We start from the raw sequence: 109,335 nt of genomic DNA, 5'->3' as shown, positions 1-109,335 counted from the left end.
CCATCATGCCGAAATAGGCGAGTTCGACTTCATCAGGCAGATGCGGCTTGAGGTCAAAGAAGCCGGCTGGCGCGCCGTCGAGGTAGAGCACCCTGATGTCACGGTCCTCGCGGTGGATGCCGGCCGAAAGCTCCTCATCGTCCAGCCTGAGAACATTCACCCAATGCCATTTGCGCCCGACCCGGTCCATCAAATAGCGATAGAAATGCAAGGGGATGTCCTTTGTCTTCAACAGCGCGACCTGGCGGTTGTAGGGCACTGGCGGGGAGACCGCAGGAGGGGCATGCATTTCGAGAAAAGTCACCGTGACTTCAATGTCCTGCAGCACACCGTTTTCCATCGCGTTCATTCCTTGCTGGCCTTGGCGGGGCCGGCCTTAGCGGGGCCGGCCGTCGCGGGGCCGGTCACGACAGGCGTGTCGGAGAGCCCGCCCCATTCCGTCCATGAGCCGTCATAAAGCCTGTTGTCGGTGTGGCCAAGCGTCTCCAGCGCGAGCGTAACCACCGCGGCGGTGACACCGGAGCCGCAAGATGTGATGACGGGCTTCGACAGGTCGATGCCGGCGTCCTCGATCACCTTGCGCAAACGGTCCTTCGACAACAGCATGCCGTTTTCCGACAGTGCGGAGTACGGCACGTTGCGTGCGCCCGGCATATGGCCGGAGCGGATTCCCGCGCGCGGCTCGGGCTCGACGCCGGTGAAGCGGCCGGATCCACGGGCATCGGCAATCTGGCTGGCGCCGGTCTCGACGATCCGGCGCATGTCGGCGAGGCTGGCGACGCGGCCGGCGTCGAAGTCGGCATGGAACACGCTTGGCGCGATCTTCGTCGGCTCGGACGTTACCGGGCGGCCGGCCGCCTTCCAAGCGTCGAAACCGCCATCCAGAATATAGGTCTGGAAAACACCCATGATGCGGAACATCCACCATGCCCGGGGTGCCGAGAAGAAACCCGGACCATCATAGACGACAATGGTGTCATCGGCGGACACGCCCATCGCACCGACATATTGCGCGAAATGCTGAGGCGAAGGCAGCGTGTGCGGCAAGGCAGCGTCGGGATCCGACACCGCGTCCTGATCCAGGAAGCGGGCGCCTGGAATGTGGGCGGCATTATATTCGGCGCGCGCGCCGCGCTTCTGCGCCGGCAGGTACCAGGACGCGTCCACGATGGTCAGGCCGGGCTCGCCCAGGCGCGCCTGCAGCCAGTCCGCATCGACGGTGAAAGGACTGTCTTCGGCCATTCTGGTTCTCTCTGTTCCGGGTAGGGCAAGGTTGCGTGTCAGGCGGCCGGCATCGGGCCGAAACGGATGCGGAAGCGCCTGTTCTCACGGCCCTTCTTTTCCATCTTGCCGATGTGGATTTCACCGATTTCGCCGGTGCTTTTCACGTGTGTGCCACCACAGGGCTGGCTATCGACCGCGCCATTCTCACCAATGCAGACCAGGCGAATCTTGCCGGTGCCGACCGGCGGCCGGACATTCTTCGACTTGACCAGGCCTGGGTTCGCGGCGAGTTCCTCGTCGCTGATCAGCCTAGTGAAAATCGGATGATCGGCGCGCACCAGATCCATCAGGCTCGCGGTGACCTCTTCCTTCGAGAAGCTGGCGTCCGGAATGTCGAAATCGACCCGGCTATCGTCCTCGGAAACCGCCGCACCGGTGATCGGAAACGGGCAAACGACCGTAAGCAGATGGCAAGCCGCGTGCATGCGCATCAACAGGTGCCGACGTTCCCAGTCTATCGCGAGTTTGACCTTCTCGCCAACCGCCAGGGCCGCCTGCTCCGGCGCCGGCACGTGGATGATCTCGTCCTTGGTCTCACCTGTGATGGTGGCGGCAATGACGATGCGGCTACCGTCGGCACGTTCGAGATAGCCGGTATCGCCCGGCTGGCCACCCGAGGTGGCGTAGAAGATCGTCCGATCGAAAATGATGCCGCCACGATCATTGACGGCAGCAACCGCCGCATCCGCCATGGCGAGATAGGAATCGTCGCGAAACAGCGCTTCCGTCTTGTGCGCCATCATGCGACCTTTTCGAAAGGCACCGAAATCTTGCTCTGCAGTTCCATCCAGCCCGGCACCGGGAGATTCTTCTCGCGCAGGAATTCCGGATTGAACAGCTTCGACTGGTAGCGCGTGCCGTAGTCGCAAAGAATGGTCACGATGGTGTGGCCGGGGCCCAATTCCCTGGCAAGCCGGATGGCGCCGGCAATGTTGATGCCGGTCGAGCCGCCGACGCACAGGCCTTCTTCCTGGATCAGGTCGAAGACGATCGGCAGCGCGTCCTCGTCCTTGATCTGGAACGAGAAATCCGGCGTGAACCCTTCGAGATTGGCGGTAATACGCCCTTGCCCGATGCCTTCGGTGATCGAACTGCCTTCGGACTTCAATTCGCCGCTGGTGTAGAAACTGTAGAGCGCGGCGCCAAGCGGGTCGGCAAGCGCGATTTTCACATCCTTGTTCTTGGCCTTCAGCCCGAAAGCGACGCCGGCCAGCGTGCCGCCGGAACCCACCGCCGAGACGAAACCGTCAACCTTGCCGCCGGTCTGAGCCCAGATTTCTTCCGCCGTGGTGCGGATATGCCCATCGCGGTTGGCGACGTTGTCGAACTGGTTGGCCCAGATGGCGCCGTTGGGCTCGGTCCTCGCCATCTGCTCGGCCAGCCGTCCCGACAGTTTCACGTAATTGTTGGGGTTCTTGTAGGGCACGGCCGGCACCTCGATCAGCTCGGCGCCGAGCAACCGGATCGTGTCCTTCTTCTCCTGGCTCTGCGTATCGGGAATGACGATGACCGTGCGATAACCCAGCGCCTTGGCGACCAGCGTCAGCCCGATGCCCGTATTGCCCGCCGTTCCCTCGACGATGACGCCACCCGGCTTCAACAGGCCGCGCCGTTCGGCGTCGCGGATGATGAAAAGGCCGGCGCGATCCTTGACCGATTGCCCCGGATTCATGAATTCGGCCTTGCCCAGGATCTCGCAGCCGGTTTCTTCGGACGCTTTGTTAAGGCGGATCAGAGGCGTGTTGCCGATCACGTCGATCACAGAACGGGGCATTCAAGATTCCTTGTGTGCATGCGCCGAAACCCTAGAAACCCGAAGCTTCGGTTTCAAGGCAAGAATTCACCTGGTCCAGTCGCATTTCCGGCACTGCTGTGCGTCTACACCCCTTGCAGCCTGCTCGATATCCCAAAGTTCATTTGCACCCGTGGTCGAAAAGCACTCTTTTCATTCGATTTCCTGACCGCTAGAGCAAGGCACCAACAACTCGGCAGGGCGCAACATGACACTCTATCGGGCCGATCCGGAACACGGCGTCGCCTGGGTCACGGGCGGCAGCAGCGGCATCGGCCGCTCGCTGGCCAGGGATCTGGCGTCACGGGGCTATACGGTGGCCGTAACGGCACTGGACGATGATCCGATCGACACGCTCATCGTCGAGACCGCGCAGATGCCGGGCAGCGTCACCGCCTTTCCCTGTGACGTCACGGATGAGCCGCGCATGGCAAGAACGGTGGCCGCGATCGAGAGCGAACTCGGCCCCATCGTGCTCGCCGTCTTCAATGCCGGAAACTACATTTCGACGCCTGGAGAGGCTCTGGTCGTCAAGGACTTTCGCCGGTCCTTCGAGGTCAACTATTTCGGCATCATCAACGGCCTGGTGCCCGTCGTGGAGTATATGCGCGTGCGGTCGCGCGGCCACGTCGTGCTGGTCGGATCGGTCACCGCCTATTTCGGCTGGCCAACCACGGCCGCCTATGGTGGCACCAAGGCGGCGATCAACATCCTGGCCGAGTCACTGAAGTATGATTTCGACAAGATGAACATCCGCGTCCAGGTGATAAACCCCGGTTTTGTCGACACGCCGCTGACCGAAAAGAATATGCTGCCAATGCCAGGCCTGATGCCGGTCACCCGGGCAACACGCCGCATGGTGAAGGCTATCAAATCCGGCGGCTTCGAAACCACGTTTCCTTACCGCACGAGCTGGCCGCTGAAATTTCTCGCCATGTTGCCCAGGCCGATAAGCCGATGGGTGATCATCTTGATGACCAGTTGGAAGGCAAGGCCGCTGCATTACGAGCGCAAGCCACCCAACGAATAGGATGCCCACAGGATTGGTGGTGTGGCTGCCTGAACGGCCGTTGCCTGTTCATGGCCACCACCATAGGCTTGTTGTTGTTGCGTGGAGTCTGCGATGGGGCGACGGATCGTGCTTGCTGTGCTGGCCCTGGTCGCCGTCCTTGCATTGGCCTTCGTCCTCGGTCCGCGCGTTCCCGTCGACACCACGATCCGCTTCGATCCTTCCGTCGTCGGTGACGATCCGCAGGCCTATGTGGCAAAGGTGGAGGCCGCCGTGCCCGGTATCCGCGACGGGCTGGAGAAGGAGATCGTCTGGGCCAATCCCATGGTGCATGCCAAGACGCCGCTGTCGATCGTCTACATCCACGGTTTCTCGGCTTCGAAGGGCGAGGTCCGCCCCCTGCCCGACGACGTGGCCGACCTGCTCGACGCCAATCTCTTCTACACCCGCCTGACCGGTCACGGGCAGGACGGCGCGGCGATGACGCAAGGCAGCGTCAATGCCTGGATCAACGACTATGAGGAAGCGCTCGCCATCGGCCGGGCCATCGGCGACAAGGTGATCGTCATCTCGACCTCGACCGGCGGCTCGCTGGCGGCATGGGCGGCTACGCAGCCCGGGGCATCGAATGGGGTGGCTGCCATTGCATTCATCTCGCCCAATTTCGGTGTGAAGGCATCCGGCGCCGAGATCCTGACCATGCCCTGGGGCAAACAGATCGCCGAACTCGTGATCGGCAAGGAGCGCAGTTTTGTGGCGCGCAACGCGCTGCACGAGAAGTTCTGGACCATCAAATATCCGGTTGCCGCGACGCTGCCGATGCAAGCGTTGACGGAACTCGCCTACAGGGCGCCGGTGGAGAAGGCTGATATCCCGGCTTTGTTCATCTTCTCGGATTCGGACAAAGTGGTGCGGCCAGACCGCACCCGCGAAATCGCAGGGCGCTGGGGCGCACCGCACGAGCTGGTGCCGGTCGACGACACCGGCGACCCGGACAACCATGTCATTGCCGGCGACGTGCTGTCGCCATCGACCACGGCATTTCTCGCGCAACGGATTGCCGTCTGGGTCGAGGCGGTGGCGAAGTAGGTGCGCAGACGGAAAGGGCGGCCGAAGCATCGCTTCGGCCGCCCTTTCTCTAATCGGTCAGGCAACCAGCCAAGCGCTAAGACTTGGCCGACCGCGACGAGGCTTGGTTAAGCGGCCCGCGCTGCCGGACGCTTGCCGCCGAAACGGCGCTTGTTGTTGCCCTTGAAGGGCTTGGCGCCTTCCGGCTTGCGCTCACCGGCAAAGGCCGGCTTGTCGCCGAACCGCTTCTTGCCAAAGCCGTTGCCCTTGTTCTCGCCGCCCGGCCGCCGGCCGTCACGACGGCCATTGCGGTCGTTGCGATCATTGGCGGGCTCGAAGCGCTCGTTCTTTTCAGCCGGATTGCGCTGCGGATCGGGGCTGCCGAGATGGTCGGCGACGATCGGCAGTTTGGTGCGGATGATGCGCTCGACCTGGCGCAGCTTGCTGTTCTCAGAAGGATCGCAAAGCGTGATCGCGATGCCGTCCATGCCGTTGCGGCCGGTGCGGCCGATGCGGTGGACGTAGCTTTCCGCCTCATCCGGCAGGTCGAAATTCACGACATGGCTGATGCCGGGGACGTCGATGCCGCGCGCCGCGATGTCGGTCGCGACCAGAATGCGGACCGATCCATCGCGGAAATCGTTCAGCGCCTTCTGACGGGCATTCTGCGACTTGTTGCCATGGATGACGGCCGCCTTGAAGCCATCGCGCTCGAGGTCCTTGGTCACCCGGTCGGCGCCATGCTTGGTGCGCGAAAAGATGATGACGGACTTCATCGCCTCGTCCGCGAGCATCGTCGACAGAACCTGGCGCTTCTGCTTGGTGCGGGCGAAGACGACGCCCTGGACGATCTCGGCCGCCGCGGTGCTTTGCGGCGAGACTTCGATACGGACCGGGTTCTTCAGAAGACCCTTGGCCAGTTCGGCGATCTCGTCCGGCATGGTGGCCGAGAACAGCGCCGTCTGGCGGTCAGGCGCGGTCGCCCTGGCGATGCGCTTGACGTCGTTGATGAAGCCCATGTCGAGCATGCGGTCGCCCTCGTCCAGCACCAGCCATTTGGTGTCGGAGAGGATGAGGTCGCCCTCGCGCACCAGGTCGGTCAATCGGCCGGGCGTGGCAATGAGGATGTCGACGCCGGGAGCAACCTTCTTCACCTGGCTGAAGCGCGAGACGCCGCCCAGCACGAGTGCCGTCGAGACATGCGCGCCCTTGGCGAGGATCTTGATGGTGTCCTCGATCTGCACGGCGAGCTCGCGGGTCGGCGCCAGGATGAGCGCGCGGGTCGTCTTGGCGCGCCGCTTGGTGCCGAGCGCGATGATCTTCGACAGGATAGGCAGCGCAAAGGCCGCGGTCTTGCCGGAGCCCGTCTGCGCGATGCCGAAAATGTCACGGCCTTCCAGCTGCGGCGGGATTGCCTGCATCTGGATCGGCTTCGGTTCGGTGAATCCGGCATTGTGGGTGGCCTTGAGCAGCGCACCCGTGATTCCCAGCGCTGCGAAACCGGAGAGTTCCGCGGTATCGTTGCTGGGCAATGTGTTTTCGTTGGTCAAAATAATCTTCTTTCACGCGGCTTCTTTGCCGCAAACATCAATGGCGGCAGGGCGCAACCTGCCGTCGAAAAATTTGATATGAAACGACAAGGCGGGCGGACGTGTGCGTCCACTCGGCTGCGCTGTCGTGCCCGCAGGCATCATGCCACGGGGCTTTTTCGCCGCCTTGCCGATTTGCCGGAAAGAGGGAAAACAGACGCAACCAGTCTCATTTGTCGAGAAGGCCGGAATCTCCCGGCCCAAGCGCCTATGGGCTGCATATGGCTGAGTTCGTCCCGGAATGCAAGGGGCGTAATGTTGCAGCGCAGCAAAAGCCGGCTAGAGAGCAGTCCGAAATGTCCGCTCAGACCTCATCCGGCCACTTCCTGGCGCCATGTTGCACAAACAGAATTTCTATCTGAGTGTCCGTGACCCGATAGGCGACGATGTAGGGTGTGCCGGGAATCACCAGTTCACGCGTGCCCTTGATCTCCCCAACTCGTCCGATGAACGGGTTGGCGGATAACAGCCGGGGGGTCTTTGAATGGATCTCACTGACGATCCGGGCAGCGGCCCGCGGGTTATGTTGGCCAATGTAGTCGCCGATTGACGCTAGCTCGATCAGATAGTGTCGGGTCCAGACAATTCACACAGAGGCTGATGCCTGACTGTACTTGTTGAGAACGGTCGCGATCTCTTCCTCATTGGCGAAGTCGCCACGGTCGGCGCCCTCTATTCCCGCCTGAACGCCTGCGACCCATTTTTCTTGCCACGCCAGCGAACGTCCATGGGACAGCGCATCCTCAATGATCTGATCACGTGTCAGTGTCGACCGGGACGTGAGCATATCAATCCGGCGGTTCAAATCCTCGGATATTTCTACGTTGTTCTTCATAGGCTTATTCTGCCATATCTGGCGAATGCCTGCCAAGAAGTATCGCGCATGGGGGACCGAGCGATGAAGGACGTGCTGAAGGAACTCGAGCGCCGGCGCGAGATCGCCCGCATGGGTGGCGGCAAGGCGCGCATCGACGCCCAGCACAAAAAGGGCAAGCTCACCGCGCGCGAACGCATCGAGGTGTTCCTCGACGAAGGCTCGTTCGAAGAGTTCGACATGTATGTCGAACACCGTTCGACCGATTTCGGCATGGAGAAGACCAAGATCGCCGGCGATGGCGTCGTCACCGGCTGGGGCACGGTCAACGGTCGTCCGGTCTACCTCTTCGCCAAGGATTTCACCGTATTCGGCGGCTCGCTGTCGGAAGCGCATGCCGAGAAGGTCATCAAGGTGCAGGAGATGGCGCTGCGCAACCGCGCGCCGATCATCGGGCTTTACGATGCCGGCGGCGCGCGCATCCAGGAGGGCGTTGCGGCGCTCGGCGGCTATGCCGAAATCTTCCAGCGCAACGTGCTGGCCTCCGGCGTCATTCCGCAGATTTCCGTGATCATGGGTCCATGCGCCGGCGGCGACGTCTATTCGCCCGCAATGACCGACTTCATCTTCATGGTGCGCGACACCTCCTACATGTTCGTCACCGGCCCGGATGTGGTGAAGACCGTCACCAATGAGACGGTGACGGCCGAGAGCCTCGGCGGCGCCTCGGTGCACACGACCAAATCCTCCATCGCCGACGGCGCCTACGACAACGACGTCGAGGCGCTGCTGCAGATGCGCCGGCTGGTCGATCTCCTGCCTGCCTCGAACACATCGGAGATTCCCGAGATCGAATGCTACCAGTCGGTCACCGACCACGATTTGTCGCTCGATCGGCTGATTCCCGACAACGCCAACAAGCCCTATGACATCAAGGAACTGATCCTCAAGGTCGCCGACGAGGGTGACTTCTTCGAAATCCAGCAGAGTTTCGCCAGGAACATCGTGACCGGCTTCGGGCGCGTCGAGGGCCGCACCGTCGGCTTCGTCGCCAACCAGCCGATGGTGCTGGCCGGCGTGCTCGATTCCGACGCCAGCCGCAAGGCGGCGCGCTTCGTCCGTTTCTGCGACTGTTTTTCCATCCCGATCGTCACCTTCGTCGATGTTCCAGGCTTCCTGCCCGGCACCGCGCAGGAATATGGCGGGCTGATCAAGCACGGCGCCAAGCTGCTCTTCGCCTATGCCGAGGCGACCGTGCCGAAAATCACCGTCATCACCCGCAAAGCCTATGGCGGCGCCTATGACGTGATGGCGTCAAAGCATCTGCGCGGCGACATGAACTATGCCTGGCCGACGGCGCAGATCGCGGTGATGGGCGCGAGAGGCGCGGTCGAGATCATCTACCGCAAGGACATTGGCGACGCGGAAAAGATCGCAGCCCATACAAAGACTTACGAGGATCGCTTCCTGTCGCCCTTCGTCGCTGCCGAGCGCGGCTATGTCGACGAAGTGATCATGCCGCACTCGACCCGCCGCCGCATCGCCCGGGCGCTGCGGATGCTGCGCAACAAGGACATGCAGAATCCCTGGAAGAAGCACGACAACATTCCGCTGTGAGGCGACCGATAGGCGTCTGCAGGCGGTAGCCGTCGAACACTCATTCCTCCTCGGCCGCGCCGAACCCCGCGTCCCTTGGCTCGCTGGTGGCGCTCGCCCAGGGTGTCGCGTGGTTGTCGATGCGCATCTGGAAGATGAAATAGGTCGGCGAGCAGAAGCCGATGCCTTTCACTTTAGGAGCGCCCGGCGTGTCCGGCGGTAGCGACTGGCACATATAGTCCTCGCGGCAGAAATGATCGGCCGAGCAGGCCGGCCGGTTGCCGTGATTGACTGCGCCGCCGAGGCACTGGTCGAAATTGTTGGTCGCCACGCAAGTATCGAATTTCTTGCCGCCGACCAGCCCGCAGATTTCGTTCGGCATCGGCTTGCCCTTCTTGAAGGCGGCGAAGCTGCGATCCTTGTCGTCGCAAGCGCGGTAGGCGATGCCGGCCGGCACACCGATCTTGGGCGGCCGGCAGGTATAGGCGGTCCGCGAAATCCCCGGCGCGAAGGCGGCGAACTGGCCGGTAATTTTGTAGCGATCGTTGAAAGGCTGCGACGGGTTGCTGGCGATCGACCCGTTCAGGCAGGGATGGCCGGAGAACATCCTTTCGCTGTCCTTGGGCAACAGACACTGCGCCAGAGTGGTGCGCACGCCAGACGCGGCCACCAGCGGCGTGCAGACCGTACCGCCACCGCATTGCCAGGTCGCTCCGAAACGCTTGGCATCGTCCGGCATCAGGCACGGCATCGCCATTTCTGCCGGCGCGTAGTCGATTTCGCCGGCATCGCTCCATGTGGCTGGCGGCGCGAAGGACAGCGGCCGGTACCGGTTCGGCTCCTTGCCTTCTTGCGTTGCGCGCAGCCAGGCCTGGCGCCGGGGGACCTCGGCATGCAGATGCGGCGAGATACCGACCTCGATGCGATTGAGCGGCGATGTCGTGCTGTCGTCGAGGCCGATGAAGTGGAAGCCGGCCGTGGAACCCGCCTGGTGGCAGCCCTGGCAGGCGCCATTGTCCAGCCGGTCGACCAGTGCCTCCGGTGTGCGCACCAGCTTCAGCGCAACATAGTCCAGGCCGGCGAAATCCGTGGGCTTGAACAGCGGCGTGAACGGATGGTTGGCCTGTCTTGCGCTGCCGAAGGTCGACCATGAGATGACCTTCTTCGCCAGGAATTCGCTGGGGAGTTCGTAGACGCCGAGATCGACCGCCCCGACATTGGCGCTGACATAATCGGCGAGCTTTTTCTTGAGCGCTGCGTCTTGCGAGAGCCGTGGGGTGTCCGGCGTGTTCTCCAGCGGCTTCTCACTGACGGCGGCGCCATCGATGCCGAATATCCGCATGAGATAGGCTGCCTGCCCGCCGAATTCGGTCTCCTGGCCGGAGGGAAAGCGCACGACCTGCGCATTGAGTTCAAGCTGCTTGAAGGTCAGCCCGGCCCGCTCCAGCGGCCCGCCGGTCAGCCAGCCGGCATCGACGCTCTCATCGAGTTGCGGCGTCCAGCGCCCGGCAACGCCGACGCAGCCGCCGTCGGCATCGGGTGCCGCACGGTAGACGGCGTTGAAGTTGAACGGCAGCCGCGAGGCCAGGACCTTGCCGTCCTTCTTGAAACTGTAGGCCAGGCGATAGATGAAGCGCACCTCGCCGCAGCTCTTGTCACCTTCCAGGGCAGCGAAATCACGCCGGTCGAGCCGGTTGACGACGCCGACCAGCCGGAAGCGCGCCGCCTCCGTCTTCAGCCAGCGCATATCCATGATGCGGCCGACATTGGCGTCGGTCACCTCGTAGAGCGTGCGCCCGCCGGCCTTCATCTCGGCGCGCAGCGTGGCAATGTCTGATGCCGCCGTATCGACGATCGCATGATAGGCCGGCGCCCTGTCATAGAGTGTCTTCAGATCATCCTCGCCATCGTCGCCGAAAATGCCGGCGAAGCCAAAACCCCCGGCATCGAGGGCGGCGAGAACCGCCGGATCGTCGACGATGGTCACCGGCTGCTCGGCGCGCACGCCATGCGATGCGAACAGCGCGATGACGGCCGCGACGGCGAGCGCGAAACGCTTCATTCGACGGGCACCTTGCGACGTGCTTCGACCAGTTCGCGCAGTACCGGCACCAGCGCCAACGGCAGATCCTCGGCAATCAGCCCCGCACCGAACTGGCTGCCGGCCTCGGCATGGATCCACACCGCCGCGCACGCCGCTTCGAACGCCGGCATGGCTTGCGCCAGCAGACCGGCTGATATGCCGGACAGCACGTCGCCAGACCCGGCAGTGGCAAGCCACGCCGCGCCATTGGAATTGATCGCCGCCCTGCCATCGGGCGCAGCGATCACCGTGTCGGCGCCCTTGTAGACGATAACGGCATTGGCACGTGCGGCCGCCGCGCGCGCCTTGTCGAGCTTGGACGAGGCATTGTCATCGGCGATATCAGGAAACAGCCTGGCGAACTCCCCTTCGTGCGGGGTCATCACCAGGGCCGGTGCATTCGGCCGGCGCGCCGCTTCGAACAAGATTTCCGGCGCCTCGCGAAACGCGGTGATCGCGTCAGCGTCGAACACAAGGCCATCGACCTGTGTGGCGGCATCCTGAGCTTGTCCGGAGGCGAGGAGCGCCAGCCCAAAGCTTCGCGTTTTGTCACCAACGCCGAAGCCCGGGCCAAGGATGAAGGCCGAAGGCCGGCGTTCGCCGACAAATTCCCGGATGTCCGCGACATCATCGGTCTTGCGCAGCATGATCGAGGTCAGATGGCCGGCATTGACCTGCATGGCGTTGCCCGGCGACAGCACGGTCACCGCCCCTGCCCCGCTTCGAGCCGCGGCAAGCGCCGACAGCCGCGCCGCCCCGGTAGCGCTCGGCCCGCCGGAAAAGACGCCGACATGGCCGCGCTTGTACTTGTGTGCATCGACAGCCGGCACCGGGAAATCGCGCAGCCAATGCACTTGCCTGTTCTCGAACGTCCGGGGCTGGAGCCGTGCGATGATGTCGTCGCCGATGCCGATATCGGCGAGCACGATCTCGCCGCATCGCTCACGGCCAGGCAGCAGCAGGTGGCCTGGCTTCTTGCGCGCGAAGGTCACGGTGACGGCGGCGGTAAATGCCACGCCCAAAACTCCGCCGCTGTCGCCGGAAACGCCCGAGGGCAGATCGACCGCGACAACCGGCAAACGCCTATCGGTGGCGACAGCCACCGCCCTGGCGGCATCGCCGGACAGCGGTTTAGACAGCCCTGCGCCGTAAAGCGCATCGACCACGATCGAGCCAGGCTCGGCTTCGAACCCGGACAGTGGCCGGGACGCGATCGGGCACTGTGCCGCGGCAAGTGCTGCGTCGCTTCGCGGCCTCGGCGCACCGGACGCCCAGATCGTGGTGGCAACGCCGCTGTCAGCCAGGATACGGGCGACGACATAGCCGTCGCCACCATTGTTGCCGGGACCACACAGCACGTGGACATGGGTCGCTGAGGGGTAACGCCTGAGAACTTCGCCCGCGACCGCTTCGCCGGCGCGGCACATCAGGCCGATGCCGTCCACCGGGCCGGCGGCAATCGTCAGCCGGTCCGCCTCGCCCATTTCGGCGGAAGTAAGAAGTTCATCGCTCATGGATTGCCGATCCGCATTCGATCAAGCATTGTCCAGTTTTGGAGCCGAAGCAAACAAAGAGGAGCGCATCAGCAACTGCGGCCATGCCACCAAGGCGGGCATCAAGGCAAAAACCGCACACCAGATGAGCATTCCGCCTAATTATTAGGCGGACGCAACCATGGGGACTGTGTAGGCTTCAGCAGGCCATGCCGCATCCGATGCAGTGAATGACGCGAATTTGCATCTCGGTGCGGCATGGGTTGGAAATCGTATGAAACCGCTTCGAATCCAGCTATCTGGCACAGTTCGTGCTTGATGGAGGCGCAAGCGGGGGTTCACAACCCGTTTTTTTGGCAGTGGAGGCCACTTTTTACATGAAAAAGATCGAAGCGATCATCAAGCCATTCAAGCTGGACGAAGTGAAGGAAGCGCTTCAGGAGGCCGGACTGCAAGGCATCACCGTAACCGAGGCCAAGGGCTTCGGACGTCAGAAAGGCCATACCGAACTCTATCGTGGCGCCGAATATGTCGTCGATTTCCTGCCGAAGGTGAAGATCGAGGTCGTGCTCGGCGACGACGCGGTCGAAGGCGCCATCGAAGCCATCCGCAAGGCGGCCCAGACCGGCCGTATCGGCGACGGCAAGATCTTCGTCTCCAATATCGAGGAAGTCGTGCGCATCCGCACCGGTGAGACCGGAATGGACGCGGTCTGACGCGACCAGCCTTCTAAGAAACGTCATCCATCAAAAAACGTCATCAAACAGGGATACATGACATGACGACAGCCAAAGACATCATGAAGCAGATCAAGGACAACGACGTGAAATTCGTCGACCTGCGCTTCACCGACCCGAAGGGCAAGCTGCAGCACGTGACGATGGATGTCGTGGAGGTCGAGGAAGACATGTTTGCCGATGGCGTCATGTTCGACGGCTCCTCGATCGCCGGCTGGAAGGCCATCAACGAGTCCGACATGGTGCTGATGCCCGATCCGGATACGGTCCACATGGACCCGTTCTTCGCCCAGTCGACCATGGTCATCCTGTGCGACATCCTCGACCCGGTCTCGGGCGAATCCTACAACCGCGACCCGCGCGGCACGGCCAAGAAGGCCGAGGCCTACATGAAGTCGGAAGGCATCGGCGACCAGATCTTCGTCGGCCCGGAAGCCGAGTTCTTCGTGTTCGATGACGTCAAGTACAAGGCCGATCCCTACAACACCGGCTTCAAGCTCGACTCCACCGAACTGCCGTCCAACGACGACACCGACTACGAGACCGGCAATCTCGGCCACCGCCCGCGCATCAAGGGCGGCTATTTCCCGGTGCCGCCGATCGACAGCGCGCAGGACATGCGCTCCGAGATGCTGACCGTGCTCGCCGAAATGGGCGTGCGCGTCGAAAAGCATCACCACGAGGTCGCGGCTGCGCAGCACGAACTCGGCATCAAGTTCGACACGCTGGTCCGCAACGCCGACAAGATGCTGATCTACAAGTATGTCGTGCACCAAGTCGCCAACGCCTATGGCAAGACGGCCACCTTCATGCCGAAGCCCATCTTCGGCGACAATGGCTCGGGCATGCACGTCCACCAGTCGATCTGGAAAGGCGGCAAGCCGACCTTCGCCGGCAATGAATATGCCGGCCTGTCGGAAAGCTGCCTGTTCTACATTGGCGGCATCATAAAGCACGCCAAGGCGATCAACGCGTTCACCAACCCGCTGACCAACTCCTACAAACGTCTGGTGCCCGGCTATGAAGCGCCGGTGCTGCTCGCCTACTCCGCGCGCAACCGTTCGGCCTCCTGCCGCATCCCGTTCGGCTCGTCGCCGAAGGCCAAGCGCGTCGAGGTCCGCTTCCCCGATCCGGGCGCGAACCCCTACCTCGCCTTCGCCGCCATGCTGATGGCCGGCCTCGACGGCATCAAGAACAAGATCCATCCGGGCCAGCCGATGGACAAGGACCTCTACGACCTGCCGCCGAAGGAGCTGAAGAAGATCCCGACCGTCTGCGGTTCGCTGCGTGAAGCCCTCCAGAGCCTCGACAAGGACCGCGGCTTCCTGAAGGCCGGCGGCGTCTTCGACGACGATCAGATCGACAGCTACATCGAACTCAAGATGGCCGAGGTGATGCGCTTCGAAATGACCCCGCATCCGGTCGAATACGACATGTACTATTCGGTGTAAGAACCCGTACCGATAGCGTTGAAAAGGCCCTTGAAGGATTTCCGCCTTCAAGGGCTTTTTGTTGTCGTCAATGCGCATCGATGAGCGCGAGTGGTCAGCCACGCAAGCGCGAACACTCTCGCTCGGTTCCAAAGCATCGTTTGATGGCGCGGCTTGCCAGCTTCGTGACCGCCGGCGGAAATCGCAAATGAAGGCTGGTGGGTGGCAGTTTCGAGCGCGCAATCGAACGCCAGGAGCGAGCGGCGCACTGCCTCAGGCTGCAATGCCCGCTCGTCCGGCGCCCCCGCCAATGCCGTCGTTCAAGAAACCCCGCCCCGTTCGAACAGCATCGCTTTGGCGTAACCCATGGCCACGAATACGCATGCCGCAGCGTGATCTGTCAACGTCGCCCGACGAATGCATAAATCGCCGATTTCGATGTATGAACAGAGGCTTATACTGGGGATCGTTGGAGTGCGGATGAGCCGGAACACGCCGTTTTCCGGGCTTTTTCGACGAAGTCGAGAGCGTACGACACCAGTGGCGGCAAGCAGCATCAGCCAAAAGCCTCTCCATCCGGCGTATTTGCCCTGGCCTTTTCAACCTGACTTTTTTTGGGGGTATTCGCTTCGCCGGCCAGCACTGCAAAAAAGAATCCCGGCGAAGGCCGGGATTCTCGCAAGGACAGGGCGTCGGAGGGCGACGCCTATCCTGCATGGACGATTTCTACGCAGCCGTCGTACAGGCGACCGAGGAGGCGGTGCTCAACGCGCTCGTCGCCAACGATGACATGATCGGCCGCGACGGCAACCGGAGCCCTGCTCTGCCCCATGCCAAGGTGCTGGCGGCGCTGAAGGCACGTGGGGCTGTCGCCGGCTGAGAACGGCAGACGCGCCTCGCAAACACGAAAAAGCCCTGGCGTTTCCGCCAGGGCTTTTTGTTGTCGAGTTCTGGTCGCGGCGAAGACCTTGCGATCCGCGCCGCGAAAACAATCAGGCGGCGGCCGAGACCTTAGCGTCGGTCGCAACCTGCGAGATCGTCTTCAGCACCTGCGAGGCGATCTGGTAGGGGTCGCCCTGGGAGTTCGGACGACGGTCCTCCAGATAGCCCTTGTAGTCATTCTTGACGAATGAGTGCGGCACGCGGATCGAGGCGCCACGGTCGGCGACGCCATAGCTGAACTTGTTCCACGGCGCGGTCTCGTGCTTGCCGGTCAGGCGCTTGTCGTTGTCCGGACCGTAGACGGCGATGTGGTCCATCAGGTTCTTGTCGAACTGCGCCATCAGGGCTTCGAAATAGGCCTTGCCGCCGACTTCGCGCATGAACTTGGTCGAGAAGTTGCAGTGCATGCCGGAGCCGTTCCAGTCGGTGTCGCCGAGCGGCTTGCAGTGGAACTCGATGTCGATGCCGTAAGTCTCGGTCAGACGCAGGAGCAGGTAGCGCGCCATCCAGATCTGGTCGGCGGCCTTCTTGGAGCCCTTGCCGAAAATCTGGAATTCCCACTGGCCCTTGGCCACTTCGGCGTTGATGCCTTCGTGGTTGATGCCGGCAGCAAGGCACTGGTCGAGATGCTCTTCGACGATCTTGCGCGCGACGTCGCCGACGTTCTTGTAGCCGACGCCGGTGTAGTACGGACCCTGCGGCGCGGGATAACCGCTCTCCGGGAAGCCGAGCGGGCGACCGTCCTTGTAGAAGAAATATTCCTGCTCGAAGCCGAACCAGGCGTCCTCGTCGTCGAGGATGGTCGCGCGGCTGTTCGATTCATGCGGGGTGACGCCATCGGGCATCATGACCTCGCACATGACGAGAATGCCATTGGTGCGGGCCGGATCCGGGTAAAGCGCCACAGGCTTCAACACGCAATCGGAGCTGCGGCCTTCGGCCTGCATGGTCGAGGAACCGTCGAAGCCCCACAGCGGCAGCTGTTCGAGCGTCGGGAATTCCGCGAATTCCTTGATCTGCGTCTTGCCGCGAAGGTTGGGGACCGGGGTGTAACCATCGAGCCAAATGTACTCGAGCTTGTATTTCGTCATTCTAGCCTCTCGTTGCTTGTTCACCGAACACCAAACGGCCTCGACACGCGTCTGCCGTCGGCAGCCGGCGCTGCCGATCCCTAAAATGCAATTCATGTGCCACTCCGACTTCGGCGGGTGCGGCAAAATGGCAGGGATATCGCGTCGAATTTGCTGAGCCGCCTCAGCAATGGGTCCAAATCAATCAAACGCGAATTATGCATAACTATTAGGCAATAGCTGATCTTTTCGTAGGCATATTGCCTAAAGGAATCGCAGGACTTATCTTGTAGGAAAGCTGAATCGACAAGCTCCTGAAAAAGAAAGGAGATCGCCCATGGAAGTCGTCCCCTCCCGTCCGTCGGCAAAAATTCTGATGTTCCCTCTGGCAGCGCGCAAATCTGCCTCAAATTTAGGCGCAAAGGCGAAATTCGCGGCAGAGGTCGCCTCGTTGCGCTACACGTACGCCGATTTTGAGGGCTGGTATCACGAGGCGGCCATCGAGGAAGATAATCAGCCAAAGAGCTGATCCGCTTCTTCGGGTCTCAGACATGGAAAAGCCCGGCGTGAGCGATCACGCCGGGCTTTCTGTTGGCCGATGACGGCTAGGCTATTCCTTGCCGTGTAGGTCGGTGCCAAGCGTATCCTTGACGAAGATCATGCCGATGATCAGCGTCATCGCCGCGATCACCACCGGATACCACAGACCATAGTAGATATCGCCCTTGTAGGCGCTGAGCGCGAAGACTGTTGCCGGCAACAGACCGCCGAACCAGCCATTGCCGATATGATAGGGCAGCGACATGCCGGTGTAACGAATGCGGGTCGGGAACATCTCGACCAGGATCGCCGCGATCGGCCCGTAGACCATGGTCACGAACAGGACCAGGATGAACAGGATGCCGATCGTCATCGGCCAGTTCACGGCGGCCGGATCGGCGAACATGGCGAAGGCACCGCCGCCCGGTATGTTGTAGACGGTGACCTCTGGCGCGCCGGCGGCCTCCTCCGACGTCAACAACTTGTCCTTGACCGCCTGATCGATCGGCACCGCGGTCTTTTCGCCGCCGCGAATGGCAGCCGCGTCGAGCTTGAGTTCAGGATTGGCCGCGACGAAGGCGTCGAGCTTCTGGTCCGCTACCTTGATCGCCGCACGCTTCAGCGGATACCCGCCGTCCTGCAGCGACATGTTGACCGCCTTGACGAAGGCCGCGTCCTTGGCCTTGGCCTGATCGCCAGCGGCGACCGCGTCGTAGGACGACACCGTCTCGTTGCCGATCTTGACGGTAGCAGCCGTACCGGCTGCCGCCGTCGATACCACGTCATAGGGAACCGAGTTCTTGGTCAGGAACGAAGTCGCGATGTCGCATGACGTCGTGAACTTGGCGGTGCCGACCGGGTTGAACTGGAACTTGCAGTCGCCGGGTGCTGCCGTGACCGTTGCCTTTGTATTCAGCTGCGCCTTGGCGAGTGCCGGATTGGCGGCCCAGGTCAATGCCTTGAACAACGGGAAGGTGCAGACGATGGCGAGCGCAAGGCCAGCCATGATGATCGGCTTGCGGCCGATCTTGTCGGAGAGCCAGCCGAACACGACGAAGAAGATCGAGCCGAGTGCCAACGCGATCGCGATCATGATGTTGACCGACTGCGCATCGACTTTCAGTACGTTCTGCAGGAAGAACAGCGCGTAGAACTGGCCATTGTACCAGACGACGGCCTGTCCAGCAGTGAGGCCAAGCAGCGCCAGCAGTGCGATCTTGGCGTTCTTCCACTGACCGAAGGCTTCCGAAAGCGGTGCCTTCGAGCCCTTACCTTCGTCCTTCATCTTCTGGAAGGTCGGAGACTCCGAGAGAGACAGTCGAATCCAGATCGAGACGGCGAGCAGCACGAAGGAGACGATAAACGGAATACGCCAGCCCCAAGCGGCGTAGGTTTCCTTGCTCAAGGAGCCCTGAACAATCAGAATGACGATCAGCGACAGGAACAGGCCAAGTGTCGCCGTCGTCTGGATCCACGACGTGTAGAAGCCGCGACGGTCGTCAGGCGCGTGCTCAGCGACATAGGTCGCCGCACCGCCATATTCGCCGCCGAGGGCCAAACCCTGCAACATGCGTAGCACGATCAGGATCACCGGAGCCGCGATACCCAAGGTCGCATAACCGGGCAGCAAGCCGACCAGGAAGGTCGACAGACCCATGATCGTCATGGTGACGAGAAAGGTATATTTGCGGCCGACGAGGTCACCGATACGGCCAAATACCAGGGCGCCGAACGGGCGGACGAGAAAACCGGCGGCAAAAGCCAGCAGCGCGAAGATGTTGCGCGTCGCCTCCGGAATGGTCGGACTGAAAAAGGTCGAGCCAATGAAGGCCGCCAATGAACCGTAGAGATAGAAATCGTACCATTCGAAAACGGTGCCGAGTGAGGAAGCGAAGATGACCTTCTTCTCTTCCCGAGTCATGCCGCGGCTCGTTCTGCCGGCGGTCGATGCCATTGCCATAGAGTTGTCCTCCCGTGAGACGCTGTCCTCGATGCCGGGCGCCAGTGTCAGCGTTCTCCTCCGAACGCGGACTCGGAAATGCCGGGCCATCACGGGAAAAATGACAGAAAGCGCCCGCCGGCGGCAGAGCGACGATGGGATTATGACTTTGGTATTAGGTGCGGTGCGGCAATCGCCGCAGGGTCAACCCTTGAGCGCCTCGAGAAGGCTGACGGCAGCCATCATATCGCGTTTGCGGGCGGCACGGCGCGCGACCGCTTCGGCGTCCTGCCCCCAATGCTCGATCTGCCAGTCCTCGTCGACATGGCCGGCGGCCCAGGCAGTCTCGGCATCGAGCTCGCCGAAATCGACCGCCAGCGCCAGCAGCGCCGAACCCGTCAGCGAGGTCATGAGGTGGATGGCGGCCAACCGCAGCGGCTCGGCGCGCTGATTGAGATGACTGCCCAGAACGGCGATCGTCTCGCGTGGCTGCTCGACATGGATGATGCCCTCGGCAAGGTTGAAGCGAGCCCCCAATGTCGTGCGCGCCCAATCGATGACCGGATCCCACTGCTCGTTCTGCCGCTCGACCAGCCCTTGGGGAGCGTCGGCGCGGTAACAGAGCAGATCCGATGAGGCAAACCGCAGTATGTCTTCCAGCACCGCCTGCGGATCGTTGGCAACGCCGTCGATGGTGGTGTTGACCAGGCGCATCACCGGCATCGTCACCGGATTGATCGTCTCGCCCTGTTCCGCGAACTCGCCTGCAACCAGCACTGCCGCCGCCTCGGTCGGCAGCGCCAGCAGCGCCTTGCCCGGCGTGCGCACCGGCTTGCCGTCGAGATGCACGGCAAAACCTCCCTCTATCGGCACAACCGAAGCGGTTTTGTAGAAGCGCTTGGGCAGCGGCGTCTTCATCTGAATCTGGGCGCGGCGAACCGGATCCGGATCGGAAAGATACTTGCCCGCTTCGAGGTCGTTGAGGATGTCACGCATGAAAAGTCTCTCTCACACCGGTGTCGGCTTGCGCGCCGGCCGGTTAACGATGATCAGGCCCGCCGCAATCAAGCCAAGTGCCAGAAAAATGCGAATGGTCAGCGGCTCGTTCAAGATGATCGCGCCGCACAGGACACCGAAAACCGGCGACAGGAAGGTAAAGCTGGACAGGCCGGAGGCCGGATAGCGGCGCAGCAGCCAGAACCACAGGACATAGGTGAAGGCGACGATATAGATCGCCTGGAAAAGCAGCGCCAAAGTTGGCAACAAGGACGGATCGCGCACCGGCGGGCCGGCGAGAGGCAGCACCAATATGCCGACGATCGCCGCGCCGGCGAGTTGGTAGAGCAGCAGCTTCTCGGCGCTCGCCACGACCAGTTTCGACCGCTTGATGAGGATATTGGTCAAAGCCCAGAAGAACCCGGAGCCAAGACTGAGCAGATCGCCGAACAGCATGCCGCCGCCGCCAAGCTTGTCGGAAAAGACGGCGGTGAGGCCGGCAAAAGCCAGCAGCAGGCCGAGGAACTTGCGCATGGTGATCTGTTCGCCAAGCAGGAAGTGACCGCCAATCAGCATCCAGAACGGCATTGAGTTGACCAGCAGCGTGTTGCGGGCAACAGTCGTATGCTCCAGGCCGACATAGAGGCAAAGGAACTCGATGCCGAAAAGCACGCCCACGGCAATGCCGGCGAGCAATGTGCCATCGCGCCTGAACAGAGCGATGCCGCGCCAGCGGCACCAGAGGAAGACGCAGAAGCCGCCGATGATCGAGCGTGCGATCGACAGGAAGACGGGATCGTAGCCGGCATAGGAGATTTTGGCGGCGACATAGTTCAGGCCCCAGGAAAAGGTCAGGCCGACCATGATGGCGGCGGCGGCCATGTCGACTGTGTCGCGCCGATCGAGCGCGTCGGTGGCGCCGCTCAAGATCAATCCTCCGCGCTGGCGTCGTCGAAGCCGATCAGGTTCCAGCTCTGGCGCATATGCGGCGGCATCGGCGCGGTGACGTCGATGACGCCCTTGTCGGGATGCGGAATGATGATGCGGCGCGCATGCAGATGCAGGCGATTCTGGATGCCGCCGGGGAAATCCCAGTTGGTGTCAGCCTCGAAATATTTCGGGTCGCCGATGATCGGGCAGCCGATATAGGCGGCATGGACGCGAAGCTGGTGGGTGCGGCCCGTATAAGGTTCCATCTCCAGCCAGGTCATGGTCTGCGCCGCCTGCTCGATGATACGGTAGTAGGACACGGCATGGTCGGCGCCTTTTTCACCATGCGCGGCGACCCGGACACGGTCGCCATCCTCGGTAGGCTCCTTGATCAGCCAGGTCGAGATCTTGTCCTCGCGCTTCGGCGGCACGCCCTTGACCAGCGCCCAGTAGGTCTTCTTCGTTTCGCGGGCACGGAATGCCTCCGACAGCTTCATGGCGGCCAGTCTCGTACGGGCGACAACCAGCACGCCCGACGTGTCGCGGTCGAGCCGGTGGACCAGCCGCGGCTTCTCACCCTTCTGGTTGCGCCAGGCTTCCAGCATGTCGTCGACATTGCGGGTGACGCCCGAGCCGCCCTGCACCGCAAGGCCCGCCGGCTTGTTGAAGACGAAAACCTTCGGATCCTCATGGATCAGCATTTTCGCCAGGACGTCGGCATCGCCCTGGTTGCGGATCGAATGGCCAGTCAGCGCGCTCTCGCCCTTCTTGTCGACCTCGAGTGGCGGGATACGCACCACCTGGCCGGGCTCGACACGGCTGTCGGCCTTGACGCGGCCGCCGTCGACGCGGATCTGGCCGGAGCGCAGCAGCTTCTGCAAATGGCCGAAACCAAGGCCCGGGAAATGCGTCTTGAACCAGCGATCGAGCCGCATGCCCGCCTCGCCGGCCTCCACCGTGATCTGTTCAACGCCTGCCATTTTTTCTTCGCTTATCCGTTTCCAAAGCAGGGCTCGGCCTGCGCTTGGCGCGGCAATAGCATTAAGGCAGGCTTCTTGCGAGCCAAAGACCCAAAAACAGGGCGATGATCGCGCCAATGACACTGGCCAGCGCATATCCAAATGCCGGCAGCGTGGCTCCGCGCTCCCACAGCGTCGCGAAATCGAGCGAAAAGGCGGAAAAAGTCGTGAAGCCGCCAAAGATGCCGGTGGCGACGAACAGCCTGACTTCGTTCGACCCGCCGCGGCGCGCCAGGGCGGCGATGAACAGGCCCATGGCAAAGGAGCCGACGATGTTGATGACCATCGTGCCCCAGGGGTAGTTGGGGCCGACAAGACGCAGCGCGCCCGTGTTGGTGAGATGGCGGATGCCGGCGCCGATGCCGCCGCCGACGACCACGAGAAGCAGATTGAACATCATCGTCTACTGCCCGTGTCGAGGCGGTGGCGTCAATCCCTTCGCAATCACCATTCAGGCACCGTCCAGTCCGGATACTTCTTCTTGAATTCGACGTAGAGGGCATCGACCTCGGCCTTTCTGACCGGGCGTACCTGTTCGTAGAGATAGCCGGCGACACCGCCTGACAATCGGTACTGCGCAATGCGCCTGTACGCGGCACCGATACCCTTGCCTTCAAGAATATACTGGTTCGGGAGCGTGACACAGATCTGCGCGCCCGGTTGCAGATGAGTAACCGGTCGGTCGGTCACGACAACATATCTGGATTTCAATGCGTCCGGTCGGAACCGATCACGACTGTCCACCTGGCAAATCCATCCGACATGGGCTACAAGATCCCGTTTCATGCCGAACAACAGGGCGTCGCTCATCACAGGACCCGACGCAAATACCGAAAAGCGGTCCTTCGGTTCCATCCTGTCGACGAGGTCATCGATCAGGCGGCTGTATTCGGGGAGATTGTCAAGGTGAAGGGGAAGCGTGGCTTCCCTGGCGAAGACGAAGCCAACCGGGGACAACAAGTGACGGCCGGCTGGAAAAAACGTGCCCAAAAAAGCAAATCCGGCAACAGCGGCCATGGCGACGGTCGGCCATCGTGATTTCAGTCCCGGCACGGAGACGATCGAAACGATTGCTTGGGCATAGGCGGGAAAGAGCCAAAGAAACATCGGCAAGGAATGATGACGTTCCGGGTCCTGCGTCCGGATGAAAGCCAAGAAGGTAAGCACCGAGGCCATGGCACAGAAGACGGCAAATCTGTTGCGGCGCACAACCGAGATGTAGAGGCCCACCACAATCAACGCCCAGTTCAGATAGCTGAGCCGGGATCCGACGTCACCGAGCTGGGTGACAAAGGTCGTCTTGTATCCGCTGTAAAGGTCGGCGTAGCTGGTTTGCAGAATCTTGGCAATTAGCGGCAGCTGGAAGTTCAACGCCGTCGCGGCAATAAGGAAGATCGCGCACGCGCCGCCCAGAGCCGCGTTGCGGAAGGCCGGCAAATCCCGCTCCCTTGCGATCTGCAGCAAACCCAGGAATGCCGCGGAAACGGTGATCCCTATGTCCGCATAGGCGTACCAGCGGCGCAGCATGAACGCCAACCACAGGCAGGCGCCGACGGCTATTCCGCTCACAACCGGTTCGCGGGTCAGGAATTTGGATTTCCAGAAAAAATAGGTTGCCGCGGTCAGGGCGAGACAGCCGGCAATGTCAGGCATTCCCCGAAGCGTCGGCGCCCAGAACGGCGTGTACAGGAAGGCCGCGATCCAGACGGCGATCCAGCTACGGGACGGTATCTCGGAGACCGCCTCCTGATAGCTTATTCTGCCTATCAAAAGAACCGCTGGAACCAGGTAGACCGCGACTATTCCGGTAACGAAGGAAAGCCTTGAACCGCCAAAAACAAGGTGAAACGGCATCAGCGGCACCAGGATCGCCACGCCGTAATCTTCCGTGGCGATGGAGGTGCCCAATTGGCTCAGCCATTCGAAAGGGCTTTCGACCAGAAGTGCGCCCTGCTGGTTGAACATGTTGAAATAGGCCGCGAAGTCCCAATAATAGACGGACTCTTCGAGACTTATGTACGCGGCGCTCACAGCAGCGCCAAGTAACACGGCGCAGATGTAAGCCCCCCAGAATCCGAAGATTTTTTTCCCGATCACTTGAAGCCGCCAAGAATGGAAGAGACGGGGTCCGCCTAAGTCTAATTTAAGCTATTTCTAATACACTCGAATGCCGTTTCCGCGATCGAGATTTGCCAATTCGTATCACGAATTATTGATGACTTGATAAAGATGTATACTTGAACGCATGGACGTCGCAAGCGTCGACGACACACAGAAATACCGCCGAAGGGACCGCTTCTTCCAAGCAGCCGTTCGATATATTATTAATATGTGATATACAGAAGCCGTGCGCGAGAAGTCGGCAAAAGATAATGCATCGCACCCTGACGCTGCCAGCAGAGCCGGCAGCGTCGACGTTTTCAGGTCAGGTGGTTTCGATCTTCTTCGGCTTGGTCGAGCCGATCATCTTCCAGTTCTTGTAGAACATCGAATTGATGCGCTCGACGCTGACCGAGACAACCGCGAGCATGCCGGCAATGAGTCTCGGGAACGGGGACGGCCTGATGATGTCCATGAACACGCAGTAGCGGCGGCCGTCATATTCGTTGACCGAACGGTGCAGCAGCGTGTCGTCGAAGATGAACTGCGGATTGTCGTACCAGTAGTTCTTGACGTTGCCGCATTCGACGAAGATTTCCGCCTTCACCGGGATCAGATTGTAGAGGATGCGAAGGCTGAGGCGCAGCGGGCCGAAGTGCCAGGAGGTCGATTCGCGCTTGCTGAAGACCGAAACGGCGATGGTCTTGATGTATTTGAAATCCTTGTTGAACTCGGCGACGTTGTCGATCCGGTGTTTGCCGTACCACTGGTAGACATACATGCCACGCCGGCCGGCGCCGAAATTGGCATCGATATCGGCGATGATCTCATCCTTGCGCGCCTTGAAGATGTCCAGGACCTCATTGACCTCGCGCTGATAATCCTCCGGAAACTGCTCCAGCTTCCACACACCGGGATTGCGGTAGCAGAGCAGATCGACCAGCAGGTTGAACGGCGACAAGAGCCAGGTGAACAGGCCGTTGCCTAGGAAGTAGCCTGAGAACAGCGCCAGATCCTTCCTGTCGTTGCGCAGCACGTCGATCAGGCCGCAGACGATGAAGATCGTCGTCAGAATGGGGATGAAGTAGAAGCCAAGGGCGAGAAGCGGGATGGCGATGGCGAATTTGCGAAGGGATTTGCGAAGGGTTTTTGTCATTTTTCCACGCGCGGAGCGCGATCCTGTTGCGAATGAGTGTGCCAAATCTCGGCAACGACCACCGCCCGGCCGTGCGCCTTGATAAGGTTTTTTGGGTCGCCGCACAACGCCACGACATCGTGGCCTGGCAGTTGCCTGGTGGAATTTGCCAGACTTCGGTCAATGCATCGCTGGGGTCAATGCACCGCTGGCAAGCCGAGCTCGTTCCATTTCTCCCTGGCCACGGGATCGCCGACCAGGAACTCAAAGCCGATGACGCTTTCGCCGTCCCGCGCGAGCTGGCATTTGAACTTCAGACCATACCAGTTTTTGCGACTGCGGAAAGCCGCGCCGTCCGCGGTGATCGTGGTGCCGCCGATCTTCTCCTCGGCTGTCGCATAAGGCACGACGCGTTCCGGCTGAAAGTCCACGCGCCATCGCCGGATCTGGTCCATGGCCTCGAGATTGCACAATTGCACCATGCGTTCGTCGGAAGCGAAGGTCGCGAGATCGGCGCGCGCCTGCCGGCTGCGCGGATCGGCGAGCGTCTTGGCCGACAGCATTTCGGTCGGCCGAATCATGGTCGGCGCGGTGGGCGATATAGATCGAGGAGTGGTTGATGGTGTTGTTGGTGTTGGTACGGACGCTTGCGCCTCGGGCGCTGAAGGCGGTGCTGGCGCCGGCGGCGGCCTTGTCGAGGCCTCGAACTGCTGGGGTGTCAGAATGTCGACCGACACCCGTTCCTCGTCCAGCCGCTTCGGCCGCTTTGGCAGCGGCATGAGCGCCAGCATCGCGGCCAGCAGTGCGTGGAGAGCAACCGAGGTTGAGATACCCCATGGCGGGGCCTCGCTTCGAAGCGTGACGACCACCGGGCCACGCAAATCCGCTATTCCCGTTCCTTGCGCAGCTTCGCCCAATAGTCGAGCCGCTTCCTGATGTCGCGCTCGAAACCACGCTCAGGCGGATCGTAGAAGGTCTGGCGGCCCATCTTCTCCGGAAAATAGTCCTGGCCCGAAAAGGCGTCGGGCTCATCATGATCGTAGCGATAGCCCGCGCCGTAATCCTCTTCCTTCATCAGCTTGGTCGGCGCATTGAGGATATGCTTCGGCGGCAGCAGCGAGCCATGCTGCTTGGCTGCCTGCGTCGCCGCCTTGAAGGCGGTGTAGACTGCATTGGATTTGGGCGCGGTGGCGAGATAGACGGTGGCTTCGGCAAAGGCCAGCTCGCCTTCCGGAGAGCCCAGATAGTCGTAGGCGTCCTTGGCGGCATTGGCGACGACCAGCGCCTGCGGATCGGCTAGGCCGATGTCTTCCATCGCCATGCGCACCAGCCGGCGGCCGAGATAGAGCGGATCCTCGCCGGCGTCGAACATGCGCGCGAGATAGTAGAGTGCCGCGTCGGGATCGGAACCGCGCACCGATTTGTGCAGCGCCGAGATCAGATTGTAGTGGCCGTCCTGGCCCTTGTCGTAGATCGGCGCACGGCGCTGGACGATACGCTGCAGCCCTTCGGGATCAAAGACCTCACCGGGCTTGGCGGCGCGCCAGACTTCCTCGGCCAGCGTCAGCGATGCGCGGCCGTCGCCATCGCTCATGCGGATCAGCATGGCGCGGGCCTCGTCATCGAGCGGCAGCGCCCTGCCCTCCGTCTCCTCAGCCCGCACCATCAGCTTGGCGATGCTCTCCTCGCCGAGCGAATGGAAAACCATGACGCGCGCGCGCGACAACAGAGCCGCGTTGAGCTCGAAGGACGGGTTTTCCGTCGTGGCGCCGACCAGGACGACCGTCCCGTCCTCCATGACAGGGAGAAAGGAATCCTGCTGGGCGCGGTTGAAGCGATGGATCTCGTCGACGAACAGCAAGGTCTGGCGGCCGTTGGCGCGGCGCAGCTTGGCCGTCTCGAACACTTTCTTCAGGTCGGCAACGCCGGAAAACACCGCCGATATCTGCTCGAAGGCAAGGCTGGTCTCGCCGGCGAGCAGCCTTGCCACCGTGGTCTTGCCGGTGCCCGGCGGCCCCCAGAAAATCATCGAGCCGAGTGAGCCCGAGCCGATCAGCCGGGTCAGCGCGCCATCGGGGCCGGTCAGATGCTCCTGGCCGACGACCTCGCCAAGATTTCTCGGCCGCAGCCTGTCGGCCAGCGGCCGACCGGGCGGCGCCTTTTCCGGTTCATCGACACTGAACAGATCGGCCATGCACTTCTTTTGGTTTGGAGCGCGATCCCTTCAGATCGAACTCAGTAACGCAGCACCTGGCGCAGTATCTGCCCGCCGCGCTCGACGGTAAAGCGCCACCAGCGCGTATCCTGCTGGGCTACCTGCGCCAGGGTCGCGGCGGTATCGATGGTGGTGCCGTTGACCTCGCGCACGATGTCGCCCGGCATGAAGCCGAAATCGGCGGCCGGCGAGTCGCGGTTGATGTCGATCACCGTCACGCCCTTGAGGTCGGTGCGCAGGCCAAGCTTCTGGGCAAGCCGCGGCGACAGTTCCGCGACCTTGGCGCCCGAGAACGGGCTGCGGCCATGCAGCGTCACTTCCGAGGCTTTCGCACCTTCCGGCGCGCGCTCCAGCGCGATGTCCATGGCTGCTTGCTGGCCCTTGGTCAGGATCGCGAAATTCGCCTTTGTGCCGATCGACAGCGTCGCCATGCGATAGTCCAGCGCCTCGATGCTCTCGACCGGCTTGCCGTTGATCTGCAGCACGACATCGCCAGCCTTCAGCCCGGCCTTGCCGGCTGGCCCAGTAGCATCGACCGAAGACACCAGCGCACCGGTCGGCTTTTCCATGCCGAGCGATTCGGCGATCTGCGGCGTCACCGCCTCGAACTCGGCGCCGATATAGGGCCGTTCGAAGAAATCGAGGCCGGCCTTGGCCGCATCGGCGAAAGCCCGCACCATGTTAGCGGGGATGGCGAAACCGATGCCGATCGAGCCGCCGCTGCGGCTGTAGATGGCGGTGTTGATGCCGACCAGCTGGCCGCCCATGTTGATCAGCGCGCCGCCGGAATTGCCGGGATTGATGGCCGCGTCGGTCTGGATGAAATAGCCCGAATCCGAGACGCCGATATGGCTGCGGGCAAGTGCCGAAACAATGCCGCTGGTGGTGGTCTGGCCGACGCCGAAGGGATTGCCGATGGCCAGCACTAGGTCGCCGACCTCCAGCGCGTCGGAATCGCCAATGGCGATGACCGGGAACGGCTTGTCGGATTCGATCTTGAGCACGGCTAGATCCAGCGTCTCGTCCTTCAGCATCACCTTGCTGGTGAATTCGCGCCCGTCGGCGGTCGCCACCTTGACCTCGTCGGCATCCTTGATGACGTGAAAATTGGTGACGATGACGCCACTCGGATCGACAAGCACACCTGAGCCCAGCGAGGATTGGGCGCGCGGCTGCGCACGGCCGAAAAACTCCTCGAAGAACGGATCGCCTTCAAAAGGCGATGTGACCTTGGCCGTCTGCGAGGCATAGACATTGACCACGGCCGGCGCCGTCTGCTTGACCAGCGGCGCGAACGAAAGCTGTACCTCCTCACGGCCGAACGGCACGCGCTTGTCAGGCCCCGAGGTGGCATTCTCGCCTTCGACACCGTGCAGCAGGTCGGTCAGCACGTCCGACAGGCCCGGATCGGCGGGTTTTGCCGCGTCTTCGGCGAACGCCTGCCGGACTGCCGGTGCGGCTGCGAACACCATGAAGGCGCAGAGCAGAACAAGGGACAGTCTTTTGGCGCGCATTCGCGAATCCTCCAAGGCAAGTTCGGGCGCATTGTCCCGACGATTGTGCAAAATGAAAGGCTAAGCCGCTGAAATCCGCTTATTTTCGCGCCGGCAGATCATTTTGGGCACGCTTTGACGCGCGTAGAACATGAAAAAGGGGCCCGCAGGCCCCTTCAATTCATTCCGGAAAGACGGAGCCTTATGCGGCCGCGGCTTCCGCGTCGGTGCCTTCGGCTTCGAGGCGGGCGCGGTCGCCAGCGCCCTTGGCCGAGGTGTCGCGATCGACGAACTCAATGACAGCCATCGCGGCGTTGTCGCCGTGACGGAAGCCGGCTTTCATGATGCGCAGATAACCGCCGTTGCGGTTGGCGTAGCGCGGGGCGATGGTGTCGAACAGGCGCTTGACGACGCCTTCATTGCCGATCTGCGCGATCACCTGGCGGCGGGCGTGCAGGTCGCCGCGCTTGCCGAGCGTCACCAGCTTCTCGACGATCGGACGCAGGTCCTTCGCCTTCGGCAGGGTGGTGACGATCTGCTCGTGCTCGAGCAGCGACACGGCGAGGTTGGCGAACATCGACTTGCGATGGCTAATGCTTCGGGCGAAGCGACGGCCTTTGAAACCGTGGCGCATGGCTCTTTTCCTTCTTCAGTTGTTCAAGAGGCCAAGGCCTCTGATGGTTTTCCGCATGACCGTCGGATCGAGCGGCTCACGCCGCCGATCCTTGGAATTCATGCTCAATATTGGTCTTCGTAGCGCTTGGCGAGGTCTTCGATGTTTTCCGGCGGCCAGTCCGGCACTTCCATGCCGAGGTGCAGGCCCATTGCCGCCAGCACTTCCTTGATCTCGTTCAGCGACTTGCGGCCGAAGTTCGGGGTGCGCAGCATCTCGGCTTCGGTCTTCTGGATGAGATCGCCGATGTAGACGATGTTGTCGTTCTTCAGGCAGTTGGCCGAACGCACCGAAAGCTCGAGCTCGTCGACCTTCTTGAGCAGCGCCGGGTTGAAGGCGAGCTCGGTGACGGCTTCGGCGGCGACTTCCTTCTGCGGCTCGTCGAAGTTGACGAACAGGCCGAGCTGGTCCTGCAGGATGCGGGCGGCGAAAGCCACCGCGTCCTCGCCCGAGATCGAACCGTCGGTCTCGATGGTCATGGTCAGCTTGTCATAGTCGAGAACCTGGCCCTCGCGGGTGTTCTCGACCTTGTAGGAGACCTTCTTGACCGGCGAATAGAGGCTGTCGACCGGGATCAGGCCGATCGGCGCGTCCTCGGCGCGGTTGCGCTCGGCCGGCACGTAGCCCTTGCCGGTGTCGACGGTGAATTCCATGCGGATTTCAGCGCCTTCGTCCAGCGTGCAGATGACGTGGTCGGGATTGAGGATCTCGACATCGCCAACCGTCTGGATGTCGCCGGCGAGAACCGCACCCGGTCCCTGCTTGCGCACGACCATGCGCTTGGGGCCGTCGCCTTCCATGCGGATGGCGATTTCCTTGATGTTCAAGACGATGTCGGTCACGTCCTCGCGCACACCGGCGATGGACGAGAATTCATGCAGAACGCCGTCGATCTGCACGGCGGTCACAGCCGCACCGCGCAGCGAAGACAGAAGCACGCGGCGCAGCGCGTTGCCCAGCGTGAGGCCAAAGCCACGCTCAAGCGGCTCGGCGACCAGCGTGGTCAGCGTCTTCTTCTTCGACGAGAACTCGATCTTGTTCGGCTTGATCAGTTCCTGCCAATTTTTCTGGATCATGATGCTTTCCTTCCGTTGACCCGCCACCATCCAATCGTGGCGGGCGACCTGGAATACCGCGGAGGAACGCCCCTGTGGGCGTTCGCGCGGCGTTCGGTAATTTCTTAGACGCGGCGCTTCTTGCGCGGGCGGCAGCCATTGTGCGGGATCGGCGTCACATCACGGATCGAGGTGATGGTGAAGCCGGCCGCCTGCAGGGCGCGCAGCGCCGATTCACGACCGGAGCCAGGTCCGCAGACCTCGACTTCGAGCATGCGCATGCCGTGTTCCTGGGCCTTCTTGGCGACGTCCTCGGCAGCCATCTGGGCGGCGAACGGGGTCGACTTGCGCGAACCCTTGAAGCCCTGGGCACCGGCCGACGACCAGGCAATCGAATTGCCCTGCGCGTCGGTGATGGTGATCATCGTGTTGTTGAAGGTCGAATTGACGTGGGCAACGCCCGACGAGATATTCTTGCGTTCGCGACGGCGAACACGAGCGGCTTCCTTGGCCATGGTATTCCTTTCAGTTGATCTCTACACCGCCGTAATGCCAGCGGCTCCACCTTCGTAAGGGAGTAGGGGAATAGGGCAGTAGGGGAGTAGGGAGAAATGCGACCCGACTGGCGAGCATTCCCTACTGCCTTACTCCCCTACTCCCTTATTCACCCAAATTACTTCTTCTTGCCGGCGATCGACTTGGCCGGGCCCTTGCGGGTGCGTGCATTGGTGTGCGTGCGCTGGCCGCGGACCGGCAGCGAGCGACGGTGACGCAGGCCGCGGTAGCAGCCGAGGTCCATGAGACGCTTGATGTTCATCGACACTTCGCGACGCAGGTCGCCTTCGACCTGGTAGTCACGGTCGATGGTCTCGCGGATCTGCAAGACTTCCGCGTCGGTCAGCTGGTTGACGCGGCGCTCGGCCGGGATGCCGACCTTGTCGACGATCTCCTGGGCGAACTTCTTGCCAATGCCGTGAATGTACTGAAGCGCGATGACGACGCGCTTGTTGGTCGGAATGTTGACGCCGGCTATACGAGCCATGTTCTTTCCTTCTCCATGTGGGCCGGCCAACCTTTAAAACAAGGTAGTCCCGGCGCTGTCAAAGTTGCCCCGCGTCCGGTGGAGGCCGGCCCTTGCGGGAGTTTCCAGTTCAAAGCGACTGCCTTGCCCTTGCGGACAAGCAAAGTTCGCACCTGATAGGAAGACGGGCCGCCATACCGCAGCGAGCCGCTCCCGTCAAGCCTAATCTTTAGATTCCGTTACCGCGCCTTGGCGGCGGCCGCGAGCACGGCTTCGATCTCGGCGGTCACCGCGTCGATGCTGGCCATGCCGTCGACCGTCTTAAGCTTGCCCTTGGCGTAATAATAGCCGGTCAGCGGAGCGGTCTTCTTGTAGTACTCGCGCAGGCGCTCCTCGAACACCGCCGGATTGTCGTCCTTGCGCACCGGCTGCCCGGCGGCCTTGGCGTCCTCGGCGCGCTTGACGATGCGGCCGACCAGGGCCCTGTCGTCGACGACCAGTTCGATGACCGTGTCGAGGCCGATGCCACGCTCAGAAAGCATCGATTCAACCGCATCGGCCTGCACCAGTGTGCGCGGGTAGCCGTCGAGGATGAATCCCTTGGCGCAGTCGGCTTGGTCGATCCGCTCGGCGACGATGGCATTGACGATGGCGTCGGACACCAGTTCACCGGCATCCATCACCGCCTTGGCACGCTTGCCGACTTCGGAACCGGCCTGAACGGCGGCACGCAGCATGTCTCCCGTCGAGAGTTGGGGTATGCCGTGTTTTTCTACCAGTCTTTGTGCTTGTGTCCCCTTGCCCGCCCCTGGCGGCCCAAGCAAAATCAACCTCATCTGGCTTTCTTCCCCCCGCGCAGCTTCGACTTCTTGATCAGGCCTTCATACTGGTGCGCGATCAGGTGGCCCTGAATCTGCGCAACCGTATCGAGCGTGACACTGACCACGATCAGAAGCGATGTGCCACCAAGGTAGAATGGTACGCCAGTCGCCGAGATCAGGAACTCCGGCAGCAGGCACACCAGCACCAGATAGATGGCGCCGACGACGGTGATGCGGGTGAGAACGTAATCGATGTAATCGGCGGTGCGCTCGCCCGGGCGATAGCCCGGGATGAAGCCCGAATGCTTCTTGAGCTGGTCGGCGGTGTCCTTCGGGTTGAAGACAATCGCTGTGTAGAAGAAGGCGAAGAACACGATCATCGCCGCGTAGAACGCCATGTAGAGCGGCTGGCCATGGCCGAGCGAGGCCAGGATGGTGCTCGCCCAGGCGGGCATGTTGGTGGTCTGCGAGAAGCCGGCGATGGTGGCCGGCAGCAGGAGCAGCGACGAGGCGAAGATCGGCGGGATGACGCCCGACGTATTGAGCTTCAGCGGCAGATGCGAGGTGTCGCCCTGGAACATGCGATTGCCGACCTGGCGCTTCGGATACTGGATCAGCAGGCGGCGCTGGGCGCGTTCGAAGAACACGATGAGCGCGATGACGACGATGGCCAGGACGATGATCGCCAGGATCAGGCCGGTCGACAGGGCGCCGGTGCGACCAAGTTCCAGCGTGCCGGAAATGGCATGCGGCAAGCCGGCGACGATGCCGGAGAAGATGATCAGCGAAATGCCGTTGCCTATGCCGCGCGCGGTAATCTGCTCGCCGAGCCACATCAGGAACATGGTGCCGCCGACCAGCGTGACGACGGTCGAAACGCGGAAGAACATGCCGGGATCGCTGACGATGCCGTTGCCGTTCTCCAGCCCCACCGAAATGCCATAGGCCTGTACCAGTGCCAGAAGCACGGTGCCGTAGCGCGTGTACTGGTTGATGACCTTGCGGCCCTGTTCGCCTTCCTTCTTCAGCGCTTCCAGCGACGGAATGACCGAGGTCATCAGCTGCATGATGATGGAGGCGGAGATGTAAGGCATGATGCCGAGCGCGAAGATCGCCATGCGCTGCACGGCGCCGCCGGCGAACATGTTGAACATGCCGAGCACGCCCTTGCTCTGCGAGGAGAAGGCTTGGGCGAAGGCGTCGGGATTGATTCCGGGCAGCGGGATATAGGTGCCGAGGCGGTAGACGAGCAACGCGCCAATGGTGAACCAGATGCGTTTCTTCAGGTCCTCCGCCTTGGCGAAGGCCGAGAAATTCAGATTCGAGGCTAGTTGTTCAGCAGCCGAAGCCATGCCTGATTCTCCGCTTGGTAACGCTTGATGGCCCGTGAGGTCAGGCGGTGCGTTTCACCGAAGCTCACGAGATAAGCTCCGGGCTCTAAACATGCAAGCGGCCGCGTTGACGCGGCCGCTTAATTGAGCAGATCAAAGCGCAATCGTGAGCAAAAACGGGATCCCACTCTTGCCGATCGCGCTTCAAATTGCCGTTACTCGGCAGCTGCCTTTTCCGGCAACTTGACCGAGCCGCCGGCCTTTTCGATCTTCTCGATCGCCGCCTTGGAAGCACCGGCGACGTCGAAGGCAAGCTTGGCCTTGAGTTCGCCATCGGACAGCACGCGCACGCCATCCTTGACGCGGCGGATGACGCCGGCGGCGACGAGCGCCTCGGCCGTCACGGTTGCCTTGGCGTCGAGCTTCTTGGCATCGACGGCTTCCTGGATGCGGGCCAGCGACACGACGACGAAGCTCTTGGCGAAGATGTTGTTGAAGCCACGCTTCGGCAGGCGCCGGTAGAGCGGCATCTGGCCACCCTCGAAGCCGTTGATGGCGACGCCGGAGCGCGCCTTCTGACCCTTGACGCCGCGACCGGCGGTCTTGCCCGAGCCGGAACCGATGCCGCGGCCGAGACGCTTCTTGGAATGCGTCGCGCCGTCCTTGTCACGCAGATCGTTGAGTTTCATCTGAGTTCTCCTGCGCTTTGGCTCAGCCCTCGTCCACGACGCGGACGAGATGCTGAACGGCGGCGATCATGCCGCGCACGGAAGGCGTATCTTCCAGGGTGCGCTGCTTGTGCATCTTGTTGAGGCCGAGGCCGACCAGCGTCGCGCGCTGTTCCTTCGGGCGGCGGATCGGCGAACCGATCTGCTCAACGGTGATGGTCTTGGTTGCTTTCTTGGCCATGGTCAAAATCCCTGGTCAGATCGACTATTCTTCAGCCGCAACGGCGGTGCCGCGGCGGGCCTGAAGGGTCGAATACTTGATGCCGCGAGCGGCAGCCACATCCTTGGGATGCATCTGGCTCTTCAGCGCGTCGAACGTGGCGCGAACCATGTTGTAAGGGTTCGACGAACCCATCGACTTGGCGACCACGTCATGCATGCCGAGCGTCTCGAAAACGGCGCGCATCGGGCCGCCGGCGATGATGCCGGTACCCTGCTTGGCGGCGCGCAGCAGAACGCGTCCGGCGCCCCAGCGTCCCTCGACGTCGTGATGCAGCGTACGGCCCGAGCGCAGCGGCACGAAGATCATGTCGCGCTTGGCCGATTCAGTTGCCTTGCGGATGGCTTCCGGCACTTCGCGTGCCTTGCCATGACCGAAGCCGACGCGGCCCTTCTGGTCGCCGACGACGACGAGTGCGGCGAAGCCGAAGCGACGGCCACCCTTGACGACCTTGGCGACGCGATTGATGTGGACCAGCTTGTCCACCATGCCGTCGTCGCGCTCTTCGCGCTCACGCTCGCGGCCGCGGCCGCCTTCCCTACGTTCCTGTGCCATATCCTGTTCCTTGTTTTTTTCCGGAAGCACGGTTGATGATACGATCCGGCGCCTCTGTGGGTCACCGGGGGCGAAATTAGAAGCTCAGACCGCCTTCGCGGGCAGCTTCAGCCAGCGCCTTGACGCGGCCGTGATAGATGTACGGGCCACGGTCGAAGACGACTTCCTTGACGCCGGCCTTGGTGGCGCGCTCGGCGATCAGCTTGCCGATCGCGGCGGCGGCGGCCGTGTCAGCGCCGGTCTTGAGCGAACCCTTGAGGTCCTTCTCGAGTGTCGAAGCGGCAGCGATGGTGTGGCCCTTGGCGTCGTCGATCACCTGGACATAGATGTTCTTCGAGGTGCGGTGAACCGACAGGCGCGGCCGCTCGCCGGCGACCTTCCTGATCTGGCGGCGAACGCGCTGCGCACGGCGCTGCGTGGATTCCTTGGTACCCATGATGGTCTTCCTTGCCTTCAAAAAACGGGGGCCGCCATATGCGGTAGGCGAAGCGCCTCCCGCGACCGCTCCCCGCGGCGTTACACTTACTTCTTCTTGCCTTCCTTGCGGACGATCTTCTCGCCAGCGTAGCGGACGCCCTTGCCCTTGTAGGGCTCCGGACCGCGATATTCGCGGATCTCGGCGGCGACCTGGCCGACCTGCTGCTTGTCGATGCCGGTCACGGTGATTTCCGTCGGCTTCGGCACAGCGATGGTGACACCGGCCGGCGTCTCATAGACGACGTCATGGCTGAAGCCAAGAGCCAGCTGCAGGTTCTTGCCCTGCATGGCGGCGCGATAGCCGACGCCGGTGATCTCGAGCTTCTTCTCGAAGCCGTCCTTGACGCCCTGCAGGATGTTGACGATCTGCGTGCGCGACATGCCCCACTTGGAGCGGGCGGTCTTGGTCTGGTCGCGCGGCTGGACAGCGATCTCGCTGCCTTCCATCTTGACCAGGACTTCGTCGTTCACCACGAACTTCAGCTCGCCCTTGGGGCCCTTCGCCGTCACGGTCTGGCCGTTGACGGTCGCGGTCACGCCCTGCGGCAGCGAAACGGGTTTCTTTCCAATACGAGACATTTTGTTGTCCTCGTCACTTCTCTTGTTTCAGGTCTCTGTCTTCGGAACGATCCGAAGACCGGATTCCAATTTGCGGTCAGCTGCCAGATCAGAAGATCTGGCAGAGGATCTCGCCGCCGACGTTCTGTTCGCGGGCTTCGTGATCGGCCATCACGCCCTTCGGCGTCGAAAGGATGGCGATGCCGAGGCCGTTGGCGACGTGCGGAATTGACTTGGCCGAGACGTAAACGCGGCGGCCCGGCTTCGAGACGCGGGCGATTTCGCGCACGACCGGCGCACCGTCGAAATACTTCAGCTCGATTTCGATCTCGGACTTACCGTTGTCGAAGTCGGTCTGGCTGTAGTCGCGGATATAGCCTTCAGCCTTCAGCACGTCGAGGACGCGGGTGCGCAGACGCGAGGCCGGCGTCGAGACACTCGACTTCTTGCGGCCGTAGGCGTTGCGGATGCGGGTCAGCATATCGCCGAGAGGATCGCTCAATGACATGTTATGTCCTCCTTACCAGCTCGACTTGACCAGGCCCGGGATCTGGCCGTTGTTGCCGAGATCACGAAGCGCGATGCGCGATACTTTGAGCTTGCGATAGTAGGCACGCGGACGGCCGGTGACTTCGCAGCGGTTGCGGATGCGGATCTTGGCCGAGTTGCGCGGCAGGGCAGCAAGCTTGAGCTGAGCGCGGAAGCGCTCTTCCATCGGCTTGGACTGATCCATGATGATCGCCTTCAGGGCAGCGCGCTTGGGACCGTACTGGTCGGCAAGCTTGCGGCGCCTGTTGTTCTTCTCGACTGAGCTGGTCTTTGCCATTTCAGATTTTTCCTTTCTCGCTGCCGTTACTGGCGGAAGGGGAAGTTGAAAGCCTTGAGCAATGCCCGGGCTTCGTCGTCCGTCTTCGCAGTCGTACAAACGATGACGTCCATGCCCCAGATCTGATCAACCTTGTCGTAGTTGATCTCCGGGAACACGATATGCTCCTTGATGCCCATGGCGTAGTTGCCACGGCCATCGAAGCTCTTGGGGTTCAGTCCGCGGAAGTCGCGGACGCGCGGCAGCGCGATGTTCACGAGGCGGTCGAGGAACTCGTACATGCGTTCCTTGCGCAGCGTGACCTTGGCGCCGATCGGCATGTTCTCGCGGACCTTGAAGCCGGCGATCGAATTGCGGGCGCGGGTGACGACGGCCTTCTGGCCGGCGATCAGCGCCAGGTCTTCGGCCGCAACCGAAGGCTTCTTCGAATCGGCGGTCGCTTCGCCGACACCCATGTTCAGCACGATCTTGTCGAGGCGCGGAACCTGCATGTCGTTGTCGTAGCCGAACTGCTCCTGCAGCGCCTTGCGGATGGTCTCGTTGTAGACCTGCTTCAGACGCGGCGTGTTGGTGGCAGTCGCCTGCTTGCTTTGAGCCTTAGCCATTGATGACTTCTCCCGAGCGCTTGGCGACGCGCACCTTCTTGCCGTCCTTCTGGAAGATGAAACCGACGCGGGTCGGCTTGCCATCCTTGGGGTCGGCCAGCGCGATGTTCGACAGCTGGATCGGCGCTTCCTTGGTAATGATCCCGCCCTCTTGGGACTGGGTCTGCTTCTGGTGACGACGGATCATGTTGACGCCGCGCACCAGCGCGGTGTCATCCTTCGGCTGAACCGAGAGGACTTCGCCCGAACGGCCCTTGTCCTTGCCGGCCAGCACGACGACCTTGTCGCCTTTTCTAATCTTTTGCATTGGTCCGGCTCCTTACAGCACTTCAGGCGCGAGCGAGATGATCTTCATGTGGTTCTTGGCGCGGAGTTCGCGCGGAACCGGTCCGAAGATACGCGTGCCGATCGGCTCTTTCTTGTTGTCGACGAGAACGGCCGCGTTCTTGTCGAAACGGATCACGCTGCCGTCCGGGCGGCGGATGTCCTTGGCCGTGCGAACCACGACCGCCTTCATCACATCGCCCTTCTTAACGCGGCCGCGCGGAATGGCTTCCTTGATGGACACCACGATGATGTCGCCCACGGAAGCGTATTTCCGCTTCGAGCCGCCCAGCACCTTGATGCACATGACACGACGCGCGCCGGAATTATCCGCCACGTCGAGGTTTGTTTGCATCTGAATCATGACTGGCCGCCTTCTTCTTTTCTAACGGGACGGGCTCGAAGCCCCTCCCCGGTCTGTCCAAAATTCGTTGTTTACGCCCGGAGGTCAGGCTTGGTCCGAAGACACGACGATCCAGCGCTTGTCCTTGGAAATCGGCTTCGATTCCTGGATGAACACCTGATCGCCAACCTTGTGGGCGTTGTTCTCGTCGTGCGCCTTGTACTTCTTGGTCATGCGCACGGTCTTCTTCATCACGGGATGCGTGAAGCGCCGTTCGACCTTGACGACAACCGTCTTCTCGTTCTTGTCGCTGACGACGGTGCCCTGCAGAATGCGCTTTGGCATGGTTTTCGTCCTTAAGCCTTCTTGGCCGCGGACTTTTCCGCAGCGATGGTCTTGATACGCGCAATGTCCTTACGGACCTGCCTCACGCGCGCGGTCTTCTCGAGCTGGCCGGTGGCCTTCTGGAAGCGCAGGTTGAACTGCTCCTTCTTCAGGCTGGCCAAATCGTCGGTCAGCTGGTCCTGGGTCTTGGTCCGGATGTCTTCGGCTTTCATGATCAGCCCGTCCTTATTCTGCGATGCGCTGTACGAAGCGCGTCCTGACCGAGAGCTTGGCCGCGCCGAGACGCAGCGCCTCACGGGCGGTTTCTTCACTGACGCCGTCGATCTCGAACATGATGCGGCCCGGCTTGACGCGCGCCGCCCAGTAGTCGACGGCACCCTTGCCCTTGCCCATGCGGACTTCGGTCGGCTTCGACGTGACCGGCAGATCCGGGAAAATGCGGATCCAGACGCGGCCAGCACGCTTCATTTCACGAGTGATCGCGCGGCGGGCCGCCTCGATCTCACGCGCGGTGACGCGGTTCGGCTCAAGCGCCTTCAGCCCGAAACCACCGAAATCCAGGTTGGTGCCGCCCTTTGCGGTACCATGGATACGGCCCTTGAACTGCTTGCGGAACTTTGTGCGCTTTGGCTGCAGCATCGTTCTAACTCCAAATTCCTAAATGTCTCAGGCGTTTTCGCGACGACGACCGCGTTCGCGATCACCACCACCGCCATGCGCAGCATCACCCTCGGTCGCGCGACGTTCCGAAGCCATCGGATCGTGCTCGAGGATCTCGCCCTTGAATACCCAGACCTTGACGCCGCAGATGCCATACGCCGTATTCGCCTCGGCCGTGCCGTAGTCGACATCGGCGCGCAGCGTGTGCAGCGGCACGCGGCCTTCACGGTACCACTCCATGCGGGCGATTTCGGCGCCGCCGAGACGGCCCGAGCAGTTGATGCGGATGCCTTCGGCACCGAGGCGCATCGCCGACTGCACGGCGCGCTTCATGGCGCGGCGGAACGCGATACGGCGCTCGAGCTGCTGGGCGATCGACTGGGCGACCAGGGTCGCGTCGATTTCCGGCTTGCGCACTTCAACGATGTTGAGGTGCGTCTCGGACTTCGTCATCTCCATCAGCTTCTTGCGAAGCTTCTCGATGTCGGCGCCCTTCTTGCCGATGATCAGACCCGGGCGCGCGGCATGGATGGTAACGCGGCACTTCTTGTGCGGGCGCTCGATCACGACCTTGGAGATCGCGGCCTGCTTGAGTTCCTTCTCAAGATACTTGCGGATCTTGATGTCCTCATGCAGCAGCTTGCCGTACTCGCCGGTGTTCGCGAACCAGCGCGAATCCCAGGTGCGGTTGATGCCGAGGCGAAGACCGATCGGATTGACTTTCTGGCCCATTATGCGGCCTCCCCTTTTTCTTCGACTTCACGAACGACGATCGTGAGGTGCGAGAACGGCTTCTCGATACGGCTGGCGCGACCACGGCCACGAGCGTGGAACCGCTTCATGACGATCGACTTGCCGACATAGGCTTCCGCCACCACCAGCGCATCGACATCGAGGTCGTGGTTGTTTTCCGCGTTGGCGATCGCCGATTCCAGCGTCTTCTTGACCGTGCCGGAAATCCGCTTGGCCGAGAATTCGAGGTCGGAAAGCGCTGTCGCGACCTTCTTGCCGCGGATCAGCGCGGCAACGAGGTTCAGCTTCTGCGGGCTGATACGGATCGTGCGCAACACGGCGCGCGCTTCGTTGTCAGCAAGCCTGCGCGGAGCTTTGGCCTTGCCCATGATTATTTCCTCTTCGCCTTCTTATCCGCGCCGTGACCGTAATAAGTCCGCGTCGGAGCGAATTCACCGAACTTATGACCGACCATGTCCTCGTTCACCGAGACGGGAACATGCTTCTGGCCGTTGTAGACACCGAAGGTGAAGCCGACGAACTGCGGCAGGATGGTGGAGCGACGGCTCCACATCTTGATCACCTCATTGCGACCACCTTCACGAACCTTGTCCACCTTCTTGAGAAGGTAGCCGTCGATGAAGGGGCCTTTCCAAATAGAACGAGTCACTTGGCGTTACCTCTTCTTAGCTCTTGCGCTGATGGCGCGAGCGCAGGATGAACTTGTCGGTCGCCTTGTTGGACCGCGTCTTCTTGCCCTTGGTCGGCTTGCCCCACGGGCTGACCGGATGACGGCCACCGGAGGTGCGGCCTTCACCACCGCCGTGCGGATGGTCGACCGGGTTCATGGTCACGCCGCGATTGTGCGGGCGCTTGCCACGCCAAACCGTGCGGCCGGCCTTGCCGTCGTTGATGTTGCCGTGGTCGGGGTTCGACACGGCACCGACGGTGGCCATGCAGGAGCCGTGAACGACACGCTGCTCGCCCGAATTGAGGCGCAGGATCGCCATGCCCTGGTCGCGACCGACGAGCTGGGCGTAACCGCCGGCCGAACGGGCGACCTGGCCACCCTTGCCCGGCTTCAGCTCGATGTTGTGGACGATCGTGCCGACCGGCATCGATGCCAGCGGCATCGCATTGCCCGGCTTCACGTCGACCGCTTCGCCGGCCACGATCTTGTCGCCGGCGGCAAGGCGCTGCGGGGCGATGATGTAGGACAGCTCACCATCGTCGTACTTGATCAGCGCGATGAAGGCGGTGCGGTTCGGATCGTATTCAATGCGCTCGACCGTGCCGACGACGTCGAACTTGCGGCGCTTGAAGTCGATGATGCGGTACGAACGCTTGTGACCACCGCCGATGAAGCGGGCGGTGATGCGGCCGTAATTGTTGCGGCCGCCCGACTTGGTCAGGCCCTCGGTCAGACCCTTGACGGGCTTGCCCTTGTAGAGGCCCGAGCGGTCGACGATGACCAGCTGGCGGGTGCTCGGCGTTACCGGGTTGAATTTTTTCAGTGCCATTGTTCTGTCCTCGCGGCCTTGCTCAGAGACCCGTCGCGACGTCGATCGACTGGCCGTCGGCCAGCGTCACAATCGCCTTCTTGACGTCGCTCTGGCGGCCGATCGTGCCGCGGAAGCGCTTGATCTTGCCCTTGCGGACAAGCGTGTTCACGGCCATCACCTTGACGCCGAACAGCGCTTCGACGGCGGCCTTGATTTCCGGCTTCGACGCCTTCTTGGCGACGTTGAAGACGACCTGGTTCTGCTCGGAAGCCATGGTCGACTTTTCGGTGATCGCCGGGCTGACGATCACGTCGTAGTGACGAAGGTCGGTCATTTAAAGCGCTCCTCGAGAGCCTCGACGGCGGCCTTGGAAAGGACCAGCGTGCCGCGGCGCAGAATGTCGTAGACGTTGATGCCCTGGATGGGCAGCACGTCGATGTTGGGGATGTTGGTCGCGGCCAGCTTGAAGTTCTTGTCAAGCTCGGCACCACCAATCACCAGGGCGTTGCTCAGGCCCAGCGTCGCGAAATTCGCGATCAGCGCCTTGGTCTTGGCCTCGGTCAGCTTCAGCTCGTCGATAACGATGATCGACGCGCTCTTGGCCTTGGCCGAGAGAGCATGCTTCAAGCCGAGAGCACGCACCTTCTTCGGCAGGTCGTGCTCGTGGCTGCGAACGACCGGGCCGTGGGCCTTGCCGCCGCCGCGGAACTGCGGAGCGCGTGCCGAATGGTGACGGGCGCGGCCCGTACCCTTCTGCTTGTACATCTTGGCGCCGGTGCGCGCGATTTCGGCGCGGCCCTTGGCCTTGTGCGTGCCCTGCTGCTTCTTGGCGAGCTGCCAGCGCACGACGCGCTGCAGGATGTCCTCGCGCGGATCAAGGCCGAAAATCTCCTCGGAGAGTTTCACCTTGCCGGCGTCCTTGCCGCCAAGCGTTGTGATCTTGAGATCCATTATTCCGCTCCCTCTGTGGCCGGAGCCTCGTTCTTAACAGCGGCGCGGATCGCGGCGGGCTTCGGCGCATTGGCCGGCAGTGCCACCTTGGCCGCATCGCGGACCAGGATCCAGGCGCCCTTCGATCCGGGAACCGCTCCGCGGATCAGGATCAGGCCGCGGTCGGCATCGGTCGAGACGATCTCGACATTCTGCGTCGTCACGCGGGTATCGCCCATGTGGCCGGCCATCTTCTTGCCCTTGAACACCTTGCCGGGGTCCTGGCGCTGGCCGGTCGAACCGTGCGTACGGTGCGAGACCGAGTTACCGTGCGTCGCGCGGCCACCACCCATGTGGTGACGCTTGATGACGCCCTGGAAACCCTTGCCGATCGTCGTGCCCGTCACATCGACCTTCTGGCCGGCGACAAAGTGCTCGACGGTGATCTCGGCGCCGACATCGATCATGTTGTCGGCCGAGACGCGGAACTCGGCAACCTTCGCCTTCGGCTCGACGGAAGCGGTCGCGAAATGGCCGCGCATCGCCTTCGACGTGTTCTTCACCTTGGCGAGGCCAACGCCGAGCTGAACGGCGGTGTAGCCATTCTTCTCCTGCGTGCGCTGCGCCACGACCTGGCAGTTCTCCATCTGGAGAACGGTGACGGGAACATGTTCCCCGGCATCGTTATAGATGCGGGTCATTCCCACCTTCTTTGCAATCACACCTGAACGCATCGGTTCAATTCCTTTAGAGTTCCGGGCCAGGGGCACCGCCCCTTACCGCGCTCTCATTCCCTTAGAGCTTGATCTCGACGTCGACGCCGGCGGCCAGATCGAGCTTCATCAAAGCATCGACGGTCTGCGGGGTCGGATCGACGATGTCGAGCAGACGCTTGTGCGTGCGCATCTCGAACTGCTCGCGGCTCTTCTTGTCGACGTGGGGCGACCGGTTCACCGTGAACTTTTCGATCCGCGTCGGCAGCGGAATGGGGCCGCGGACGTTTGCGCCGGTGCGCTTGGCCGTCGACACGATTTCCTTCGTCGAGGCGTCGAGCACGCGGTGATCAAACGCCTTCAGGCGGATGCGGATATTCTGTCCGTTCATGCGTCACTTCCTTGTTCTGGCGCGGCGCGGGCAACTTCCGCGCCCGCGACAGATCGGTTTAAGTCCAAATTACTCTTTGATGGTGACGACGATGCCGGCACCGACGGTGCGGCCGCCTTCACGGATGGCGAAGCGCAGCTTCTCTTCCATGGCGATCGGCACGATCAGCTCGACATCGACCGTGATGTTATCGCCAGGCATGACCATCTCGGTGCCAGCCGGCAGCGACACGATGCCGGTCACGTCCGTCGTGCGGAAGTAGAACTGCGGACGGTAGTTGGTGAAGAACGGCGTGTGACGGCCACCTTCGTCCTTGGTCAGGATGTAGGCCTCGGCCACGAACTTCTTGTGCGGCTTCACCGTGCCGGGCTTGGCCAGAACCTGGCCGCGCTCGACACCTTCACGATCAACGCCGCGCAGCAGCGCGCCGATGTTGTCGCCAGCCTGGCCCTGATCGAGCAGCTTGCGGAACATTTCCACGCCCGTGCAGGTCGTCTTGGTCGTCGGACGGATGCCGATGATTTCCAGCTCCTCGCCGACCTTGACCACGCCGCGCTCGACGCGGCCGGTCACGACCGTGCCGCGGCCCGAGATCGAGAACACGTCTTCGATCGGCATCAGGAACGGCTTGTCGAGCGGACGAACAGGCGTCGGGATGTAGGCGTCGACCTGAGCCATCAGCTCGCGGATCGCGTCCTCGCCGATCGTCTTGTTGGAATCCTCAAGCGCGGCCAGCGCCGAACCCTTGACGATCGGAATGTCGTCGCCGGGGAACTCGTTCTTCGACAGCAGTTCACGAACCTCGAGCTCGACCAGTTCGAGCAGCTCGGCGTCGTCGACCTGGTCGACCTTGTTCAAGAACACCACGATCGACGGCACGCCGACCTGACGGGCGAGCAGGATGTGCTCGCGGGTCTGCGGCATCGGGCCGTCGGCAGCCGACACGACCAGGATCGCGCCGTCCATCTGCGCGGCACCGGTGATCATGTTCTTCACATAGTCGGCGTGGCCGGGGCAGTCGACGTGAGCGTAGTGGCGGTTGGCCGTCTCGTATTCAACGTGAGCCGTCGAGATGGTGATGCCGCGTGCCTTCTCTTCCGGCGCCGCATCGATCTGGTCGTAGCGCTTGTACTCGCCAAAATACTTCGTGATCGCCGCCGTCAGCGACGTCTTGCCATGGTCAACGTGACCAATCGTGCCGATGTTCACATGAGGCTTAGTGCGCTCGAATTTACCTTTTGCCATGTGATGTCTCCATTTCCTGCTCGCCCATGCGGGCTTTGAATTGCGTTACCGCGACGGCTCTTTCGAGTTACGCGTATTTTTTCTGGACTTCCTGGGCGACCGCGGTCGGGACCGGCTCGTAGTGGTCGAACTGCATCGTGTAGGCCGCGCGGCCCTGGCTCATCGAGCGCAGGTTGTCGACGTACTTGAACATGTTGGCGAGCGGCACCATCGCGTTGATGACGACGGCCACGCCGCGTGCTTCCTGGCCCTGGATCTGACCGCGACGGCCGTTCAGGTCGCCGATGACGCTGCCGACATAGTCTTCCGGCGTCACGACTTCGACCTTCATGATCGGCTCGAGCAGCTGCACGCCCAGCTTGGGTGCGGCTTCGCGGAAGCAGGCGCGGGACGCGATTTCGAAGGCCAGGACCGAGGAGTCGACGTCGTGGTAGGCGCCGTCGATCAGCGTCGCCCGGACACCGATCATCGGGAAGCCCGCGAACGGACCAGCGCCCATGACGCTCTGAATGCCCTTTTCGACACCCGGAATGTATTCCTTCGGCACCGCGCCGCCGACGATCTTGGACTCGAAGACGAACTCTTCGCTCTCCGTGTTCGGCTCGAAGATAACCTTGACGCGGGCGAACTGGCCGGTACCGCCGGTCTGTTTCTTGTGGGTGTAGTCCTGCTCGTGCTTGCGGGTGATCGTCTCGCGATAGGCCACCTGCGGAGCGCCGACATTGGCTTCGACCTTGAACTCGCGACGCATGCGGTCGACGATGATGTCGAGGTGCAGTTCGCCCATGCCGGAGATGATGGTCTGGCCGCTTTCCTCGTCGGTCTTGACGCGGAAGGACGGATCCTCGGCAGCCAGTCGGTGAAGGGCGAGGCCCATCTTTTCCTGATCGTTCTTGGTCTTCGGCTCGATGGCGATCTGGATGACCGGGTCGGGGAATTCCATGCGCTCGAGGATGACCGGGTGCAGCGGATCGCACAGAGTGTCGCCGGTGGTCGTGTCCTTGAGGCCAGCCAGAGCGACGATGTCGCCGGCGAAAGCTTCCTCAACGTCGGCGCGCGAATTCGCATGCATCTGCAGCATGCGGCCGATGCGCTCCTTCTTGCCCTTGACGGTGTTGTCGACCGAGACGCCCTTGGTGAGCTTGCCCGAGTAGATGCGGGCGAAGGTCAGCGAACCGACGAACGGGTCGTTCATGATCTTGAAGGCGAGCATCGACAGCGGCTCGTTGTCGTCCGCATGACGCTCGATCTCGGCGTCGGTCTTGGCATCGACACCCTTGATGGCGGGAACGTCGGCCGGCGACGGCAGGTACTCGACAACGGCGTCGAGCAGCGGCTGCACGCCCTTGTTCTTGAAGGCCGAACCGCAGAACATCGGATAGAACTTGACCGCGATCGTGCCCTTGCGGATCAGCGAACGGATCTCGTCATTCGACGGCATCTTGCCTTCGAGGTAGTTTTCGAGGGCCGTCTCGTCCATTTCGACGGCGGCTTCGATCATCTTCTCGCGGTATTCCACGGCACGAGCCTGAAGATCGGCCGGGATCTCGACGACGTCCCAGGCAGCGCCCAGCGTCTCGTCGCGCCAGACAAGCGCGTTCATCTCGACGAGGTCGACGACGCCCTTGAATTCGGTCTCGGCGCCAATCGGCAGCTGCATGACGACAGCCTGCGCACCGAGGCGTGAGCCGATCATCTCGACCGAGCGGTAGAAATCGGCGCCGATCTTGTCCATCTTGTTGCAGAAGATCATGCGCGGCACGCGGTACTTGTCGGCCTGGCGCCAGACGGTTTCCGTCTGCGGCTCGACACCGGCGTTGGCGTCGAGCAGCGCAATGGCGCCGTCGAGCACGCGCAGCGAACGCTCGACTTCGATGGTGAAGTCGACGTGTCCGGGAGTGTCGATGATGTTGAAGCGATGCATCTTGCCGTCGCGACCTTTCCAGAAGGTCGTAGTGGCGGCGGACGTGATGGTGATGCCGCGTTCCTGCTCCTGCTCCATCCAGTCCATGGTGGCAGCGCCGTCGTGCACTTCGCCGATCTTGTGCGACTTGCCCGTGTAATAGAGGACGCGCTCGGTGGTCGTCGTCTTGCCGGCGTCAATATGCGCCATGATACCGAAATTGCGGTAGTCTTCGATTTTGTATTCGCGGGCCATCGTAGCTGCCTCTCAGTCCTGTTCGCGCTTTACCAGCGGTAGTGTGCGAAAGCGCGGTTGGCTTCAGCCATCTTGTGGGTGTCTTCACGCTTCTTGACGGCCGTGCCGCGGTTGTTGGCCGCGTCCATCAGCTCGCCCGAGAGGCGGTCGATCATGGTGGTCTCGTTGCGGTTGCGGGCAGCCGCGATCAGCCAACGGATGGCCAATGCCTGGCGGCGCTCGGGACGCACGTCGACCGGAACCTGGTAGGTGGCGCCGCCGACGCGACGCGAACGCACTTCCACATGCGGCGCGACATTGTCGAGTGCCTGATGGAAGACGGTGACCGGCTCCTGCTTGGTCTTCGACTGGACCTGGTCGAGCGCGCCATAGACGATGGTCTCGGCGACCGACTTCTTGCCGTCATACATGACGGCGTTCATGAACTTGGTAACGATCAGATCGCCGAACTTCGGATCTGGGTTGATCTCACGCTTTTCTGCACTGTGACGACGCGACATGGCTTTTGTCTCTCAATCTCGTAGCCCGACGCGTTCAAGCAGCGCCAGGGCCGGAAAATCTTACTTCGGACGCTTGGCGCCGTACTTCGAACGGCGCTGCTTGCGGTTCTTCACGCCCTGCGTGTCGAGCACGCCGCGGATGATGTGGTAGCGGACGCCCGGAAGATCCTTGACGCGGCCGCCGCGGATCATGACCACGGAGTGCTCCTGAAGGTTGTGACCTTCGCCGGGGATGTAACCGATCACTTCAAAACCATTGGTCAGGCGGATCTTGGCCACCTTGCGCAGCGCCGAGTTCGGCTTCTTCGGCGTCGTCGTGTAGACGCGCGTGCAGACGCCCCGCTTCTGCGGGTTCTGCTGCATGGCCGGGACCTTGTTGCGCTTCACCGGCGCAATGCGCGGCTTGCGGATCAGCTGGTTGACGGTAGGCATTAAACCCTCTTGTCTCTCAATTCCGTGTCTCGCCCGGTCAGGGCCGCTCAAAGCGTCATTTCCATACGCAAATTCGGGCCACAAACCGCGCCTCGCGGTCTTGCCCGAACAAATGGCAGAGGAAGCGGAAGCCGCTTCGTGCACGCCGGAAATGTCTTTTCGCTCGTAAAACGAACCCTGTTTGAAGCAAACTCCAAAGCGTGTCGCTTCGGAAGGGAGAGCCTCACATCGGTTCTGACTGGGCGGCTTCTACTCGTAAGCCCGCGAACCGTCAACCCCGCAGTGCCAAATATTGCATTGATGCCGGGGCTTGGCAGCCATGCGAAAGGCGCATGTAATTTTCTTTCGCCATTTTGCAAGTGCGAGGAAGAAAGTGACCGGCTTTTGGCTGTCGCGCGGCCCCGCTTCATGCGAAAAGGCGGCCTGAGCTCTGAAAACCCCCTCGCCTGTCCTTTGCCAAGAGGAATCAGCCCGTGAACGACAATGAAGAACGCCCGGTCACCATCATCACCGGCCGGGTGTGGAAGCGCAAAGGCGGCAAAGCGGAAGGCGTTCATGTCATGCTGGTGGCTCCCGACGACGATTCGGCGGTGCGCCGCGCCCTCGAATCGCTTGCGGCGGAAGGTTATGCCGAGGCCGAGCTCGATCAGATCGGCGATATGGACGGCGTGCCCGATGACGAGCCGCATCTGTCGGCCTATCAGGGCGCGCTCGAAGGCGAAGTCTCGATCGTCACGTTCGACGCGCCGATCTGAGAATCAGGTCCGGACACGGCTTACGCCGGCCGGACCGCCGCTCCACCTTTCGCAACTTGCCCGGTTGTCTTTCTCGCGCCTAGAAAAACCTGTCCTTCCCATTCCGGAGCCCCCAATGTCGTCAAACAATAACCCCATCAACATAGGTATCGTCGGCGTCGGCAAGATCGTCCGCGACCAGCACCTGCCGGCGCTAGCCAAGGACCAGAGCTACCGACTCACCGCTGCCGCCAGCCGGCATGGCAAGGTCGACGGCATCCCGAACTTTCCAACCATCGAGGCGATGCTCGACGCGGTGCCGGAGCTTGAGGCCGTCTCGCTCTGCATGCCGCCGCAATTCCGCTACGACGCCGCGCGCACCGCGCTCGAGGCAAGGAAGCATGTCTTCCTGGAAAAGCCGCCGGGCGCAACGGTCAGCGAGGTCGAAGACCTGAAGGTGCTGGCCGAGAAAAACGGCGTCTCGCTATTTGCCAGCTGGCACTCGCGTTATGCGCCGGCGGTGGAGGCCGCGCGCGGTTTTCTCGCATCGACCCAGATTCGGTCGGCGGCTATCGTCTGGAAGGAAGATGTGCGCCGCTGGCATCCGAACCAGGAGTGGATCTGGGCGCCGGGCGGCTTCGGTGTCTTCGATCCCGGCATCAACGCACTGTCGATCGCAACCCACATCCTGCCGGCGATGTTCATCACCTCCGCCGTGCTCGACTTTCCTGAAAACCGCGCTGCCCCGGTCGCGGCGCAAGTCGCTTTCCGCACGTCGAACGGATTGCCGGTGACGATGGACCTCGACTGGCTGCAGACCGGCCCGCAAAGCTGGGACATCCTGGCCGACACGGATGCCGGCAAGATGGTGCTTTCCGGCGGCGGCTCGAAACTCGCCATCGACGGCCGCGTCGTGCATGAGGAGCCGGAAGCGGAATACCCCATGCTCTACAAGCGTTTCGCCGAGATCGTGCGCGCCGGCATCTCAGATGTCGATCTCGCGCCGCTGCAGCATGTCGCCGACGCCTTCATGCTCGGCAAGCGCAATGTGGTCGAGGCGTTTTTCGACTGACCTTCAACTGACAATCGCAATCGCAAAGCCGTCATAGCCCTTGGCGCCTACTGTCTGGATGGCGGTGCCATCCAGGCGCTTGTCGCCGCCTATGAATGAGAACGCCGCCCGGGCGCCCACGACATTGGCGTCATGCCCACCGCCGTCGATCACCGCGCCGTCGCGGATGACATTGTCGCAGATGATGACTGTTCCCGGCCTCGAAAGCCGCGTGGCCCAGGAGAGATAGTTCGGGTTGTTCGGCTTGTCGGCGTCGATGAAGATGAGATCGAACGGCCCGGCATTTCCAGCGCTTAGCGCGGCCAGCGATTCAAGGGCCGGCCCGACCCGCAGTTCCACTTGGTTCGAAACCCCTGCACGTCCGAAATTCGACCGCGCGACCTTGGCGTGATGCGGGTCAAGTTCAAGCGTCACGATCTTGCCGTCCATGGGCAAGGCGCGCGCCATCCAGATCGTCGAATAGCCGCCCAGCGTGCCGATTTCGAGGATCTTCTTCGCACCCCGAATCCGCGCCAGCAGTGAAAGCAGCTTGCCCTGCGCCGGCGATACGTCGATCGGCGGCAGGCTTTCGTCACGGTTGGCGGCGAGAACGGCGTCAAGGGCTGGATCCGCTTCGAACAGAGCATCAACGATGTAGTCGTCGACCGCAGCCCAGGTCTTCCTGCTCATCGTTTCTTCTCCGATCAAAAGCCGAAACGCGAAAATGTAGCCCCGGGGCCCTTCTTGCCGCCATGGATACCAACTTCGCCACGCTCCGGAAAACAAAAAAGCCGCCGGGTTACCCCGACGGCCTTGTTGCCTGAGATTTCTTGCCGCCGCGCTTACTGCGCGGCGGTTGTCATATCGGCCAGCATCGGCTCGGCGATTTCCACACCGGAGGCCTTGCGGCGCTCGTCGATGATGAGTTCGTCGCGCGAGGTGGCGATGCGCCGGATCTGGCTCATCGTGCCGCCCGTACCGGCCGGGATCAGCCGGCCGACGATGACGTTTTCCTTCAAGCCCTGCAGCATGTCGGTCTTGCCGGCAACCGCGGCCTCCGTCAGCACCCTGGTCGTCTCCTGGAAGGAGGCGGCCGAGATGAAGGATGGCGTCTGCAGCGAGGCCTTGGTGATGCCCAGCAGCACCGGCTGACCTTCGGCCGGCTTCTTGCCGTCCTCGATCAGGCGCTCGTTGACCTCTTCCAGTTCGATCACGTCGACGTGGTCGCCCGGAATGTAGGTCGAGTCGCCCTGCGTGGTGATCTCGACCTTCTGCAGCATCTGGCGAACGATCACCTCGATGTGCTTGTCGTTGATCGACACGCCCTGCAGGCGGTAAACTTCCTGGATTTCGTTGACGAGGTAGGAAGCAAGTGCCTCCACGCCCTTGATCGCCAGGATGTCGTGCGGCGCCGGATTGCCGTCGAGGATGTAGTCGCCCTTCTCGATGACGTCGCCGTCCTGGAGGTGGAACGGCTTGCCCTTCGGGATCAGGTATTCGACCGGCTCGAGCGTCGAGTCATGCGGCTCGATGATGATGCGGCGCTTGTTCTTGTAGTCGCGGCCGAAGCGGATCGTGCCATCTATCTCGGCGATGATGGCGTGATCCTTCGGACGACGGGCCTCGAACAGTTCGGCAACACGCGGCAGACCGCCGGTGATGTCCTTGGTCTTGGCGCTTTCCATCGGAATACGCGCCAGCACGTCGCCGGGACGAACCTGCGCACCTGGCTCGACCGAGAGAATGGCCTCGACCGAGAGCAGGAAGCGGGCATCGCCACCCTTCGACAGCTTGCCGACCTTGCCCTTGGCGTCCTGAACGACGATCGCCGGCTTCAGATCGTTGCCGCGCGGCGTCGAACGCCAGTCGATGACCTCACGCTTGGTGATGCCGGTCGACTCGTCGGCCGTTTCCTGGACGGAAATGCCGTCGACCAGATCCTCGAACGCCACCTTGCCCTCGATTTCGGTGAGGATCGGGCGGGTGTAGGGATCCCACTCGGCGATACGCTGGCCGCGCTTCACCTTGTCGCCATCGTCCACGAAGATACGCGAACCATAGGTGACACGGTGCGTGGCACGCTCCTTGCCGGCCTCGTCGAGGATCAGCACCGCCATGTTGCGGCCCATGACCATCTGCTGGCCGTCGGAATTGCGCACCACGTTGCGGTTGCGGATTTCGACCTTGCCCTCATAGGAGGCTTCAAGGAACGAACTATCCACCACCTGCGCGGTACCCCCCATGTGGAAGGTACGCATGGTGAGCTGGGTGCCCGGCTCGCCGATCGACTGCGCCGCGATGACGCCGACGGCTTCACCCTGGTTGACCGGGGTGCCGCGCGCCAGATCGCGTCCGTAGCAGACCGCGCACACGCCGACCCTGACCTCGCAGGTCAGTGCCGAGCGGATGCGGACCGACTGGACGCCGGCCTTTTCGATCTGCTCCACGTCACGCTCGTCCATCAGCGTTCCGGCCTTGACCAGCAGGTCACCGGTCACCGGATGGTTGATGTCATCGAGCGCGGTGCGGCCCAGCACGCGCTGGCCGACCGAAGCGACGACCTGACCGGCATCGACGATCGGCTGCATGGTGAGGCCCTTGTCGGTGCCGCAATCCACGGAGTTGACGATGCAGTCCTGCGCCACGTCGACCAGACGACGGGTGAGGTAACCCGAGTTCGCCGTCTTCAAGGCGGTGTCGGCCAGACCCTTGCGGGCGCCGTGGGTCGAGTTGAAGTACTCGAGCACGGTCAGGCCTTCCTTGAAGTTCGAGATGATCGGCGTCTCGATGATTTCACCCGACGGCTTGGCCATCAGGCCGCGCATGCCGGCGAGCTGACGCATCTGGGTGGGCGAGCCACGCGCACCGGAGTGCGACATCATGTAGATCGAGTTCATCGGCTTCTGACGGCCGTTGTCTTCGAACTCCACCGCCTTGATGCGGGCCATCATCTCGTCGGCGACCTTTTCGGAGCACTTGGCCCAGGCGTCGACAACCTTGTTGTACTTCTCGCCCTGCGTGATCAGGCCGTCATTGTACTGCTGCTCGTATTCCTTGGCCAAAGCCTCGGTGTCGGAGACCAGCTTGATCTTGCTGTCCGGGATCAGCATGTCGTCCTTGCCGAACGAAATGCCGGCACGGCAGGCGTGAGCGAAGCCGAGCGCCATGATGCGGTCGCAGAAAATGACCGTCTCCTTCTGACCGCAATGGCGGTAGACGGTGTCGATCATCTTGGAGATGTTCTTCTTGGTCATCTCCTGGTTGGCGGTCTCGTACGGCACATTGACGTTCTTCGGCAGAAGCTCGCCGATGATCATACGGCCAGGCGTGGTGTCATGGATCTTCGACACGACCTTGCCTTCGGCGTCGACCGTGCGGAAGCGGCCCTTGATCTTGGCGTGCAGGGTCACCGCCTTGGTCTCGAGCGCGTGCTGGAGTTCGCCCATGTCGGCAAACACCATGCCCTCGCCCGGCTCGTTCTGGTTGACGATCGAGAGATAGTAGAGACCCAGAACCATGTCCTGCGACGGCACGATGATCGGCGCGCCGGAAGCCGGGTGCAGGATGTTGTTGGTCGACATCATCAGCACGCGGGCTTCAAGCTGCGCTTCCAGGGACAGCGGCACGTGGACCGCCATCTGGTCGCCGTCGAAGTCGGCGTTGAAGGCCGTGCAGACCAGCGGGTGCAGCTGGATCGCCTTGCCTTCGATCAGGATCGGCTCGAACGCCTGGATGCCGAGGCGGTGCAGCGTCGGCGCACGGTTCAACAGAACCGGGTGCTCGCGGATGACCTCGTCGAGAATATCCCAGACTTCCGGACGCTCCTTCTCGACCAGCTTCTTGGCCTGCTTGACGGTCGAGGAGTAACCCTTGGCGTCGAGACGGGCGTAGATGAAGGGCTTGAACAGTTCGAGCGCCATCTTCTTCGGCAGGCCGCACTGGTGCAGCTTGAGCTCCGGACCGGTGACAATGACCGAGCGGCCGGAATAGTCGACGCGCTTGCCGAGCAGGTTCTGGCGGAACCGTCCCTGCTTGCCCTTCAACATGTCGGACAGCGACTTCAGCGGACGCTTGTTGGCGCCGGTGATGACGCGGCCGCGACGGCCGTTGTCGAACAGTGCGTCGACGGCTTCCTGCAGCATGCGCTTTTCATTGCGCACGATGATGCCGGGAGCGCGCAGCTCGATCAGCCGCTTCAGACGGTTGTTGCGGTTGATGACGCGGCGATAGAGATCGTTCAGGTCAGACGTCGCGAAACGTCCCCCATCCAGCGGAACCAGCGGGCGCAGGTCCGGCGGGATAACCGGAACCACCTTCATGATCATCCATTCCGGACGGTTGCCGGATTCCATGAAGTTCTCGACGACCTTGAGCCGCTTCAAATACTTCTTCTGCTTCAGCTCGGACGTGGTCGAAGCCAGCTCCGAACGCAGGTCGCCGGCGATCTTCTCCAGATCCATGCCGGCCAGAAGGTCATGAATGGCCTCGGCGCCGATCATGGCAGTGAAGGAGTCCTCGCCATACTCGTCGACGGCGATCATGTACTCTTCCTCGCTGAGCAGCTGGTGCTCCTTCAGCGCGGTGAGGCCAGGCTCGGTGACGATGTAGTTCTCGAAGTAGAGGACGCGCTCGATATCCTTCAGCGTCATGTCGAGCAGCGTGCCGATGCGCGAAGGCAGCGACTTCAGGAACCAGATGTGAGCGACGGGAGCGGCGAGCTCGATATGGCCCATGCGCTCGCGGCGGACGCGCGACAGCGTGACTTCGACGCCGCACTTCTCGCAGATGACGCCCTTGTACTTCATGCGCTTGTACTTGCCGCACAGGCACTCGTAGTCCTTGATCGGGCCAAAAATGCGCGCGCAGAACAGACCGTCACGCTCCGGCTTGAAGGTGCGGTAGTTGATGGTCTCCGGCTTCTTGATCTCGCCGAACGACCAGGACAGAATCTTCTCAGGGCTGGCCAGTGAGATCCGGATGGAATCGAACACCTGCGCAGGCGCCTGCGGATTGAAGAGATTCATGACCTCTTGGTTCATGCCGTTCTCCTTTTCGGGGTCCTCGAAAACCCCTTGCATCTAGTCGCGGGCCAAACGCCCGCCGTCTTTGTCGGCCACCGGCCGTCGAATTCCTTTGGCGCGCCGCAACTTCGTGCGGCGCGCTGTAGCCTTTACTCAGCCGCGTCGGGCAGCCGAACCGGGGCGTCGTCGAGCTTGGTGTTCTCCAGCTCGACATTGAGGCCGAGAGACCGCATTTCCTTGACGAGCACGTTGAAGCTCTCCGGAATGCCGGCCTCGAACGTGTCGTCGCCGCGCACGATCGCCTCGTAGACCTTGGTGCGGCCGGCGACGTCGTCCGACTTCACCGTCAGCATTTCCTGCAGCGTGTAGGCGGCGCCGTAGGCTTCCAGCGCCCAGACCTCCATTTCGCCGAAGCGCTGGCCACCGAACTGCGCCTTGCCGCCCAGCGGCTGCTGGGTGACGAGCGAGTACGGACCGATCGAACGCGCGTGGATCTTGTCGTCCACGAGGTGGTGAAGCTTGAGCATGTAGATATAGCCCATCGTCACCTTGCGATCGAACGGCTCGCCCGTGCGTCCGTCATAGAGCTGCGACTGACCGCTGGTGTGCAGGCCCGCCTGCTCCAGCATGATGTTGATGTCAGCCTCGTGGGCACCGTCGAACACCGGGGTCGCGATCGAGACGCCGCGGCGCATCTGTTCGCTGAGGCGAACAATGCTCTCGTCGTCATACTCGCGGATCGGCTCGTTACGGTCATTGGCCGGCATGAAGCTCTCGAGCGTCTTGCGCAGCGGCTTGATGTCGCCGGCGGCCTTGTACGTGTCGATCAGCTCGCCGATCTTCTTGCCCATGCCCGCGCAGGCCCAGCCCAGATGCGTTTCCAGGATCTGGCCGACATTCATGCGGCTCGGCACACCCAGCGGGTTGAGCACGATATCGGCATGCGTGCCGTCCTCGAGGAAAGGCATGTCCTCGACCGGAACGATGCGTGACACGACACCCTTGTTGCCGTGACGGCCGGCCATCTTGTCGCCCGGCTGCATCTTGCGCTTCACCGCCACGAAGACCTTGACCATCTTCATGACGCCCGGAGGCATTTCGTCGCCGCGCTGCACCTTCTCGACCTTGTCCATGAAGCGCTGCTCGAGCGCCTTCTTGGAGTCGTCGTACTGGCCACGCAGGGCTTCCAGTTCGCTCTGGAGCTTTTCGTTCTCCACGGCGAACTGCCACCATTGCGAACGCGGATACTCGTCGAGCGTGTCCTTGGACAGCGTCGAGCCCTTCTTGAAGCCCTTCGGTCCAGCGATCGCTTCCTTGCCGACGAGCACGTCGGAAAGACGCGCGTAGACGTTGCGGTCCAGGATGGCCTGCTCGTCGTCGCGGTCCTTGGCGAGGCGTTCGATCTCCTCGCGCTCGATCGCCATGGCGCGCTCGTCCTTCTCCACACCGTGGCGATTGAACACGCGCACCTCGACGACGGTGCCGAAAGTGCCCGGAGGCATGCGCATCGAGGTGTCGCGCACGTCGGAAGCCTTTTCGCCGAAGATGGCGCGCAGAAGCTTCTCTTCCGGCGTCATCGGGCTTTCGCCCTTCGGCGTGATCTTGCCGACCAGGATGTCGCCCGGCTGCACTTCCGCACCGATATAGACGATGCCGGCTTCGTCGAGGTTCTTCAGCGCTTCTTCTGAAACGTTCGGAATGTCGCGCGTGATTTCCTCCGGACCGAGCTTGGTATCGCGCGCCATGACCTCGAACTCCTCGATGTGGATCGAGGTGAAGACGTCGTCGGCCACGATGCGCTCGGAGAGCAGGATCGAGTCCTCGTAGTTGTAGCCGTTCCACGGCATGAACGCGACCAGCACGTTGCGGCCGAGCGCCAGATCGCCGAGCTCGGTCGACGGGCCGTCGGCGATGATGTCGCCCTTGTTGACCCGGTCACCCATGCGCACCAGCGGACGCTGGTTGATGCAGGTGTTCTGGTTCGAACGCTGGAACTTCATCAGCCGGTAGATGTCGACGCCGGACTTGCCCGGATCGAGATCTTCCGTCGCGCGGATGACGATACGCGTCGCGTCCACCTGGTCGACGATGCCGCCGCGGCGGGCGCCGATGGCGGCGCCCGAGTCACGGGCGACGATCGGCTCCATGCCGGTGCCGACGAACGGCGCCTCGGCGCGCACCAGCGGCACGGCCTGACGCTGCATGTTCGAGCCCATCAGAGCGCGGTTGGCGTCGTCGTTTTCCAGGAACGGGATCAGGGCCGCGGCTACCGACACCATCTGCTTGGGCGACACGTCCATCAGGTCGACGTTTTCGCGCGGCGCCATCATCACTTCACCGGCACTGCGGCAAATGACGAACTCGTCGACGAAGCCGCCATTCTTGTCGAGCTCGGCATTTGCCTGCGCGACATGGTGCTTGGCTTCTTCCATCGCCGAGAGATAGACGACGTCATTGGTCAGCTTGCCGTCGACGATCTTGCGGTACGGGCTCTCGATGAAGCCGTACTTGTTGACGCGTGCGAAGGTGGCCAGCGAGTTGATCAGACCGATATTCGGGCCTTCCGGCGTTTCGATCGGGCAGATACGGCCGTAATGCGTAGGGTGCACGTCGCGCACTTCGAAACCGGCGCGCTCGCGGGTCAGACCGCCCGGTCCAAGCGCCGAAAGACGACGCTTGTGGGTGATCTCCGACAGCGGGTTGGTCTGGTCCATGAACTGCGACAGCTGCGAGGAACCGAAGAACTCGCGCACGGCGGCGGCCGCCGGCTTGGCGTTGATCAGGTCCTGCGGCATCACCGTGTCGATCTCGATCGAGGACATACGCTCCTTGATCGCGCGCTCCATGCGCAGCAGGCCGACGCGGTACTGGTTCTCCATCAGCTCGCCGACGGAACGCACGCGGCGGTTGCCGAGATTGTCGATGTCGTCGATCTCGCCCTTGCCGTCGCGCAGTTCGACCAGCGTCTTGACCACGGCCAGGATGTCTTCCTTGCGCAGCACGCGCACGGTGTCCTCGGCCTTGAGCTCGAGGCGCATGTTCATCTTGACGCGGCCGACAGCCGACAGGTCGTAGCGCTCGCTGTCGAAGAACAGCGAGTTGAACATGGCTTCGGCGGTCTCGAGCGTCGGCGGCTCGCCGGGGCGCATGACACGATAGATGTCGAACAGCGCGTCCTGGCGGCTCTCGTTCTTGTCGACGTTGAGCGTGTTTCTGATGTAGGCGCCGACATTGACGTGGTCGATGTCGAGAACCTTGATCTCCTGCTCGCCGGTGCCAAGCAGCACCTTCAGGGTCTTCTCGTCGATCTCGTCACCGGCTTCGAGGAAGATCTCGCCGGTGGCATAATTGACGATGTCCTCGGCCAGGTAGTTGCCGAGCAGATCCTCGTCGGTCGCCTTGATCGCCTTCAGGCCCTTTTCGCCGAGCTGGCGCGCCTGACGGGCGGTGATCTTCTTGCCGGCCTCGACAACGATCTCGCCCGTATCGGCGTCGACCAGGTCGCCGACGGCCTTGAGGCCGCGGAAACGCTCGACGTTGAACGGAATGCGCCAGTGGTCGCCGGCGCGGACATAGGTGATCTTGTTGTAGAAGGTCGACAGGATCTCTTCGCCATCCATGCCGAGCGCCATCAACAGCGACGTCACCGGAATCTTGCGGCGGCGGTCGATGCGGGCGTGCACGACGTCCTTGGAATCGAACTCGATGTCGAGCCACGAGCCGCGATAGGGAATGACGCGCGCGGCAAACAGAAGCTTGCCCGACGAGTGCGACTTGCCCTTGTCGTGGTCGAAGAAGACGCCCGGCGAACGGTGCATCTGCGAGACGATGACGCGCTCGGTGCCGTTGACGATGAAGGTGCCGTTCAAGGTCATGAGCGGCATGTCGCCCATGTAGACGTCCTGCTCCTTGATGTCCTTGATCGACTTGGCGCCAGTATCCTCGTCGATATCGAACACGATGAGGCGCAGCGTCACTTTCAGCGGCGCGGCATAGGTCAGGTCGCGCTGACGGCATTCGTCAACGTCGAATTTCGGTCCTTCGAACTCGTACTTCACGAACTCCAGCATCGAGGAGCCGGAAAAATCGGAGATCGGGAAGACCGACTTGAAAACAGCCTGCAGTCCCTCGTCCGGACGGCCGCCCTTGGGCTCGTCCACCATCAGGAACTGGTCATAGGATGCCTTCTGAACCTCGATCAGGTTCGGCATCTCCGCAACTTCCGGAATCTTTCCGAAGAACTTGCGTACGCGTCTGCGGCCATTGAAAGTCTGGGTCTGGGCCATCGTCGCTCCTTAGCTCTAAACTCGGGACGGACCTCGCCGCGGTCCGCCTTGCATACCGAGCCGCCTGGGCGGCGGCTCTCTGTCTGTTCTCCGTTCGCCTTTCGGCGGCCGGCTAAAACGGGAGAAAACCCGTTTCCTGAAGGCCGGTTTTCGGCCCTCAGGAAAGAGGTTCTCGTACATCTCGCGCTACGCGTCCTCCCTCCAGGCGAAGGGAGTGGCGGACGGCGCGAGGCCGCCCGCCGCTTTTACGCTTACTTCAGGTCGACCTTGGCGCCGGCTGCTTCCAGCTGGGCCTTGAACTTGTCGGCGTCGGCCTTGGAAACGCCTTCCTTGACCGGCTTCGGAGCCGCTTCGACCAGGTCCTTGGCTTCCTTGAGGCCAAGACCGGTGATGGCGCGGACTTCCTTGATGACGTTGATCTTCTGCGCGCCAGCGTCGGTGAGGACGACGTCGAATTCCGTCTTTTCCTCAGCCGGAGCAGCAGCAGCGGCAGCGCCGCCAGCAGCGGCAACCGCCACCGGAGCAGCAGCCGAAACGCCCCACTTTTCTTCCAGAAGCTTCGACAGCTCGGCCGCCTCGAGGACGGTCAGCTTCGAAAGGTCGTCTACGATCTTTGCGAGATCAGCCATTGTTGTATTCCTTCGTTAGGTTCGAACGTGTGTTTTTGATAGCGAGGAACGGCCTCATGCCGCCTCGTCCTTCCGGGCGTAAGCGCCGATGACGCGCGCGACCGAGGCCGCTGGCGCATTGACGATCTGGGCGATCCGGGTTGCCGGCGTGGCGATCATGCCAACCAGCCTGGCGCGCAGCTCATCGAGCGACGGAAGTGTGGCGAGTGCCTTCACACCGTCGGCATTGAGCGAGGTGGTGCCCATTGCGCCGCCGAGAATGACGAGCTTGTCATTTCCCTTGGCGAAATCGGACGCGACCTTCGGCGCCGCAATCGGATCCTCCGAATAAGCAATCAGCGTCTGTCCCTTGAACAGGTCGATGATCGATGCGGAGTCCGTGCCCTGAAGAGCGATTTTGGCGAGACGGTTCTTCGCGACTTTAACGGTGCCACCGGCGGCGCGCATTTTCGACCGAAGGTCGTTCATTTGCGCGACGGTGATACCGGCATAGTGGGCCACGACCACTGAACCTGCGTTTCCGAACGCTTCGTTCAGGCCCGTGACGAGTTCGCGTTTTTCCGCTCTGTCCACTGCCTATCTCCAGTTGACCCCAATCCCGTCAATGAGAACATCTCATTTCGAGGACAGGCGTCGGGTTGCCTTTTTGCCGGCCGGGCCATCCAGTAACGGATCTCCCGAACGACGCTCGAGGATCCTGCCCCCTTTCGCCACACCGACGGACAAGCCGGCGATGCGCAGACAAAAGGCAAACACGGTTCGAACCTTTCATTGGAGCATTCGCTCCGTTGTCGGGTCTTCACCCGTCTCATGCAGGCCCACATGAATTAAGGCTTTTGGGCCGCCTGCAATCTCGGACAGGATGTCCGGAAGCCTTTCGGCTTCCGGTACCGGGCCCAGGATAAATCCGGGGCCCGGAATTCAGTCACGGATCGGCCTTGCGGCGGCCGATCCAAATGGTCTTAATCAGGACGCTGCGAGCGTCGAGACGTCGAGCTTGAGGCCCGGGCCCATCGTCGAGGTGACCGACACCTTCTTGACGTAGTTGCCCTTAGCGCCAGCCGGCTTTGCCTTGGTCACCGCATCGGCGAAGGCGCGGATGTTCTCTTCCAGCGCCTTGACGTCGAACGAGACCTTGCCGACGCCGGCATGAACGATGCCGGCCTTCTCGACGCGGAACTCGACCGCGCCGCCCTTCGATGCCTTGACGGCGGCGGCGACGTCGGTGGTGACGGTGCCGACCTTCGGGTTCGGCATCATGCCGCGCGGGCCGAGCACCTTACCGAGACGGCCGACCAGCGGCATCATGTCCGGAGTGGCGATGCAGCGATCGAAATCGATCGTGCCCTTCTGGACGATGTCGACCAGGTCCTCCGCGCCGACGATGTCGGCGCCGGCGGCCTTGGCTTCCTCGGCCTTGTCGCCACGGGCGAACACGGCGACGCGAACCGAGCGGCCAGTGCCGTTCGGCAGGTTGACCACGCCGCGGACCATCTGGTCGGCATGGCGTGGGTCGACGCCGAGGTTCATGGCGACTTCGACGGTCTCGTCGAACTTGACCGAGGAACGGTCCTTGAGCAGCTTCAGCGCTTCACCCAGGGCATAAGCCTTGTTGGGATCGATGCCTTCGCGGGTCTTCGATACACGCTTTGCAATCTTTGCCATGATCTCAGCCCACCACTTCCAGACCCATCGAGCGGGCGGAGCCCTCGACCATGCGCATGGCCGCCTCGACGTCGTTTGCGTTCAGATCCTTCATCTTGGCGGTCGCGATTTCGCGCACCTTGTCGCGCGAAACGGTGCCAGCCTTGACCTTGCCCGGCTCCTTTGAGCCCGACTTCAGGTTCGCGGCCTTCTTCAGGAAGTAGCTCACCGGCGGCGTCTTCATGACGAAGGTGAACGACTTGTCCTGATAGTAGGTGATGACGACCGGAACCGGCGATCCCTTTTCCATTTCCTGGGTCTGCGCGTTGAACGCCTTGCAGAACTCCATGATGTTGATGCCACGCTGACCAAGCGCCGGGCCGATCGGGGGCGACGGCGTAGCCGAACCCGCGGAGACCTGAAGCTTGAGCTGGCCTGCAATTTTCTTAGCCATCTCTTTTCCTGCCTTTGTCTATGCCGGCCCCATCTCGGGAAACACCGGCGGTTGCAGTCTGGTGGTGCGGTTCGCGCGGCCGGCTAAAGCCACATTCGCCTCCCACCGTTCTCAGGCCATGCGTTTCCGCACCGCCCCCCTGATCGCCAGACCGGCATCAGGGATTTCGGATCAGCCCTTTTCGACCTGTCCGAATTCCAGATCGACAGGCACGGCGCGCCCGAAGATCGAAACTTCCACCTTGAGCCGCGCCCGCTCCTCGTCCACTTCCTGGACGAAGCCGTTGAACGACGCGAAAGGACCATCCGAAACGCGGATCGCCTCGCCGATCTCGAAAGTGACCGAGGGCTTCGGCCGCTCGACGCCTTCCTGCACCTGGTTCAGGATGCGCTGCGCTTCCGCCTCGGTGATCGGCACCGGCTTGGAGTCACCGAGAAAGCCGGTGACCTTCGGCGTGTTCTTCACGAGCGAGAACACGGCGTCGGTCAAATTGGCCTTCAGGAGCACATAGCCCGGGAAGAACTTGCGCTCGGCATCGACCTTGCGGCCACGACGAACTTCGACCACCTTCTCGGTCGGCACCACGATCTGCTCGATATCGGCGGACAGGCCCTTCTGCTTGGCCTTGTTCTCGATGTCCTCGGCGACCTTCTTTTCAAAGTTCGAATAAGCGTGGACGATGTACCAGCGCGCAGCCATTTTTTTAGACTTCTCCGTAGTCGCCGGACTTAGCGTCCAATGCCCAGAATCTGTTCGATCGCGAGGCCCATCAACTGATCGGCGCTAAAGAAAAAGATCATCGCAATCACAGCGAAGGCCAGAACCATCACCGTCGAGATCATCGTTTCGCGCCGCGACGGCCAAGTCACCTTGGCGGTCTCCGAGCGAACCTGCTGGAGAAAGACGAAAGGATTTGTGGTTTTCGAAGCCATATGCCGCTCTGTCTTCAAGACCCGTTGGCCGGGTCCCCTGGATGATCCCGCTGGCCGGGACGTGCCGCCTGAGCCCAGTCTCGCGCCGAATCAGCGCAATCATTTCGCCCATGCAAATCAGACGCGTAAAGCCGGCTTCCCAGCTCCACGCGTCGCGTGTCTGTTCTGTCTACATAAAACCGATTCTTGATCCACGCAAGTGGCAAGTGTCCGCTTTATGACCAAACGCCGCCTCGGAACCATCCAGTCGTTCCGTCCCGGCTATGGCGTCCTTATGCCCCAATCGGCCTAACATGGCAAGCGTGTCGCCGATTTTCAAAGGGCGGTCCGCGGAATCATCATTTCTGACGGCCATTTCGAAATGGCACGGGCAGCAGGGCTCGAACCTACGACCTGCGGTTTTGGAGACCGCCGCTCTACCAACTGAGCTATGCCCGTATCGTGCGCGCCTCGGCGCAGCAGGGGCTTCCTAAAAGCTTCCGCGCTCTCTGTAAAGAGTGGTTTGCACGCAAACGCGCCTTCATCCCCTTTGCCAGAAATCCGGATAGGTCACGACCAGCCCATCGCGGTCGATCTCGAGATGCTCGATGCCAGGGCCGTCCCACTCGCGCCAGCGCACGATCTTGAAATCGTCCGACATCAGTCCGCACTCCGAGGCGGCTGGAAGCTACTTTGTTTCCGGCGGCGTGTACGGCCCGCCCGGCACGCCCCAGCCCCAGGCAGGCATCGGCTCGGTTTCCGGATCGCAGGTCTCGCCTAGATTGGAGTTCATCTTGGCCAATCGGGATCCCCATTCGACATAGCCCATGAAGGCCGAGCGGAATTCGGGATCGTCCGGCAAGCCGACCTCGTCGGCTGCATCGGCGAGCAGGTTGATCCAGCGGCGGCGCTGCTCCTCGGTCAAGTGCTTGCCCAGATGATGCATGACCATCTCGCGGTGGCCGCCGAATTTCTCGCTATAGATCTTCGGTCCGCCGAACACCTCGCCGATGAAGGCCGCGACATGGGCGGGATGGTCCGGCGACATCGTCTTGAATACCGGCCCGACGACCGGGTCCTTTGCCACCTTGTCATAGAAGGTCTGCGTCAGCCGGTTCAGGGCATCGCTGCCACCGGCCCATTCATAGAGTGTCGGAACATCCCGGCTCATTATCGATCCTCCGCCAGCCCCGGCGCCACCCGCGGCGACGATAGCGGAAAGATCGAAGGCAGCTCAACCTGCCTCGATGGCCAGTTTCGGAAAGCCGCGCACTACAGCTTTGCGGGCGCTTCGGCCGCCGCGTTGGCGGGCGGCAGGCCGCGGCAATTATCGGGCCTGGGAACGGCCTTGCAAATCGTGGCGCCGGTCAGTGCGTCGACCGATTGCGGTCCGGTTGTCAGTCCCGCTTTCAGCATGATGTCCGGTTCAAGCCGGCGCTCGGCCGAACGCCCCGCGATCGCCTTGAACAGAGCGGGACCGATCGCCATCTCCTCGAGATACGCCTTGACCATCTGCTTCTGTCCCATCGGGTACAGGCTGAGCCGCGCCTGCGGACCGACAAGCCTTCTCGCGCCGCCGGCAAGCATCAGCGCGCAGGCCGTATCGCACTCCACGCCCGCATCGATGCTCAATCCGGCATAGGCACCCTCCTTGGCCAGGCAATTCCATGCCCCTGGGTCGCAATCGACGAAATCGGTCCGGCCCACGGTGACGTCGAGCCTCCTTTCGTGGATGAGCCGGCCCGCCGCCAGGGCGCCGGACAGGTCCCCTCCCCGTGAGCTGATCACGACAGGCAGGCGCCGATCGCCAAGTGTGGCGAGCAACTGGCGCAGCTTCTGCGGTGTCTGGCTCGTAATCACGCCTTCCGCCGAGATCCATTCCGGACAGTCGGGATTACACAGCGGATTGCTGCCGCGAACCACGACAAAACGCATGTCCGTGCCGGCCTTGGCGGTTTCCGGTCCAGCCGGCACGACATCCCCGGGCGTGCCCGTCGCAGCAGCCGATGGCGTCGCATTGTTTGCAGGGCTCGGTATCTCCCGGCAATTCGCGGCCGGCTGTTGCGGCGCGCACAGGCCGGCGGAGGTCAACAGATCCGCCGCGTCCCGGCTGGTCACCAGCTTCATCGCCAGCATATCGTCGAGCGTGATCTGGCGGATGTCGCTGGCCGGCGTGGCCTTCATCATTTCCAGCACGCCGTCGCCTATACCCATTTCCCTGAGATAGGCCAATAGCGTCTTCTCGACCGTCTTGCTCATCTCGTAGGTCTTGTAGCTGCCGGCATTTTTCCGGCTGACCACCTTGGTGTTGATCACCTTCTTCTTGCCGTTCACGATCCGGTAGGTGGTCCGGTAGAGCAGCTTCTCGCGCTTGTAGGTGGTGGTGATCTGATGGACGCCGAGATAGGCGAAATCTCCGACCACGCGGCGGATACCGCCGGAAAACATCAGCGGACAGGCCGAATTGCACATGGCCCCGTCGTCAAAGGCCATGCCGAAATAGCCGGCACCCTTGCCCTTGTTGTCGCTGCAATTCTTCGCCCCAGGCTGGCAGCCGGTAAACACCGTCACGCCGACGGCGATATCGAGCTTGGCCTTGCGGATCATCCTGCCAAGTGCGAGTGCGGCATCGACATTGCCGCCGGGCGAGCTGACGACGACAGGCAGTTGCCGTCCCTTCAGCGTTTTGAGCGTGCGTTTGAAGAGTGACGGCGTGCCCGCCGCGATCGTGCCTTCAGCCGATACCCATTCCGGACAATTGGGCTCGCAGCCCGGCGCATTGCTGCGCACGACGGCGAAGCGCATCGGTGGGATGTCCAGCGACTGCTCCTGGGCCCGGGCCGGCAGGACAGGCAGCACTATGGCGGTCAACAGCATGAGGCGAACCAGCGCCCGCAACCACCATGCCTTCCCATTGAAACAGCGCCCTGGAACCACTCTTTCGCCAAGCTCCCGCAATGCAACCTATACTAGTTGCCGTGATAGCGCTTGCAACAGGGTAGGCGCAGTTCCGATGTCACGCAGCGACGTAAACGAAAAGGGCGGCCCGAAGACCGCCCTTTCCTTGTCGATCCGGCTATTGCCGGTCTCGATTATTCCTTGATGGTGACGACGATGCCGGCACCGACGGTGCGGCCGCCTTCACGGATGGCGAAGCGCAGCTTCTCTTCCATGGCGATCGGCACGATCAGCTCGACATCGACCGTGATGTTGTCGCCAGGCATGACCATCTCGGTGCCAGCCGGCAGCGACACGATGCCGGTCACGTCCGTCGTGCGGAAGTAGAACTGCGGACGGTAGTTGGTGAAGAACGGCGTGTGACGGCCACCTTCGTCCTTGGTCAGGATGTAGGCCTCGGCCACGAACTTCTTGTGCGGCTTCACCGTACCGGGCTTGGCCAGAACCTGGCCGCGCTCGACACCTTCACGATCAACGCCACGCAGCAGCGCGCCGATGTTGTCGCCAGCCTGGCCCTGATCGAGCAGCTTGCGGAACATTTCCACGCCCGTGCAGGTCGTCTTGGTCGTCGGACGGATGCCGATGATTTCCAGCTCCTCGCCGACCTTGACCACGCCGCGCTCGACGCGGCCGGTCACGACCGTGCCGCGGCCCGAGATCGAGAACACGTCTTCGATCGGCATCAGGAACGGCTTGTCGAGCGGACGAACAGGCGTCGGGATGTAGGCGTCGACCTGAGCCATCAGCTCGCGGATCGCGTCCTCGCCGATCGTCTTGTTGGAATCCTCAAGCGCGGCCAGTGCCGAACCCTTGACGATCGGAATGTCGTCGCCGGGGAACTCGTTCTTCGACAGCAGCTCGCGAACCTCGAGCTCGACCAGTTCGAGCAGCTCGGCGTCGTCGACCTGGTCGACCTTGTTGAGGAACACCACGATCGACGGCACGCCGACCTGACGGGCAAGCAGGATGTGCTCGCGGGTCTGCGGCATCGGGCCGTCGGCGGCCGACACGACCAGGATCGCGCCGTCCATCTGCGCGGCACCGGTGATCATGTTCTTCACATAGTCGGCGTGGCCGGGGCAGTCGACGTGAGCGTAGTGCCGGTTGGCCGTCTCGTATTCAACGTGAGCCGTCGAGATGGTGATGCCGCGTGCCTTCTCTTCCGGCGCCGCATCGATCTGGTCGTAGCGCTTGTACTCGCCAAAATACTTCGTGATCGCCGCCGTCAGCGACGTCTTGCCATGGTCAACGTGACCAATCGTGCCGATGTTCACATGAGGCTTAGTGCGCTCGAATTTACCTTTTGCCATAGTCTCTTTCCTTGGACGGCCTTGACCTTCAGTTCAGTCGAATGCGGGGCGATTAGCGACAAAGGCCAAAAAACACAAGCGTCTTTTGGCCGGGTGCCGTCTCACTCAGTCCGAACCTGGGATCCGATTGCGGGGATATGGCGCTGATATAGGAAGGCGATGGGTGAAATGGAATGGGCGACAGGCCGATCGATCGAGGCCTGGATCGCGTGCTCTTGCCGGCCAATTCCTGTCTCGGCCACGGTCGGTTGATGGCCCATTGCGGCGGCCACCGAGGTCTGATCTCCTGACCCCATGCATTTCATCCCTGCCTCGATCCGCGGCCCGCTGTTCATGATCATCTCGACCGGGTCGTACCTGGTCAACGATACGATGATGAAACTCGCGACCGCGGGGTTGCCGTCCTACGAGGTGCTGTTCCTGCGTGGTGTGGCGGCAGCGCTCTGGGGCTTCCCGCTGTTGTTCCTGCTGGGCTACGGCAAACAGATCCCGTTGATCTTCGACGGCCATGTGCTGCGCAGGAACCTGCTCGAGCTGGCGGCGATCCTTTGCTATGTCGTGGCGCTCGCCAACATGCAGATCGCGGATTCCACGGCGCTGGGACAAATCACGCCACTGCTGATGCTGGTCGGTTCCTCGATCCTGTTTGGCGAGCGCATCGGCGGCCAGCGCATGGCGCTGATCGGGCTCGGCTTCATCGGCGCGCTGATGGTGGCGCAACCGACGATGCAAGGCATCTCCGTCTATGCGCTGCTGGCGCTCGGCAACGCCGCGCTGTCAGCCGCGCGCGACCTTGCCGGCAGGCGTGTTTCTGCAGAGGTGCCGGGGATGATCGTGGCGATTTCCGCCGTGGTGGTGGTGCTGATCGGCGCGGGCGCGGCGCATCTGGCATCCGAGCGCTGGGTGATGCCCGAAGCACGCCATTTGCTGCTGCTGGCCGGCGCCGGTCTTTTCCTGATCTTCGGCCATTTCTTCATCTTCATGGCCTATCGCGTCGGGCCGACCAGCGCGGTGGCGCCGTTCTATTACTGTTTTACCGTCTGGGCCGTCATTTCGGGCCTGCTGGTGTTCGGCCAGTTCCCCAATACTCTGGCGGTCTGCGGCATCCTGCTGGTGGTGGCCAGCGGGCTGACCATCGTGTCGCTGGACCAGCGCAAGCGCCGGCTGACCGTCGTCGCCTAGCATCGGCAGCCGAGCGCTTGTGTCCAATGTTGCGGAGGCCAGGTCGATCGTCTATTCGGCGATGTATCGTCTATCCACGACGCCATGATCAATCAGCCAAGGAGCTCCCCATGACCGATTTTGACCAGAACAAGAACTCCGACGCCGAGCACAAGGCCGCCATTCGCAAGTCGCTGATCGGTTGGGCGGTGTTCATCACCGGAACGCTGATTTTCTTCGCTGCCGCCGATGCAGTGCTGATGCCATAGGCAAGCCCGAAGCCGGTCTCGCCCCAGCAGAAATTCGAAATTTCAGACGATGCGGCCGGCGCTTAAAGCGTCCGCCTTCCGCTGAATTGGTGGTAGGCCCACAGCACAACTACCGCGCCCACCACCGCGACGATCAGGCTGGGAATGTTGAGGCCGGTGACACCCACGCCGAAGAGTTGGCTGCAGATCACGCCGCCGACAATGGCGCCGACGATGCCGAGCACGACATCCATGATCAGACCCTGGCCGGTCTTGTTGACGATCTTGCTGCCCAGGAAGCCGGCGATGGCGCCGAGAATGATCCAGCTGATGATACCCATTTTTTCCTCTCCATCCCCCGCCATCGCGACATTTTCATATGATTGTCAAAACCTCAAGCCAGCTTGAAATTCCGCCCGGATGCGCCATTGTTGAAGGTGGGCCGGGCTTGGTCGAGATGGAGGATCCACTATGGGACTTTTTGACAACGCCGTTCCCGGCGGCAACATCACCAAACCGCTGATGATCGCGCTCGGCGCGTTGCTGGTCGGAAAAATGCTGAGCGGCAGAAGTGCCGAACAGCCGGATCAGCCTCAAACGCCCGTGCCTGCCGACCCCGCCGCCAGTGACGGCGGCCTGCTCGGCGGACTGGGCGGCCTGCTCGGCAAGCTCAAGGACGCCGGCCACGGCAATGTCGCCGATTCCTGGGTCGGCACCGGGCAGAACCAGTCGATCAACGCCAACGATCTCGGCGCCGCACTCGGGCCGCAGGTCATCCGCGAGATCGCACAGCGCACCGGGCTGGACGAACAGGAATTGCTCAAGCAGCTGTCCACCGCCCTGCCCGGCATCGTCGACAAGCTGACGCCGAACGGCCAGGTGCCGCAGCAGCACCAGGTGGCTTCAGCGTTCAACAGTTGACGCGCACACCGATGCCCTGAAGCGCTGCGCGCGTTGTCGCGCAGTGTCCAGGCTTAACGATTGTGGGACGGAAATCTGGAGCGGGTAGCGGGAATCGAACCCGCATATTCAGCTTGGAAGGCTCCTAGGAACGCAACGAAATCAATGCGCCGTGTCACAACTGCTTAAATCCGTGTCACAGCTTCGGCCAGTTTTCGGCGAGCGTGTCACCCGCGAAAAGGTCACCCTGTACCCTTACTGCCCTGCGCCTCGAGAAGCTCCAACGCGATTTCAATGTTGTAGGAGTGAATAATTCCTGTGTTAACGTTTGTGGAGAATTCCGTTACAACCTCGCCGATTTTTATCTTCTCGGTGGCGGTTCTGTAGCCGCTGATGATACTCGCAATTCTAAAATCGTTTTGGTTGGGGGGTCTAAAAACTACGGGTCCACCGGAAAAGCCGGGATTGTTGTGGCCGTCTAAATATAGCAGTAAGGGGTCGAAAAGCGACGCGGTGGCTCGCTTTACAAAAGGCAAAGGGTAGCCGTCATGGGTATGAAAGTGCCCCACCCAGCCGAAGGGAAATCCCAGAAAATAGACCTCTTGGCCGTAAATCATGTCAGCTTTGCTGGCCAGGGCGGGTAGGTCTTTTGGCGTGAGCTTTGCGCCGATCTGCAAGACTGCGACGTCCAGATCACCTTCTGCCTTAGAAACCCATAAAACAGGATGCTCTACCCATTCAGAACCGCGACGAATATATATCGGATCGCCATTCTTTATTTTTGGTATCACATGAGCCGCAGTCACAAGGTATTCATTTCCATTAAAATCTATTGTGAAAGCAGTTCCTGTTCCTTGGCCATATGCGATCTGAAACACCCTGTAAATAATATTAGATGTTATCACCCCGAATCCCCCTCTCTGTCGGCTATGCGGGCTTTTAGGATAGGCCTGTCAACTTGGAAAGCTAGCCGGGACGCTGGCCGACATCTTCGGTGTAAACGAGCGTTCAAACCACGAGAATTGCGCATTCCGGGCTCTTTTACGCCGCTTGTGCCCGGATATTCCCGTCGAAACCGGCGCTGGCGAAGGTTATCTGGGCGCTTTCTGGGCGCAAGCTTAACTATTTACGTCGGGGTCGAATTGCCACCCTTATTCAAGAGCGTCGACAACTCTACTTCGAGTTCTTTGATTTTAGTAGGGAGGACGTACAGATAGGCGAAAAAGTAGTCGACTAGCTCAACCATATGCCTCGCGAGGGCTTCGCTCGGCTCGCGCTCAAGATTGAAGTGAGCGCCAAGATTTCCACCGGCGCGGACTAGGTGCGAAAGGTTCGTGAGAGGCTCTGCCAGAGTTGGATTTTTCTTCACCGTCTCGATGAGATCGTGCAGCGGAGTCCTGTCGTCAGCGTCCGGTGCGAGATATTTGAACATGCCTTCAAGTGCTCGGCGGGAGGCCGCAGCAGTGCCGGAGTAAATCCCGAAGTTGTATGAATCAATCGCCGCGATCAAAGCTCTCCGAATTGACGGGGGAATCGACTCGCTTTCTGGCGGATGAGGAAATTTCGGCCGAGCGGCCGGGTAGATGAAAATATCAATTTTATCTGCCGAAGTCACGGATTCAGGATTTACCGTCCAAATCCCTACTTGCCCCTTACATCCGGGGCAGCGACCAACACACGCCACTGAATTTATCGGTCCCGCGTCCTGATATCCTGAGCAAGTAAAAACAGCCAGCTCTCCGCAATAGGGACATATAGCACTTACCCCAGCCGGTTTGAATCTAAACGAGCTTAGCTCACCTCCTCGCGAGGCGGACGGACCCAGTTTTTGCATTACAGAATAGCCCCCACCGTATTTTGATGACGAGCGTAGGCAGAAGATCGCCCCAGATGCAAGGCGCTCATACGCGTCAACTTGGAACTAAGTGGAAAATCTCCTGGAGGGGTCAGCCTTTCGGTAGCGACATGGCTTTATGGCCTCTATTCGCAAAGTACATAATCTGCCGCCTATTTGGGATAATCGGCCTTCACCACGAGGCGCGTATACGACCGCTCTACTTGAAAAACCGCATCGTCCTTGGTTGTGCCCTCCCCTCGCAAAGAGCCTTGAAACCAGAACCACTTGCCAGCAGCCGGCCCGTGCAGCTCTTTTTTGATCCGGCCCGCATACTTGCTCTGAAACTCGGCTGAGAAGTCATATGGCACCGAGGCCCCTGCGATGAAGGTCCGTCTCCAATTCAGATGAACTCGCGCGCCGCGGTCGACAAGGCATTGGAACGCGTCTTCCTTCGTTTCGAACGTTTCCACGATCGCGCTTCCATCGACGACCTGCCAGCCGCGTTGATAGGCGGATCGGACTGTGAGGCGTTGGCTATCCACGAAACCGTTCCGTGTACCAGGTGATCTTGCCGTCGACCTTCATCGGCTTGTGGATCATGAGGCGCTTGGGCAGGTGCTCGGGATGCACTTCGAGCAGCGTGATCTTTATGTCGGGCTTGCAGCGGCTGCAGTCGAACCTCAGCTTCAGCGGGTCGGCGCCGCCGCCATAGACCATCATCAGATCGGCCGAACGGCAGTAGCGGACATTGCCACAACTGCATTCCGCTTTCACAAGCATATTGTGCCGGGTCGCCTTGCCCAGCGTGTCGATGGGATCGTGCGCCATACCTTAAAAAGAGGAACAAATTCCTGTCCGGTCAAGAGGTGCTTGACACTTTTGTTCTCATTCCGTTCACTGTCGACAGGATAGCCACACCGAAGGCTCGGGAAGCCTGTCGATCGAGGAAATGTCATGTGCGGCCGCTACACCCGATATCTGACGTGGTCGGAAATCCACCAACTCTACCGGCTCACGGCGCCGGCGGAAATCGGCCGAAATGACGAGCCGCGATACAACATCGCGCCGACGCAGGATGTTCCTTTCGTCACCGCCGGCGAGAACGGGAACCACCGCCTGCGGGAGGGGCGATGGTGGCTCGTTCCATTCTGGGCAAAGGAAATGCCCAAGGCGGCCATGTTCAACGCCAGGATTGAAGGCATCGACACCGCGCCGGCCTTCCGGGATGCGTTCAAGTCGAAACGATGCTTGATCCCGGCTGACGGCTTCTTTGAGTGGACGATCTCGCCGGCCGACGGCAAGAAGGATCCTTGGCACATCTACCTCCCCGGCCACGCTCCTTTTTCGTTTGCCGGGCTTTGGGCCCACAACTCAAATCTCGACATCACGAGTTGCACCATCATCACCGAGCCGGCCGGCGAGCCGATGAAGAACCTGCACGACCGTCAGCCGGTCATTCTCGACCAGGCCTATTACGACGCCTGGCTCGACCCGGCGACGCCGAAGGAGTACCTGAAAGACATCCTCAGTCACGACATCGACGGCCAGTTGCAGTTCAACCGTGTCGGACGCGACGTCAATTCGACCGTCGTCAACAAGCAACCGAATGACCACCCTGCCCTAGTCGGACCGATCAATCCGCTATGAGCGACGAACCCATCAAGCTTGCCGAAGGCGCGATGGCGGCGCCGCGGCAAAGTGGACGGATCGAAAATCACGTCTGCGAGTTTGACGAGTGCGGCAAGCGCGCGCCGTTCGGATTTGCAAAGCCCAGACAGCCATCGCACTGGTTCTGTTTCGAGCACCGCGAACACGGCGACAGGCATTTGGCGGGAGTGAGATGATTAGTCGACCAAAAGAAGCGGGCGAATATCCAGACCGTGTCATCGACTGCCAGGAGGCGATGGAGCCCGGCTTTCAAGCCATAGTCGACTGCATGCTGGAGGCCGGCTGGTCGCGCGGCGAAACTCTGCGGTCACTAAAGCGGCTGATCGCGGCCGATAATATGACCCAAAAAGAAAATGCAAGGACGGAAGCACAGCTTGCGATCGCTCGGGCCATGATGCGCGCCGGCAAGCCTTTTTAGGGATATCCTCTCGGGGGCTCGGGAACCTATGCCCAGCTCGCGGAATACCTGGCGGCTATGGTCATTCACGAAACGGAGCCGAAACTCAATGGTCGGGGTGGGTTTACCGCCGCGCTCCTTCATCAGTGTCTAAGGCGATCCAGGTGACAGAATTACGACTTTAAATTCTTCTCAATGTCTCTAATTGCGTCTCTTATGGTTTGTATAAACCCGAGGCTAGTTGAGGACGCCTTCAAATTCTGACGGAAAGAACAATTTTCTTCTAGGGTAAACCGCCGGTACTCCAATACATCCAAAAGAAATGAGATCACGATTGATCGCCGAACCTTTGTCATAGCCATCATAAAGTGAGGCAATTGAACAACAATCTCAAACTCTTTTTGGAGTGATTCCTCCAGATCACGGGAGTTTTTGATACCTAGGGCCGCGACATGCTCAAAGAGCCCGTAGTGGCCCACCTCCTCGCGTAACGTGTTGCCCGTCATGTCGGCAATCTGTTTGGCCGCGCTATTCACGAGCCGACTTGAATTTATGTAGGCGCCGAGATTTGCCTCGCTAACAAGCGGCAAATCGAGAAAGCCAATCGGGGGATTCGGCGCATTTTCGGCCGCGAGCTTTTTAGGCCCCATGGGCGCTTCTAGAACGATAGGTTGCTGGGCGGAAATCGCTCTAACTGCGCGTCGCCTATTGTCCCAATAGATAAGACCTAGGCCCGCGACTACGACTGCGAGCACGAACCAAGCTGGCGCGCCTAGCAGCCACGTAATCATGACGCCGACCCAGCCGATACCTTGGACAAGCGAGACGATAAAATCGACATCGCCGCCTAAACTGATAAGGCTGTGAATGATCCCCCAAAGGACCAGCAACCAACCAGAAAGTTTTCGCCAATGTCGCCAAGCCCACGCCATAGGCGTCAAGTAAGCAGGAATCCTGCAGGTTGTGGAGTCGCCACTCCTCCCGCAAGATGAAAGCCTGTGCATTGTGGGGGGATTGCGGGTATTGCTTGTCGCGCTTCTCATGGCCTTTGCCACCCATGACCTTGCCCAAGAGGTGGTGACCAAACTCCCATTGATGCAAGAAAAAGGGCGACGAGCTTTTAGTTCGGCAAACGGAGCGACGAACGGCCCTGAACTCATTCTTCCCGAAAATCCTGCAGCGAAGCGTGCCGCAAATCCTCTTCTCCGCGCAAGTGCTTCACGCGGCCGATGATGCCAGGCTTGACCCATTGCGTCGCCGGCCGCTTCATCCCCTTGGGCGCAGGCCCGGCATGCTCCTGGACCCGCTTCCACAGGCGCTCGCGGATAGCCCGACTGGGATTGATGAAGGCCGAGCCGACATAGCGGCCGGTCGCCCGATCGGCCATCAGGGCAAATGCCGGCTTGCCGGCCTCACGCTCGACGCCAAGCAGCTCGTATTCGTCGACCGAGTAGCATTTCGCCTTCAGCCAGTTCGTCGACGGGCCGCTGCGGTATTTGCTGTCGCGCCGCTTCGACACCATTCCTTCAAGGCCGGCCTTGTCGAGCAAATGGAAAATTGCCTTGGCATTCCCCGGCAACGGTTCGCTGAACTGGATCCGGCCGCCAGGCTCTATCATTCTGGATAAGATCTCGCGCCGCTCTTCCAGCTCCATGTCGCGCAAATCATGGCCATTGAGATGCAGCAGGTCGAAGGCGACGAAATAGAGATCATGCTGCCGCCGGGTGATCGCCTTCCGCAACTCGCCGAAATCGGAAAGGCCTGCACCGTTCAGCACGATGATCTCGCCGTCGACGATGGCGCTTTCTGCCCCGAGGCTCCTCGCCTCCTGCACCAGGTCGCGATATTTGGCCGTCCAGTCATGGCCGTTGCGGGTGTAGATGCGCGTTCCGTCTTCGTCGATGATCAGTTGCGAGCGATAGCCGTCGAACTTCACTTCGTGAATCCAGCCGTCACCTTCGGGAGGCTGCTCAACAAGGGTCGGCATCAACGGCGCGACGAACTTCAAACGCATGCACGGAACTCACACAGACCGCCGTTAAATAAGATTGAGCTACAATAGTTCCGGAACTTTTACCGCGGCGGTGTGTTCGGTCGACCATGAAGAACGATCCCGACGGACGTGCCGCCTTGCGGCTGATCAGGGAGACGGTGGAAGAGCACTGCCCGCCTGGCGTGCTGCCCAGCGAGGAAGCCGTAAATGCGCTCTATGGCCCGGGATTGATGGACGAGGCGGAGGCAATCGCAGCGGCGGTCATCGCCACTGTCAATAGATTGCAGCTTCAGACGGCGCCGAGCATCAAGGCATAGACCTAAAAGACGAAAGCCGCCCCGGCTGTGCCGAAGCGGCTTTGAAAAATTACCCACGGTTTCCGTGGGTTTTCGCTTGTGTACCCACGGTTTTCGTGGGATAACAAATCACCGAAGCAATCCCGCTTCGGCAAGGACTAGGAGGACACCATGAGCGTTAAGCTCACCTTCCAAGTCCGGATCGGAAGATGGAAACTAGCAATCTCCATTAACCGATAACCGGGGGCCGGAGAGAGCTAGCACCTCTCTCCGGTTCCTGAATATAGCGGGAACACAGCATGTCTTCAATGGACGGCAGATATGACCTGCTCATGTTACGCCTGGGCATGGGCGCGACCCAGGCTCAGATGGCCAAAGCCATGGGTGTACCCTTGCGTACCTATGAGGATCTCGAAGGCGGCAGGTCGAAGATACGCCCTATCCACATGAAAGCAGCGGCCTTTGCTGCGATCGTGAACGCGGTCGAAGCTATCGGCTACGAGAGCCTGCCTGTCGAGATTGCCGGAATCGTCAGGCAGGCCGCAAAATAAAACCCGGCCGGCCCGGAGCCATCAGACTTTTGTTACCGTTCAACGTTGATCAACTTGCGATCGACGCGATGAATGTGCATTGCATACTTCAAATGGGTGGGGACATACAGAATCATGCGTAAACTATCGGCGTCGCGACAGCGATGGCTGGTTCGACGAGCGTGGCGCTTGCAGCGCAGAACCCTTCGGCACAAAGAATGGCGCCGCGAAAAAAATCGAGCAAAAACAATTGGCAGAGAGGTCGTCTTCGAGCGTGAGGGGCGAAAATATCGGGGCCGAGTTCTCAAGCGAATACCGATGCCCACTGTATTTTGCCTGTCAGAGAATGCCGAAGAAACGCTGAAGCTTCTCTCGGACATGAGACGGAATGTTCTGAGGAAGGCCGTCGAGTATGTAACCAGAAAAAAGACAAAGAGCCTGAAGGCAAAGCCGGTGTCTGCCTACTACGACTTCGCCACCATGGATTATATTAGCCCGACCGCTGCCCTTGTCTTGGCATCGATTTATAACCAAGCAAAGAGCATAACGGGGTCCAAACTTCATACGGTCAATGAGGATGCGTGGAAGCCGGAGATTCGAGCCGCCCTGACCTCATTAGGTTTCCACGAACTGCTGGATATGCGGAAGGCCAAGTACTCGTCGCAGTCGAGCAGTTCGACCTTCGTGATCCAGAAATTCACGACAGGCAATCAAGCGGTTGGCGAGCAGGTGGGGAAACTGCAAGAGGCCCTCCACAACCTACTTCCTGACCCGCTGGGAGAGAAACTGCTTGATGCTGAGCCATACGCCGGAATGTTCGAGGCCGTTCTGAATTCTCACAGTTGGGCCTACCCTGAGGGTGAGACGTGGGAGTACCCACCGCTGAAGAACTGGTGGTTGACAGGAGCGGTGGATTTGCAAGCCGGACGGGTGACTGTGATCGTGTATGATCAAGGCGTCTCCATCCCGGTCAGTTTGCCGCACTGGCGTCATTGGGGTAAATTGGAGGCTCGCGTAAAGCGGTGGATGGCGGCGGCTCGCATTACTAGCGACGTCGCAGATGCGTCAAATGATGGTCTTGCAATCCGCTTGGCGATGACGATTTCTAAGTCGCAGACAAACTTGCAGCAACATGGTAAGGGATTGCACACCATGATCGAAGTTGCACAGCGCGCTCGACACGGACGGTTAAGGATCCTCAGCCGGAATGGGGAATACGTCTGGGAGACCGGCAGCCGACCGAAGAGTGCAACCTATAGGAACGCAATCCGTGGTACGCTCGTTGAGTGGGTCCTAGATCTATAAAGGTTGACGCGCATGGACAGGACAATCAGCATTGCTGAGGAATACACGCGATATCCCGGTCCGCGATATGCCGCGGACGGGCCGTTTAGCGGTGAAGTGTTCCGAAATGAAACTTTGGCGGTCGCACTCAGAGATGCCATTGATACCGGCGGCACTGTGACAGTCGTCCTGGACGGCGTCGCTGGGTACGGCTCATCATTTCTGGAGGAAACCTTCGGAGGTCTTCTGCGCATCGGGTTTACGCACCAAGAAGTTCGGAAGCACCTTAGAGTGATGGCGAGAACCGCTCGTTTCCAGCATCACGCAAAAACAGTTGAGAGATACATTTCCGAGGCCGCACTAGCCGTGGCCGCCTGAGTCGTATCGATGATCGTGCTATCGGGCCTGATCGGCGCGTTCATCGGTGCGGCAATAACTCTCTTTTTCAATATGTGGAAATTTCATCGGGATGAGCGCTCCGCTAGGTGCGACGAGCTATGCGCGGCCATAAACGCTGCGTCGGTGGTTGCGGCCGACTATTGGGCAAATGATTTCAAGTTAGCACCTGACCAGCGAGTCCAAGAGGCACGACTGCTGGGGGCTCAAGCCCTTATCGACGGCCTATTCGACGACCTTAGGTCGGTGGTCTCGGCCGCAGACGGAGCTGAACTCGATGATGTACTTTCCAACTTATTCGAGCAATTTACCGGGGGCGCGTTTTCCGTCAAAGACAGGCCTCCCGACCCAGCAAGGCTGTCAGCAAGCATACAGGCCGCCAGCGAGGCCGTGATCGCAATTCGCCGCAGCCACCGCCGTACCTTTCCCCTCGCAAGGCTTTTTTCGGCCTATCATGATAATCGATTGCGGGTTCTGGACATGCGGCAGACAGGCCCAAGTGTTTAAGGCCCCTTCTACCCGCCCCGCAACACTCGCCAGATATCGCCCCAATAGGCGGTAACGAGCGACGCCAGTGCAGCGGCGGCCATGCCGGTGACGCCGAGGGCGCCAAGCCCCATGAGCTTCCAGCGCGTCACTTCGGCCGTCACTTCCTGGACGCTGGTCATGTCGGCGTTGAGCTTGCTGACCGCGCTTTCGGTGGCGCTGACGCGTTCAACCAGCTCGTCGGTCTTCTGATACATTTTCGCACGACTGGCGGCGGCGCGCTGTTCCGATTGCTCGTAGCTCAGCGCGGCTCGCGCATCGCTGTCCTTGATGTCACGGCGGATTTCGGTGATGTCTCGCTGCATATCCTGCGTGGCTTGCAGCAGGCCGCCGATCATCATTTCCAGACTCTTCGTTCCTGACGTCGGCATCGTCCCCGCCCTGCTATGATTTCAGTTCAGCCCGGCGCGCTGCGCTGGCCTTGGTGTGCAGATCGCATTCCGCCCGGGTGTAGAGCTTGACCGCGCAGCCCGGCGCCACGGTGCGATCGATCTTGTTCTGGTCGGCGACCGTCTTGCCCTGTGCGCCGGGAAGGCTGCTACCGAGGGCCGAGCGTAGCGGCGCCACACCGCTGACGTCCGAAGTCGTACACGCCGCCAGCGTCAATGCACTCATCAAGAGACATGCGAGCGTCGATACCCTTGCGTATCGCATCCTGATTTCCCTTCTCGATTTTGGCGCGAACCTCGTCAGCGCCTTTGTGTTTGATGAACTCGTAGCCGGCGAACACGGCGCCCGAGATGGCAACCGCAATCGCCGTCCACGCGATGATGACAGCGACTGGGCGGGGCACGCCGACGACGCCGGCGACAAGGGTGATAAGCCAGGTCACGCCGGCGCCGTTCCAAGCGCCGCGGCGAGACGCTTGGCCTTGCGATTGGCGTACCAGCGATAGCCGAGCCCGCCGATCGCCAGCACCGCGCTTGCGAGTGCCACGACCACGACCACCTTGCCGATCCACTCGCTGGTGTAGGACAGCGGCGACAGCTGGTTCTGCAGATCATAGAGGTAGCCGGACAGACCGAGGCCACCGGTGCCGGCGCCAGTTGCCAAGTCCGCCGGCGCGGTCGACGGTACGGCGTTGGCATCATCGACAAAGGCTTTCGCTTGGCCGCCGTCGACGAAGTTAGCCGCCTGAGGCACCTGACCGGTTGCCCATGCCTGGCCGATTGCTCGGACTTCAGCAACGCGAGCCGTCCAGCCCCGGCCGAAGGTTCCGAACGTGCTGAGGTGCTTCAGGAAGGCCATGCGGGCGTTGCAGATGCGGTCGATCAGCGCGTCGTTGTTCTTGTCCGCCTTCAGCGCCGCAAGCGTGCCAATGCCCAGGACGCCGTCAATGCGGCCGGTATAGGCAGGCCGCAACGCCTGCTGAAGCCACATGATCGAGCGACCGGGACCGGAATTCACCGCACCGTCAAAAACCACGTAGTCGACGCCGGCCGGCAACGCGTCGCCCTGCACCGCGTCCCAATATTGACGATCATAGATTTCATTCAATTCGGCGGTGGTGATGCTTTTGACTGAGCGGGTGGCAAGGCCTTTGCCCTTCCGAAAGCCGTCATAGACGCGCTGCGTGACGCCCTTCATCGTCGGGCCACCGGGATCATTGGGATTGTTCGAATAGCCGCCTTCATGCGCAAGCACGCGGGCAAGCGATTCCTTTTCACGGGAAACAGCCATGAGTTTTCCTTTCGGGTGATGATGGTATGGTCGCCGGCCCCAGAGGAGGCCGATGCGATGGTGAGGAAGCCGGACAATGACGATCTGCCGGATGAAATCCCGATGGATCTCAGCGGGCCAGCCGCCGACAATGATGGGCCAACGGGGGACCTAAGCTATCTCAGCATGCCATGGGCAAAAGCCAGCGCCAGCATTCAGGCCAAGGCCTTGCGGTCATCCGAGATCAACACCTATGACGGCGGACTGCTGGCGCTCGTTGATGGTGTCTGGGTTGTGCTGAAGAGCGGCGACAGCAACGATGCCGCTGTGGTTCGGGAAGCACTGCGGAAGGTGGACTAGGCAACATCAAAGTGGCTATATCTGACCTATGGTTAAGAACAGGGCCGAACTGGTTGCAGCGCGTATTGCCGGCGTCTTGGCGGTCTTGGTCTTTTTTGCGTGGATCAGCCGTGGCGAGAGCCACATCAAGGACGGCGAATGGCATTTCTACGCGCCATCTGATCCCGTCGTGGTCAGCGACGGCACTGAGGTCGCCGGAAGCCCCATCATGAGCCGATGGAATGGCAGCGCTTGGGAATACCGGCATATGACCCAGCATGAGGAAATCGCCTTCAACGATTTGATCGGCGGGCCGCCGATGCCTACGCCGTCTCGGCCTTGAGTTCAGTTGCCGTAGGGGCAGGCTTCTTTCGCGTGGCGCCGGCCAACCGAGTAACCCATTCAGCTTTGTTGAACCGGCGCTCGATCTGATAGAAGCTGATGAAGCTGACGGGGATGACCGCCGCGAACAAAGAAAGCCACAAAACCCACTCGTTTACTGTTCCGACTAGGCCCAGTTTCACGTAGCAGGCCGCCATCACCGCGAATAGCAGTTGATGCCAGAGGTAAAGCGAATAGGAAGCGTCTCCGAAGCGGATCCATGTCTTCGAGAACGTCCACATATGCCTCATCTCGACAGCGACAAAGCCATAGACGATGAAACCGCTCGGCAAGCCGAAGCACACCGTCCGCCACATCACAGGCAAAGCCCACGCGCCCTTCGGATCGTTGAAATGATAACAGATCGCGCCGATGACCAGCCCGCCAATCCCTAAGGCCAAGGACGACAAGGCGTACTCCGAGAATTTCCTCTCGACCAGCAACGCGACGACAATTCCGAACGCGAACTCGAGCACTATAGGCGCGGTAAACACCGAATTCATGTAGATGCCGGCGCCCCAGATGCAGAGGACAATTGCCATCCAAAGAGCGATGATGGCCACGATGCGGCGCGGGAATAGCAAAATACCCAGAGCGCACACCGCATAGAATGTCATCTCGTACTGCAATGTCCAAGCAGCCAGAATGCGATTGTTCGGCTGGGCAATGAGCAGCGCCAGCTTCCACCATGGTTGCTGCTTCATGCCCGCCGGGAATAATTCAGCGGCAGGCATAAGGATTAGCACCAGCGATGCGATGAGGAACGCTGTCAGATAGACGGGGTAAATTCGGAAAACCCGCCTCACAACAAATTCTCGCAAGGCCCGCCACATTCCGGTGACGTCGGCGTTCTTCCCCAGCCTGTCGGCGGACAGGAAGACCACGAAGCCAGAAATCACGAAGAAGAGGTCGACGCCTGATGGGCCGATGGCCCCGACGTACTGCGACCAATGATTTCGCATAGGGACAAGTGGGTAGAAGGAGTGGGTGAACACCACCATCAACGCCGCGATGGCGCGGAGTCCCTGGACATTCTTGTAAAACATGCCACCTGACTATTTCTGACGGCAGGTGGCATAGCAGCACAAGGCCGACTGGGCAACTTTCACTCCCAATGAGCGTCCGACAGGCGGACGAACTTGTTCGTGGGATCAACGCCGTAGACGCGGACATCGCCGGTTGCCAGGATTTCAACCCAAGTCTGATTTGCCTGCCCTGCCGTCGCCACCTTGGAACCTACGGCAGAAAGCTGAATGTTTCGCACCGGCTTCATGTAGGTCGGCAGGGTCATAACCACCGTAGCGTCTGCGAGAGGGCCAGCATTCGCCTGGATCACTCCGTCAAGGTGTTTATAGCCGCGCTCATCAATCCAAAAGACCGCTGCAGGAGACGAAGCTGTCCAACTGTTTGCGTACCAGGAAGCCGGGACGGCCGACGTTAAAAGACTAGGATATTTCTTCGTCCTTGCCGGCGTCGCCAGCCCAAAGGCAGCTCTTGCGCACGCCTGGGCTATCTTGGTGCGAGCGGTGCGCCCCTCGTGGATATTGTCAAAGACGTTGGTGTCGACACGACTCCCACTCCACGAGGAAGCCCAAGTCAGATACTGCGCAAGAGTAGGACCGCATATCTTCCCGGCATCCACGAGGGCAACCTTGCTTCCCGCGTCCCGGTACGTTGCGACGACGCGTCGGATGATCTCTCGATACGCAGGGACAGCTGCGCCGTTGACAGAAGCCTGGCCCTGATTGACAAATCCTGTGACCGCATACCCGTCGGCTCTGGTATAGAATGCTGGCGTTAGCAAAAGCGTTACGCGAGCCCCCAGGCTCAAAGCCTGGTTGAGCATCAAACCCAGGTTTGTGGCGAACGTGGTTTGCGATGTGAGACCTTGGGCATCGTTGGTGCCAAGGCCAATGAACACATCTGTGTAACCAGTCATGTCTAAAGCAAGGATGCGAGTAAGCTGCTGAGCCAAGGTCTCACCAGCTACGGCTATGTTCCTTGTATATTCCCACTGTACGCCCATCGAACCTTGCATGATGCGCGCAATATCGTCTGGCCACCCTTGGAAAACCGGGTCCATTTTGCTGTCGCCGACGAACAAAGCGCGGATTGGGCGAGGCGCTAGGCGGGTGGGGTTCTTCACCTTCACCATGTTAAAAAAATGAGAAGTACCCGTCTGACTTGGCCCAAAAAACAGGCCTGGCCCGACATACAATGCAGGCGAAGGGAGGTCCCCTTCCGCGAACACCACGCCGTTTAAGCCAAGCTGGTATTTCGTGGGGGTGATAAGGTCTATCGTGATGGACCCTTGGGCGAAGGTGTACGACGTCTCTGGCGTTATTCTCGCACCAAAATCCGGAACATTGACTTCAGTGAAAGTGGCAGCGGCCGTCAGCTTCTTGTGGATGGCACGGGAGTTGAGAGCCGCATAGACAGCGTGGTATCCGCCATCAAAGGCAAGCACTGCAAACGGAACGTCATTGACGTTAGGACCAACTACCCACGAGTATTGGCAAGTCACCTCAGGCACGACGCCAGCGAACATAAGGACGGAATTGTCCGCCGTCGCCCTGTTGATCTGAATATCGTTGGTCGTCTTGGTGATGCCAGTTGCCGTTGCCGATGTCGTGTTGCCGTTCGGCCAGGCATATTTGAGCATCGTGACAGCCGAGCCGGACATGTCCACAACGGTCGGCTCATCATAGGCAACGTCGCCATCGGTGAGGAAATCCGCCTTTGCCACCGGTTCCGCATGGCGACGGTAGGTGACGTTGAGGGATGTGCTGATCGACGTAAGCCTACCCGCCCCTACAATGGTAATGGGGGGTCCGCCGGCAGCGACTTCCGCTGACGTCCTGTCATTGTAGACGTTCGGTCCATTGAAAGTCGGATTGCTCGTTGCGTCGATAGGGATGCCGGTGAAATCGCTCGTCGTCGCGAAGTAGAACACGCCTGTGTTCTGCCGAACCATGACAAGGGTTTCGCCATTCGTCAGCGCTGCCTTTGCCGCAGCCCAAGCAGCATCGTTGTCGGTGCCAGTATCAACGCCAGCCACGCCGTCATCGACAAACCCGAATTCAGTCGAGTAATGCACCGAGTCACTGACAGTGCTGATCCGACCATTCAGATCATTGAAAGTATCGCGAAGATCTTGCTTCGGCGGCTGATACGGATTGCCGGCAGGGCCGTCAGCGAAAAGCGCGTTGAAGGGTACGACTGCCATGATGCTTTCCTTTTTAAGTGACGACTTTGGGGCCGGTGGCGACGCTTGTGGTGCTCTCGACGCCGGATGCGTTCGCCGAGCGCAGCCAATAGTAATAGGTGCCGGCCGCGCGCCCGGTGTCCGTCCAGGCATCGGCCGATGAAGGCGCGCCGTATTCGGTGCGAACGAGGGTAGCGGTGCCCTCATTGTTCACTGTGTTGCGCCTGATGTTGGTGGCGACGTAGTTGCCGGAATTCGGAGTGTTCCAGGTCAGTGCGACCTGGCCGACGCCGCCCGTGGCGACAACACTGGTGACCGCGGCCGGCGGGGTCGTATCGACCGTCGATACCAGCGTCACGGTGCTAGTCCAGGTGCCGTAGCTATTGTCGGCACCGATATAGGCGGCCTGGACGTCGATCGAATTGTTGGCCGGAACCGGATTTGTGTTGAGGACGATCAGGCCGGCCGACGGCGTCGCTCCAGGGAACTTCTGCTCCACCCAGGCGCCGGGAACGCCGCCGCCGACATCCGATATCCTGTAGTGAACAACCGGCGTGAGATCGATCCGGTTTGGATCGATCAGCGCGACGCGGATGTACACGCTGCCGCCCCCGGAGACTGCCACCGCTGTATCGATGATCGGGGTCGGAATGCCGTCCGAAACCGGCTTTGGCGGCACAGGCGGCGCCGATCCCTCATCGACGGCCGGGTCCCAGGCGTCGATATCGTCGGGCATCATCACAAAAGTCATCTGGAAGCCGCCGCGCGACACCGACAGGACGGACCGGCGGTTGTTGATCAGCTTGCCGTTCAGCGACGGCAACCGACGCGGCGTGTTCAGCCGAACCCATGGCGCATAAATGGCATTGATGCCCGTGAACCTGACGTCGAGCGTGCCGCGCTTCTTGGCACGCGCACGGGCAAATTCGCGCTTGCCCAGCCGGCGGGCCTGGCGCCATTGCTGGCACCAGATGTAATTGCCGTCCTGCGGCAACACGCGACCGGCCGCGACCTGCGCTTCGGTATCCTCGAAATAGTCGGTATCCGTCGTCGTATAGTCGGTCGCCGGATAGGTGAATTTCGGGATGAACTGATTGACCTCTTCTTCCGGCAACACGTCATGCTGCACGGTGTGGCCGACAATGTCGGCATCGGTCAGCGTGGCGACGTATTTTTCGCGGAACTTGCCGGCGACGACAAGCAAGGCGCCATCGCCGCGCTCGCACATCCAGCCGTCGCACGTCGCCAGGATGGCGTTGGTGCCGCTTTTCGGATCATGCTCAGTGGTATCAAAGCCGCCGCACTCATAGCGCTTTTCCGTGCCGCCGGAAGCCCTTGGCACGTCCTCGTCGCAGACATCGGCTTCCTCCTGCCACATATCGAGCACGGGCAGCAGCGCCTTGCGGAAATCGCGCTTGGTGCCGAACGGATTGAAGCATTCGTGCCAGGCGAGGTGAAGGATCGGATTGCGCGAGAACGCCCAGGTTGAAGGGTCTTCCGGACTTTGCGACGGGTTGCGGAAATCCCAGACCAGGGCCATCTCGGCGACAACGGACAGTGCGGGCTTGCCATAAGGGAAGGACTTCAGGAAATTATCAGCTCCGGGGCCGACGCAGAGCATGCCGATGGAGGCCTGTCCGTCGCCACGATGATTGTTCGTCCAGATGCCTTGGCCGCTTAAGATCGTAACGAAATCGGCGATCGGCGTCTCAGGCACCAGGCCAAGGGCGGGGTAGACAAAGACAAGATCTCTGTCGTCGTCGACGTAGCGACCGCCGCCGGGCGATTGAACGTGACCGCCGATGACGTCAACCTTGTCATCGTTCAGATAGAAGCCAGTGTAGGCATTGATGCGATGTCCGGCGATGGCCTGCACCGAGAAAATGCGGTTGTCGAGCGCTTCCCACAGCATCATCGCGCCGGCCAGCCTGGCCTCGCCAACACCCCAGAAGCGATAGGGAATGGGTTGCGTCAGCGGCGCACGGCCGTCCTCCGGTTTCGGCGGCTTCGGCGTCAGCAGATATTGCACGCCGGCGACGATCGCCGTGGTGACGATCGCCGAGGCGATCGCCGCGTAGGAAATAGTTGCGCCGAAGAGCGAGAAACCGCCGCTGCCGAGAATGGCGGTGAAGATCGGCGTGAAGATCGGGTCGCGATGGACCGGCCAACGATATTCGCCACTCCAGCCATGGGCGACGATCTCCTGCGTCGTCGCCGTCTCAAAGGCGCCGATGCCGGGATTATAGGTGCTTTTGCGCGACGCTGTCGCCAGCGCCTGGCGTAGCGCATCGTCGAACGGGTTCACACTATGCGCCATGCCACGCCAGTCCAATCGAGATGCTTGACCATGACGCCGCGCGCCGACATGACGCCCCAGAGCGGGCCGAAGCGGATGGCCGGGATTTCCTTCACCATGGCGCCGGCGGCGTCGAAGCCGGTCATGGCCAGGACCATGCCGATATCGCCGTCATGCGGCGCCTGGACGCGATGGAAGCCCAGAGCGGAGAGCTTCGCGCCGACCAGCCGTTCGGCGCCGCCAAAGGCGCGCAGGATGGCTGCAGCGGCATCAGCGTCGAAATAGGTGCCGCGCAATTCGGCACCCGGATCCTTGCCCGTCGCGGCGACAACCCAGTCGGCCGCGAACAGCGTGCAGTCGGTGTAACCCCACTGCCACCGGTGTGGCAGCCGGATGTATTCTTGCAGCGTCATCTAATGCCTCAGTAATTCGGCCAGGCCGGCGCGACGCCGCGCGCTAGGCGGGCCGTGCCGTCGCAGAATTTGTCGGTGGGATACATCGCCTTCTGGTGTGGCCCCGACCACAGCACCAGCGACGCCCGCGACCTGGTGTTGTTGCCAGATACCGTTGCCAGGGTGATCGTTGTCGTGGGGTTTTCAGAGCCGGACACTGCCGGGCTCGATTCCGTCGGATGCGATGCCGTTCCCGTCCATAGCGCGATGATCGGGCTTGTCGGCTGGTAATAGTCGTCGAGCGTGGTGATGCCGATCTTCAGATCCTTGCCGCGAACATCCGGCATGGTGTCGAGGACTTTGGCCGCGGTGTCCGGATCGATGCCTGAGATGCCGAATTCGACACTGGAGCTTTGCCCGTTGACCAGCACCTCGAGCGTCGGGATGTTGAGCAGCCGGCCGCCGCCGAGATAGACCGTGCCGTTATCGTCGAGGCTGTCGAAGCCGGCCGGGATGTCGTTGACGCCGGCCCAGATATGCAGGCCGGGATCTGTATCGAGGCGAAAGAAGATGCCAAGCATATGGCTCGACGCCATCCGGTCGAGAACGGATTGCGGCACATATTGCAGGCTGTATGAGCCGACAAGGTCCTGCCAGGCCATGGTTCAGAAGCCCTCGACGAATTGCAGTGTCGGCGACGACCGCCAGAACCCCTGCACCTCCCAGGGCAGCGTGAAGCCGGACGGAAACTTCATGACGCAGCGCGGCCGCGCGAATTCGACCCGGGTTCCCTGGATCACCGCCTCGCGCAGCGGACGATCGAGCGAGAGCGTGTAGCGCTGGCCGGCGCGCGCCACGCCGTCGATCGTCTCAAAGGCTGGAACAGGGTCGGTATGATCCCAATTTCGATAGGCGCGCCAACCCTTGTTTGGATGGTAGATCGAAAACCAGTCGGACCAGCGCAGATTGCGGGCGGCACCATAGATTCGAAGCGTGACCTTTCCGGCATTGAGCGCTGCGGCATCCATATTGGCAATCACCGTCGTCTGGCTGTAACCGGCGCCATCGGCGAACAGGGCGCCATCGGAATGAGGAATGCCGCCGATGATGGGACGCGGGATGTTGCCGGAATCGACTGGAAAAGGCCCCATCCAGTCCGACTTGATCGGCACATTCATGAACCGCACACCGCTGTTCATCCGGGCAGCAACCCAATTGATATATTCGTGCTCTTCGCGCGCCTGCACGAAGCAGCTTTCATAGGAGCCGACAAGCATGCCACCGCCGCTGGTTTCGATGGTGACCGATTCCCCAAGACCGTTGCGTCCGCCCTCCAGCCCGCCGCCCTTGGTGTCGAAGGACAGACGGGCGGGTTTCAGAAAGTCGATGTCGAGCGTGGGGAGATCCGTATAGCGCCCCATCGCTCAACCCTTCTGCGACGTGTAGCGCCGCTGAGTCTCGCCAAAGCCGCCGCTGACCTGGCCCTGGTGATACTCGCTGATCGCCTCTTGCGCGCCCTGCCGCGACAGCGTGCGGATATGGTCATCGCCGCTGGCGCCATAGATGTGCGTGTGGAGTTCTATCTTTGTCGGTTGGGCTTGTGCCGGCCGATTGGCATTGGCCGCCATGCGCATCGAAACATCATGCGGGATGACACGCGAGCCGCGCGGCAGGTCGACGATCTCGCCGCCCTGCTCGTTGATCCGCGCCAAGCCGCCAGGAGCAAAATCCGTGCCGCCGGCGAAACCGAAGAGTTTCGGGATGAAGCCGAGCAGCGAGCCGAGAAAGCCGCCACCGGAAGATCCTGATGCCGCGCCCCCGCCGGTATAGCCGAGGATGTCGGACAGCGTGGTGTTGGCCTGGAAATTCTGCGGCTTGAGCCCATCCAGGATGGAGGCAAGACCGCCCTTGCCGTCAATGCCGCTGGCAAGGCTCTTCACCGTGTTGGTGACGGTACTGTCGAGACCGCCGAGACTGTCAGACGCCTTGGCGACGGCGGCGTTGAATTTGTCGACATAGACCGATCCCGACGTGCCCAAAACATCCTTGGAATTGGCGCCGGTGGACAGCGGTCCGCCAGTGAACCATGCCGATGCGGCGTCCTGCGGATTGCCATACTTGGACAGGTATTTGCCGAACTGCTTTTCGAAGATCGCGTCCTGTGCGCCTGGATTGGACAGGAAGTCTTTTGGCGACATCACCTCGCCGAAGGTCTCTTTCGACCAGGACGGCAGGTTGCTCTTCATGACCTGGTAGGCGCCGAGCGCCTGGTTGCCATTTTTCAGCACAGGACCGAGCGCCGAATAGCCGCCGCTGCCTGCGCTCTCGATCGAGCGGATCGCCGCGGCATAGGATGCCATGTTGCCGACGGCGGAGAGAGGCGCACGCGTGACCGCGCCGGCCGCATAGTTGTCGTTGGCGGCCGAACCGAAGATCATGTCGGCGAAGCCGCCGGCGGTCCCGAAGGCCGCGCCGCCCGCACCCGGCCGCTGTCCGGTGATCGCCGATGCAAGCCAGGACGCGATGGTGTCGAAGATCTTGCCCAGCTGATCGTCCATCGACTTGGTCAGCGCGTTGAGGATCGACGTGCCGAGCGCCTTGCCGACATCGCCGCCATTGCGCAGCAGCTCGGATTTGAAATCGGTCAGGAAGCCGGTTGCCAATTCCTTGGCATCGCTGAATTTGGCGATATCGCGCACCTGCTGCGCCGCCGGCGAATTGAGGTCGACGGCGAGACCGGCACCCTGCTGGCGCGATGCGATCTGCTGATCCTGCGCCGAACGGAACATCTGGTCGCGCTCAAAGGCAAGGTCCTTGTCAAGGCGCGCGCGTGCCAGGGCCTTCGCGACCGCGCCATAGGCCTTTGCCTGCTTGTCGATGATGGCGACCTGGTCGGGGCCGAGTTCGATGTTCTGCGCAAGCGCGGCATTCAGTGCCTGCTGCTTGAACGTGAAGGCCTCCAGCGCCGCACCCGTCAGGCCGAGCGCCGTCGCCTGGTTCTGCAGGTCTGATATCTGGCGCGACGACGACTTGCCGAAATCATTCATGAAATCCTGATCGGCCGGATTGTCGTCGACGCCACGGAAATGCGGGATGGGGATGTTGTTGCCGGCGAAGGTCGGGCCGCCGACGCCGCCGGCATCGGTGAACACCTTCTTGACCGCTTCGCGCAGCCGCTCGGCGCCCAGCTCGGTCAGTTGTAGGTTTGCCTGCAATTCCTTGATCTTGTCGAACAGCGGATTGTTGTCGAGTACGTCCTGAGTCTTCTGCAGGCCGGTGACATCGTCCGGCAGACGCACGAAGGGGATACCGCCATTGATGCGAGGGTCGGCATAGCCCTGCCGTTCGAGGTCACTGCGCGTGAACACCTGCTGGTTGACGCTCTTGCGCAGTTGAAGGCCGGCAATGGCCAGTTCGGATTCCTGCAGCTTGATCGACGCTTCCTGCCGCTTTAGCTCCAGTTCCAGCAACTGTTTCTTGGCGTCGAATTCCCGCTGTGTGCTGGCGACGATCGACGCCGACGCGGCCGATTGCGCGTCGGCGGTCGTGGTGATCGCCTTCTGGTACTCGCTCTGGATCGAAACCAGATCCTTGATCTTGCCGTCGATGGATTCGACCGAGGAAGCCTGTGCGGCAAGTGCACGGGTCGCACTGTCCACGCCAAGCGACGCCTCGGCGGAAAACGAGGCGATGAGCCTGTAGGCGCCGTATATGGCGGCAAGAGCAGCTATCCACGGCCCGGCGGCGCGCGCCACGCCGCCAAGGATGCCGACGCTATCTTTCAGCAGCGCGTTGAGCCCACCTTGTGCGGCATACATCTGGGCAATCTGCGGCCCTTGCTGCGCCGCGATGATCGCCAGCGGCGTGCCGGCGGCGAGGCCCTGGCCGATGTCGAAGGCCTGGTAGCCGAGGTTGGTGCGGCGGAAGGTATCGCTGCCGCCATTGTTGTTGGCCGGCGCGATCTGTTTTTGCGCGGCGAGTTTGGCATTCGCGGCAGAGACCGCCGCGGCAAGTTCGGTCTGGCCACGGGCCATGAACAGCGACGCGTCGCCTGCAAGCTGGAATTTCCGGTAGATGCCGTCGAGGATCGGCCCCGCCTGTTCCATCTTGATCTTGCCGCTGTCGATGCCGCGCGACAGCGAGTTGAGCGCCGAATTCATGCGCTGCGCCGAGGCATAGCCGTCGACGAACTGCCGCGACAGGCGGGCGAGCACGTCGCCGGACTGGACGATCTTGGCATCCGTCTGCGCGGCGGCGGCGGCAACCTCGCGGTTGGACGCCACCATGGCCTTGTCGGCCGCGACCTTCTGCTGGGCGCCAGCCGTGTATTTGGTGGCGTCAAGCTCGGGCGCGACCCGCAGGGAAGACAATTGCTGGACCATGAGAATTCCCGCATACCTATGAGGATGGAGGAACGCTTTCTGGCGGAGGCTTGTCGCGCTTAACGACATGCAACAGCCAGGCGTCGTCGAGGATCTTGAGAAAGGCCCGGAACAGCTTGAAGTCGTCGCCCGATATGCCGTGGTCGTTGGCGTAGGCCCGGATCACCATGTACGGGATCGGACCCTCGCCACCCATGGCGCCATAGAACCGGTCGAACCGGATCGCTTCCCACGCCTGCCAATAAAGCCGGTGCCAGGGCTCCGGCTCGAACTCTATGCGACCGGCGGGAAACGCTGCCTTGATGACCCAGTCTTCCGCGTCTTCTTCGGCCGCCAGCTCTTCAAGCCAGTCCTGCCGTTCGGGGTCTAGGCCTTCTCGCCAGATCCTGTCGCGGAAGGCCTCGAGGAGTTTTTTCCCGCTTCCTCGACGAACTCGACATCGGTGAGCGAAACCATGGCGGCGCAGTTCTGGACGGCGGCAATGAAATTGCGGCCTTCCGGCTCGCACATCATCCCACTTGCGACTTCCTCGCTGTAAGGCTCATCGAAGCCGCGCCAGTCGTGCAGGATATGTTTGTGCAGCAGCTTGCCGACCTCGACCGTTCGGATATGCGGCGGCACCGGGACGCCCTTGTAGGCACGGGCCAGACGCTGCTCCATCAGGGTAAGCGCAGTCTGATAGGCGGGCAAATGCAGCGACGAAACGTTGAACTCGACGCCGGGGAAATCCGGTGATGGAATCCAGTCGCCTTTTTCTTCACGCGACAGATCGGCCTTCACCGATGAAAGCTTGATGGTCATTGGTTATCCTTTCGGGAGGATTGTGGCCGGAGCGCCCGAACGCTCCGGCCGTTCTCGCAGAAACCAGTCTTGGCAGACTGATCAGTCCTGCCTTTCGGGGGCAGGTTCGGAGGCCAGAGCGGCCCTGCCGTCATCGCGCGCCTTTTGCGCGAATTCGGCCGGCACCGGCGAGGACAGGATACCGGCGCGGAACGCAACGGCTTTTTCGTTCCCTGTGGCCCAAGGATCGGCGCGGAAGTCGGTGAGCGGGAGGATGGCTACAGGTCCAGCGCCGGTCGGCTGGGCGGCTTTATTAAGCTTGCGCATCAGGGTGCATCCGTCTTGGTGATAGTGATGGTCGCGGCCGAGCTCGAGTCATAGAAGCCCTGGAAAGGAACTTCGATGACGACAGGCTGGCCGTTGCCGGGAGCGGCGGGGCCGCCGTCGAGGAACTTCACCTTCGGCAGGGCGAACTGCAGCGAGTTGCCCGCTTTGTCCTGCAAGGTGAAGCCGATCGTCACGTCCTCATGATTGAGGATGGCGGTGTAGGCGGCCAGGCTCTCGAACAGCACGGTCATGGTGCCGCTGACTTCAAACCGGCCAAGGCCGTGGCCATACGGCGCGTAGGAGCCGACGACGTCGACCTGGTAGATGTTGTTGGTGATGCGCAGGCTCATCGCCTGCACCTTGGGCGACGAACCCAGGGCCGCAGAGGTAATCGACAGGGCCGCGACATTGAGGCCGGCGCTGAAGTCTTCCGTCGTGGTCGGGGCGGCATAGGTGGCGCCGGCGATGATGGCGGTGGTCGGGGTCGGGCTGTCGATGCCCATGATGCCCCATGACGCCTGCACCGGGGCGCGGGAGCGCATGTTGAGGTCGAGCGTGTTCCAGCGGCAGCCGGTGTACCTGATATAGCTGTCGGTCGCGCCCTGCTCATAGGTGAATTCCAGCGCGCCGGTCTTGTGGGTGATGCCGTTCTTCAGCACGCCGGTCACGAAGGTCGAGCAGAGCAGGCGCTCCAGCCAGGTGTTGTACGTATTATAGGAAAACCGGGTTTCGATCGTGCCGGTGACCGCACGGCCGACATCGGTGATGCCGGGCACGTTGCGATCGGAGCGGACCTCGTCGGAAATGTCGGTCTGCTTGTTGATGCGCACGCTGGCCGTGCGATAGCGCATCACCTGGAATGGCGGGGTGGCCGGAATGGTGCCGGGCGTCGCTTCCGACACGTCGGCCAAACGGACTTGACTGCCGTCAGCGAACGACATGGTGCTTCTCCTTTGGTTTTCAGAAAGACCGGTCGAGGCCGGGGTTAGGTCGTCGGGGTCGACGTGATGTCACGGCGGGTCCAGAAGATGGTTCCCGCGGTGGAATAATAGTTCGGGAAGTGCTGCCCGGGAGAGCCTTCGCCGATCGACATTTCCGGCATGAACAGGTTGCCGATCGGCTTCTCGCGGAAGAGATAGAGCAACTGGTTGGCATGGACGCGCCCTGCCCTGCTTCCGCTGCCGCTCGGCGTCATGACATGCAGATAGGTGACGCCGCGCTCTTCCCACGCATTGGCCCCGGGCGCGCCCATAGTGTCCTGATTGTAGGTATCGCCGTAGACCTCGACGTAGAGCCATGCCGGCGTATTGGCGTCGAGCAGGTCCTGCACGAATTCATTTTCATAGCGGACCGGCAAGGCGCCATCGCCGGCGGCGTAGTCGTCGAGCACACCCTTGAACGCGTCGAAGGCTTCGGGGCTGGACATCAGTTCACCGGGTTGATGATGATGGAGGGATAGCTCAACACGCCAGATTTGCGGCTGATGCGGTCATGGCTGCCGCGCCCCTTCAGCCGGTATGGCATTCCGGAATGGATGCCGGCCGGCACGTCGAGAAACTTCGACGTGAAGGTGAAGGCGCCGCGAAAACGATTGGCCATTGCCCGCGCAGTGCCGGCGAACAGGACGCGTTCCGCCACGCCCAGCATGCCGACTTCAGCCTTGCGGACATAGGGCTGGAAATTGGTGATGATGATCTCGGCATCAGGCCGGATCCTGGTGAAATCGGTGACGACGGTGCGCCCGCCAACAATGACGATGAACGACGAGGCGAACCGGCCGGACTTGCGCGGCGAGCGCTTCTGCAGCTCTTCCAAAGCCGCCTTGATCACGAGGTCCCAGTTGGTGAATTCGTAGACGATCGCGCCCGGTGCCCGGTAGCTTTCCTCGGCGGCATCGGCGACGCCGTTGACGATGCGCGTGTAATTCGGCGTGGCGAGGCCCTCGGCGATGACGCGGGCGACTTCTGCCTTGGCGAAGGCCGCGACCTGGCGGTTTATCTCATCCGGTTCGAGGCCCGCCGTGGCGACACGCAGATCGCGTTCGAAGAATTCGAAGCCGGTCGCCATCAGCCGGCCACCGTGAGATTGACACGCACCACGACGCCACTGACGGCGATCGGGTCGGCGAACATGATCTGCCGCGGCTTCCCCTTGACGACAAGGAAGTCATTGACGCGCGGAATGCGCGGATCGACGGCGCCAGGCGTGACGGTGTGGCCGGCCGGCCAGCCCGCGGCCAGAACCTGGGTCAGCGAGATGACTGCCTTGGAATAGGCCTGCGTCGCCGTGCCGACGATCTCGGCGGCGCGAAGGCCCCGAACCGAAGCACGCACAGTGACGTCCTTGTCGGTCAAGGGCGAGCCTTCCTTGCGGCGGAGGGTGCAGTCCTCGCCGCGGCAAAGAAGTTTGTCGTCAAGCCTCGCGATCATGCCAGCCGGGGTGTCGGATTGGTCGACCACAGTCTTACCTGATGGTGAAATTGCGGAAGCGCTTCAACTGCCCGGCGACAATGTCGGGCACAGCGCCTTCGAATGACTGTCCCGGTACCGATCCGACCCACCAGGCCCGTTCGGTGCGCTCGACATCCGGGGTGTCGATCACCTCGGACTTAAGGGCAGGATCGCGCTTGCCTTCGAGCCATGCGTAACGGAAGAAATCGAGCGCAGCCTGCTTGAGGTCGCCCGGAACATCCGTGAAGCCTGCATTGTAGACGACAACAAGCTTCGTCGAGCACCAGCGGACAGGGCAGTCGTTCGACAGCCTGGTCAGTATGCCCGCCTCTGGATCGACGACATAATCTGCCGGATCAAGCGTGGTCGAGCGATCGTTCACACTGGCAATCGTTACATTGTGCCGGCGCCCCAAGACCAGACTGTCGGCGCGAACGCCATAGAACGTTTCCGACAGCGTTTCCTTGAGCAAGGTCGGCTCGCCGCCGGATGCGAAAGCGATTTTGCATTCCGCCATGATCGAGGCTGCGATGCGCAGACCCAATGGCGACAGGACGGCATCCTGACTGCCATCTGTCGACGCCAAACCTGCCGCCACCCGCATTTCCTCAGGCGTAAGCAGGGCCAGCGACGTCGCTGCAGTGGTGACAGTCAGGAAGGAGCGCATGAAGCAGGTACCTATTTGCCGGCTTCGAGCAGGGCGACGATATCAGCGTCCGTTGCGGCCTCCGGAACGTCGATTTCCTGTTCTGCCGCGAGCTTTTCAAGGTCGGGGCGCGAGAGCTTCGACAGATCGGACTTTCTGCCCTTTCCACCCTGCTTCTTGCCCGCGAATTCCGCATTCTTCTGGTTGACGGCGGATTCCGCGAGTTCACCATCGATCTCGGAACCGACGGCAAAGGTCTCGGATTCGGCGCGATCGTCACGCCGGCCGATGAATGATTTTATCACAATGGCTTTCATGATTGTCTCCATGGCGATGAGACCGCCATTCTGGCGGCCTCAGGGCGTTCGGGTTTCAGTGATCAGGCGGCGTTCGGCTGGGGATTGTTGTAGCCGCGGCTCTTGATGACCGAAGCATAGAGCGGCGTACCAGTGCCGTGAGTGCCGCTGAAGTCGGCCAGGATCTTCAGGTAGCGCTTGCCGCCCTTGTAGCCATAGCGGCAGGTTTCAACGGCAGCGTGGGCAGCGACAAGCGACTTGATGATGCCGCCAGAAATGCCGGAAATTCCGAGCATGTCCGCATCCGTCACCGGCACATAGCTGGCATTGTCATCGGAATGCGTGACCTTGACCTCGATCTTGTTGGTGGCGTCGAAGGTGATGCCGCCAACACCGATGGCGAGTTCGATTTCAGCGGCATTGAACCCCTGGAGATCGATGGCCGCAGGGGTATTGTCGGCAGCCAGGACGGCAGGACCGAATGCGTTGATAATCGAGAGTTTGGAGTGAAGGTCCTTCATCGGACTGAATCCTCTTCTGGAATGATGGGAAGGGTGACGTGCGCCGCCAGGGCGGCGCACGGATACCGTCAGGCTCTCAGCCAGATCAGGTGCTGCACTTCAGCAGCTTGATCGCCTCGAAGTTCGAGATGCCGCCGCCAACGCGCTTGGTGGTGTAGAAGTGCACGTAAGGTTTGTTGGTCAGCTCATCGCGCAGGACGCGGACGCCCTGGCGATCGACGATCAGATAGGCACGCTTGAAATCGCCGACCGCTACCGGGAAGGTGTTGGTGCCGATCTCGTTCATATTGTCGTCGGTGTAGGCAGGCTTGCCGAAGATCGTCGGCACCTTTTCGTTGGCCGACGGCGGCGCCCAGATGTAGTTGCCCTGGCCGTCCTTGAACTTGCGGATCTTGGCCATGGTGGCATCGGTCGACAAGTAACTTGCATTGTTCCGATACCCCTGCTTCAGGCCATAGAGCAGGTCGAGCAAGGCATCGGCCGGGCTAACAGTGCTGGTCGGCGCCAGGAAATCGCTGGCGGCACCGGTCACCACATAGCCGACATTGCCCCACGAATAGTTGGCGTTGGCGACAGTAGGATAGGCAAGGATGCCGCGCGGACGCTTGAGGCCGTTACCCGTGACGAAGGCCGCCCCCTCTTGCTCGGCGAAGGTGATGTTGACCTCGTCGGCAAGCCACGCGCCGATGTCGATGATCCCGTCATCGAGCATGGTGCGGGTCGTGGCGGGATTGGCGTAGAGTTCCATCACCGTGAAGATCAGCTCGCGCAAGGTCGGCGTGCCGGTCTGCGGACGGGCCTCTTCCTCGCCGACCCAGCCGGAACCGGCACCACCCATGTTCACCAGCTTCTTGTATTCGCTGGTGCCGATGGGAAGGATGGTTGCGAGCTGGCGCATCGTGGACGTGACGCCCATGATGCGATCGATGGTCTTTTCGGTCTCGGTCGGCACGAGATAGCCGCCGTCCGGATCCGACTGGGTGGTGAGCGCCGCCTTGACCTGCAGTTCGCCAAGATTGCCGGCATCGCCCTTGCGGAAATAGCGGTTGAAGGCCTTGGCATGCTCACCGTTGGTCGGATCCGTCGCAGCCGAGCCGCCGCCGAGTTTCAGCGCCGCGATCGTCTGGTCGATTTCGGCCAGGGCAGTCGTCAGCTTGGTGATCTCGGCATTGATCTTGTCGACCTTTTCCGTCTGCACGACGTCCTTTTTCAGCGCCTTCAACTCGGCTTCATTCTCCGCCTTGAAGGATTCGAAGGTTTTCTGCAGTTCGGCCAGGATCTTGGTGGCATCGCTGGCATCGAGACGGACGCCGACAAGGCCGCGAGCGCGTTTGTTCAGCGCCGGCGCGCAGGTCATCGCCAGACCATAGCCGTGGTCGAGCGCATGGCCGGAAAAATGCGAGAGCATGTCGGGGCTCAGCGCGACGACGGCGCAGAGGCAGGCAACGGCAAGCGCCGCGCCCCAAAAGAGGGTGCGATTCACGTTCATGACAGGATTCCTTCTCAGGATTTGATGGTTTGGATCAGCCGTTGGACGGCCAGTGGGTCGAAGCCTGCATCTCGCGGGGCTGGTCGGGTTGCATCGCGCTGGCCCGACAGGGAATTGATCATTGAGGTACGCTCGCCGCGGGGTATTCCCGCTTTGGCAAGGGCTGCTTCGGTGCGGCGGCGCGCCAGTATCTGGTTGTCCGCCGCGTTCTTGGTCGACGCGGGTTCAGCGACCAGGTCGTTGTCAACCTTGTCGGCGAAGCCCTTGGCGACGGCGTCGGTCGGACCCATGAAAGTCTCGGCATCCATGAGTTTTTCGATGTCTGCACGGGCGAGACCGGTGCGGGCCTGATAGATATCGGCGATGGCGGAATCGAAACCGTCAAAGAGCGTCGCCGCATCGCGCATATCGTGCCGGTTTCCGACAACCATGCCCCAGGCGTTGTGGACCATCATGAAAGTCCCAAGACCCATGCTGATCTCATCGCCGGCCATGGCAATGATCGACGCGGCGGAAGCGGCCCAGCCCATGACCTGCACAGACACCTTGGCCTTGTGTTCGCGCAAAAGGTTGTAGATGGCGATGCCTTCGAACATGTCACCGCCAGGCGAATTGATCTTGACCACGATGTCGTTCGTGCCGATCGAGCGCAGGGCATTGGCCATGCGCTTGGCGGTAAAACCTCCGCCGCTCCAGAAATCCTCGCCGATCACGTCGAAGACGGTGATCGTGTTCGCATCCTGGTTGTCGGCCGCGAGCGGCTGCTCGCTCCATTTGGCCAGCACGTCGGAGGGCGCATCCCACTGGAAGTTCTGCGGGCGCTTGATGCTCTTCGCCTCGGGCAGTTGGCGCAAGCTCATGGGTTCGGCTCCGGTTGATTGGAGGAATTTCCGGCGGTATTCGGCGGGTCGTAAAAGCGCTCGCCATTGCCATCGGAACGCGGATTGATGTCTTCGAGGCCGCGAACCTCGTCAGGATTGAGCCAGCCCCACTGCAACGCGGCCTGGTAGTATTCCTTGCGCGCCTTCAGATCGCCGCGAACGAGCGCAGATCGGTTGAAGCGCGCGTAGAGCGCCGGCTCATTGTCGTCGTCGAGGATGCGATTGATGGTTTCTTCCCAAGGTGTCAGCTCATCCTCGAGGGAGAAAGTGACAAAGCCCTGCGTCTGCTGCTCAAGCCCGGTGCCGAAGCTCGTCTGCTTTTCGATGTCGCCGATCATGTGCGGTGGCACACCGTAAAACATGGCGATTTCGCTGCGCGAGAATTTCCGGCTTTCAATCCACTGGGCGTCGACAGCGCTGAGGGCGATCTGCTGGTATTCAAGCCCCTCTTCGAGGAGCATTGTCGTGCCTTCGCTGTCGCCGCCGCTGCGATAGGCTTCAAGTGAGGCTTTCAGCCGCTGATAGGCAGGATCCGACAGCGATTTGCCGGGCGGCATCTTGAACGCGCCGCTGGCCCGATTGCCATTGCGGGCAGCTGAACCGGAATACTGCTCCTGCGACAGCGCGGTGCCGATCGTTTCACGCGCATAGGTCAACGGCGTGACGCCGTGGATTCCGTCGAGCGTCAGGCCGATCAGGTAGAAGATGTCACGGTGCTGGAAGACAACTTCTCCGCCGCCCGGCTTGCGGTAGACGAACTCCAGGGCCATGTCGTTGCGTTGACGCACCTCGACACGATCCGGATGAAGGGGGATCAGAGCGACCACCTGGCCGAGCGAGCGAACAATCTGCGCCACGCCATGACCGCGAAGCAGTTTGTGTGCCTGCATCATCCGCTTGAACTGGCTGGGCGTCTGCCAGCGGTTCGGGCGGCGCTTCAAGACACGCGAGAGCTGGTGATCGTCGGCATCTTCCCTGACCTTGGCACTGATGCGGCGCTTCAGGTCGAGCGGCATTGTCGCGGGCGGTCCAGACAGGATACGGACACAGGCAAAAACGGACGCCACGCGCAGCGCGCGATCGGGCGTGACAGACTGCCCCGAGGTCGACATATCGCCGGCGCGAATCGCGCGCTCCAGATCCTCCGGCGTTATGATCAATTGACCGGCGCCGGCCGACTGAATTGCTGATGCACGCGGCTCGCCCATCGTCGGCTCGACATGCACCGGCATCGCGACCGGCGCGGCGTTCCGTCCAAGCAGCCGATCAATCAATCCCATCGTCAAACGACCCTGATTCCGCGCTCGGCATAGACCGATGCTATTGGCGCTTCCGGATTCTTCACCATCATCGTCACCGCATCGAAGAGCGCCATTGCCGGGTCGATCTTGGCGTCGCCGGCGGTCTGTTTGGTGGCACGGATGGCGGTGGCGGTCGGCTCGATCTTGAGGTTGGCGACACACCACGGCATCAACGGGCCGCCGGCGTGACGCAGCATGCCATTCGACAGGCGCCGTTCAGCCGTCTTGATGGCGTTCATCAGGGCAAAACCCTGCGGCACGCCGACCAGCAGGCCGTTTTCCTGAGTGATGTCGATCTCGGGCGAGGCCAAGGCATCGACGAACTCGCCGAGGCCGGCCGGATCGACTGCCACGGATGACAGCAGGCCCGAAGCTTTGACGGTACCGATGATGTCGACGATCGACGCCAAATCCTCGAGGGCGGCATCGACGATCGTCAGATGTCCGGCCTTGTCGAAGTCGGTGAGGACGGGCGCGATCTTCTTGCGCCGCTTCAGAACGTCACGATGACACCAGGCATGCGACCAGGTCAGCCAGCGCTTCATCTTCACCAGCGACTCCCTGCCGTTGACCATCACAGGGATTTCGATCTCGTCAGGTTCGCGGCCGACCAGCGTCAGGCCGAAGAGATCGTCGAGGCCGCCGCCGTCGACACCGACCACAACAACCTCGGAACGCTCCAAAAACCGATCCAGTGCTGCAAAGTGGTCCAGGACGGCGAGCTCCGGATCTGCTGCACGCTCCCAGTAATTCGCCCCAGGCCAGCGATTGCCGCGCTGGCGCATGCCGATCTCGACATTGAGATGCTTGGCGAGGAAGGTCTGCCAGGTGTCGCCTTCCTCATCTTCGCCGCTCTGGATCTTTAGCAGCTTGCGCTCAAGCCAATCCTTGCGGACCGAACGGCCCATGTTCGGATTGGTGACGTACCAGTTTGCCGGGTCGAGATAAGCCTCGCTGTCGATCATGGGATCGGGGAATTCGTAGAGAACGCCGAGGCTGGTCGGATCGTCAATCTTGCCGTCGCGAACATCGCGGAAATAGTCGAGCTTTTCCTTGAACACGCCCGCCGGCGGCTCATCCGACTGCGTCGTGATGTAGATCACGAAACCTTCCGGCCGCGAGATCAGGCCGCCGGTGGCCTCCTGCAGCATGGCCGCCGCATTGGCCTTCTTCCCGAACAGCCACAATTCTTCGATCAGGACGAACGCCGCCTTCTTTCCCGCGGCAGTGTTGGAATCGGCGCTGACGATTTTCAGCACCGCCTTGGTCAGCGTGTGGGTGATTTCCTTGGTGTTCTTGTTGACGTGCAGCAGGATCGTCAGATCGGGGTCCGCCGCGACCATCGACGCGGCGGGGTTGAAGGAATTGCCGGCGACCTCTTGAGTAGGCGCGAGGATCAACAGCTCCTGATTATGGCGCCAGTTCCTGATCAGGGCCGTCAGCATGATCCCAGCCGCGAGCGTCGACTTGATGTTCTTCTTGCTGATCAGCAGAAAGAACTCTTCGATCACGCGCTTGGCAAATTCCTCGTCATAGGCGCCGAAGATCGCGGAGACGAAATCGAACACATACTGTTCGCAGGATTCGCCGAATGTCGGGTGCCGGTGGCGGCCCAGCTTGCGGTCGTAGACTTGCGGCAGGTCCGTAATCTGCAGCGACTTGAAGACATCGAGCGCCGCTTCGGCCTCGGTCGGAAACAGCGGGGCAAATGGGATCAGGCTTTCGCGGTTGACGATGCGGCTTTCCCAGTCGAGACACGCTGTACTGAACCGCGGCATGAGATTACTCGCCGTCGTCGACCGCTACGGCCTGCCCATTGCTGGCCACAAGCCGAGGTGCGGCGGGCACGGCATACTTTCCGCCGATGGCTTGGGCGCTTTCCAGCCGCTGATCCTTCTTCGAGACGTAGCCGCGAGCGGCAGGCTGATTTGCCGCCTTGCCTTGAAGGTCGCGCGACACGCGTTCGGCGCTGACGGAATCGAGCATTCGGAGAGAAGCCGAGAGTGCAGCGGCATTGCCTGCAAGGCCCTGCTGGATTTGAGCGGTGCGCAGCTTCGTCCGGAGCCTGGACAGCAGAACGTCCCTGTTCCGCGTCAGGTGCAAATAATGCTTGCGCAAAGTCGGCACGGAAATCCCGAGCGTCTTCGCAACTTCCCGATTGGTCATGCCAGATGCCAGCAACACCATGATATTTATGATGTTTTCTTCTGTCGGCTCATGCTCCGGCCGCCCTGCCTTTCGTGGGGCAAAGTCGAACGGGTTGCCGAACAGGTCAAAATCCTGAGCCAAAAGAAAAAATCTCCAGATGAGCCCCATGCGGTTGGAGGCCCCATGGCGGTCTAGAGATTTGACCCGCCCCCCCTTGATCGTGATGAGAGGCGTGCCGCTCTGGCCGCGACGGTCTTGCGGGTGTGGTGCGAGCCGCAGAGGCATTGCCCGTTGGCTGCGTCGAGGAGAGCGCCACCATCGCGACGCTCGACGATATGGTCGGCGAACAGGCGGTGCGCCGGTGCTGCCTTGGTGCAGCGACGTCCATTGTCTATCGCTTCGCATCGGTAGCCGGCACGGCGATACACAGCATTGCGCCACTGCCTGTACTCAGCCGATTGCAGCTCGGCGTCGGCGACCTTGGGTGCCACCTTCACCGTTCGTGTGTCGATCGAGCGAATGGCCGGAGCCATCGTCTTAATCTTCGCCATGATGTCTGGAATCTTATCCATCGCGGGGAAGCTGGGTTGCTTCCCCTGGGGCTGATGGCGCGGTCCACCTGTTCGGCGTGCGACTCTTTCAGCTCGTCCTAGGTCGGACTCGCTAATCCAGTTTGGTGACTTCCGCAAGAGCGAAGCCGATCGGCGTCTTGCGACCGAATATATCGACCTCGACGTGCACCTTGTGCTTGTCGCCCAGCATCAGCACCACAGCCTCGAAGCCGGCGAACGGACCGCTATCGATCGACACCTTGTCACCGGCCTTCAGCGCATTTGTCAGAACGGCTATGGCTTCAGGATCATTCTCGATACGTGCTTGGAATTTAAGAATTTCCTGTTCGCTGACAGGGCTTGGACCATCACAGCCACCGATGGGACCGAGCACGCCTGAGACCGTCCGCAGGCCGGCCCATGTTGCTGCACACGACACCACTTTGACGAAGATGTAGCCCGGAAAGGATGGCACCCGAACAGGCTCCAAAGACTGGTGTTTGCGCCTGCCGCGACGCTTCGCCTCGCATTCCGTGTGCAGCATGACGCGCTCGACGTTGGCCTCGCCAAGCAACTTATCCACAGCAATGTCGGCGCGGTCCTCGACCCGCAGCACGTACCAACGCGCCTCCGGACCGTCCTGACCAGCCGCGGCGAGCATCGCCTGCTCACGGCGTGACAGTGCGATTCGCTTGTCGCTCTTCTGCCAGGCGCGGTCGACATTGATTACCTCGCCCGTCGAGCGATCCACCCAGACGTGTTCACGCTCACTCAGCCGCTTCACGTCCGCCCGCATCATTGTTTCCTCGCACCGCCTGTTCGAATTCCGCCAATCCAGCCGGCCCGCCTGCCGGGAAGTAAGCCACGCGTCCCGGATCCGGGAGCCACGGCCATCCCTGCTGCTGGAAATGTGCCTTCCAGTCATCCCATTGCGAGGTATCAACCGGTACGGCCACCATCCGGCTCTTGAGCGCATGGAAGCGCTCGCCGAAGCGATGGCCGCGACCTTGGCGCGCATTGGCGAACAGGAAGAACAGTTGCGGCCAGCGCTCGGCGAAAGCCGTCGCCTCCGGATTGGAAGGGCCTTTCAGCACATGCCCCATCACCCACGCCATCCACACCGGCCCGAAAGGCGGCGCATAGTCGTCGGCCCTCGCCGCCGCCTGTGCCTTCGCTGGCAGCTTTTCCCAGCGCTTTTCGGACAGATACACCGCGAACGTGCAAATCACCGTGCGCCCGCCCACCTTGGCGCTGGCCACGTAATCGGCCATGCGGTCGGCGGCGGCATCGCGCTCCTCGTCGGTCAGCTTGCGCGCCTCGGCCAGCGCTTTCGGACCGCTGTCGCTGATGTAGCTCGGCCAGGCCGGATGCGTTTTCTTCAGCCAGCGCTCGATCTGTTTTTCAAATTCCCGCGCACGCTCTCTCTCGACGTTAACAGGGGTCGTTAGAGAAGTGTCGTTAATAGGTGCCGGTCCTGGACCGGCAGGGGGTGCCGGTTCTGGACCGGCAGGGGGTGCCGATATACCGGCAGGGGTGCCGACTGGCCGACAGGGTATTTCCGCCGTGGAATCAGCCTGTTCGTCAGCCTCTTTCACCAGAGCCAGGTTGGGATGCACAGGATCGAGAATGACGCGATACCAGTGCGCGCTGTCGCGGCCGGAAATCTCTTCCTGCTCGTGCTTTTCGAGATAACCGGCCTTCACCAGCCGCTCGACCGCCTCGAACACCGTCGAGCGAGCGCAGCCCATTTCGTCGGACATCTTCACCTGACTGCGCCGGCACCAGCCGAGATCGTCGGTGTGGCGCCCGAGCACGCAAAGCACCTGCAGGTCGCGAGGCTTCAGCGATCTGTCGGTAGCGGCGCGTGCCGGGATGATGGAAAGGCGTGGTCCAGTCACTCCGCCGCCTCCTGGTAGCGCATCAGGTGGCCGCAGTTCGCCGCCACCAGCGCTGCCGCCATTGGCGGCGATACGCTGTTGCCGCAGCAGGCGATCTGGTCGCTCTTGGGCAACGGTTTGCCGTTGAATTCGAATTCGATAACATAGTCGGGCGGGAAGCCCTGCGCCGAGAACAGTTCGCGCGGCGTCAACATGCGCATGCCGATGTCGATCATCGTATAAGTGTCGCCACCGATATCGACCGTCACGAACTCGCGCTCATCCCAGAAGCCGTGCTGGCGCAGAAAGTCGGCGACCTGGCGCGCTCGCGCGGCTTGCGCCTCGGTGAAAGGCGGCCAGCCGCATTCTGCCTCGACGAAACCAAAGCGATCCTTCGTCGTCACGGAATGGCAAGGGTCATCGACACGCGCGCCGTCCCCCGTGCCGTAATATTTCTGCATGAACGGCGCGACGACGCTGATACCTGCACCACCGGCCGTAATCGTATGCGTCGGTTCATCAGCACCGTTGAACGGCTTGCCAGCGTTGCGCATCGTCATGAGGTGCGGCGCAACAACCGCCGTTCCGCCACCCTTGCCGCCGCCAGCCGTCACAGTAGGATGCGGCGCACCCACCGGTCCGTCGCGGCGGTCACTGCCCTTCATGCTTATCAGCGAGGCGGCCACGACGCTTTGCGTGCTGCCCTTCTGGACGATTGTGGAAAGCGGTTCGCGCGCGTCGTGTCCGGGCTCCTGATAGTTGTTCTGGGCGAGGAACGCGGTCGCAACGCAGACGTCGGCCTTGGCAGTCTGTGTCGCCATCGGCTCATCGCCGCTGCGGGCTCGGCTCTGTCCCGCCCGACCGCCGCACCCGACCAGCGTCGGAACAGCCATGGCGTGCTTGACGCCGCCGGCGGTTCCGAGTGGAACTTCAATATCGAGCGAACGCGGTGCTTGTCCTTCGCGTTCACCGTACCCGATCTGGATCAGAGTCGCGGCGCCCGCTACAGTCGGCCCATGAACCAATACATTTTGCCCGCTTCCATCGTCATCGCCGCCGTTTTCATCTGCCTGACATTCAGGGTTGATGTTCAGCAAACCGGCCTCATGGTCCTCAAATACGACCGCTTCTCTGGCCGAACCGAGATTTGTCGAGTCGGTCCCACCGACCTTCAGGTTCGTTGTCCTTAGCACCGGAGCGAGGATACCGAGCGGCGCGGCGCCACCAGGCCGTTTCTTGAAGCTGTTGGCCGTCACTGTGGCCAGCGGCTCGCGTGCGTCGTGGCCTGTGGCGCCGGTATTGAACCGAATTACCGACGGCGCGACGACAGCCTTTTCCCCGCGATGCGCACCTGTGATCGTGTTGAACGGTTCCTCGACCGTCTCCAACCGCACGCCATGCGTCAGGTTCACCAGGAAAGGCTTCTTTGCCTTCAGCACATAGCGATCGACGCCGCGCGCTACCCGGCTCATCGTCGCGTCGGCCAGCGGACGCACGGCGCGCAGCCCGAGCTTATCCATGATCTCCGCCGTCGTGTCGAAGATCGACGGGCACGGCAACGACCAGTCGATGATTTCAGCCGCGGTGCGCCATGGCACCTTGCGGCCGGCAATAACGTCGGGATCATCCGGCTTGCCATGCGTCGGCTTCGGCCAGACGATCTTTTGCCCGTCGAACCGGATGATGACGAACAGCCGCTTGCGGATGGTCGGCGCGCCATAGTCGCAGGCACGCAATTCGCGGTACTCGATCTTGCCGCCGAGCCGGCGCAGTGCCTTGCACCACTTCTGGAACGTCTGCCCGCGCGCTTCCGGATCCGGCATCAATCCGCGTTCCGTGTCGACGAGCGGCCCCCAGTCCTGAAACTCCTCCACGTTCTCCAGGATGACGACGTCGATACTGCCGCCGCTGTCCTGAATGCGCTCGACCCAGCCGGGGATGATCCACGCCAGGTCGCGAATGTTGCGCTCGACCGGTTTGCCGCCCTTGGCCTTGGAGAAATGCTTGCAGTCGGGAGAGAACCAGGCGAGGCCGATATGCTTGCCCGCGACATAGTCGAGTGGATCGACCTTGTAGACATTCTCCGACAAATGCAGCGTCTGCGGATGGTTCGCCTCGTGCAGCGCCAGCGCCGCTGGGTTGTGATTGATGGCGATATCAGGCGAGCGGCCGAGCGCCATCTCTATGCCGGTGGAAGCACCGCCCCCGCCGGCGAAGCTGTCCATAATCAGCGGCGGATAGTCGGCCTGCGCGACGAATGGCGCCTCGAAGTTCAACAGGTTCATCTCTGCGCCTTCAGCCATGCGGCGAAACTGGCGCGCAGGTCTTTCCATGCGTCGCCTGCTCGTCCGCCGTCGTTGAGTTCTTTTCGGGAGGTGACGCCGAGCAGCGAGCGCACCTTTTGCGCGGCACGCTCCGCAGTCAGCGGGCGTTCAAGCCCGTGCCGCTCTTCGAGGAACACCATGAAAGCCGGCTCCTGGCATTTCATGGCGCACTCGGCGGCATAGTTCTTCGGCTCGCTCGCCGCCGGCGGTTCGGCCTTGGCGTTGGAGACTGGTGGATCGCCGCGCAGCAGCCGAATCTCGTCAAAGGCCCGGCGCAGCAGATCGATCAGGAAGCGCACCGATTCAGGCGCATTGCAGGCGAATTCGATCTCCTCGACCGTGGCGTCGCTGAAGCGGGCCAGCACGCATCGCCCGCCGCCCGCCATGTCGTCGCGCGCCTCGATCAGTCCGCCATGCTCGTCATGCGCGCGCGTCCAGTACGCTGGGGCAATCGCGTCGAGCGAGGCCCTTATCGCCTTCAGCTTGGCGGCATCGGTGGAGCGGGCAGCGGCGTTCATGGCATGCGCCCATGTTTGCGCATGGCGCGGCCGAGCACCGTCGCCGCCCGCTCCAGCGACTTACGCGCGGTGATCTCGCCGACGCCGTACTTGGCCTGCGCCAGACGGTCGGCGGCTGCGGCCACCTGGCGGCAGGCCTCCATGATCTCGTCATCGGCCTTGCTGGTCGATTTCGGCTTTGACGCGGGAATTGCCGCCGCGATGCGCTCGACCTCGGCCAGCAGCATTTCGCGCACGACGGGCGCCAGCTTGCGCGCCAGTTGGCCCTCGATCTGGTTTTCGACGCGCGCGGTCATGACACACCTGCCGCGAATTCGGCGAGACCGCGCCGAAAGGCATCGGCGGCTTCCGCGAGGCCCAGCGGCGGCCGGCCCTGCTCGTCGCGCACCGCGAGACAGACCGAGACGCGCAGGGACACATAGTCGGAGCCGGCCTGAAAGCCGGTGCGCCGGCACGCTGCATCGATCGGCTCCTGATATTTGAGCACCACGGAATCGGGCATGCGCAGCAGCACATCGGCGCGTGCGCGGTCGCCGTCGGCATCGTGCAACTGGCGCAGGATCGGAATCATGGTGTCGCTCATGAGCGAACTCCTGTTTCAGTGCTCTTCCCGTGAAACACCGCACGCACCGAAGGCCTTGCGCGCTTACGCGGCTTCGGCGCGCCGAGCGGCGGGCGGTAGAAGGCGCGGGCATCGAGCCCGGCCCAGTCGCAGATCGCGAACACCTTGCCGGTGGCGATGTCCTGTCCGGCCATGACGCGCGACAGGTCCGGCGAGGTCACGCCGATCTCTTCGGCCAACGCCCGCCAGCCGCGCCCGTCATATTCCAGCATCGGCCGCAACCTCCGGCCGAGCGCCGCCGTGTCATAGGCGGCCAGCGTGCCGGATCGGATCGGCCGGCTGCTATCACGCGCGGCAAGCTCCTCGGCGCGATCATCTATGCGCATGCGCCGTTCCAGCGCCTTGCGCAGGCGTGCCATAGCGCGAAGCATGGAAGTGTCAGCGCTCATGCGCCCCCACAAGCCCGAGGCCTTGGCAATTGTCGTTCGAAATACTTATGTTGCTGTGGAGAGGGGCTTCATGAACAAATTCGACGAGATGTTGAGACGTGACGATCTGTGGTTTCAGATCGCAATTACAGTTGCTGCACTGGTGTTTTTCAGTGTCTCGATCGGAACTTTGATAGCGCTGTTCGCTGGTAGCACAGCTGCAATCGGCGACCGCATCGACATCATCTACAAGCTCGGCCTCATAGGGGCCGGTGTGATCACTTTTTGCACCGTCGTTTGGCGTGGGTTGCTGGCGACCCAGCAGGTTGATGCTCAGCGCAAACAGCTTGATCGATTGGCGCAACAGATCGCAGCAAGCGAGGAGTCAACTCTTGCTGATCTGCTTCAGCGCGGAGCCGAACTTCTCGCCGAAACTAGCAAACCCGCGCATGTTTCTGCGGGCATCGCAATACTCCGATCTGTAGCGGTCTCGCCGAAAGGACTTTTTGCGATTGAGGCCATGAATTTGATCGCAGATTACATTCAGGAAAAGTGGTCTAACACCCACCGATCTTTTCATTTCGATGCAGCCAAGGCGGCATTGGCCGCTGGCGTAAAGGCTGGCCGCAGCTCTGATCGCGTACTCACTTTTGAAGATTCGACAGGAAAGATTGAGTGGACAGTGTTTGAGGGCGTCCGTTTCCTTCGTTACAGAGGCGGCACTGTCTACGGAAAGCACCTTGAGCGGGCCAATGCCTCCGAGATAAACTTCCGATTGATAGGAGTGACAGTCTATGGCGGGTCTATCGACGTCACAGGCGATTTTATGGAGTGTCACTTCCTTGGGACGAAGATCGTATCTATGGCCGAGATGATATTTGGCGGTAATACCTACAAGAAGTGCGAATT

The 109,335-nt window shown here is 61.6% G+C and carries 126 protein-coding genes, 1 tRNA gene and 1 pseudogene (2 of these 128 running past the window's edge); 24 read left to right on the top strand and 104 right to left on the bottom strand.

The window, feature by feature from the left end:
- The 4 genes in view from ACLGL5_RS23145 to ACLGL5_RS23130 are tightly spaced (at most 38 nt apart) and all read right to left on the bottom strand, a layout consistent with a single transcriptional unit that may run on beyond the window.
- A protein-coding gene (locus ACLGL5_RS23145) for a GNAT family N-acetyltransferase (RefSeq protein WP_027046818.1) crosses the window boundary here: on the bottom strand, window positions 1-340 show its 5' portion. 224 nt of this gene lie to the left of the window's left edge; the window shows 340 of its 564 coding nt (coding positions 1-340); the start codon lies at window positions 338-340; the stop codon falls past the left edge of the window.
- 5 nt (window positions 341-345) lie between these two features.
- Entirely contained in the window at window positions 346-1,242 is an 897-nt protein-coding gene (gene sseA / locus ACLGL5_RS23140) for a 3-mercaptopyruvate sulfurtransferase (protein ID WP_069092120.1), read from the bottom strand.
- A 38-nt stretch (window positions 1,243-1,280) separates the two neighbouring features.
- Complete coding sequence (locus tag ACLGL5_RS23135; RefSeq protein ID WP_069093409.1) at window positions 1,281-2,024, bottom strand: alanyl-tRNA editing protein; 744 nt, start codon at window positions 2,022-2,024, stop codon at window positions 1,281-1,283.
- A complete protein-coding gene (locus ACLGL5_RS23130) occupies window positions 2,024-3,058 on the bottom strand; it encodes a cysteine synthase A (RefSeq protein WP_019857998.1) in 1,035 nt (344 codons plus the stop codon). The genes ACLGL5_RS23135 and ACLGL5_RS23130 overlap by 1 nt, the downstream gene beginning before the upstream one ends.
- A gap of 226 nt (window positions 3,059-3,284) precedes the next feature.
- Between ACLGL5_RS23130 and ACLGL5_RS23125 the strand changes: the two genes are divergently transcribed.
- Window positions 3,285-4,106, top strand: a complete 822-nt coding sequence (locus tag ACLGL5_RS23125) for an SDR family oxidoreductase (RefSeq protein ID WP_064982892.1) — start codon at window positions 3,285-3,287, stop codon at window positions 4,104-4,106.
- 93 nt (window positions 4,107-4,199) lie between these two features.
- On the top strand, window positions 4,200-5,174 hold the full coding sequence (locus ACLGL5_RS23120) for an alpha/beta hydrolase (RefSeq protein WP_038646683.1): 975 nt from the start codon (window positions 4,200-4,202) through the stop codon (window positions 5,172-5,174).
- Window positions 5,175-5,281: 107 nt separating this feature from the next.
- Here ACLGL5_RS23120 and ACLGL5_RS23115 read toward each other — a convergent pair whose 3' ends face one another.
- The 3 genes from ACLGL5_RS23115 to ACLGL5_RS23105 form a co-directional block, all read right to left on the bottom strand.
- Complete coding sequence (locus ACLGL5_RS23115) at window positions 5,282-6,703, bottom strand: DEAD/DEAH box helicase (protein WP_069092119.1); 1,422 nt, start codon at window positions 6,701-6,703, stop codon at window positions 5,282-5,284.
- A gap of 343 nt (window positions 6,704-7,046) precedes the next feature.
- A complete protein-coding gene (locus tag ACLGL5_RS23110; RefSeq protein WP_083246752.1) occupies window positions 7,047-7,328 on the bottom strand; it encodes a type II toxin-antitoxin system RelE/ParE family toxin in 282 nt (93 codons plus the stop codon).
- Entirely contained in the window at window positions 7,329-7,577 is a 249-nt protein-coding gene (locus ACLGL5_RS23105; RefSeq protein ID WP_019857993.1) for a hypothetical protein, read from the bottom strand. It abuts the gene before it with no gap.
- 63 nt (window positions 7,578-7,640) lie between these two features.
- On the opposite strand from ACLGL5_RS23105, the gene ACLGL5_RS23100 reads away from it, so the two are divergent.
- Entirely contained in the window at window positions 7,641-9,173 is a 1,533-nt protein-coding gene (locus ACLGL5_RS23100; protein ID WP_069093408.1) for an acyl-CoA carboxylase subunit beta, read from the top strand.
- 40 nt (window positions 9,174-9,213) lie between these two features.
- Here ACLGL5_RS23100 and ACLGL5_RS23095 read toward each other — a convergent pair whose 3' ends face one another.
- A complete protein-coding gene (locus ACLGL5_RS23095; RefSeq protein WP_069092118.1) occupies window positions 9,214-11,214 on the bottom strand; it encodes a hypothetical protein in 2,001 nt (666 codons plus the stop codon).
- Window positions 11,211-12,749, bottom strand: coding sequence for an NAD(P)H-hydrate dehydratase (locus ACLGL5_RS23090; protein ID WP_069092117.1), 1,539 nt, complete (start codon window positions 12,747-12,749; stop codon window positions 11,211-11,213). Before ACLGL5_RS23090 ends, ACLGL5_RS23095 begins: the two co-directional genes overlap by 4 nt.
- Before the next feature lie 356 nt (window positions 12,750-13,105).
- Between ACLGL5_RS23090 and ACLGL5_RS23085 the strand changes: the two genes are divergently transcribed.
- The 3 genes from ACLGL5_RS23085 (at window position 13,106) to ACLGL5_RS23075 (ending at window position 15,775) form a co-directional block, all read left to right on the top strand.
- The gene (locus ACLGL5_RS23085) at window positions 13,106-13,444 is read left to right on the top strand and encodes a P-II family nitrogen regulator (protein ID WP_006205430.1); all 339 of its coding nucleotides are present in this window, start codon (window positions 13,106-13,108) and stop codon (window positions 13,442-13,444) included.
- 62 nt (window positions 13,445-13,506) lie between these two features.
- Window positions 13,507-14,916 (top strand): type I glutamate--ammonia ligase, encoded by a 1,410-nt coding sequence (gene glnA, locus ACLGL5_RS23080; RefSeq protein ID WP_010909302.1) that lies wholly within the window; start codon window positions 13,507-13,509, stop codon window positions 14,914-14,916.
- Between the two features lie 694 nt (window positions 14,917-15,610).
- Complete coding sequence (locus ACLGL5_RS23075) at window positions 15,611-15,775, top strand: P1 family peptidase (RefSeq protein ID WP_317452340.1); 165 nt, start codon at window positions 15,611-15,613, stop codon at window positions 15,773-15,775.
- A gap of 112 nt (window positions 15,776-15,887) precedes the next feature.
- Here ACLGL5_RS23075 and ACLGL5_RS23070 read toward each other — a convergent pair whose 3' ends face one another.
- A complete protein-coding gene (locus ACLGL5_RS23070) occupies window positions 15,888-16,928 on the bottom strand; it encodes a glutamine synthetase beta-grasp domain-containing protein (RefSeq protein ID WP_010909300.1) in 1,041 nt (346 codons plus the stop codon).
- Between the two features lie 316 nt (window positions 16,929-17,244).
- Here ACLGL5_RS23070 and ACLGL5_RS23065 point away from each other — a divergent pair, with 316 nt between their 5' ends.
- Entirely contained in the window at window positions 17,245-17,436 is a 192-nt protein-coding gene (locus tag ACLGL5_RS23065; RefSeq protein ID WP_069092116.1) for a DUF2735 domain-containing protein, read from the top strand.
- 81 nt (window positions 17,437-17,517) lie between these two features.
- Here the strand turns inward: ACLGL5_RS23065 and ACLGL5_RS23060 are convergent, their stop codons facing one another.
- The 41 genes from ACLGL5_RS23060 to rpsL all read right to left on the bottom strand — a co-directional run bounded on the left by ACLGL5_RS23060 (window position 17,518) and on the right by rpsL (window position 48,419).
- Window positions 17,518-19,407: an MFS transporter gene (locus ACLGL5_RS23060; RefSeq protein WP_069092115.1), complete on the bottom strand. Its 1,890-nt coding sequence runs from the start codon at window positions 19,405-19,407 to the stop codon at window positions 17,518-17,520.
- Window positions 19,408-19,590: 183 nt separating this feature from the next.
- Window positions 19,591-20,382, bottom strand: coding sequence for an ATP12 family chaperone protein (locus ACLGL5_RS23055; protein WP_069092114.1), 792 nt, complete (start codon window positions 20,380-20,382; stop codon window positions 19,591-19,593).
- 12 nt (window positions 20,383-20,394) lie between these two features.
- On the bottom strand, window positions 20,395-21,264 hold the full coding sequence (locus ACLGL5_RS23050; RefSeq protein ID WP_069093407.1) for a DMT family transporter: 870 nt from the start codon (window positions 21,262-21,264) through the stop codon (window positions 20,395-20,397).
- A 47-nt stretch (window positions 21,265-21,311) separates the two neighbouring features.
- A complete protein-coding gene (locus ACLGL5_RS23045) occupies window positions 21,312-22,292 on the bottom strand; it encodes an RluA family pseudouridine synthase (protein ID WP_019857981.1) in 981 nt (326 codons plus the stop codon).
- A 61-nt stretch (window positions 22,293-22,353) separates the two neighbouring features.
- Window positions 22,354-22,728 carry a fluoride efflux transporter CrcB gene (gene crcB, locus ACLGL5_RS23040; protein ID WP_069093406.1) on the bottom strand — a complete coding sequence of 125 codons (375 nt, stop codon included), beginning with the start codon at window positions 22,726-22,728 and terminating at the stop codon, window positions 22,354-22,356.
- Between the two features lie 47 nt (window positions 22,729-22,775).
- Window positions 22,776-24,428 carry a hypothetical protein gene (locus tag ACLGL5_RS23035; protein ID WP_069092113.1) on the bottom strand — a complete coding sequence of 551 codons (1,653 nt, stop codon included), beginning with the start codon at window positions 24,426-24,428 and terminating at the stop codon, window positions 22,776-22,778.
- A gap of 328 nt (window positions 24,429-24,756) precedes the next feature.
- Window positions 24,757-25,587: an aspartyl/asparaginyl beta-hydroxylase domain-containing protein gene (locus ACLGL5_RS23030; RefSeq protein ID WP_027046811.1), complete on the bottom strand. Its 831-nt coding sequence runs from the start codon at window positions 25,585-25,587 to the stop codon at window positions 24,757-24,759.
- A gap of 176 nt (window positions 25,588-25,763) precedes the next feature.
- Entirely contained in the window at window positions 25,764-26,147 is a 384-nt protein-coding gene (locus ACLGL5_RS23025) for a DUF930 domain-containing protein (RefSeq protein WP_019857976.1), read from the bottom strand.
- 305 nt (window positions 26,148-26,452) lie between these two features.
- Complete coding sequence (locus ACLGL5_RS23020; RefSeq protein WP_069092112.1) at window positions 26,453-27,760, bottom strand: replication-associated recombination protein A; 1,308 nt, start codon at window positions 27,758-27,760, stop codon at window positions 26,453-26,455.
- Window positions 27,761-27,801: 41 nt separating this feature from the next.
- Window positions 27,802-29,295: a DegQ family serine endoprotease gene (locus ACLGL5_RS23015; RefSeq protein ID WP_069092111.1), complete on the bottom strand. Its 1,494-nt coding sequence runs from the start codon at window positions 29,293-29,295 to the stop codon at window positions 27,802-27,804.
- 181 nt (window positions 29,296-29,476) lie between these two features.
- Window positions 29,477-29,908 (bottom strand): 50S ribosomal protein L17, encoded by a 432-nt coding sequence (gene rplQ, locus ACLGL5_RS23010; RefSeq protein ID WP_010909289.1) that lies wholly within the window; start codon window positions 29,906-29,908, stop codon window positions 29,477-29,479.
- 104 nt (window positions 29,909-30,012) lie between these two features.
- Entirely contained in the window at window positions 30,013-31,023 is a 1,011-nt protein-coding gene (locus ACLGL5_RS23005) for a DNA-directed RNA polymerase subunit alpha (RefSeq protein WP_006205443.1), read from the bottom strand.
- A gap of 104 nt (window positions 31,024-31,127) precedes the next feature.
- The gene (rpsK, locus tag ACLGL5_RS23000) at window positions 31,128-31,517 is read right to left on the bottom strand and encodes a 30S ribosomal protein S11 (protein ID WP_006205444.1); all 390 of its coding nucleotides are present in this window, start codon (window positions 31,515-31,517) and stop codon (window positions 31,128-31,130) included.
- Between the two features lie 158 nt (window positions 31,518-31,675).
- Window positions 31,676-32,044: a 30S ribosomal protein S13 gene (gene rpsM / locus ACLGL5_RS22995; protein WP_006205445.1), complete on the bottom strand. Its 369-nt coding sequence runs from the start codon at window positions 32,042-32,044 to the stop codon at window positions 31,676-31,678.
- A gap of 218 nt (window positions 32,045-32,262) precedes the next feature.
- Window positions 32,263-32,859 carry an adenylate kinase gene (locus tag ACLGL5_RS22990; RefSeq protein WP_019857972.1) on the bottom strand — a complete coding sequence of 199 codons (597 nt, stop codon included), beginning with the start codon at window positions 32,857-32,859 and terminating at the stop codon, window positions 32,263-32,265.
- A complete protein-coding gene (gene secY, locus ACLGL5_RS22985; RefSeq protein ID WP_019857971.1) occupies window positions 32,856-34,196 on the bottom strand; it encodes a preprotein translocase subunit SecY in 1,341 nt (446 codons plus the stop codon). The genes ACLGL5_RS22990 and secY overlap by 4 nt, the downstream gene beginning before the upstream one ends.
- 194 nt (window positions 34,197-34,390) lie before the next feature.
- The gene (gene rplO, locus ACLGL5_RS22980; protein WP_010909286.1) at window positions 34,391-34,864 is read right to left on the bottom strand and encodes a 50S ribosomal protein L15; all 474 of its coding nucleotides are present in this window, start codon (window positions 34,862-34,864) and stop codon (window positions 34,391-34,393) included.
- 22 nt (window positions 34,865-34,886) lie between these two features.
- Window positions 34,887-35,084 carry a 50S ribosomal protein L30 gene (gene rpmD / locus ACLGL5_RS22975; protein WP_006205449.1) on the bottom strand — a complete coding sequence of 66 codons (198 nt, stop codon included), beginning with the start codon at window positions 35,082-35,084 and terminating at the stop codon, window positions 34,887-34,889.
- A gap of 24 nt (window positions 35,085-35,108) precedes the next feature.
- On the bottom strand, window positions 35,109-35,678 hold the full coding sequence (gene rpsE / locus ACLGL5_RS22970) for a 30S ribosomal protein S5 (protein WP_027046810.1): 570 nt from the start codon (window positions 35,676-35,678) through the stop codon (window positions 35,109-35,111).
- A 76-nt stretch (window positions 35,679-35,754) separates the two neighbouring features.
- Window positions 35,755-36,114, bottom strand: a complete 360-nt coding sequence (gene rplR / locus ACLGL5_RS22965) for a 50S ribosomal protein L18 (RefSeq protein WP_010909284.1) — start codon at window positions 36,112-36,114, stop codon at window positions 35,755-35,757.
- 86 nt (window positions 36,115-36,200) lie between these two features.
- Entirely contained in the window at window positions 36,201-36,734 is a 534-nt protein-coding gene (gene rplF, locus ACLGL5_RS22960; protein ID WP_019857968.1) for a 50S ribosomal protein L6, read from the bottom strand.
- Window positions 36,735-36,822: 88 nt separating this feature from the next.
- Window positions 36,823-37,221: a 30S ribosomal protein S8 gene (gene rpsH, locus ACLGL5_RS22955; protein WP_006205453.1), complete on the bottom strand. Its 399-nt coding sequence runs from the start codon at window positions 37,219-37,221 to the stop codon at window positions 36,823-36,825.
- A 12-nt stretch (window positions 37,222-37,233) separates the two neighbouring features.
- Window positions 37,234-37,539, bottom strand: coding sequence for a 30S ribosomal protein S14 (rpsN, locus tag ACLGL5_RS22950; protein ID WP_010909282.1), 306 nt, complete (start codon window positions 37,537-37,539; stop codon window positions 37,234-37,236).
- Window positions 37,540-37,565: 26 nt separating this feature from the next.
- Window positions 37,566-38,144 carry a 50S ribosomal protein L5 gene (rplE, locus tag ACLGL5_RS22945; protein WP_010909281.1) on the bottom strand — a complete coding sequence of 193 codons (579 nt, stop codon included), beginning with the start codon at window positions 38,142-38,144 and terminating at the stop codon, window positions 37,566-37,568.
- Complete coding sequence (rplX, locus tag ACLGL5_RS22940) at window positions 38,137-38,451, bottom strand: 50S ribosomal protein L24 (RefSeq protein ID WP_019857966.1); 315 nt, start codon at window positions 38,449-38,451, stop codon at window positions 38,137-38,139. The genes rplE and rplX overlap by 8 nt, the downstream gene beginning before the upstream one ends.
- Before the next feature lie 12 nt (window positions 38,452-38,463).
- A complete protein-coding gene (gene rplN, locus ACLGL5_RS22935; protein ID WP_006205457.1) occupies window positions 38,464-38,832 on the bottom strand; it encodes a 50S ribosomal protein L14 in 369 nt (122 codons plus the stop codon).
- 84 nt (window positions 38,833-38,916) lie between these two features.
- Window positions 38,917-39,156, bottom strand: coding sequence for a 30S ribosomal protein S17 (gene rpsQ, locus ACLGL5_RS22930; RefSeq protein WP_010909280.1), 240 nt, complete (start codon window positions 39,154-39,156; stop codon window positions 38,917-38,919).
- A gap of 11 nt (window positions 39,157-39,167) precedes the next feature.
- A complete protein-coding gene (rpmC, locus tag ACLGL5_RS22925; protein ID WP_006205459.1) occupies window positions 39,168-39,368 on the bottom strand; it encodes a 50S ribosomal protein L29 in 201 nt (66 codons plus the stop codon).
- A 13-nt stretch (window positions 39,369-39,381) separates the two neighbouring features.
- A complete protein-coding gene (rplP, locus tag ACLGL5_RS22920; protein WP_010909279.1) occupies window positions 39,382-39,795 on the bottom strand; it encodes a 50S ribosomal protein L16 in 414 nt (137 codons plus the stop codon).
- A 27-nt stretch (window positions 39,796-39,822) separates the two neighbouring features.
- Window positions 39,823-40,548, bottom strand: a complete 726-nt coding sequence (rpsC, locus tag ACLGL5_RS22915; RefSeq protein WP_010909278.1) for a 30S ribosomal protein S3 — start codon at window positions 40,546-40,548, stop codon at window positions 39,823-39,825.
- On the bottom strand, window positions 40,548-40,937 hold the full coding sequence (rplV, locus tag ACLGL5_RS22910; RefSeq protein ID WP_010909277.1) for a 50S ribosomal protein L22: 390 nt from the start codon (window positions 40,935-40,937) through the stop codon (window positions 40,548-40,550). Before rplV ends, rpsC begins: the two co-directional genes overlap by 1 nt.
- A gap of 2 nt (window positions 40,938-40,939) precedes the next feature.
- Window positions 40,940-41,218, bottom strand: a complete 279-nt coding sequence (rpsS, locus tag ACLGL5_RS22905) for a 30S ribosomal protein S19 (protein WP_006205463.1) — start codon at window positions 41,216-41,218, stop codon at window positions 40,940-40,942.
- 16 nt (window positions 41,219-41,234) lie between these two features.
- A complete protein-coding gene (gene rplB, locus ACLGL5_RS22900) occupies window positions 41,235-42,068 on the bottom strand; it encodes a 50S ribosomal protein L2 (protein ID WP_010909276.1) in 834 nt (277 codons plus the stop codon).
- A 22-nt stretch (window positions 42,069-42,090) separates the two neighbouring features.
- Entirely contained in the window at window positions 42,091-42,384 is a 294-nt protein-coding gene (locus ACLGL5_RS22895; RefSeq protein WP_010909275.1) for a 50S ribosomal protein L23, read from the bottom strand.
- Entirely contained in the window at window positions 42,381-43,001 is a 621-nt protein-coding gene (gene rplD / locus ACLGL5_RS22890; protein WP_019857964.1) for a 50S ribosomal protein L4, read from the bottom strand. The genes ACLGL5_RS22895 and rplD overlap by 4 nt, the downstream gene beginning before the upstream one ends.
- Window positions 43,001-43,714, bottom strand: a complete 714-nt coding sequence (rplC, locus tag ACLGL5_RS22885) for a 50S ribosomal protein L3 (RefSeq protein WP_010909273.1) — start codon at window positions 43,712-43,714, stop codon at window positions 43,001-43,003. Before rplC ends, rplD begins: the two co-directional genes overlap by 1 nt.
- A 61-nt stretch (window positions 43,715-43,775) precedes the next feature.
- Window positions 43,776-44,084, bottom strand: coding sequence for a 30S ribosomal protein S10 (gene rpsJ, locus ACLGL5_RS22880; protein WP_010909272.1), 309 nt, complete (start codon window positions 44,082-44,084; stop codon window positions 43,776-43,778).
- Window positions 44,085-44,153: 69 nt separating this feature from the next.
- Window positions 44,154-45,329 (bottom strand): elongation factor Tu, encoded by a 1,176-nt coding sequence (gene tuf / locus ACLGL5_RS22875; protein ID WP_010909256.1) that lies wholly within the window; start codon window positions 45,327-45,329, stop codon window positions 44,154-44,156.
- A 67-nt stretch (window positions 45,330-45,396) separates the two neighbouring features.
- A complete protein-coding gene (fusA, locus tag ACLGL5_RS22870; RefSeq protein ID WP_019857963.1) occupies window positions 45,397-47,487 on the bottom strand; it encodes an elongation factor G in 2,091 nt (696 codons plus the stop codon).
- Window positions 47,488-47,516: 29 nt separating this feature from the next.
- The gene (rpsG, locus tag ACLGL5_RS22865) at window positions 47,517-47,987 is read right to left on the bottom strand and encodes a 30S ribosomal protein S7 (protein WP_006202127.1); all 471 of its coding nucleotides are present in this window, start codon (window positions 47,985-47,987) and stop codon (window positions 47,517-47,519) included.
- Between the two features lie 60 nt (window positions 47,988-48,047).
- The gene (gene rpsL / locus ACLGL5_RS22860; protein WP_006333356.1) at window positions 48,048-48,419 is read right to left on the bottom strand and encodes a 30S ribosomal protein S12; all 372 of its coding nucleotides are present in this window, start codon (window positions 48,417-48,419) and stop codon (window positions 48,048-48,050) included.
- Between the two features lie 473 nt (window positions 48,420-48,892).
- Between rpsL and ACLGL5_RS22855 the strand changes: the two genes are divergently transcribed.
- Both ACLGL5_RS22855 and ACLGL5_RS22850 read left to right on the top strand, forming a co-directional pair.
- Window positions 48,893-49,174, top strand: coding sequence for a hypothetical protein (locus tag ACLGL5_RS22855; RefSeq protein ID WP_010909270.1), 282 nt, complete (start codon window positions 48,893-48,895; stop codon window positions 49,172-49,174).
- A gap of 115 nt (window positions 49,175-49,289) precedes the next feature.
- A complete protein-coding gene (locus ACLGL5_RS22850) occupies window positions 49,290-50,225 on the top strand; it encodes a Gfo/Idh/MocA family protein (protein ID WP_019857961.1) in 936 nt (311 codons plus the stop codon).
- 3 nt (window positions 50,226-50,228) lie between these two features.
- On the opposite strand, the gene ACLGL5_RS22845 is transcribed toward ACLGL5_RS22850, so the two are convergent.
- The 13 genes from ACLGL5_RS22845 to tuf (ACLGL5_RS22785) form a co-directional block, all read right to left on the bottom strand.
- On the bottom strand, window positions 50,229-50,894 hold the full coding sequence (locus tag ACLGL5_RS22845) for an O-methyltransferase (RefSeq protein WP_069092110.1): 666 nt from the start codon (window positions 50,892-50,894) through the stop codon (window positions 50,229-50,231).
- Between the two features lie 152 nt (window positions 50,895-51,046).
- Window positions 51,047-55,243 carry a DNA-directed RNA polymerase subunit beta' gene (rpoC, locus tag ACLGL5_RS22840; protein WP_027046808.1) on the bottom strand — a complete coding sequence of 1,399 codons (4,197 nt, stop codon included), beginning with the start codon at window positions 55,241-55,243 and terminating at the stop codon, window positions 51,047-51,049.
- A gap of 131 nt (window positions 55,244-55,374) precedes the next feature.
- Window positions 55,375-59,511 carry a DNA-directed RNA polymerase subunit beta gene (gene rpoB, locus ACLGL5_RS22835; protein WP_010909266.1) on the bottom strand — a complete coding sequence of 1,379 codons (4,137 nt, stop codon included), beginning with the start codon at window positions 59,509-59,511 and terminating at the stop codon, window positions 55,375-55,377.
- Between the two features lie 251 nt (window positions 59,512-59,762).
- Window positions 59,763-60,140 carry a 50S ribosomal protein L7/L12 gene (gene rplL / locus ACLGL5_RS22830; protein WP_010909265.1) on the bottom strand — a complete coding sequence of 126 codons (378 nt, stop codon included), beginning with the start codon at window positions 60,138-60,140 and terminating at the stop codon, window positions 59,763-59,765.
- 54 nt (window positions 60,141-60,194) lie between these two features.
- On the bottom strand, window positions 60,195-60,713 hold the full coding sequence (gene rplJ, locus ACLGL5_RS22825) for a 50S ribosomal protein L10 (protein ID WP_019857958.1): 519 nt from the start codon (window positions 60,711-60,713) through the stop codon (window positions 60,195-60,197).
- Between the two features lie 393 nt (window positions 60,714-61,106).
- On the bottom strand, window positions 61,107-61,805 hold the full coding sequence (gene rplA / locus ACLGL5_RS22820) for a 50S ribosomal protein L1 (RefSeq protein ID WP_010909263.1): 699 nt from the start codon (window positions 61,803-61,805) through the stop codon (window positions 61,107-61,109).
- Window positions 61,806-61,809: 4 nt separating this feature from the next.
- Window positions 61,810-62,238: a 50S ribosomal protein L11 gene (gene rplK / locus ACLGL5_RS22815; protein ID WP_010909262.1), complete on the bottom strand. Its 429-nt coding sequence runs from the start codon at window positions 62,236-62,238 to the stop codon at window positions 61,810-61,812.
- 171 nt (window positions 62,239-62,409) lie between these two features.
- Window positions 62,410-62,937: a transcription termination/antitermination protein NusG gene (nusG, locus tag ACLGL5_RS22810; RefSeq protein WP_010909261.1), complete on the bottom strand. Its 528-nt coding sequence runs from the start codon at window positions 62,935-62,937 to the stop codon at window positions 62,410-62,412.
- A 29-nt stretch (window positions 62,938-62,966) separates the two neighbouring features.
- A complete protein-coding gene (secE, locus tag ACLGL5_RS22805; RefSeq protein ID WP_010909260.1) occupies window positions 62,967-63,170 on the bottom strand; it encodes a preprotein translocase subunit SecE in 204 nt (67 codons plus the stop codon).
- Window positions 63,171-63,532: 362 nt separating this feature from the next.
- Window positions 63,533-63,608, bottom strand: a tRNA-Trp gene (locus tag ACLGL5_RS22800).
- 229 nt (window positions 63,609-63,837) lie between these two features.
- Window positions 63,838-64,320 carry a group II truncated hemoglobin gene (locus tag ACLGL5_RS22795; protein ID WP_069092109.1) on the bottom strand — a complete coding sequence of 161 codons (483 nt, stop codon included), beginning with the start codon at window positions 64,318-64,320 and terminating at the stop codon, window positions 63,838-63,840.
- 101 nt (window positions 64,321-64,421) lie between these two features.
- Window positions 64,422-66,026, bottom strand: coding sequence for a COG3904 family protein (locus ACLGL5_RS22790; RefSeq protein WP_245307139.1), 1,605 nt, complete (start codon window positions 66,024-66,026; stop codon window positions 64,422-64,424).
- A gap of 215 nt (window positions 66,027-66,241) precedes the next feature.
- A complete protein-coding gene (gene tuf / locus ACLGL5_RS22785; protein ID WP_010909256.1) occupies window positions 66,242-67,417 on the bottom strand; it encodes an elongation factor Tu in 1,176 nt (391 codons plus the stop codon).
- Window positions 67,418-67,711: 294 nt separating this feature from the next.
- On the opposite strand from tuf (ACLGL5_RS22785), the gene ACLGL5_RS22780 reads away from it, so the two are divergent.
- Window positions 67,712-68,599, top strand: a complete 888-nt coding sequence (locus ACLGL5_RS22780) for a DMT family transporter (protein ID WP_069092107.1) — start codon at window positions 67,712-67,714, stop codon at window positions 68,597-68,599.
- A 110-nt stretch (window positions 68,600-68,709) separates the two neighbouring features.
- Window positions 68,710-68,847, top strand: coding sequence for a hypothetical protein (locus tag ACLGL5_RS22775; protein WP_167470477.1), 138 nt, complete (start codon window positions 68,710-68,712; stop codon window positions 68,845-68,847).
- 62 nt (window positions 68,848-68,909) lie between these two features.
- Here the strand turns inward: ACLGL5_RS22775 and ACLGL5_RS22770 are convergent, their stop codons facing one another.
- On the bottom strand, window positions 68,910-69,167 hold the full coding sequence (locus ACLGL5_RS22770) for a GlsB/YeaQ/YmgE family stress response membrane protein (RefSeq protein WP_019857949.1): 258 nt from the start codon (window positions 69,165-69,167) through the stop codon (window positions 68,910-68,912).
- A 130-nt stretch (window positions 69,168-69,297) separates the two neighbouring features.
- Between ACLGL5_RS22770 and ACLGL5_RS22765 the strand changes: the two genes are divergently transcribed.
- A complete protein-coding gene (locus tag ACLGL5_RS22765; RefSeq protein WP_019857948.1) occupies window positions 69,298-69,747 on the top strand; it encodes a YidB family protein in 450 nt (149 codons plus the stop codon).
- Between the two features lie 221 nt (window positions 69,748-69,968).
- Here the strand turns inward: ACLGL5_RS22765 and ACLGL5_RS22760 are convergent, their stop codons facing one another.
- From ACLGL5_RS22760 to ACLGL5_RS22745, 4 genes are all read right to left on the bottom strand, one after another.
- Window positions 69,969-70,604 (bottom strand): S1 family peptidase, encoded by a 636-nt coding sequence (locus tag ACLGL5_RS22760; RefSeq protein WP_171903289.1) that lies wholly within the window; start codon window positions 70,602-70,604, stop codon window positions 69,969-69,971.
- 248 nt (window positions 70,605-70,852) lie between these two features.
- Window positions 70,853-71,341, bottom strand: a complete 489-nt coding sequence (locus ACLGL5_RS22755; protein ID WP_171903288.1) for a DUF4145 domain-containing protein — start codon at window positions 71,339-71,341, stop codon at window positions 70,853-70,855.
- A 392-nt stretch (window positions 71,342-71,733) separates the two neighbouring features.
- The gene (locus ACLGL5_RS22750) at window positions 71,734-72,105 is read right to left on the bottom strand and encodes a hypothetical protein (protein WP_069092104.1); all 372 of its coding nucleotides are present in this window, start codon (window positions 72,103-72,105) and stop codon (window positions 71,734-71,736) included.
- Complete coding sequence (locus ACLGL5_RS22745; protein WP_069092103.1) at window positions 72,098-72,391, bottom strand: hypothetical protein; 294 nt, start codon at window positions 72,389-72,391, stop codon at window positions 72,098-72,100. Before ACLGL5_RS22745 ends, ACLGL5_RS22750 begins: the two co-directional genes overlap by 8 nt.
- Window positions 72,392-72,517: 126 nt before the next feature.
- Here ACLGL5_RS22745 and ACLGL5_RS22740 point away from each other — a divergent pair, with 126 nt between their 5' ends.
- The 4 genes and pseudogenes from ACLGL5_RS22740 to ACLGL5_RS22725 form a co-directional block, all read left to right on the top strand.
- Window positions 72,518-73,210, top strand: a complete 693-nt coding sequence (locus tag ACLGL5_RS22740) for an SOS response-associated peptidase (protein ID WP_494372769.1) — start codon at window positions 72,518-72,520, stop codon at window positions 73,208-73,210.
- The gene (locus ACLGL5_RS22735) at window positions 73,207-73,407 is read left to right on the top strand and encodes a hypothetical protein (RefSeq protein ID WP_069092101.1); all 201 of its coding nucleotides are present in this window, start codon (window positions 73,207-73,209) and stop codon (window positions 73,405-73,407) included. Before ACLGL5_RS22740 ends, ACLGL5_RS22735 begins: the two co-directional genes overlap by 4 nt.
- Window positions 73,404-73,649, top strand: coding sequence for a hypothetical protein (locus ACLGL5_RS22730; RefSeq protein WP_069092100.1), 246 nt, complete (start codon window positions 73,404-73,406; stop codon window positions 73,647-73,649). The genes ACLGL5_RS22735 and ACLGL5_RS22730 overlap by 4 nt, the downstream gene beginning before the upstream one ends.
- 36 nt (window positions 73,650-73,685) lie before the next feature.
- Window positions 73,686-73,796, top strand: a pseudogene (locus ACLGL5_RS22725) (hypothetical protein); the annotation flags it as partial.
- Window positions 73,797-73,801: 5 nt separating this feature from the next.
- Here ACLGL5_RS22725 and ACLGL5_RS22720 read toward each other — a convergent pair.
- Together ACLGL5_RS22720 and ACLGL5_RS22715 are read right to left on the bottom strand one after the other, a co-directional pair.
- Window positions 73,802-74,569, bottom strand: coding sequence for a hypothetical protein (locus tag ACLGL5_RS22720; RefSeq protein WP_141700932.1), 768 nt, complete (start codon window positions 74,567-74,569; stop codon window positions 73,802-73,804).
- 215 nt (window positions 74,570-74,784) lie between these two features.
- Window positions 74,785-75,642 (bottom strand): ATP-dependent DNA ligase, encoded by an 858-nt coding sequence (locus ACLGL5_RS22715; protein WP_069092098.1) that lies wholly within the window; start codon window positions 75,640-75,642, stop codon window positions 74,785-74,787.
- Between the two features lie 86 nt (window positions 75,643-75,728).
- On the opposite strand from ACLGL5_RS22715, the gene ACLGL5_RS22710 reads away from it, so the two are divergent.
- The 5 genes from ACLGL5_RS22710 to ACLGL5_RS22690 all read left to right on the top strand — a co-directional run bounded on the left by ACLGL5_RS22710 (window position 75,729) and on the right by ACLGL5_RS22690 (window position 78,634).
- Window positions 75,729-75,938, top strand: a complete 210-nt coding sequence (locus ACLGL5_RS22710) for a hypothetical protein (protein ID WP_069092097.1) — start codon at window positions 75,729-75,731, stop codon at window positions 75,936-75,938.
- 278 nt (window positions 75,939-76,216) lie between these two features.
- Window positions 76,217-76,468: a helix-turn-helix domain-containing protein gene (locus ACLGL5_RS22705; protein ID WP_083246746.1), complete on the top strand. Its 252-nt coding sequence runs from the start codon at window positions 76,217-76,219 to the stop codon at window positions 76,466-76,468.
- A 168-nt stretch (window positions 76,469-76,636) separates the two neighbouring features.
- On the top strand, window positions 76,637-77,752 hold the full coding sequence (locus tag ACLGL5_RS22700) for a hypothetical protein (protein ID WP_141700931.1): 1,116 nt from the start codon (window positions 76,637-76,639) through the stop codon (window positions 77,750-77,752).
- Window positions 77,753-77,764: 12 nt separating this feature from the next.
- The gene (locus ACLGL5_RS22695; RefSeq protein WP_069092095.1) at window positions 77,765-78,109 is read left to right on the top strand and encodes an STAS-like domain-containing protein; all 345 of its coding nucleotides are present in this window, start codon (window positions 77,765-77,767) and stop codon (window positions 78,107-78,109) included.
- Window positions 78,110-78,118: 9 nt separating this feature from the next.
- Window positions 78,119-78,634, top strand: coding sequence for a hypothetical protein (locus ACLGL5_RS22690; RefSeq protein ID WP_069092094.1), 516 nt, complete (start codon window positions 78,119-78,121; stop codon window positions 78,632-78,634).
- A gap of 8 nt (window positions 78,635-78,642) precedes the next feature.
- Here ACLGL5_RS22690 and ACLGL5_RS22685 read toward each other — a convergent pair whose 3' ends face one another.
- The 3 genes from ACLGL5_RS22685 to ACLGL5_RS22675 all read right to left on the bottom strand — a co-directional run bounded on the left by ACLGL5_RS22685 (window position 78,643) and on the right by ACLGL5_RS22675 (window position 80,353).
- Entirely contained in the window at window positions 78,643-79,014 is a 372-nt protein-coding gene (locus ACLGL5_RS22685) for a DUF1515 family protein (RefSeq protein ID WP_245307135.1), read from the bottom strand.
- Window positions 79,015-79,057: 43 nt separating this feature from the next.
- A complete protein-coding gene (locus ACLGL5_RS22680; RefSeq protein ID WP_171903287.1) occupies window positions 79,058-79,288 on the bottom strand; it encodes a hypothetical protein in 231 nt (76 codons plus the stop codon).
- Window positions 79,289-79,501: 213 nt separating this feature from the next.
- On the bottom strand, window positions 79,502-80,353 hold the full coding sequence (locus tag ACLGL5_RS22675) for a glycoside hydrolase family 108 protein (protein ID WP_069092091.1): 852 nt from the start codon (window positions 80,351-80,353) through the stop codon (window positions 79,502-79,504).
- A gap of 57 nt (window positions 80,354-80,410) precedes the next feature.
- Here ACLGL5_RS22675 and ACLGL5_RS22670 point away from each other — a divergent pair, with 57 nt between their 5' ends.
- Window positions 80,411-80,692 carry a hypothetical protein gene (locus ACLGL5_RS22670; protein ID WP_141700930.1) on the top strand — a complete coding sequence of 94 codons (282 nt, stop codon included), beginning with the start codon at window positions 80,411-80,413 and terminating at the stop codon, window positions 80,690-80,692.
- Window positions 80,693-80,768: 76 nt separating this feature from the next.
- On the top strand, window positions 80,769-81,014 hold the full coding sequence (locus ACLGL5_RS22665; RefSeq protein WP_141700929.1) for a hypothetical protein: 246 nt from the start codon (window positions 80,769-80,771) through the stop codon (window positions 81,012-81,014).
- Here ACLGL5_RS22665 and ACLGL5_RS22660 read toward each other — a convergent pair.
- The 30 genes from ACLGL5_RS22660 to ACLGL5_RS22515 all read right to left on the bottom strand — a co-directional run bounded on the left by ACLGL5_RS22660 (window position 80,995) and on the right by ACLGL5_RS22515 (window position 108,447).
- Window positions 80,995-82,098 carry an acyltransferase family protein gene (locus ACLGL5_RS22660; RefSeq protein ID WP_069092088.1) on the bottom strand — a complete coding sequence of 368 codons (1,104 nt, stop codon included), beginning with the start codon at window positions 82,096-82,098 and terminating at the stop codon, window positions 80,995-80,997. The two genes, ACLGL5_RS22665 and ACLGL5_RS22660, sit on opposite strands and share 20 nt — an antisense overlap.
- A gap of 59 nt (window positions 82,099-82,157) precedes the next feature.
- A complete protein-coding gene (locus tag ACLGL5_RS22655) occupies window positions 82,158-84,278 on the bottom strand; it encodes an SGNH/GDSL hydrolase family protein (RefSeq protein ID WP_069092087.1) in 2,121 nt (706 codons plus the stop codon).
- 13 nt (window positions 84,279-84,291) lie between these two features.
- A complete protein-coding gene (locus tag ACLGL5_RS22650) occupies window positions 84,292-86,574 on the bottom strand; it encodes a phage tail protein (RefSeq protein ID WP_069092086.1) in 2,283 nt (760 codons plus the stop codon).
- Window positions 86,559-86,966 carry a DUF6950 family protein gene (locus ACLGL5_RS22645; RefSeq protein ID WP_069092085.1) on the bottom strand — a complete coding sequence of 136 codons (408 nt, stop codon included), beginning with the start codon at window positions 86,964-86,966 and terminating at the stop codon, window positions 86,559-86,561. Before ACLGL5_RS22645 ends, ACLGL5_RS22650 begins: the two co-directional genes overlap by 16 nt.
- Window positions 86,967-86,974: 8 nt before the next feature.
- On the bottom strand, window positions 86,975-87,607 hold the full coding sequence (locus tag ACLGL5_RS22640; RefSeq protein WP_069092084.1) for a hypothetical protein: 633 nt from the start codon (window positions 87,605-87,607) through the stop codon (window positions 86,975-86,977).
- A 3-nt stretch (window positions 87,608-87,610) separates the two neighbouring features.
- On the bottom strand, window positions 87,611-88,366 hold the full coding sequence (locus ACLGL5_RS22635) for a hypothetical protein (protein ID WP_010915699.1): 756 nt from the start codon (window positions 88,364-88,366) through the stop codon (window positions 87,611-87,613).
- Between the two features lie 3 nt (window positions 88,367-88,369).
- Complete coding sequence (locus ACLGL5_RS22630) at window positions 88,370-91,327, bottom strand: hypothetical protein (protein WP_069092083.1); 2,958 nt, start codon at window positions 91,325-91,327, stop codon at window positions 88,370-88,372.
- 16 nt (window positions 91,328-91,343) lie between these two features.
- A complete protein-coding gene (locus ACLGL5_RS22625) occupies window positions 91,344-91,604 on the bottom strand; it encodes a phage tail assembly chaperone (protein ID WP_494372956.1) in 261 nt (86 codons plus the stop codon).
- Window positions 91,605-91,693: 89 nt separating this feature from the next.
- Window positions 91,694-92,128: a phage-derived protein YdaY family protein gene (locus tag ACLGL5_RS22620; RefSeq protein WP_069092082.1), complete on the bottom strand. Its 435-nt coding sequence runs from the start codon at window positions 92,126-92,128 to the stop codon at window positions 91,694-91,696.
- An 81-nt stretch (window positions 92,129-92,209) separates the two neighbouring features.
- The gene (locus ACLGL5_RS22615) at window positions 92,210-92,434 is read right to left on the bottom strand and encodes a hypothetical protein (protein WP_069092081.1); all 225 of its coding nucleotides are present in this window, start codon (window positions 92,432-92,434) and stop codon (window positions 92,210-92,212) included.
- On the bottom strand, window positions 92,434-93,375 hold the full coding sequence (locus ACLGL5_RS22610; protein ID WP_069092080.1) for a phage tail tube protein: 942 nt from the start codon (window positions 93,373-93,375) through the stop codon (window positions 92,434-92,436). The genes ACLGL5_RS22615 and ACLGL5_RS22610 overlap by 1 nt, the downstream gene beginning before the upstream one ends.
- Before the next feature lie 44 nt (window positions 93,376-93,419).
- Window positions 93,420-93,860 carry a hypothetical protein gene (locus ACLGL5_RS22605; RefSeq protein ID WP_069092079.1) on the bottom strand — a complete coding sequence of 147 codons (441 nt, stop codon included), beginning with the start codon at window positions 93,858-93,860 and terminating at the stop codon, window positions 93,420-93,422.
- Entirely contained in the window at window positions 93,860-94,501 is a 642-nt protein-coding gene (locus ACLGL5_RS22600) for a hypothetical protein (protein ID WP_069092078.1), read from the bottom strand. Before ACLGL5_RS22600 ends, ACLGL5_RS22605 begins: the two co-directional genes overlap by 1 nt.
- The gene (locus tag ACLGL5_RS22595; protein WP_141700928.1) at window positions 94,501-94,788 is read right to left on the bottom strand and encodes a hypothetical protein; all 288 of its coding nucleotides are present in this window, start codon (window positions 94,786-94,788) and stop codon (window positions 94,501-94,503) included. Before ACLGL5_RS22595 ends, ACLGL5_RS22600 begins: the two co-directional genes overlap by 1 nt.
- Window positions 94,789-94,897: 109 nt before the next feature.
- Window positions 94,898-95,551 (bottom strand): hypothetical protein, encoded by a 654-nt coding sequence (locus tag ACLGL5_RS22590; RefSeq protein ID WP_069092076.1) that lies wholly within the window; start codon window positions 95,549-95,551, stop codon window positions 94,898-94,900.
- 11 nt (window positions 95,552-95,562) lie between these two features.
- A complete protein-coding gene (locus tag ACLGL5_RS22585; protein WP_069092075.1) occupies window positions 95,563-95,847 on the bottom strand; it encodes a hypothetical protein in 285 nt (94 codons plus the stop codon).
- Window positions 95,848-95,909: 62 nt separating this feature from the next.
- On the bottom strand, window positions 95,910-96,347 hold the full coding sequence (locus ACLGL5_RS22580) for a hypothetical protein (protein ID WP_044550303.1): 438 nt from the start codon (window positions 96,345-96,347) through the stop codon (window positions 95,910-95,912).
- Between the two features lie 85 nt (window positions 96,348-96,432).
- Window positions 96,433-97,836 carry a phage major capsid protein gene (locus ACLGL5_RS22575; RefSeq protein WP_171903285.1) on the bottom strand — a complete coding sequence of 468 codons (1,404 nt, stop codon included), beginning with the start codon at window positions 97,834-97,836 and terminating at the stop codon, window positions 96,433-96,435.
- Window positions 97,837-97,850: 14 nt separating this feature from the next.
- Window positions 97,851-98,696 carry a head maturation protease, ClpP-related gene (locus ACLGL5_RS22570; protein WP_010915686.1) on the bottom strand — a complete coding sequence of 282 codons (846 nt, stop codon included), beginning with the start codon at window positions 98,694-98,696 and terminating at the stop codon, window positions 97,851-97,853.
- The gene (locus ACLGL5_RS22565) at window positions 98,693-99,997 is read right to left on the bottom strand and encodes a phage portal protein (protein WP_245307134.1); all 1,305 of its coding nucleotides are present in this window, start codon (window positions 99,995-99,997) and stop codon (window positions 98,693-98,695) included. The genes ACLGL5_RS22570 and ACLGL5_RS22565 overlap by 4 nt, the downstream gene beginning before the upstream one ends.
- A gap of 2 nt (window positions 99,998-99,999) precedes the next feature.
- A complete protein-coding gene (locus tag ACLGL5_RS22560) occupies window positions 100,000-101,796 on the bottom strand; it encodes a terminase large subunit (protein ID WP_494372768.1) in 1,797 nt (598 codons plus the stop codon).
- A 4-nt stretch (window positions 101,797-101,800) separates the two neighbouring features.
- Complete coding sequence (locus tag ACLGL5_RS22555; RefSeq protein ID WP_069092073.1) at window positions 101,801-102,334, bottom strand: helix-turn-helix domain-containing protein; 534 nt, start codon at window positions 102,332-102,334, stop codon at window positions 101,801-101,803.
- Between the two features lie 23 nt (window positions 102,335-102,357).
- A complete protein-coding gene (locus tag ACLGL5_RS22550) occupies window positions 102,358-102,717 on the bottom strand; it encodes an HNH endonuclease signature motif containing protein (protein WP_048894845.1) in 360 nt (119 codons plus the stop codon).
- A 112-nt stretch (window positions 102,718-102,829) separates the two neighbouring features.
- Window positions 102,830-103,513, bottom strand: coding sequence for a transcription termination/antitermination protein NusG (gene nusG, locus ACLGL5_RS22545; RefSeq protein ID WP_044551723.1), 684 nt, complete (start codon window positions 103,511-103,513; stop codon window positions 102,830-102,832).
- Window positions 103,485-104,531 carry a helix-turn-helix domain-containing protein gene (locus ACLGL5_RS22540; protein ID WP_245307133.1) on the bottom strand — a complete coding sequence of 349 codons (1,047 nt, stop codon included), beginning with the start codon at window positions 104,529-104,531 and terminating at the stop codon, window positions 103,485-103,487. Before ACLGL5_RS22540 ends, nusG (ACLGL5_RS22545) begins: the two co-directional genes overlap by 29 nt.
- A gap of 80 nt (window positions 104,532-104,611) precedes the next feature.
- Window positions 104,612-106,879 carry a DNA cytosine methyltransferase gene (locus ACLGL5_RS22535; RefSeq protein ID WP_245307265.1) on the bottom strand — a complete coding sequence of 756 codons (2,268 nt, stop codon included), beginning with the start codon at window positions 106,877-106,879 and terminating at the stop codon, window positions 104,612-104,614.
- A complete protein-coding gene (locus ACLGL5_RS22530; RefSeq protein WP_069092071.1) occupies window positions 106,876-107,436 on the bottom strand; it encodes a hypothetical protein in 561 nt (186 codons plus the stop codon). Before ACLGL5_RS22530 ends, ACLGL5_RS22535 begins: the two co-directional genes overlap by 4 nt.
- Window positions 107,433-107,732, bottom strand: a complete 300-nt coding sequence (locus tag ACLGL5_RS22525) for a hypothetical protein (protein ID WP_069092070.1) — start codon at window positions 107,730-107,732, stop codon at window positions 107,433-107,435. The genes ACLGL5_RS22530 and ACLGL5_RS22525 overlap by 4 nt, the downstream gene beginning before the upstream one ends.
- On the bottom strand, window positions 107,729-108,019 hold the full coding sequence (locus ACLGL5_RS22520) for a hypothetical protein (protein WP_069092069.1): 291 nt from the start codon (window positions 108,017-108,019) through the stop codon (window positions 107,729-107,731). Before ACLGL5_RS22520 ends, ACLGL5_RS22525 begins: the two co-directional genes overlap by 4 nt.
- Entirely contained in the window at window positions 108,016-108,447 is a 432-nt protein-coding gene (locus tag ACLGL5_RS22515; protein WP_141700927.1) for a hypothetical protein, read from the bottom strand. Before ACLGL5_RS22515 ends, ACLGL5_RS22520 begins: the two co-directional genes overlap by 4 nt.
- 70 nt (window positions 108,448-108,517) lie before the next feature.
- On the opposite strand from ACLGL5_RS22515, the gene ACLGL5_RS22510 reads away from it, so the two are divergent.
- A protein-coding gene (locus ACLGL5_RS22510) for a hypothetical protein (protein ID WP_141700926.1) crosses the window boundary here: on the top strand, window positions 108,518-109,335 show its 5' portion. Its footprint extends 148 nt past the window's final position; the window shows 818 of its 966 coding nt (coding positions 1-818); the start codon lies at window positions 108,518-108,520; its stop codon lies beyond the right edge, outside the window.

The organism is Mesorhizobium sp. U510 (assembly GCF_059180695.1).
Note: the sequence above shows the minus strand (reverse complement) of the source record. Positions and strands in the feature narration are given on the sequence as shown.

Bases quoted from the DNA above. Each gene is read 5' to 3' on its own strand.
- sseA (WP_069092120.1), bottom strand. From the start codon at position 1,242: ATGGCCGAAGACAGTCCTTTCACCGTCGATGCGGACTGGCTGCAGGCG.
- ACLGL5_RS23135 (WP_069093409.1), bottom strand. From the start codon at position 2,024: ATGGCGCACAAGACGGAAGCGCTGTTTCGCGACGATTCCTATCTCGCC.
- ACLGL5_RS23130 (WP_019857998.1), bottom strand. From the start codon at position 3,058: ATGCCCCGTTCTGTGATCGACGTGATCGGCAACACGCCTCTGATCCGC.
- ACLGL5_RS23125 (WP_064982892.1), top strand. From the start codon at position 3,285: ATGACACTCTATCGGGCCGATCCGGAACACGGCGTCGCCTGGGTCACG.
- ACLGL5_RS23120 (WP_038646683.1), top strand. From the start codon at position 4,200: ATGGGGCGACGGATCGTGCTTGCTGTGCTGGCCCTGGTCGCCGTCCTT.
- ACLGL5_RS23105 (WP_019857993.1), bottom strand. From the start codon at position 7,577: ATGAAGAACAACGTAGAAATATCCGAGGATTTGAACCGCCGGATTGAT.
- ACLGL5_RS23100 (WP_069093408.1), top strand. From the start codon at position 7,641: ATGAAGGACGTGCTGAAGGAACTCGAGCGCCGGCGCGAGATCGCCCGC.
- ACLGL5_RS23095 (WP_069092118.1), bottom strand. From the start codon at position 11,214: ATGAAGCGTTTCGCGCTCGCCGTCGCGGCCGTCATCGCGCTGTTCGCA.
- ACLGL5_RS23090 (WP_069092117.1), bottom strand. From the start codon at position 12,749: ATGAGCGATGAACTTCTTACTTCCGCCGAAATGGGCGAGGCGGACCGG.
- ACLGL5_RS23085 (WP_006205430.1), top strand. From the start codon at position 13,106: ATGAAAAAGATCGAAGCGATCATCAAGCCATTCAAGCTGGACGAAGTG.
- glnA (WP_010909302.1), top strand. From the start codon at position 13,507: ATGACGACAGCCAAAGACATCATGAAGCAGATCAAGGACAACGACGTG.
- ACLGL5_RS23075 (WP_317452340.1), top strand. From the start codon at position 15,611: ATGGACGATTTCTACGCAGCCGTCGTACAGGCGACCGAGGAGGCGGTG.
- ACLGL5_RS23070 (WP_010909300.1), bottom strand. From the start codon at position 16,928: ATGACGAAATACAAGCTCGAGTACATTTGGCTCGATGGTTACACCCCG.
- ACLGL5_RS23065 (WP_069092116.1), top strand. From the start codon at position 17,245: ATGGAAGTCGTCCCCTCCCGTCCGTCGGCAAAAATTCTGATGTTCCCT.
- ACLGL5_RS23060 (WP_069092115.1), bottom strand. From the start codon at position 19,407: ATGGCAATGGCATCGACCGCCGGCAGAACGAGCCGCGGCATGACTCGG.
- ACLGL5_RS23055 (WP_069092114.1), bottom strand. From the start codon at position 20,382: ATGCGTGACATCCTCAACGACCTCGAAGCGGGCAAGTATCTTTCCGAT.
- ACLGL5_RS23050 (WP_069093407.1), bottom strand. From the start codon at position 21,264: ATGGCCGCCGCCGCCATCATGGTCGGCCTGACCTTTTCCTGGGGCCTG.
- ACLGL5_RS23045 (WP_019857981.1), bottom strand. From the start codon at position 22,292: ATGGCAGGCGTTGAACAGATCACGGTGGAGGCCGGCGAGGCGGGCATG.
- crcB (WP_069093406.1), bottom strand. From the start codon at position 22,728: ATGTTCAATCTGCTTCTCGTGGTCGTCGGCGGCGGCATCGGCGCCGGC.
- ACLGL5_RS23030 (WP_027046811.1), bottom strand. From the start codon at position 25,587: ATGACAAAAACCCTTCGCAAATCCCTTCGCAAATTCGCCATCGCCATC.
- ACLGL5_RS23025 (WP_019857976.1), bottom strand. From the start codon at position 26,147: ATGATTCGGCCGACCGAAATGCTGTCGGCCAAGACGCTCGCCGATCCG.
- ACLGL5_RS23020 (WP_069092112.1), bottom strand. From the start codon at position 27,760: ATGGCCGATCTGTTCAGTGTCGATGAACCGGAAAAGGCGCCGCCCGGT.
- ACLGL5_RS23015 (WP_069092111.1), bottom strand. From the start codon at position 29,295: ATGCGCGCCAAAAGACTGTCCCTTGTTCTGCTCTGCGCCTTCATGGTG.
- rplQ (WP_010909289.1), bottom strand. From the start codon at position 29,908: ATGCGCCACGGTTTCAAAGGCCGTCGCTTCGCCCGAAGCATTAGCCAT.
- ACLGL5_RS23005 (WP_006205443.1), bottom strand. From the start codon at position 31,023: ATGATCCAGAAAAATTGGCAGGAACTGATCAAGCCGAACAAGATCGAG.
- rpsK (WP_006205444.1), bottom strand. From the start codon at position 31,517: ATGGCCAAGGAAGCCGCTCGTGTTCGCCGTCGCGAACGCAAGAATATC.
- rpsM (WP_006205445.1), bottom strand. From the start codon at position 32,044: ATGGCTCGTATAGCCGGCGTCAACATTCCGACCAACAAGCGCGTCGTC.
- ACLGL5_RS22990 (WP_019857972.1), bottom strand. From the start codon at position 32,859: ATGAGGTTGATTTTGCTTGGGCCGCCAGGGGCGGGCAAGGGGACACAA.
- secY (WP_019857971.1), bottom strand. From the start codon at position 34,196: ATGGCTTCGGCTGCTGAACAACTAGCCTCGAATCTGAATTTCTCGGCC.
- rplO (WP_010909286.1), bottom strand. From the start codon at position 34,864: ATGAAACTCAACGATCTGCGTGACAAGGACGGCGCGACGCATTCCAAG.
- rpmD (WP_006205449.1), bottom strand. From the start codon at position 35,084: ATGGCCAAGAAAGCAACCAAGACCATCACCGTTGAGCAGATCGGTTCG.
- rpsE (WP_027046810.1), bottom strand. From the start codon at position 35,678: ATGGCACAGGAACGTAGGGAAGGCGGCCGCGGCCGCGAGCGTGAGCGC.
- rplR (WP_010909284.1), bottom strand. From the start codon at position 36,114: ATGGGTACCAAGGAATCCACGCAGCGCCGTGCGCAGCGCGTTCGCCGC.
- rplF (WP_019857968.1), bottom strand. From the start codon at position 36,734: ATGTCTCGTATTGGAAAGAAACCCGTTTCGCTGCCGCAGGGCGTGACC.
- rpsH (WP_006205453.1), bottom strand. From the start codon at position 37,221: ATGTCATTGAGCGATCCTCTCGGCGATATGCTGACCCGCATCCGCAAC.
- rpsN (WP_010909282.1), bottom strand. From the start codon at position 37,539: ATGGCAAAGACCAGCTCAGTCGAGAAGAACAACAGGCGCCGCAAGCTT.
- rplE (WP_010909281.1), bottom strand. From the start codon at position 38,144: ATGGCTAAGGCTCAAAGCAAGCAGGCGACTGCCACCAACACGCCGCGT.
- rplX (WP_019857966.1), bottom strand. From the start codon at position 38,451: ATGCAAAAGATTAGAAAAGGCGACAAGGTCGTCGTGCTGGCCGGCAAG.
- rplN (WP_006205457.1), bottom strand. From the start codon at position 38,832: ATGATTCAGATGCAAACAAACCTCGACGTGGCGGATAATTCCGGCGCG.
- rpsQ (WP_010909280.1), bottom strand. From the start codon at position 39,156: ATGCCAAAGCGCATTCTGCAGGGCACCGTCGTCAGCGACAAGAACGAG.
- rpmC (WP_006205459.1), bottom strand. From the start codon at position 39,368: ATGAAAGCCGAAGACATCCGGACCAAGACCCAGGACCAGCTGACCGAC.
- rplP (WP_010909279.1), bottom strand. From the start codon at position 39,795: ATGCTGCAGCCAAAGCGCACAAAGTTCCGCAAGCAGTTCAAGGGCCGT.
- rpsC (WP_010909278.1), bottom strand. From the start codon at position 40,548: ATGGGCCAGAAAGTCAATCCGATCGGTCTTCGCCTCGGCATCAACCGC.
- rplV (WP_010909277.1), bottom strand. From the start codon at position 40,937: ATGGGCAAGGCCAAAGCTCCGCGCAGGCTTGCTGACAACGAAGCGCGC.
- rplB (WP_010909276.1), bottom strand. From the start codon at position 42,068: ATGGCACTGAAAAAATTCAACCCGGTAACGCCGAGCACCCGCCAGCTG.
- ACLGL5_RS22895 (WP_010909275.1), bottom strand. From the start codon at position 42,384: ATGACCGACCTTCGTCACTACGACGTGATCGTCAGCCCGGCGATCACC.
- rplD (WP_019857964.1), bottom strand. From the start codon at position 43,001: ATGGATCTCAAGATCACAACGCTTGGCGGCAAGGACGCCGGCAAGGTG.
- rplC (WP_010909273.1), bottom strand. From the start codon at position 43,714: ATGCGTTCAGGTGTGATTGCAAAGAAGGTGGGAATGACCCGCATCTAT.
- rpsJ (WP_010909272.1), bottom strand. From the start codon at position 44,084: ATGAACGGACAGAATATCCGCATCCGCCTGAAGGCGTTTGATCACCGC.
- tuf (WP_010909256.1), bottom strand. From the start codon at position 45,329: ATGGCAAAAGGTAAATTCGAGCGCACTAAGCCTCATGTGAACATCGGC.
- fusA (WP_019857963.1), bottom strand. From the start codon at position 47,487: ATGGCCCGCGAATACAAAATCGAAGACTACCGCAATTTCGGTATCATG.
- rpsG (WP_006202127.1), bottom strand. From the start codon at position 47,987: ATGTCGCGTCGTCACAGTGCAGAAAAGCGTGAGATCAACCCAGATCCG.
- rpsL (WP_006333356.1), bottom strand. From the start codon at position 48,419: ATGCCTACCGTCAACCAGCTGATCCGCAAGCCGCGCATTGCGCCGGTG.
- ACLGL5_RS22850 (WP_019857961.1), top strand. From the start codon at position 49,290: ATGTCGTCAAACAATAACCCCATCAACATAGGTATCGTCGGCGTCGGC.
- ACLGL5_RS22845 (WP_069092110.1), bottom strand. From the start codon at position 50,894: ATGAGCAGGAAGACCTGGGCTGCGGTCGACGACTACATCGTTGATGCT.
- rpoC (WP_027046808.1), bottom strand. From the start codon at position 55,243: ATGAACCAAGAGGTCATGAATCTCTTCAATCCGCAGGCGCCTGCGCAG.
- rpoB (WP_010909266.1), bottom strand. From the start codon at position 59,511: ATGGCCCAGACCCAGACTTTCAATGGCCGCAGACGCGTACGCAAGTTC.
- rplL (WP_010909265.1), bottom strand. From the start codon at position 60,140: ATGGCTGATCTCGCAAAGATCGTAGACGACCTTTCGAAGCTGACCGTC.
- rplA (WP_010909263.1), bottom strand. From the start codon at position 61,805: ATGGCAAAGATTGCAAAGCGTGTATCGAAGACCCGCGAAGGCATCGAT.
- rplK (WP_010909262.1), bottom strand. From the start codon at position 62,238: ATGGCTAAGAAAATTGCAGGCCAGCTCAAGCTTCAGGTCTCCGCGGGT.
- nusG (WP_010909261.1), bottom strand. From the start codon at position 62,937: ATGGCTGCGCGCTGGTACATCGTCCACGCTTATTCGAACTTTGAAAAG.
- secE (WP_010909260.1), bottom strand. From the start codon at position 63,170: ATGGCTTCGAAAACCACAAATCCTTTCGTCTTTCTCCAGCAGGTTCGC.
- ACLGL5_RS22795 (WP_069092109.1), bottom strand. From the start codon at position 64,320: ATGAGCCGGGATGTTCCGACACTCTATGAATGGGCCGGTGGCAGCGAT.
- ACLGL5_RS22790 (WP_245307139.1), bottom strand. From the start codon at position 66,026: ATGCTGTTGACCGCCATAGTGCTGCCTGTCCTGCCGGCCCGGGCCCAG.
- tuf (WP_010909256.1), bottom strand. From the start codon at position 67,417: ATGGCAAAAGGTAAATTCGAGCGCACTAAGCCTCATGTGAACATCGGC.
- ACLGL5_RS22780 (WP_069092107.1), top strand. From the start codon at position 67,712: ATGCATTTCATCCCTGCCTCGATCCGCGGCCCGCTGTTCATGATCATC.
- ACLGL5_RS22775 (WP_167470477.1), top strand. From the start codon at position 68,710: ATGACCGATTTTGACCAGAACAAGAACTCCGACGCCGAGCACAAGGCC.
- ACLGL5_RS22770 (WP_019857949.1), bottom strand. From the start codon at position 69,167: ATGGGTATCATCAGCTGGATCATTCTCGGCGCCATCGCCGGCTTCCTG.
- ACLGL5_RS22765 (WP_019857948.1), top strand. From the start codon at position 69,298: ATGGGACTTTTTGACAACGCCGTTCCCGGCGGCAACATCACCAAACCG.
- ACLGL5_RS22745 (WP_069092103.1), bottom strand. From the start codon at position 72,391: ATGGCGCACGATCCCATCGACACGCTGGGCAAGGCGACCCGGCACAAT.
- ACLGL5_RS22740 (WP_494372769.1), top strand. From the start codon at position 72,518: ATGTGCGGCCGCTACACCCGATATCTGACGTGGTCGGAAATCCACCAA.
- ACLGL5_RS22735 (WP_069092101.1), top strand. From the start codon at position 73,207: ATGAGCGACGAACCCATCAAGCTTGCCGAAGGCGCGATGGCGGCGCCG.
- ACLGL5_RS22730 (WP_069092100.1), top strand. From the start codon at position 73,404: ATGATTAGTCGACCAAAAGAAGCGGGCGAATATCCAGACCGTGTCATC.
- ACLGL5_RS22715 (WP_069092098.1), bottom strand. From the start codon at position 75,642: ATGCGTTTGAAGTTCGTCGCGCCGTTGATGCCGACCCTTGTTGAGCAG.
- ACLGL5_RS22710 (WP_069092097.1), top strand. From the start codon at position 75,729: ATGAAGAACGATCCCGACGGACGTGCCGCCTTGCGGCTGATCAGGGAG.
- ACLGL5_RS22705 (WP_083246746.1), top strand. From the start codon at position 76,217: ATGTCTTCAATGGACGGCAGATATGACCTGCTCATGTTACGCCTGGGC.
- ACLGL5_RS22695 (WP_069092095.1), top strand. From the start codon at position 77,765: ATGGACAGGACAATCAGCATTGCTGAGGAATACACGCGATATCCCGGT.
- ACLGL5_RS22690 (WP_069092094.1), top strand. From the start codon at position 78,119: ATGATCGTGCTATCGGGCCTGATCGGCGCGTTCATCGGTGCGGCAATA.
- ACLGL5_RS22685 (WP_245307135.1), bottom strand. From the start codon at position 79,014: ATGATGATCGGCGGCCTGCTGCAAGCCACGCAGGATATGCAGCGAGAC.
- ACLGL5_RS22680 (WP_171903287.1), bottom strand. From the start codon at position 79,288: ATGAGTGCATTGACGCTGGCGGCGTGTACGACTTCGGACGTCAGCGGT.
- ACLGL5_RS22675 (WP_069092091.1), bottom strand. From the start codon at position 80,353: ATGGCTGTTTCCCGTGAAAAGGAATCGCTTGCCCGCGTGCTTGCGCAT.
- ACLGL5_RS22670 (WP_141700930.1), top strand. From the start codon at position 80,411: ATGGTGAGGAAGCCGGACAATGACGATCTGCCGGATGAAATCCCGATG.
- ACLGL5_RS22660 (WP_069092088.1), bottom strand. From the start codon at position 82,098: ATGTTTTACAAGAATGTCCAGGGACTCCGCGCCATCGCGGCGTTGATG.
- ACLGL5_RS22655 (WP_069092087.1), bottom strand. From the start codon at position 84,278: ATGGCAGTCGTACCCTTCAACGCGCTTTTCGCTGACGGCCCTGCCGGC.
- ACLGL5_RS22650 (WP_069092086.1), bottom strand. From the start codon at position 86,574: ATGGCGCATAGTGTGAACCCGTTCGACGATGCGCTACGCCAGGCGCTG.
- ACLGL5_RS22645 (WP_069092085.1), bottom strand. From the start codon at position 86,966: ATGACGCTGCAAGAATACATCCGGCTGCCACACCGGTGGCAGTGGGGT.
- ACLGL5_RS22640 (WP_069092084.1), bottom strand. From the start codon at position 87,607: ATGGCCTGGCAGGACCTTGTCGGCTCATACAGCCTGCAATATGTGCCG.
- ACLGL5_RS22635 (WP_010915699.1), bottom strand. From the start codon at position 88,366: ATGGGGCGCTATACGGATCTCCCCACGCTCGACATCGACTTTCTGAAA.
- ACLGL5_RS22630 (WP_069092083.1), bottom strand. From the start codon at position 91,327: ATGGTCCAGCAATTGTCTTCCCTGCGGGTCGCGCCCGAGCTTGACGCC.
- ACLGL5_RS22620 (WP_069092082.1), bottom strand. From the start codon at position 92,128: ATGACCATCAAGCTTTCATCGGTGAAGGCCGATCTGTCGCGTGAAGAA.
- ACLGL5_RS22615 (WP_069092081.1), bottom strand. From the start codon at position 92,434: ATGCGCAAGCTTAATAAAGCCGCCCAGCCGACCGGCGCTGGACCTGTA.
- ACLGL5_RS22610 (WP_069092080.1), bottom strand. From the start codon at position 93,375: ATGTCGTTCGCTGACGGCAGTCAAGTCCGTTTGGCCGACGTGTCGGAA.
- ACLGL5_RS22605 (WP_069092079.1), bottom strand. From the start codon at position 93,860: ATGTCCAGCCCCGAAGCCTTCGACGCGTTCAAGGGTGTGCTCGACGAC.
- ACLGL5_RS22600 (WP_069092078.1), bottom strand. From the start codon at position 94,501: ATGGCGACCGGCTTCGAATTCTTCGAACGCGATCTGCGTGTCGCCACG.
- ACLGL5_RS22590 (WP_069092076.1), bottom strand. From the start codon at position 95,551: ATGCGCTCCTTCCTGACTGTCACCACTGCAGCGACGTCGCTGGCCCTG.
- ACLGL5_RS22585 (WP_069092075.1), bottom strand. From the start codon at position 95,847: ATGAAAGCCATTGTGATAAAATCATTCATCGGCCGGCGTGACGATCGC.
- ACLGL5_RS22580 (WP_044550303.1), bottom strand. From the start codon at position 96,347: ATGAAGGACCTTCACTCCAAACTCTCGATTATCAACGCATTCGGTCCT.
- ACLGL5_RS22575 (WP_171903285.1), bottom strand. From the start codon at position 97,836: ATGAACGTGAATCGCACCCTCTTTTGGGGCGCGGCGCTTGCCGTTGCC.
- ACLGL5_RS22570 (WP_010915686.1), bottom strand. From the start codon at position 98,696: ATGAGCTTGCGCCAACTGCCCGAGGCGAAGAGCATCAAGCGCCCGCAG.
- ACLGL5_RS22565 (WP_245307134.1), bottom strand. From the start codon at position 99,997: ATGGGATTGATTGATCGGCTGCTTGGACGGAACGCCGCGCCGGTCGCG.
- ACLGL5_RS22560 (WP_494372768.1), bottom strand. From the start codon at position 101,796: ATGCCGCGGTTCAGTACAGCGTGTCTCGACTGGGAAAGCCGCATCGTC.
- ACLGL5_RS22555 (WP_069092073.1), bottom strand. From the start codon at position 102,334: ATGGGGCTCATCTGGAGATTTTTTCTTTTGGCTCAGGATTTTGACCTG.
- ACLGL5_RS22550 (WP_048894845.1), bottom strand. From the start codon at position 102,717: ATGGCGAAGATTAAGACGATGGCTCCGGCCATTCGCTCGATCGACACA.
- nusG (WP_044551723.1), bottom strand. From the start codon at position 103,513: ATGCGGGCGGACGTGAAGCGGCTGAGTGAGCGTGAACACGTCTGGGTG.
- ACLGL5_RS22535 (WP_245307265.1), bottom strand. From the start codon at position 106,879: ATGAACCTGTTGAACTTCGAGGCGCCATTCGTCGCGCAGGCCGACTAT.
- ACLGL5_RS22530 (WP_069092071.1), bottom strand. From the start codon at position 107,436: ATGAACGCCGCTGCCCGCTCCACCGATGCCGCCAAGCTGAAGGCGATA.
- ACLGL5_RS22525 (WP_069092070.1), bottom strand. From the start codon at position 107,732: ATGACCGCGCGCGTCGAAAACCAGATCGAGGGCCAACTGGCGCGCAAG.
- ACLGL5_RS22520 (WP_069092069.1), bottom strand. From the start codon at position 108,019: ATGAGCGACACCATGATTCCGATCCTGCGCCAGTTGCACGATGCCGAC.
- ACLGL5_RS22515 (WP_141700927.1), bottom strand. From the start codon at position 108,447: ATGAGCGCTGACACTTCCATGCTTCGCGCTATGGCACGCCTGCGCAAG.